Source organism: Pectobacterium polonicum, assembly GCF_005497185.1.
GTDB classification, from domain to species: Bacteria; Pseudomonadota; Gammaproteobacteria; order Enterobacterales; family Enterobacteriaceae; genus Pectobacterium; species Pectobacterium polonicum.
This window is the reverse complement of sequence record NZ_RJTN01000002.1, coordinates 173,014-288,356: the sequence shown is the minus strand read 5'-3', so window position 1 is coordinate 288,356 and position 115,343 is coordinate 173,014. Positions and strand designations below refer to the sequence as shown.

104 protein-coding genes, 1 pseudogene and 1 other annotated feature (2 of these 106 only partly in view) are annotated in these 115,343 nt (G+C 51.9%); of the genes and pseudogenes, 68 read left to right on the top strand and 37 right to left on the bottom strand.

The features are described from left to right. On the bottom strand, nt 1-296 hold the 5' portion of the coding sequence (gene sctW, locus EDI29_RS03670) for a type III secretion system gatekeeper subunit SctW (protein WP_137739934.1). Its footprint begins 895 nt before the window's first position; only the first 296 of its 1,191 coding nucleotides appear in the window; its start codon is at nt 294-296; the stop codon falls past the left edge of the window. Between the two features lie 327 nt (nt 297-623). Here sctW and EDI29_RS03665 point away from each other — a divergent pair, with 327 nt between their 5' ends. From EDI29_RS03665 to EDI29_RS03650, 4 genes are all read left to right on the top strand, one after another. Beyond that, on the top strand, nt 624-1,169 hold the full coding sequence (locus EDI29_RS03665) for an RNA polymerase sigma factor (RefSeq protein ID WP_137739768.1): 546 nt from the start codon (nt 624-626) through the stop codon (nt 1,167-1,169). Between the two features lie 240 nt (nt 1,170-1,409). Then, a complete protein-coding gene (locus EDI29_RS03660) occupies nt 1,410-2,882 on the top strand; it encodes a PAS domain-containing sensor histidine kinase (protein ID WP_137739767.1) in 1,473 nt (490 codons plus the stop codon). A gap of 33 nt (nt 2,883-2,915) precedes the next feature. After that, nucleotides 2,916-3,557 (top strand): response regulator transcription factor, encoded by a 642-nt coding sequence (locus EDI29_RS03655; protein ID WP_137739766.1) that lies wholly within the window; start codon nt 2,916-2,918, stop codon nt 3,555-3,557. 368 nt (nt 3,558-3,925) lie between these two features. Next, nucleotides 3,926-4,954, top strand: coding sequence for a sigma 54-interacting transcriptional regulator (locus tag EDI29_RS03650; protein WP_137739765.1), 1,029 nt, complete (start codon nt 3,926-3,928; stop codon nt 4,952-4,954). A gap of 54 nt (nt 4,955-5,008) precedes the next feature. Here EDI29_RS03650 and EDI29_RS03645 read toward each other — a convergent pair whose 3' ends face one another. Further along, entirely contained in the window at nt 5,009-6,589 is a 1,581-nt protein-coding gene (locus tag EDI29_RS03645; RefSeq protein ID WP_137739764.1) for an EAL domain-containing protein, read from the bottom strand. A 378-nt stretch (nt 6,590-6,967) separates the two neighbouring features. On the opposite strand from EDI29_RS03645, the gene EDI29_RS03640 reads away from it, so the two are divergent. The 12 genes from EDI29_RS03640 to EDI29_RS03585 all read left to right on the top strand — a co-directional run bounded on the left by EDI29_RS03640 (nt 6,968) and on the right by EDI29_RS03585 (nt 14,964). Continuing rightward, a complete protein-coding gene (locus EDI29_RS03640; RefSeq protein ID WP_048259970.1) occupies nt 6,968-7,174 on the top strand; it encodes a type III secretion system major pilin HrpA in 207 nt (68 codons plus the stop codon). 67 nt (nt 7,175-7,241) lie between these two features. After that, a complete protein-coding gene (locus EDI29_RS03635; protein ID WP_137739763.1) occupies nt 7,242-7,607 on the top strand; it encodes an EscI/YscI/HrpB family type III secretion system inner rod protein in 366 nt (121 codons plus the stop codon). A 6-nt stretch (nt 7,608-7,613) separates the two neighbouring features. Further along, nucleotides 7,614-8,381, top strand: a complete 768-nt coding sequence (gene sctJ / locus EDI29_RS03630) for a type III secretion system inner membrane ring lipoprotein SctJ (RefSeq protein WP_137739762.1) — start codon at nt 7,614-7,616, stop codon at nt 8,379-8,381. Then, a complete protein-coding gene (locus EDI29_RS03625) occupies nt 8,378-9,010 on the top strand; it encodes a type III secretion protein (protein WP_137739761.1) in 633 nt (210 codons plus the stop codon). Before sctJ ends, EDI29_RS03625 begins: the two co-directional genes overlap by 4 nt. 37 nt (nt 9,011-9,047) lie before the next feature. Then, a complete protein-coding gene (gene sctL / locus EDI29_RS03620) occupies nt 9,048-9,647 on the top strand; it encodes a type III secretion system stator protein SctL (protein ID WP_137739760.1) in 600 nt (199 codons plus the stop codon). Nucleotides 9,648-9,773: 126 nt separating this feature from the next. Next, nucleotides 9,774-9,998 (top strand): type III secretion protein HrpF, encoded by a 225-nt coding sequence (locus EDI29_RS03615; protein ID WP_137739759.1) that lies wholly within the window; start codon nt 9,774-9,776, stop codon nt 9,996-9,998. Then, nucleotides 9,985-10,419, top strand: a complete 435-nt coding sequence (locus EDI29_RS03610) for a type III secretion system chaperone (protein ID WP_137739758.1) — start codon at nt 9,985-9,987, stop codon at nt 10,417-10,419. Before EDI29_RS03615 ends, EDI29_RS03610 begins: the two co-directional genes overlap by 14 nt. Further along, complete coding sequence (sctC, locus tag EDI29_RS03605; protein WP_137739757.1) at nt 10,412-12,481, top strand: type III secretion system outer membrane ring subunit SctC; 2,070 nt, start codon at nt 10,412-10,414, stop codon at nt 12,479-12,481. Before EDI29_RS03610 ends, sctC begins: the two co-directional genes overlap by 8 nt. Nucleotides 12,482-12,508: 27 nt before the next feature. Continuing rightward, nucleotides 12,509-12,700: an HrpT family type III secretion system protein gene (gene hrpT, locus EDI29_RS03600; RefSeq protein ID WP_137739756.1), complete on the top strand. Its 192-nt coding sequence runs from the start codon at nt 12,509-12,511 to the stop codon at nt 12,698-12,700. Then, nucleotides 12,693-13,040: a type III secretion protein gene (locus tag EDI29_RS03595; RefSeq protein WP_137739755.1), complete on the top strand. Its 348-nt coding sequence runs from the start codon at nt 12,693-12,695 to the stop codon at nt 13,038-13,040. Before hrpT ends, EDI29_RS03595 begins: the two co-directional genes overlap by 8 nt. A gap of 145 nt (nt 13,041-13,185) precedes the next feature. Then, a complete protein-coding gene (locus EDI29_RS03590) occupies nt 13,186-14,283 on the top strand; it encodes a harpin HrpZ family protein (protein WP_137739754.1) in 1,098 nt (365 codons plus the stop codon). A 288-nt stretch (nt 14,284-14,571) separates the two neighbouring features. Then, nucleotides 14,572-14,964, top strand: a complete 393-nt coding sequence (locus EDI29_RS03585) for a hypothetical protein (RefSeq protein WP_137739753.1) — start codon at nt 14,572-14,574, stop codon at nt 14,962-14,964. A 67-nt stretch (nt 14,965-15,031) separates the two neighbouring features. Here EDI29_RS03585 and EDI29_RS03580 read toward each other — a convergent pair whose 3' ends face one another. Both EDI29_RS03580 and EDI29_RS03575 read right to left on the bottom strand, forming a co-directional pair. Beyond that, nucleotides 15,032-15,355 carry a DNA-binding protein gene (locus EDI29_RS03580; RefSeq protein WP_137739752.1) on the bottom strand — a complete coding sequence of 108 codons (324 nt, stop codon included), beginning with the start codon at nt 15,353-15,355 and terminating at the stop codon, nt 15,032-15,034. A gap of 1 nt (nt 15,356) precedes the next feature. Continuing rightward, nucleotides 15,357-16,808 (bottom strand): pectate lyase, encoded by a 1,452-nt coding sequence (locus tag EDI29_RS03575; protein ID WP_137739751.1) that lies wholly within the window; start codon nt 16,806-16,808, stop codon nt 15,357-15,359. 176 nt (nt 16,809-16,984) lie between these two features. Here EDI29_RS03575 and EDI29_RS03570 point away from each other — a divergent pair, with 176 nt between their 5' ends. Then, the gene (locus tag EDI29_RS03570) at nt 16,985-21,880 is read left to right on the top strand and encodes an AvrE-family type 3 secretion system effector (protein ID WP_137739750.1); all 4,896 of its coding nucleotides are present in this window, start codon (nt 16,985-16,987) and stop codon (nt 21,878-21,880) included. 27 nt (nt 21,881-21,907) lie between these two features. Further along, complete coding sequence (locus EDI29_RS03565; protein WP_137739749.1) at nt 21,908-22,330, top strand: type III secretion system chaperone; 423 nt, start codon at nt 21,908-21,910, stop codon at nt 22,328-22,330. Here EDI29_RS03565 and EDI29_RS03560 read toward each other — a convergent pair. Continuing rightward, nucleotides 22,327-22,998 (bottom strand): GntR family transcriptional regulator, encoded by a 672-nt coding sequence (locus EDI29_RS03560; protein WP_137739748.1) that lies wholly within the window; start codon nt 22,996-22,998, stop codon nt 22,327-22,329. The two genes, EDI29_RS03565 and EDI29_RS03560, sit on opposite strands and share 4 nt — an antisense overlap. A gap of 275 nt (nt 22,999-23,273) precedes the next feature. Here EDI29_RS03560 and EDI29_RS03555 point away from each other — a divergent pair, with 275 nt between their 5' ends. From EDI29_RS03555 to EDI29_RS03535, 6 genes are all read left to right on the top strand, one after another. Continuing rightward, complete coding sequence (locus EDI29_RS03555; RefSeq protein WP_137739747.1) at nt 23,274-23,663, top strand: contact-dependent growth inhibition system immunity protein; 390 nt, start codon at nt 23,274-23,276, stop codon at nt 23,661-23,663. 86 nt (nt 23,664-23,749) lie between these two features. Continuing rightward, a complete protein-coding gene (locus EDI29_RS03550) occupies nt 23,750-24,130 on the top strand; it encodes a DUF6896 domain-containing protein (RefSeq protein ID WP_137739746.1) in 381 nt (126 codons plus the stop codon). A gap of 74 nt (nt 24,131-24,204) precedes the next feature. Continuing rightward, entirely contained in the window at nt 24,205-24,774 is a 570-nt protein-coding gene (locus EDI29_RS03545; protein ID WP_241664883.1) for a hypothetical protein, read from the top strand. A gap of 59 nt (nt 24,775-24,833) precedes the next feature. Then, nucleotides 24,834-25,172 carry a hypothetical protein gene (locus EDI29_RS03540; protein WP_241664882.1) on the top strand — a complete coding sequence of 113 codons (339 nt, stop codon included), beginning with the start codon at nt 24,834-24,836 and terminating at the stop codon, nt 25,170-25,172. 434 nt (nt 25,173-25,606) lie between these two features. Beyond that, complete coding sequence (locus EDI29_RS23110) at nt 25,607-25,732, top strand: hypothetical protein (protein WP_258882340.1); 126 nt, start codon at nt 25,607-25,609, stop codon at nt 25,730-25,732. A 48-nt stretch (nt 25,733-25,780) separates the two neighbouring features. After that, nucleotides 25,781-26,902, top strand: coding sequence for an ABC transporter substrate-binding protein (locus tag EDI29_RS03535; RefSeq protein WP_137739744.1), 1,122 nt, complete (start codon nt 25,781-25,783; stop codon nt 26,900-26,902). 149 nt (nt 26,903-27,051) lie between these two features. On the opposite strand, the gene EDI29_RS03530 is transcribed toward EDI29_RS03535, so the two are convergent. The 4 genes from EDI29_RS03530 to EDI29_RS22675 form a co-directional block, all read right to left on the bottom strand. After that, on the bottom strand, nt 27,052-28,758 hold the full coding sequence (locus EDI29_RS03530) for a pectate lyase (RefSeq protein ID WP_137739743.1): 1,707 nt from the start codon (nt 28,756-28,758) through the stop codon (nt 27,052-27,054). 99 nt (nt 28,759-28,857) lie between these two features. Beyond that, nucleotides 28,858-29,610 carry an oligogalacturonate-specific porin KdgM family protein gene (locus EDI29_RS03525; protein WP_137739742.1) on the bottom strand — a complete coding sequence of 251 codons (753 nt, stop codon included), beginning with the start codon at nt 29,608-29,610 and terminating at the stop codon, nt 28,858-28,860. A gap of 131 nt (nt 29,611-29,741) precedes the next feature. Then, complete coding sequence (locus EDI29_RS03520) at nt 29,742-30,560, bottom strand: oligogalacturonate-specific porin KdgM family protein (RefSeq protein WP_137739741.1); 819 nt, start codon at nt 30,558-30,560, stop codon at nt 29,742-29,744. Between the two features lie 1,035 nt (nt 30,561-31,595). Continuing rightward, nucleotides 31,596-31,772, bottom strand: a complete 177-nt coding sequence (locus EDI29_RS22675; protein WP_167494471.1) for a hypothetical protein — start codon at nt 31,770-31,772, stop codon at nt 31,596-31,598. 147 nt (nt 31,773-31,919) lie between these two features. Here EDI29_RS22675 and EDI29_RS03515 point away from each other — a divergent pair, with 147 nt between their 5' ends. From EDI29_RS03515 to urtE, 9 genes are all read left to right on the top strand, one after another. After that, nucleotides 31,920-32,927, top strand: coding sequence for a Gfo/Idh/MocA family protein (locus EDI29_RS03515; RefSeq protein ID WP_137739740.1), 1,008 nt, complete (start codon nt 31,920-31,922; stop codon nt 32,925-32,927). 181 nt (nt 32,928-33,108) lie between these two features. Then, a complete protein-coding gene (gene atzF, locus EDI29_RS03510) occupies nt 33,109-34,911 on the top strand; it encodes an allophanate hydrolase (RefSeq protein ID WP_137739739.1) in 1,803 nt (600 codons plus the stop codon). Further along, nucleotides 34,904-38,518, top strand: a complete 3,615-nt coding sequence (gene uca / locus EDI29_RS03505) for an urea carboxylase (RefSeq protein WP_137739738.1) — start codon at nt 34,904-34,906, stop codon at nt 38,516-38,518. The genes atzF and uca overlap by 8 nt, the downstream gene beginning before the upstream one ends. 73 nt (nt 38,519-38,591) lie before the next feature. Continuing rightward, entirely contained in the window at nt 38,592-39,380 is a 789-nt protein-coding gene (locus EDI29_RS03500; protein WP_137739737.1) for a GntR family transcriptional regulator, read from the top strand. After that, nucleotides 39,377-40,645, top strand: a complete 1,269-nt coding sequence (gene urtA, locus EDI29_RS03495) for an urea ABC transporter substrate-binding protein (RefSeq protein ID WP_129708294.1) — start codon at nt 39,377-39,379, stop codon at nt 40,643-40,645. Before EDI29_RS03500 ends, urtA begins: the two co-directional genes overlap by 4 nt. A 68-nt stretch (nt 40,646-40,713) precedes the next feature. Beyond that, nucleotides 40,714-42,288 carry an urea ABC transporter permease subunit UrtB gene (gene urtB, locus EDI29_RS03490; RefSeq protein WP_395303272.1) on the top strand — a complete coding sequence of 525 codons (1,575 nt, stop codon included), beginning with the start codon at nt 40,714-40,716 and terminating at the stop codon, nt 42,286-42,288. An 11-nt stretch (nt 42,289-42,299) separates the two neighbouring features. Further along, the gene (gene urtC / locus EDI29_RS03485) at nt 42,300-43,376 is read left to right on the top strand and encodes an urea ABC transporter permease subunit UrtC (protein WP_137739932.1); all 1,077 of its coding nucleotides are present in this window, start codon (nt 42,300-42,302) and stop codon (nt 43,374-43,376) included. Next, complete coding sequence (urtD, locus tag EDI29_RS03480) at nt 43,369-44,205, top strand: urea ABC transporter ATP-binding protein UrtD (RefSeq protein WP_137739735.1); 837 nt, start codon at nt 43,369-43,371, stop codon at nt 44,203-44,205. Before urtC ends, urtD begins: the two co-directional genes overlap by 8 nt. Before the next feature lies 1 nt (nt 44,206). Next, the gene (gene urtE, locus EDI29_RS03475; RefSeq protein WP_137739734.1) at nt 44,207-44,905 is read left to right on the top strand and encodes an urea ABC transporter ATP-binding subunit UrtE; all 699 of its coding nucleotides are present in this window, start codon (nt 44,207-44,209) and stop codon (nt 44,903-44,905) included. Between the two features lie 230 nt (nt 44,906-45,135). Here urtE and EDI29_RS03470 read toward each other — a convergent pair whose 3' ends face one another. Together EDI29_RS03470 and EDI29_RS03465 are read right to left on the bottom strand one after the other, a co-directional pair. Next, complete coding sequence (locus EDI29_RS03470) at nt 45,136-45,402, bottom strand: bacteriocin immunity protein (RefSeq protein WP_137739733.1); 267 nt, start codon at nt 45,400-45,402, stop codon at nt 45,136-45,138. Beyond that, nucleotides 45,399-47,225: an S-type pyocin domain-containing protein gene (locus EDI29_RS03465; RefSeq protein ID WP_137739732.1), complete on the bottom strand. Its 1,827-nt coding sequence runs from the start codon at nt 47,223-47,225 to the stop codon at nt 45,399-45,401. The genes EDI29_RS03470 and EDI29_RS03465 overlap by 4 nt, the downstream gene beginning before the upstream one ends. Nucleotides 47,226-47,569: 344 nt before the next feature. Here EDI29_RS03465 and EDI29_RS03460 point away from each other — a divergent pair, with 344 nt between their 5' ends. The 4 genes from EDI29_RS03460 (at nt 47,570) to arsC (ending at nt 50,227) form a co-directional block, all read left to right on the top strand. Then, nucleotides 47,570-48,025 carry a hypothetical protein gene (locus EDI29_RS03460; protein ID WP_137739731.1) on the top strand — a complete coding sequence of 152 codons (456 nt, stop codon included), beginning with the start codon at nt 47,570-47,572 and terminating at the stop codon, nt 48,023-48,025. Between the two features lie 107 nt (nt 48,026-48,132). Next, nucleotides 48,133-48,453, top strand: a complete 321-nt coding sequence (locus EDI29_RS03455) for a metalloregulator ArsR/SmtB family transcription factor (protein ID WP_137739730.1) — start codon at nt 48,133-48,135, stop codon at nt 48,451-48,453. Nucleotides 48,454-48,499: 46 nt separating this feature from the next. After that, complete coding sequence (locus tag EDI29_RS03450; RefSeq protein WP_137739729.1) at nt 48,500-49,792, top strand: arsenic transporter; 1,293 nt, start codon at nt 48,500-48,502, stop codon at nt 49,790-49,792. A gap of 9 nt (nt 49,793-49,801) precedes the next feature. Beyond that, nucleotides 49,802-50,227 (top strand): glutaredoxin-dependent arsenate reductase, encoded by a 426-nt coding sequence (arsC, locus tag EDI29_RS03445; RefSeq protein WP_137739728.1) that lies wholly within the window; start codon nt 49,802-49,804, stop codon nt 50,225-50,227. A gap of 83 nt (nt 50,228-50,310) precedes the next feature. On the opposite strand, the gene EDI29_RS03440 is transcribed toward arsC, so the two are convergent. The 6 genes from EDI29_RS03440 to EDI29_RS03415 all read right to left on the bottom strand — a co-directional run bounded on the left by EDI29_RS03440 (nt 50,311) and on the right by EDI29_RS03415 (nt 56,158). Next, nucleotides 50,311-51,135 (bottom strand): amino acid ABC transporter ATP-binding protein, encoded by an 825-nt coding sequence (locus EDI29_RS03440; protein ID WP_039531830.1) that lies wholly within the window; start codon nt 51,133-51,135, stop codon nt 50,311-50,313. A gap of 24 nt (nt 51,136-51,159) precedes the next feature. Continuing rightward, nucleotides 51,160-52,104, bottom strand: coding sequence for an amino acid ABC transporter permease (locus EDI29_RS03435; protein ID WP_137739727.1), 945 nt, complete (start codon nt 52,102-52,104; stop codon nt 51,160-51,162). A 78-nt stretch (nt 52,105-52,182) separates the two neighbouring features. After that, entirely contained in the window at nt 52,183-52,737 is a 555-nt protein-coding gene (locus EDI29_RS03430; protein ID WP_137739726.1) for a GNAT family N-acetyltransferase, read from the bottom strand. Between the two features lie 85 nt (nt 52,738-52,822). Further along, complete coding sequence (locus EDI29_RS03425) at nt 52,823-53,803, bottom strand: ABC transporter substrate-binding protein (RefSeq protein WP_137739725.1); 981 nt, start codon at nt 53,801-53,803, stop codon at nt 52,823-52,825. Nucleotides 53,804-53,871: 68 nt separating this feature from the next. Further along, nucleotides 53,872-54,807 carry a transporter substrate-binding domain-containing protein gene (locus tag EDI29_RS03420; RefSeq protein WP_137739724.1) on the bottom strand — a complete coding sequence of 312 codons (936 nt, stop codon included), beginning with the start codon at nt 54,805-54,807 and terminating at the stop codon, nt 53,872-53,874. Nucleotides 54,808-54,829: 22 nt separating this feature from the next. Beyond that, nucleotides 54,830-56,158 (bottom strand): LLM class flavin-dependent oxidoreductase, encoded by a 1,329-nt coding sequence (locus EDI29_RS03415; RefSeq protein WP_137739723.1) that lies wholly within the window; start codon nt 56,156-56,158, stop codon nt 54,830-54,832. A gap of 280 nt (nt 56,159-56,438) precedes the next feature. On the opposite strand from EDI29_RS03415, the gene EDI29_RS03410 reads away from it, so the two are divergent. Then, the gene (locus tag EDI29_RS03410; RefSeq protein WP_137739722.1) at nt 56,439-56,984 is read left to right on the top strand and encodes a flavin reductase; all 546 of its coding nucleotides are present in this window, start codon (nt 56,439-56,441) and stop codon (nt 56,982-56,984) included. A 261-nt stretch (nt 56,985-57,245) separates the two neighbouring features. Here the strand turns inward: EDI29_RS03410 and EDI29_RS03405 are convergent, their stop codons facing one another. Next, nucleotides 57,246-58,442, bottom strand: coding sequence for a M20 peptidase aminoacylase family protein (locus EDI29_RS03405; RefSeq protein ID WP_137739721.1), 1,197 nt, complete (start codon nt 58,440-58,442; stop codon nt 57,246-57,248). Between the two features lie 268 nt (nt 58,443-58,710). On the opposite strand from EDI29_RS03405, the gene EDI29_RS03400 reads away from it, so the two are divergent. From EDI29_RS03400 to EDI29_RS03385, 3 genes are all read left to right on the top strand, one after another. After that, a complete protein-coding gene (locus tag EDI29_RS03400; protein ID WP_137739720.1) occupies nt 58,711-59,691 on the top strand; it encodes an LLM class flavin-dependent oxidoreductase in 981 nt (326 codons plus the stop codon). 91 nt (nt 59,692-59,782) lie between these two features. Then, nucleotides 59,783-60,289 carry a ClbS/DfsB family four-helix bundle protein gene (locus EDI29_RS03395; RefSeq protein ID WP_137739931.1) on the top strand — a complete coding sequence of 169 codons (507 nt, stop codon included), beginning with the start codon at nt 59,783-59,785 and terminating at the stop codon, nt 60,287-60,289. 808 nt (nt 60,290-61,097) lie between these two features. Then, nucleotides 61,098-63,050, top strand: a complete 1,953-nt coding sequence (locus EDI29_RS03385) for an autotransporter domain-containing protein (protein WP_137739718.1) — start codon at nt 61,098-61,100, stop codon at nt 63,048-63,050. Nucleotides 63,051-63,146: 96 nt separating this feature from the next. Here the strand turns inward: EDI29_RS03385 and EDI29_RS03380 are convergent, their stop codons facing one another. Further along, nucleotides 63,147-64,160: a LacI family DNA-binding transcriptional regulator gene (locus EDI29_RS03380; RefSeq protein WP_137739717.1), complete on the bottom strand. Its 1,014-nt coding sequence runs from the start codon at nt 64,158-64,160 to the stop codon at nt 63,147-63,149. A 363-nt stretch (nt 64,161-64,523) separates the two neighbouring features. Between EDI29_RS03380 and ascF the strand changes: the two genes are divergently transcribed. The 4 genes from ascF (at nt 64,524) to EDI29_RS03360 (ending at nt 68,935) form a co-directional block, all read left to right on the top strand. Continuing rightward, nucleotides 64,524-65,984, top strand: a complete 1,461-nt coding sequence (gene ascF / locus EDI29_RS03375; protein WP_137739716.1) for a PTS cellobiose/arbutin/salicin transporter subunit IIBC — start codon at nt 64,524-64,526, stop codon at nt 65,982-65,984. Between the two features lie 41 nt (nt 65,985-66,025). After that, on the top strand, nt 66,026-67,456 hold the full coding sequence (locus tag EDI29_RS03370) for a 6-phospho-beta-glucosidase (protein ID WP_137739715.1): 1,431 nt from the start codon (nt 66,026-66,028) through the stop codon (nt 67,454-67,456). A 231-nt stretch (nt 67,457-67,687) separates the two neighbouring features. Next, the gene (gene hisN, locus EDI29_RS03365) at nt 67,688-68,485 is read left to right on the top strand and encodes a histidinol-phosphatase (protein ID WP_137739714.1); all 798 of its coding nucleotides are present in this window, start codon (nt 67,688-67,690) and stop codon (nt 68,483-68,485) included. Between the two features lie 63 nt (nt 68,486-68,548). Next, nucleotides 68,549-68,935 (top strand): VOC family protein, encoded by a 387-nt coding sequence (locus tag EDI29_RS03360; protein ID WP_137739930.1) that lies wholly within the window; start codon nt 68,549-68,551, stop codon nt 68,933-68,935. A 101-nt stretch (nt 68,936-69,036) separates the two neighbouring features. Here the strand turns inward: EDI29_RS03360 and EDI29_RS03355 are convergent, their stop codons facing one another. Next, complete coding sequence (locus EDI29_RS03355; protein WP_137739713.1) at nt 69,037-69,657, bottom strand: hypothetical protein; 621 nt, start codon at nt 69,655-69,657, stop codon at nt 69,037-69,039. 393 nt (nt 69,658-70,050) lie between these two features. On the opposite strand from EDI29_RS03355, the gene zigA reads away from it, so the two are divergent. Next, nucleotides 70,051-71,274: a zinc metallochaperone GTPase ZigA gene (gene zigA / locus EDI29_RS03350; RefSeq protein WP_137739712.1), complete on the top strand. Its 1,224-nt coding sequence runs from the start codon at nt 70,051-70,053 to the stop codon at nt 71,272-71,274. A 182-nt stretch (nt 71,275-71,456) separates the two neighbouring features. On the opposite strand, the gene EDI29_RS03345 is transcribed toward zigA, so the two are convergent. Together EDI29_RS03345 and EDI29_RS03340 are read right to left on the bottom strand one after the other, a co-directional pair. Further along, nucleotides 71,457-72,602: an AAA family ATPase gene (locus EDI29_RS03345; protein ID WP_137739711.1), complete on the bottom strand. Its 1,146-nt coding sequence runs from the start codon at nt 72,600-72,602 to the stop codon at nt 71,457-71,459. A gap of 5 nt (nt 72,603-72,607) precedes the next feature. Further along, entirely contained in the window at nt 72,608-73,492 is an 885-nt protein-coding gene (locus tag EDI29_RS03340) for an RNA ligase family protein (RefSeq protein ID WP_137739710.1), read from the bottom strand. 501 nt (nt 73,493-73,993) lie between these two features. Here EDI29_RS03340 and EDI29_RS03335 point away from each other — a divergent pair. Both EDI29_RS03335 and EDI29_RS03330 read left to right on the top strand, forming a co-directional pair. Then, a complete protein-coding gene (locus tag EDI29_RS03335) occupies nt 73,994-74,587 on the top strand; it encodes a hypothetical protein (protein WP_137739709.1) in 594 nt (197 codons plus the stop codon). Nucleotides 74,588-74,832: 245 nt separating this feature from the next. Then, a complete protein-coding gene (locus tag EDI29_RS03330) occupies nt 74,833-75,897 on the top strand; it encodes an MBL fold metallo-hydrolase (protein WP_137739708.1) in 1,065 nt (354 codons plus the stop codon). 58 nt (nt 75,898-75,955) lie between these two features. Here the strand turns inward: EDI29_RS03330 and EDI29_RS03325 are convergent, their stop codons facing one another. Then, the gene (locus EDI29_RS03325; protein ID WP_277751446.1) at nt 75,956-76,291 is read right to left on the bottom strand and encodes a LysR substrate-binding domain-containing protein; all 336 of its coding nucleotides are present in this window, start codon (nt 76,289-76,291) and stop codon (nt 75,956-75,958) included. A 410-nt stretch (nt 76,292-76,701) separates the two neighbouring features. On the opposite strand from EDI29_RS03325, the gene EDI29_RS03315 reads away from it, so the two are divergent. After that, nucleotides 76,702-77,310, top strand: a complete 609-nt coding sequence (locus tag EDI29_RS03315; RefSeq protein ID WP_137739707.1) for a hypothetical protein — start codon at nt 76,702-76,704, stop codon at nt 77,308-77,310. After that, nucleotides 77,307-77,807: a surface-adhesin E family protein gene (locus EDI29_RS03310; RefSeq protein WP_137739706.1), complete on the top strand. Its 501-nt coding sequence runs from the start codon at nt 77,307-77,309 to the stop codon at nt 77,805-77,807. Before EDI29_RS03315 ends, EDI29_RS03310 begins: the two co-directional genes overlap by 4 nt. Before the next feature lie 143 nt (nt 77,808-77,950). On the opposite strand, the gene tnpA is transcribed toward EDI29_RS03310, so the two are convergent. From tnpA to EDI29_RS03270, 8 genes are all read right to left on the bottom strand, one after another. Continuing rightward, nucleotides 77,951-78,409 (bottom strand): IS200/IS605 family transposase, encoded by a 459-nt coding sequence (gene tnpA, locus EDI29_RS03305; protein ID WP_137739705.1) that lies wholly within the window; start codon nt 78,407-78,409, stop codon nt 77,951-77,953. 203 nt (nt 78,410-78,612) lie between these two features. Beyond that, a complete protein-coding gene (locus EDI29_RS03300; protein ID WP_137739704.1) occupies nt 78,613-79,071 on the bottom strand; it encodes an SgcJ/EcaC family oxidoreductase in 459 nt (152 codons plus the stop codon). A gap of 227 nt (nt 79,072-79,298) precedes the next feature. After that, on the bottom strand, nt 79,299-80,291 hold the full coding sequence (locus tag EDI29_RS03295; protein WP_137739703.1) for a bile acid:sodium symporter family protein: 993 nt from the start codon (nt 80,289-80,291) through the stop codon (nt 79,299-79,301). 117 nt (nt 80,292-80,408) lie between these two features. Beyond that, nucleotides 80,409-81,455, bottom strand: a complete 1,047-nt coding sequence (locus tag EDI29_RS03290; protein ID WP_137739702.1) for an oxidoreductase — start codon at nt 81,453-81,455, stop codon at nt 80,409-80,411. A gap of 115 nt (nt 81,456-81,570) precedes the next feature. After that, nucleotides 81,571-82,503 (bottom strand): arabinose operon transcriptional regulator AraC, encoded by a 933-nt coding sequence (gene araC / locus EDI29_RS03285; RefSeq protein ID WP_137739701.1) that lies wholly within the window; start codon nt 82,501-82,503, stop codon nt 81,571-81,573. A 244-nt stretch (nt 82,504-82,747) separates the two neighbouring features. After that, nucleotides 82,748-83,734 carry an L-arabinose ABC transporter permease AraH gene (gene araH, locus EDI29_RS03280; protein ID WP_137739700.1) on the bottom strand — a complete coding sequence of 329 codons (987 nt, stop codon included), beginning with the start codon at nt 83,732-83,734 and terminating at the stop codon, nt 82,748-82,750. 18 nt (nt 83,735-83,752) lie between these two features. Then, nucleotides 83,753-85,276 (bottom strand): L-arabinose ABC transporter ATP-binding protein AraG, encoded by a 1,524-nt coding sequence (araG, locus tag EDI29_RS03275; protein WP_137739699.1) that lies wholly within the window; start codon nt 85,274-85,276, stop codon nt 83,753-83,755. Nucleotides 85,277-85,372: 96 nt separating this feature from the next. Beyond that, nucleotides 85,373-86,356 (bottom strand): arabinose ABC transporter substrate-binding protein, encoded by a 984-nt coding sequence (locus tag EDI29_RS03270; protein WP_137739698.1) that lies wholly within the window; start codon nt 86,354-86,356, stop codon nt 85,373-85,375. Nucleotides 86,357-86,730: 374 nt separating this feature from the next. On the opposite strand from EDI29_RS03270, the gene EDI29_RS03265 reads away from it, so the two are divergent. The 11 genes from EDI29_RS03265 (at nt 86,731) to dtpA (ending at nt 99,231) form a co-directional block, all read left to right on the top strand. Then, a complete protein-coding gene (locus EDI29_RS03265) occupies nt 86,731-88,416 on the top strand; it encodes a ribulokinase (RefSeq protein WP_137739697.1) in 1,686 nt (561 codons plus the stop codon). Between the two features lie 37 nt (nt 88,417-88,453). After that, a complete protein-coding gene (araA, locus tag EDI29_RS03260; protein ID WP_137739696.1) occupies nt 88,454-89,959 on the top strand; it encodes an L-arabinose isomerase in 1,506 nt (501 codons plus the stop codon). A 238-nt stretch (nt 89,960-90,197) separates the two neighbouring features. Continuing rightward, the gene (gene ydgT, locus EDI29_RS03255; RefSeq protein ID WP_005968635.1) at nt 90,198-90,413 is read left to right on the top strand and encodes a transcription modulator YdgT; all 216 of its coding nucleotides are present in this window, start codon (nt 90,198-90,200) and stop codon (nt 90,411-90,413) included. Between the two features lie 226 nt (nt 90,414-90,639). Then, entirely contained in the window at nt 90,640-91,221 is a 582-nt protein-coding gene (gene rsxA / locus EDI29_RS03250; RefSeq protein ID WP_011093834.1) for an electron transport complex subunit RsxA, read from the top strand. Then, nucleotides 91,221-91,799: an electron transport complex subunit RsxB gene (gene rsxB, locus EDI29_RS03245; protein ID WP_137739695.1), complete on the top strand. Its 579-nt coding sequence runs from the start codon at nt 91,221-91,223 to the stop codon at nt 91,797-91,799. Before rsxA ends, rsxB begins: the two co-directional genes overlap by 1 nt. Continuing rightward, nucleotides 91,792-94,014 carry an electron transport complex subunit RsxC gene (gene rsxC, locus EDI29_RS03240; protein ID WP_137739694.1) on the top strand — a complete coding sequence of 741 codons (2,223 nt, stop codon included), beginning with the start codon at nt 91,792-91,794 and terminating at the stop codon, nt 94,012-94,014. The genes rsxB and rsxC overlap by 8 nt, the downstream gene beginning before the upstream one ends. Continuing rightward, complete coding sequence (gene rsxD / locus EDI29_RS03235) at nt 94,015-95,070, top strand: electron transport complex subunit RsxD (RefSeq protein WP_137739693.1); 1,056 nt, start codon at nt 94,015-94,017, stop codon at nt 95,068-95,070. A gap of 11 nt (nt 95,071-95,081) precedes the next feature. Continuing rightward, nucleotides 95,082-95,711 (top strand): electron transport complex subunit RsxG, encoded by a 630-nt coding sequence (rsxG, locus tag EDI29_RS03230; RefSeq protein WP_137739692.1) that lies wholly within the window; start codon nt 95,082-95,084, stop codon nt 95,709-95,711. Further along, the gene (locus EDI29_RS03225) at nt 95,708-96,415 is read left to right on the top strand and encodes an electron transport complex subunit E (RefSeq protein WP_137739691.1); all 708 of its coding nucleotides are present in this window, start codon (nt 95,708-95,710) and stop codon (nt 96,413-96,415) included. Before rsxG ends, EDI29_RS03225 begins: the two co-directional genes overlap by 4 nt. Further along, entirely contained in the window at nt 96,412-97,047 is a 636-nt protein-coding gene (gene nth, locus EDI29_RS03220) for an endonuclease III (protein ID WP_137739690.1), read from the top strand. Before EDI29_RS03225 ends, nth begins: the two co-directional genes overlap by 4 nt. A 666-nt stretch (nt 97,048-97,713) precedes the next feature. Then, entirely contained in the window at nt 97,714-99,231 is a 1,518-nt protein-coding gene (gene dtpA / locus EDI29_RS03215) for a dipeptide/tripeptide permease DtpA (protein ID WP_137739689.1), read from the top strand. Nucleotides 99,232-99,319: 88 nt separating this feature from the next. Here dtpA and cysB read toward each other — a convergent pair whose 3' ends face one another. Beyond that, nucleotides 99,320-100,294 carry an HTH-type transcriptional regulator CysB gene (gene cysB / locus EDI29_RS03210; RefSeq protein ID WP_010295182.1) on the bottom strand — a complete coding sequence of 325 codons (975 nt, stop codon included), beginning with the start codon at nt 100,292-100,294 and terminating at the stop codon, nt 99,320-99,322. 515 nt (nt 100,295-100,809) lie between these two features. Further along, a complete protein-coding gene (gene topA, locus EDI29_RS03205) occupies nt 100,810-103,410 on the bottom strand; it encodes a type I DNA topoisomerase (protein ID WP_137739688.1) in 2,601 nt (866 codons plus the stop codon). Between the two features lie 326 nt (nt 103,411-103,736). Here topA and EDI29_RS03200 point away from each other — a divergent pair, with 326 nt between their 5' ends. Continuing rightward, nucleotides 103,737-104,006 (top strand): YciN family protein, encoded by a 270-nt coding sequence (locus EDI29_RS03200; protein ID WP_107170395.1) that lies wholly within the window; start codon nt 103,737-103,739, stop codon nt 104,004-104,006. A 55-nt stretch (nt 104,007-104,061) separates the two neighbouring features. Here EDI29_RS03200 and sohB read toward each other — a convergent pair whose 3' ends face one another. Next, the gene (gene sohB, locus EDI29_RS03195) at nt 104,062-105,108 is read right to left on the bottom strand and encodes a protease SohB (protein WP_107170418.1); all 1,047 of its coding nucleotides are present in this window, start codon (nt 105,106-105,108) and stop codon (nt 104,062-104,064) included. Between the two features lie 353 nt (nt 105,109-105,461). Here sohB and EDI29_RS03190 point away from each other — a divergent pair, with 353 nt between their 5' ends. Together EDI29_RS03190 and cobO are read left to right on the top strand one after the other, a co-directional pair. Then, the gene (locus tag EDI29_RS03190) at nt 105,462-106,223 is read left to right on the top strand and encodes a YciK family oxidoreductase (RefSeq protein ID WP_137739687.1); all 762 of its coding nucleotides are present in this window, start codon (nt 105,462-105,464) and stop codon (nt 106,221-106,223) included. A 19-nt stretch (nt 106,224-106,242) separates the two neighbouring features. Next, nucleotides 106,243-106,833: a cob(I)yrinic acid a,c-diamide adenosyltransferase gene (cobO, locus tag EDI29_RS03185; protein ID WP_137739686.1), complete on the top strand. Its 591-nt coding sequence runs from the start codon at nt 106,243-106,245 to the stop codon at nt 106,831-106,833. 52 nt (nt 106,834-106,885) lie between these two features. Here cobO and rluB read toward each other — a convergent pair whose 3' ends face one another. The 3 genes from rluB to rnm form a co-directional block, all read right to left on the bottom strand. Next, complete coding sequence (gene rluB / locus EDI29_RS03180) at nt 106,886-107,770, bottom strand: 23S rRNA pseudouridine(2605) synthase RluB (RefSeq protein WP_107170397.1); 885 nt, start codon at nt 107,768-107,770, stop codon at nt 106,886-106,888. A 161-nt stretch (nt 107,771-107,931) separates the two neighbouring features. Next, on the bottom strand, nt 107,932-108,552 hold the full coding sequence (locus EDI29_RS03175; protein ID WP_137739685.1) for an L-threonylcarbamoyladenylate synthase: 621 nt from the start codon (nt 108,550-108,552) through the stop codon (nt 107,932-107,934). Nucleotides 108,553-108,693: 141 nt separating this feature from the next. Beyond that, entirely contained in the window at nt 108,694-109,578 is an 885-nt protein-coding gene (rnm, locus tag EDI29_RS03170; protein WP_167494470.1) for an RNase RNM, read from the bottom strand. Between the two features lie 208 nt (nt 109,579-109,786). Continuing rightward, nucleotides 109,787-109,891: a sequence feature (Trp leader region), on the top strand. 31 nt (nt 109,892-109,922) lie between these two features. Here rnm and EDI29_RS03165 point away from each other — a divergent pair. From EDI29_RS03165 to trpB, 4 genes and pseudogenes are all read left to right on the top strand, one after another. Then, entirely contained in the window at nt 109,923-111,485 is a 1,563-nt protein-coding gene (locus tag EDI29_RS03165; protein WP_137739683.1) for an anthranilate synthase component 1, read from the top strand. After that, a pseudogene (trpD, locus tag EDI29_RS22930) lies at nt 111,485-113,130 on the top strand (bifunctional anthranilate synthase glutamate amidotransferase component TrpG/anthranilate phosphoribosyltransferase TrpD). The gene EDI29_RS03165 and the pseudogene trpD overlap by 1 nt, the downstream one beginning before the upstream one ends. Nucleotides 113,131-113,137: 7 nt before the next feature. After that, complete coding sequence (gene trpCF, locus EDI29_RS03150; protein WP_137739680.1) at nt 113,138-114,505, top strand: bifunctional indole-3-glycerol-phosphate synthase TrpC/phosphoribosylanthranilate isomerase TrpF; 1,368 nt, start codon at nt 113,138-113,140, stop codon at nt 114,503-114,505. 13 nt (nt 114,506-114,518) lie between these two features. After that, on the top strand, nt 114,519-115,343 hold the 5' portion of the coding sequence (gene trpB, locus EDI29_RS03145) for a tryptophan synthase subunit beta (protein WP_193555636.1). The gene runs 369 nt beyond the window's last position; 825 of the gene's 1,194 nt are visible here — the first part of the coding sequence; its start codon is at nt 114,519-114,521; its stop codon lies beyond the right edge, outside the window.

Sequence of the window (115,343 nt, the reverse complement as noted above, 5' to 3'; positions counted from 1 at the left end):
GGATTTTCCAACATACGGAACAGTTCCGTCAGTTTCTCAATCCGTTCGACATTTGCGGTGACGCGAGCATCCGGCTGCTGGGCAATCTGTCGCCGATTTAACGACTTACTTCTCCGCTCGGCCTGCTCACCAAACGCCATGGCGACTTCCTCCATCGACGTAGACAGTGGAGAACCGGGCGAGGAGTGCAGTGGGCTTGCCTGCTGCACCGCCGTCTGTGGCATGGGATCGTCATCCACGACGACCGGTTGCGGTAGAGCGCTGCTAGAGGGAAGGACGGTCGGTATTTTGATCATGGTGTCATCCTGAATAAGTCGGCTACGTGTCGTGGTGTGAACGTGCAGTGAAATGAATGTATTGCTGTGTGGATGCAGAGAAGGATGGGTTCCCCGGCGTGAAGTCATCGGAGCAGGCTGAATTTGATGGCGGATTGAATGAAATGCCGTTTTACTGATTGCAATAACTTGCAATTTCACGCCGCTGGCGTTGGCAATAAGTGGCGTGGTAAAAAGAAAAATAAAAAATAACTGATTAAAAATCAGTGTGATAAAAAACATTCCGGGCTGGCACAAGGCTTGCTCTTCCGTTTTTGCCAATAGGGCATAACAACGGAGAGTCAGCAAATGGAAATGTCTACCCTGAAACACATCGAACAGACCCCTTCGCTTTACCCGGCACTCGCTGTCGATTGGGAACTGGTGTTTCGTCAACACGGAAAGAAATTGCATAACTTTATCCGCAAGCGCGTCAGCAACCATGATGACGTGGAGGATTTACAGCAAATGACCTATCTGGAAGTGCTCAAACATCAGGATAAATTTGCGGGAGCATCGCGGCCGGAGACGTGGGTGTTCGGTATTGCCCTCAATCTGGTGCGCAACTATTTCAAGCAGGCACGACAGCGCGCTCAGGAAATGGGCGATGAGATGCTGGAACATATCGCGATAGAGCTCGATCCCGGCACCATTACCGAAAGCCAGCGGGCACTGAAACGCGCGATGGACGCCATCGTCACACTGCCTGAGGACACCCGTCAGATGTTGACGCAACTGCTGGATACCGATGCCAGTTATCAGGATCTTGCGTTGCAGATGGGGATTCCGATTGGCACGGTGCGGTCACGGCTGTCTCGCGCCCGAGGTGTGATCCGTCAGGCCGTGGAATCCTGACGCGATTCCACGGGACGGAAGGAGGCGCCTGCACCCGCTGTTTTTCACTGACTGCTGGGGTGACCGCCTGATTCAAGGTGGCGGTTACCGCTCAAAACATAGGTTACACGCAGTGATATCAGGTCGCATTTAGCCGTTGCAGGGTTTCCTGTCCATCTTCTGGCATGTTGAGACGCCGTATCGAGGCACCTGCACGGCGGGTGCCTGCGCGACGGTCTTAATTCAAATAAGGAGATGGCAATGATATTTACCCAACCTTTTCGTTCCGATGATCACGCTAAAGCCCCCGAGCTGGAACTGGTGGATTTTGCATTCAGCCGTATTAAGGACGCCATTTATATCGTCAATGAAGCTCAGTGCTTTTGTTATGTCAATGAGGCCGCAAGTCAGACGCTGGGCTATAGCATTGCGGAATTTATGCAACTGAGCATTGCCGATATCGATCCGCACTGGGCCGCTGAGCACCGCTCGCCCGACTGGTTGCAGGCGTATGACTCTGGCGTGGGAACCACCTTTGAAACCCGGCACCTCACCCGTTACGGCATGACTATTCCGGTTGAGGTCAATCTAACGCATTTCCAACATAAAGGACGTAGCTACAGCATGTGTGTAGTCAGAGATATCAGGGAACGTAAACACATTGAACAACTGGCCTACGCGCGCGATCAGGAGTTTCGGGCGCTGGTAGAAAATTCACCGGATTTGATTATTCGCTTCGATCCCGGTCTGCATTGCCTATATGCCAACCCCGCCAGCCTGAAACATTTGGAATTTACCATAGAGCAGCTTCGAGGTCGGATGATTACGGAGTTGATGCCTGGAGCAGGGTGCGCAATCCGTATGGAACAGCTGGTGCAGCAGGTTGTCGATACCCGCAGTAGTGCGGAAGGTGAAGTGATGGAACAGTTGGGCAAAGGCGATCAGTGTCATCAGAGCATTCATCATATTCGCTGCGTGCCGGAGTTCGATCAGTATGGTGCGCTGGTTTCCATTTTAACGGTGGGACGCGACATTACCGCTATTCGCTATGCGGAGAAGAAACTGGTCGATTCCCATATGCAACTGCGCTTGTTGGCACGTCAGCGTGAGATTTCACGCGAGGAAGAGCGTAAGCATATCGCTCAGGAAATTCACGATGAACTAGGGCAACACCTGACCACGATTCGCATGAGCCTGTCGCTGATACGCATGTGCTTTGCCAAGGATAATCCAGATATGCAGGGGCATTTACAAAGGCTGATGCAACTGGCTGACCAAACGATTCAGGTGGTGCGTAATGTCTCGACCCGACTCCGGCCAAACGTATTGAACATGGGGCTTACGCCCGCGCTGGAATGGTTGTGCGATGAATTTAATCGCCACTACAGCGCCACCTGTCTGCTACGGACGCTGGGGGACACATTGGCGCTTGATGACGAAAGTAGCACGGCGGCATTTCGCGTTGCGCAGGAATCGCTGACCAACGTGGCACGTTACGCCGCCGCGACACAGGTGATCGTTACGTTGGATAACCGGGATGACAGCATCGTGTTGCGGATTAAGGACAACGGCAAAGGGTTTGATGCGAACGCAAAAAATAAAAACGCCTTCGGGCTGATGAGTATGAAGGAGCGGGGCCGTATGCTGGGAGGGGAAGTCATCATTGAAAGTGCCCCCGGCACAGGCACACAGGTACAGTTAGCATTTCCTAAAAATGGCTATATCCGCGGATAGCGAGACAATAACAACAAAAGGAAGAAATGAGCGATGGGCAAAAAAATACGTCTCATGATCGCGGACGATCACGTCATCATGCGTGAAGGGCTTAAGCAGATTTTTGCGCTGGATGACTCGCTGAGTGTGGTGGCTGAAGCGGGAAATGGCGCACAGGTACTGACACAGTTACGCAACGTAGCCATTGATGTGCTGCTGTTGGATATGTCGATGCCGGGGATTAGCGGTGAAGCACTGATTGCGCGCGTGGTGGCACAATATCCACGTTTACCGATTCTGGTTCTCAGCATGTACAGCGAGGCGCAAATTGCGCAGCATGCGCTGAAGAGCGGTGCCAGAGGCTACATTACCAAAGACAAAGATCCAGAAGCGTTGTTGTCGGCGATCCGACGTGTGGCGCAGGGGGCTCGCTATATCGACCACACGATCGCTGAGCAACTGGTGTTTTCCAACTATACGGAAGGTGGCAGAGCCGAACATGATGTTCTGACCGCGAGAGAGCATCAAATCATGATTATGTTTGCGCAGGGCATGGGCATTAATATCATTGCCAATGAGTTGGCCATCAGCAATAAAACGGTCAGTACCCATAAAGCCCGCCTGATGGAAAAAATGCAGTTCGGCACCAATGTGGAGATCGTGAAATATGTCTTTAGCAAAAAGCTCATTCCCTAGTATTGGGAACCTGTGGTGAAACGAGAATAGATAAAAGGGATTCAACAATGGTGGAGTCCCTTTATTGAAGTTTACGTATTCTTAACGCCGCCTTTTCGCTTTTCTGCTTATTGTTATAAAAATTAATGGGCTGTTTTTACTTATTTTAGTGACTTTTTTGTAGGTATTTCCCTACAAACTTCTCTGTAATTCCTACCGGATGTTCAGCGATGCCTGATAGTTTCATTATTCAATGACGGTAATGCTTGTGGTCGTTCCACCGGTGATGAATCGGTGTGCGCCGCATTGAGAAGTACCTTGGGTGCACAGTGGTAACCCTCATGTTATGGAAGGCAGTCAGTTAGCCCGCTTGGGCTCAGGAGTCGTCAATGAATAACCATTACCGTCAGGACAGACAGCACTATTCATCATTAGCAAGGCCAGCATTAGAATATGCTCCCTCATCATCGGAATATACTTCACATGCAACGGATGATATTCACTCATCGTTGCTGCCTATCGTCAATGTTATTGCTCCCCTGAATGTCGACATCGTTCTGGAAGGCGAGACGGGGACAGGGAAAGATACGCTGGCGAATCGGATTCATCGACTTTCCCAATGCAGCGGCCCTCTGGTGGCGGTGAACTGTGCCGCCGTGCCGGAAAATTTGGCTGAGAGCGAGTTGTTTGGCGTGGTATCCGGGGCCTATACCGGCGCTAACCGCTCCCGTGCCGGGTATCTGGAAAGTGCGGATAAGGGCATTCTGTTTCTGGATGAAATCGACAGTATGCCCATGACATTGCAAGCCAAAATGTTACGCGTGCTGGAAAGTCGCGGCGTCAAACGGCTAGGGAGTACGCAGTTTACGCCCGTGGATATGCGCGTCATTGTGGCGACGCAAACGCCGCTGCTGGAATTGGTAGAAAAGGGGCGCTTTCGACGCGATCTCTATTTCCGTCTGGATACGGTAAAGATCCGACTGCCGACGCTGCGTTCCCGTAGCGATCTTATCCTGCCATTGTTCCAGCGTTTTAGTCAGGAAGCGGCGGTACGCCTGAGGATGACATTGCCGCCAATGACGGCGGAAATTTACGAACAGCTGCTGACCCATAGCTGGCCGGGTAATATCCGCGAGTTGAAAGCGGCAGCGGATCGCTGGGCTCTGGGGCTGTCGCCCCTGGCGGAAGTTCAGCCGCTGCTGCATCCCCGTCCTTTGCAACTGAAAGACCGTTTAAAGCGGATTGAAAAGTTTCTGATTCAGGATGCGCTGCGCCGTCATGACCACTGTATTGACGATGTGATTGTGGAGTTGGGTATTCCAAAACGTACGCTCTACCATCGCCTGAAAGTGTTGAATGTGATGGCGCAAGAGGCGTGTGCAGGGGGTGGGGAACCTATGTCAGACATGATGGCCTGATAGTGACGGTTTAAAAACGGGCTCACCGCGAAGGATGACGGTGGGCCAATGAGATTACGTGGTTTCGATCGGCGGGCATTGATAGTGGAGGCTATCTGGCAGATCGTGCAACGCGACCGCTTTACCGAAATACCATCCTTGTATAATGGCGGAAGGACACTGTTCCAGGATATAGGCGGCCTGTTCCCGTGTTTCGACGCCTTCGATAATCACGCAGACATCCAGTTTTTTGATCAGGGTGAAGAGCAGGTCTGCCATGGCGGCATTAACCGAATCTGTCCCGATGGCGCTGACGAAAATCTTGTCGATCTTAATCATATCGAATGGCAGGTGACTGAGATAATCGAGGTTGGAATATCCCGTACCAAAATCATCAAGCGCGATTTTATAGCCCGCATGCTGTAATGCCTGAAGACCGGTCGCCAGCGTTTGATGAGACGTGCTCGAACGTTCAGTCAGTTCTAACATAATACGTGCTCTGTCTATCCCCATTTCGTCGCACATGTGCTGCAAGAAGCGGTGATAGTCAGGCGACACAATATCGATTACCGACAAATTAATACTGAGCAGGAAAGGCGTTTCTCGCGTGAGGTAAGGCCGCATATCGTGCAATGCCTGGCGCGTAATGATTCGGGTGAGCTCCGCGAGATAGCCCATCTCTTCCGCAATATTGATAAAATATTCCGGTGATACGTTGTCTCCGCGTTCGTTTTTCCATCGTGCCAGCGCTTCTACGCCAATAATAGCCCGCTGCGGCAGACTGATGAGCGGTTGATAATGAACTTGAAACCGTTGATGTTTGATCGCACGTTTTAACTGCGATGGCAGGGTCTGGTGCCGATCGTAGTAGAGCTGATAGGACAGGGTAAAACTGGCACCGATGAGCGCCCCGACAAAAAACAACGCGGCGATGATATACCAGGGACGATACAGGATACCCGAGGAATCTAACTGAGCCAGTACGCAGATATCTCGGTTCAACTCACAGGAAAATATCTGACGTTTCCCCATGGTTAACCACGCATTATTCGCCTGCTGTGTCTGTTTGAACGTCGACAGGTCGATGTCGCCAAACATTTGATAGATATGGCCTAAATTACGGGTTGTTAGCGCGGCGCTGTGTTCGGCTGGCGGTTGGATAAAACGGCGAAATGCGGCGGCGGCGGTGACAGTGACTACATCGTTGAGGCTTGCCATATCTGCGGTAATACGTGGATCAACCACGTCTTTCATTGCGGTCCACAGTTGCACGCCGTCGGGCGTTGTCAGGTTCGGCGGTAGCAGATAAATCGGTGGGTTGAGAATCCCCCAGCCCGCAGAACAGATGAGGTAGTTGTTCTTGATACGTCCGATATCGCGCAGATAGACAGAATAAAAAGAGAGCAGGCGTAACTCTTTCAGATCGGCGTTGGAACAGGGCGCGTTATTCAGCGTTAGCACGCGGTTGATGGTTTCCCTGCCTTCATTCGCGACGGCGTTTCCCTGCTTCAGCACGTCCTGGCTATAGCGTAGTAACTGCGCTTGCTCTAGCCTGGCCAGAACCCCTTGCCCAATAAACAGAGCCAGCAATGCGCTGCCAAACGAAACAAAAACAAGTCTGAACCATAATCCGGTGTTGGTAGTTAAGGCGAGCATAGCGATCATCCGGCAGCGTGACGGAAAGAGTACGGCATGGGTTCAAATATCGCATCCTTGCCAACGATATAGCGTTTATCCGCCATTATTTTTATAAGTGGTATGGCGTAACGCTCCTGCAAATCATAAATAACGAGTGACCTTTAAGCAGAAATCATCACCGTCTTTATTATTTTAAAGGAAAACGCGCTACAGCTAACGGTAAGAAAGATTGATAAAAGCAGGCTAGTTCTTCCCCTTGAACACAATTTCCCGAAAGAATTGCTTTTTTGCGGGAACTCACCCAGCCCGATCTCTACTTAATGAATGAACAAGATGACTGTGTGTACAGCATGACAGTTCACTCCCATAAACATTCATTCTATTTGGAGATATATCATGGCTTTAGGACTTTCTCAGGTGGCATCTCAGGCGGCATCTCAGACTCTGGATACGGCAATGGCCGGTTCTCTGACGCGTGCCGCAGGCGCTCAGGCTCAGAAAATTGCGCTGGATACCGAAAACTCCATTCTGGATGGCCAGATGGACTCTGCTTCCAAATCAATGAACTCCGGGCAGAAAGCGGCGAAAGCCATCCAGTTCTGATTGTAAGTCAACGAGCCGGAGCTTTGCTCCGGCTTTATTTTATCCTGTCTGCGATGGAATCCATACCATGAAAATCAACCATGCCAGTGCGCTGTCTCAGTCGGGGGATGCGCCGCTGGCGGATAGCGGCACCTCCTTTTCCGCCAATGATCAGGACGTTTCCTGGTTTAGCGCCGCGCTGTCATCGGCACCGATGACGGCAGAACGCGGCAACAGCCAGTGGTTGGGGGCGCTGGCGGAAAAATCGCAGGGGCTGAACGGCGTCTTCAAATCTGCTGAACGCGACATCAGTCAGTCGATGCGCTCCAATAATCCTAAGGACGTACTGGATGCGACCCGAACGCTGTCGTCGTTCTATCTGGAAAGTCTGCTGAGCGCCAAGCTGGTGGCGAAAAGTGTGCAAAGTCTGGAAAAACTCACCAACTTACAGTAGCGGCCTATGAAAATCGATAAGCGAATCCTTCTTCTGCTGATCGGGCTTGTGGCTGGCTGCGGCGAGCCGATTGAGCTGAATCGCGGGCTGTCGGAAAATGATGCCAACGAAGCAATTTCGATGCTCGGTCGCTATCAGATCGGTGCGGAGAAACGGGTAGACAAAACCGGTGTGACGCTGGTGATTGATGCAAAAAACATGGAGCGCGCTGTCAATATTCTCAATGCAGCCGGGTTACCGAAACAATCGCGCACCAATCTGGGAGCGGTTTTCCAGAAAAGCGGTGTGATCTCGACGCCGCTGGAAGAGCGTGCCCGTTATATCTACGCCTTGTCGCAGGAGGTGGAAGCGACGCTGGCGCAGATTGATGGCGTGCTGGTGGCGCGGGTGCATGTGGTGTTGCCGGAACGTATCGCACCCGGCGAGCCCGTTCAGCCCGCATCGGCCGCCGTATTTATCAAATACCGCGCCGAGCTGGAACCGGATGGGATGGAACCGCGTATTCGTCGTATGGTTGCCAGCAGCATTCCCGGTCTGTCGGGTAAGGATGATAAAGAACTGGCTATCGTCTTTGTTCCGGCAGAGCCGTATCAGGACATTATTCCGGTTGTCACGCTGGGACCTTTCACGCTCACACCGGATGAGATGAAGCGCTGGCAGTGGAGCGCCGCGCTGTTTGGTCTGATGCTGGCCGGCCTATTAGGCTGGCGCGTAGGCATGCCTTACCTGCGACAGTGGCAGCAGAAAAAAGCGGAGGTGCCGTCGTCACAATGACAACACAAGCGCGAAGTGGGAGGCACGAATCGGGTGACATCACACCGCTGGCGTGGCTGACCTGGTGGGTGGAGGACTGTCTGTTACAGGCTGATCCCAGTTGGTGGAGTGATAAGGTGACGTTACCCGATGTACCACCGCGTCGTAATTGGCTGCATGTGAATACCGTGCTGCTTCATCGCTACTTTTCTTTGCCGCTGGTGTTGCCGCCGAAACCGCTTACCTCACTGATGCAAATCGGGGCGCTGGATACGGCGCAGCGAGAAACGGTATTGCGCCTGATGACACGCGTTTGCCAACCCATACGTAACCCGGATTGCTCTGACGTAGAGGGTATATGGTGTGAGCGGCTGGCAAAGGCGCTGCGGCCCGGTCTGTGGCTACCGGCACAGGTGACATTTCCTGCTTCATCGTCGTCGGTCTCCCTCGCCGCCGCCTATCAGGATGCGTTGCTGTTGCTGCGTATTCGCTATGGTGACGCGTGCTGGCCGCGTTTGCGGCTGCTCTTTCCACGTGATTGGGTACGCGATGGGGAAGGTCATCGCGGGGCGCCGCCGATGTCATTACCCGCCGCCAGGCTAAATGTACTGTGCGATGCCCTTATCTGGAAAGCCTCTGTACCTGCATAACCCTCCCCATATCTATTCACGTTGCTAAGGACGAAGCATGCTGACGACGAAGACGTTTGTGACATTACCCGGCGCAAGTCGGAATGAAACCGTGATTATTCCAGCGGCGCGGGTCGTGGCGCATCAGCGCAGCCGGACGCTCTGGGAAGCGGCCACTGTGCAGGCCGATACGATCGTGACACAGGCGCACGAACGTGCGCGAACGCTCTGCGAGCAGGCGGTAGAACAGGCTGAAGCGGAATTCTGGCAGCAGGCAAATGCGCTGTTGCAAGGCGTTCAGCAAGATCGAATGCACCTGGAGAAAATCATGATTACGCAAGCTGGACAGCTGCTGCGCGATGCGTTGGCACAGTTACTGGATAAAACACCAGCACCGTCGCGCCACCATGCCTTACTGCGCCAGTTGTTGAGGCAGCAGCAGAGTGAGAGCCAGGGAACGCTGTACTGCCATCCCGCCCAGCTTGCCGATGTGCAGCACTGGTTGGATGCCCATACGCATCTGGCGTGGCGTCTTGCCAGCGATGAAGCGTTGGATAGCGATGCGATGAAACTGATTACGGCACATGGTGTGATGTCACTGAGCTGGCGGCAGGCAACACAGCAGCTCATTCCTCCTGAGCCTTCCGCCGTCAGGTGAAATCCTCGTTTGCTGTGGGAACTGCACGCTGGGGTTAACCACTCACTATCAGGTCAATGACCCAAATATTGGGGTAACGATCGAAACCTGTTTTGTGAGGAAAATACCTTATGAGGAGAGTGTGCTATGTCCCTTAACCCCATTCAGCGTCGCCTTGACGCGCATCTGGTCGATTCGCAGCGACAGTTGGATGATATTGCGCTAAATGTTGCTGAAGGCGGTGCCAGCCAGGCGGATAGCTACGCCTTTTTTGAAGCCAGTATGGATTATTCCAATGCCAGTTGGGCGGTTGGGCAACTGTTGAGCGTTAAACACGGTTTGGCAAAGGCCATCATCAATGACTTCAACTGAGTTGGCCGCGATGCTGGAACGTTGGTTAAACGGCGGGACAGCAATGCTGAAGCTGGAGATTGACGGCGGCACGGTGGCGGTGGTGCGACAGTCATCGGGAGTCGCGTGCAGCGCTGCCATTCCGTTGCCTGTATTGCCAGATGAGTCGTTGCTGGTGCGCGCATTGCAGTTGGCCGACGCCGCCCACGCGCAATTTCAGGAGGAGACCGCCGTACTTTCGCTCTCACCGCAGGATGAGCAGTTTTGGCTATGGATGCGACCGGATACCGATGACGTCATCCAACTGTGCCGCAGTCTGGAAACCTTACTTAACCAACGGGACGTCTGGCTGAGCCTGCTTACGCCGCACACAAAAGCGCCCGTTTCCGCCCCTCTTAATCTGAGCACGCTGGCTTTTTTGCAAGGAGAACGATATGCGTAAGGGATTGATGCGTAATGGATCGTATCGCGTTTTACTGATGTTCTATCGCTGGTTTTGCTGGGCGGTCGTACTGATCGGGATTATCCCCGTGAACGGGATGATGTCGCTGGCGCACGCCGCTACGCCAGCCGACTGGAATAAGGGAGCGTATGCGTATTCTGCCGAACAAACACCGCTATCGGCGATTCTGACGGATTTTGCCAATAGCCACGGCGTGGATTTGGTGCTGGGCAATATTGCGGATAATGAGGTGACGGCAAAAATCCGCGCGGATAATCCCGCGTTGTTTCTCGACAGGCTAGCGCTGGAGCACCGTTTTCAGTGGTTCGTGTATAACAATGCGCTGTATGTCAGCCCGCAGGATGAACAGGCGTCGGTGCGGCTGGAAATCTCCCCGGATGCTGCACCCGATATCAAACAGGCACTCAGCGGCATCGGACTACTCGACTCGCGCTTCGGTTGGGGGGAGCTACCTGAAGAAGGCGTGGTGCTGGTTACCGGGCCGCAGGCGTATATCGATCTCATTCGTAATTTTAGCCAACAGCGGGAAAAGCAGGACGAACGGCGTAAGGTGATGATTTTTCCGCTGCGCTATGCCTCAGTATCCGATCGGTCGCTGCAATACCGCGATCAGAAGGTGACCATTCCGGGCGTTGCCACGATCCTCAATGAGCTGATGGATGGCCAGCGAGCGGCACCCGCAGGGGCATCCGGTCCTGTGCCGGTTCAGCCGGATACGGGGATGGAAGCGATGCGGGATAGCACCCGTTCGCTGATGACCCAACTGGCAACCCGCAATAGTCCGAAACGCAGCGCTGGGGAGGGCGGGCGTGTGGCGCTAAGCGGTAAAATTTCCGCTGATGTACGCAATAACGCGCTGTTGATTCGGGATGATGAAAAACGTCGGGCAGAGTATCAGCAGCTCGTCGACCATATCGACGTACCGCAAAATCTGGTCAACATTGATGCCATTATTCTGGACGTCGATCGTACCGCGCTGTCGCGGCTGGAAGCGAACTGGCAGGCGCAGCTTGGCAACGTGAGTGCGGGCAGTACGATGATGATGGGGCGAAGCACGCTGTTTGTCAGCGATTTCAAACGTTTTTTCGCCGATATTCAGGCGCTAGAGGGGGAAGGAACCGCTTCCATCGTCGCCAATCCGTCTGTGTTAACGCTGGAAAATCAGCCCGCGATTGTCGACTTCAGCCGGACTGCGTTCATCACGGCGACGGGTGAACGTGTTGCGGACATTCAACCCGTGACGGCGGGCACCAGTTTGCAAGTGACACCACGTGTGATCGGCGAAGGGGCGCAGCGAAGTATTCAACTGGTTATTGATATCGAAGACGGCCAGGTTGAGACGGGGCGTGAAGGGGAAGCCTCTGGCGTGAAGCGAGGAACGGTCAGCACGCAGGCGCTGATTGGTGAAAACAGAGCGCTGGTATTGGGCGGTTTTCACGTTGAAGAAAGTGGCGATCGCGATCGCCGCATTCCGATCCTTGGGGATATCCCGCTGCTGGGGAAACTGTTTACCTCGACGCGCCATGAAGTCTCTCGCCGTGAGCGCCTGTTCATTCTTACGCCGCATCTTGTCGGCGATCAAACCGATCCTACCCGCTATGTGTCCTCCGCCAATCGCCAGCAACTGAACGGTGCCATGAACCGTGTGGCGCAGCGCAACGGCAAAACGGATCGCTATAGCCTGATTGAAGGGGCGTTTCGCGACCTTGCCAGCCGCCAGCTTCCCGCAGGATTTCAGGCCGAGGACAAAGGTGCGCGATTGGGCGAAGTGTGCCGCTCGCAGTCGGGCCTGATCTATGACAGTTCGCGCTACCAATGGTACGGCAACGGGCAGGTACGCCTGAGTGTCGGCGTGGTGCGTAATGGCGGAACGCAGCCACAGCGTTTTGATGAAGCCGCCTGCGCCAGTAGCCGCACGCTGGCGGTCGCCGTGTGGCCGAAAACAACGCTGGCACCGGGGGAATCCAGCGAGGTTTTCCTGGCTTTACAGCCTGCACCCGCGCCTCAATCAACTCGACGCAACGTGCTGATATCAAACTAATAATCCCACCCGCTACAGGAAATACTTATGAACCAGAAAACGCTGTCAGTGTTGCTCATTGCATTCTTATTGAGTGCCTGTAACACGCCGCGGCAGGCGACGCATTGCGCATCCGTCACCTGCCGTCCGCAGCCGGAAACGCGCCAGCTCATTATCTGGTGGCAGCCTGATTTACGCAGCGGCTCGTCGGATTACAGCAAGGTAAGCGTGGATGAATAAGTCTGCGGAGGTAGTCGACAATCAGCATGACTTTCTCATGGCGCTGGACACCGTGCCGACGGCCTGTTGGCGAGTCCAGCCGGGTGTCACGCTGTGGTTTACGGCGGTGTCGGAGCGGCAGGCGGCGATTGTCTTGACGCTGGCTCCCGCACGACATTATCCCGGTATGCTGCGGCAAATATTACAACGCCGCTTTCTGGAGGCTGACGCGTTGTCGGCATGCGGTTTGAGCCTGGATGAGCAACAAAATCTGCGGTTACATCGCACATTATTTCCCTTTGTTGATCCCGCTATAGCGTTAGACGAACTGTGGCGTCTAGCGGGTCTTCCGCCGCGCTGAGAACCGAATAAATCATGCGTTTCCGCGTGAGTGATGGGAACCACGCCAGCCAAAAAATCACTTAATGGGGGAGTGTCACAATCACGCGGGCTGACCGCACATCTATTGGCGCTTTCATACTCCATTTATTTATTGAGGAAACATTATGCTTAATTCTCTTGGTGGCGGGACGTCGTTGCAAATCACAATTAAAGCGGGCGGTAACGGCGGTTTATTTCCATCTCAGCCCTCACAACATGGCGCATCGCCATCACAATCGGGACTGGGTGGTCAGCGTAGCAATATCGCAGAACAGCTATCCGACATCATGACCACTCTGATGTTTATGGGCAGCATGATGGGAGGGGGCGGTCTCGGTAGCTCGCTTGGCGGTGGTCTAGGTGGCCTGGGTAGCAGTCTGGGTGGGTTAGGTGGCGGTCTACTGGGACAAGGCCTTGGCGGCGGGTTGGCCGGTGGCCTCGGCAGCAGCCTTGGCAGTGGATTGGGTAGCGCGCTCGGCGGTGGGTTGGGAGGAGCACTGGGGGCGGGTATGAATGCCATGAATCCGACCGCCATGATGGGCAGCTTGCTATTTAGTGCGCTCGAGGATCTGCTGGGCGGCGGGATGTCACAGCAGCAGGGCGGCCTGTTTGGCAATAAACAGCCGGCATCACCGGAGATCTCGGCGTATACGCAGGGCGTTAATGATGCTTTGTCCGCAATTTTGGGCAACGGGTTAAGTCAGACGAAAGGGCAAACGTCACCGCTGCAATTGGGCAACAACGGTCTGCAAGGCTTGAGCGGTGCGGGTGCGTTCAATCAACTGGGTAGCACGCTGGGGATGAGCGTGGGGCAAAAAGCCGGCTTACAGGAGTTGAACAACATCAGTACGCACAATGACAGTCCGACGCGTTATTTCGTGGATAAAGAAGACAGGGGAATGGCGAAAGAAATTGGTCAGTTTATGGATCAATATCCTGAAGTCTTCGGCAAACCGGAATACCAGAAAGACAACTGGAAGACGGCGAAGCAAGATGACAAATCCTGGGCTAAGGCGTTGAGCAAACCAGATGACGACGGCATGACCAAAGGCAGCATGGATAAATTCATGAAGGCGGTCGGCATGATCAAAAGCGCAGTAGCTGGTGATACCGGCAACACTAACTTGAATGCGCGCGGTAATGGCGGCGCGTCGTTAGGTATTGACGCCGCGATGATCGGCGATCGGATTGTCAATATGGGGCTGCAAAAACTCTCCAGTTAAAACGAAACGCTGAAAACGAAAAATTGAAGAGAGCAGAGCGGAAGTTCTGCTCTCTTGTTATATATCGCCCCGATCTTGCTACCTGTTTGCCCCTTTTCTGCGTTCACTGTCTAGTGCCGAAATATAATCCTCATTTAATCCCGATGTGAGCGTCGTGATAACATGTCGCATGTGTCCCAACTGACGGTATCAATAACGCCACGGCTTTAGTGTTAATGAACGTCATGTTAAGAAAAGTAAGGAAACGCATTACCCACAATACTAATAAAAATACAGGTGTTAATAGCTATGGATAAGACAGTAAAAGTTCTGATAATCAGAAACGGGATGCGAGACAATGCCGAATTTTCTCTTAGCCAGCATCCGGCGTGCTCAATAAGATTTTCTATTGATGGCAACTTTATCTATACCGCTGAAAGTGATGATTTTTTCTCTTGCTTCTGTGCTCTTCGGCGGAAATTCAGAAACGTTACTTTCTTATGCAAAGGAGCAAAGAGAAATGTATATCCCTCCAGAATGGCGAGACAAATGGCTTATGGTATAAAAGGCTATGAATTTGAGATAGGAAGACCCGCTGTTCGCGGTGATTTGGTCTCTATTTTTGACTATGAAGAGGCAGATCTGGTGTCCCCGGAAGAACAAGAGAGACATTTTCAAGAATGGTTATCGTCTTTTTTATAATAACAGCAGTAAAGCCAGCACAGGTTTCCCCGGCTGGCTTTTTCCCCAGTATTGTATGGCGCAAGTATTACAGTTGACGTACTGCGATAAAGCGATCGGCGATCAGGCGGGCGATCCAAAATGAGGTCTGCGCTACGTCGCTAGGCAACCCATTCTGCGTATGGATATCGGCCTGATGCAGGAAATCCTGCTCCAGCGAATCCACAAAGGCATCGAACTCGAACTCACCCCGCCGCCGCGTTCCTGATTGGTTAAGCACTGTGTTCAACTGTGTTCTCACCAGACGAATAGCCTGGGTGAATGCTTCACGTTGGGCTGGTGTGATGTATCCGCCTTGTCTGGCGATATCGACCCAGCGAGTCGGCGTGGGCGACGTCATCGTGTTTGGCATCTTAATTCACCTGTAAGTTGGCGGAGTCAGGTACTTTGTAGTGATTATTGACGTTCGTCAGGTTGATATTGCTACCTTTGACGTTCAACCCTTCACTGTCGCTCTTCACAAACGAGAATTTGCCGTTTTCAGCGTCAATGTTACTCAGATTCAAATTCCAGTTGCCCTGTTGTCCGCCGTTAGTGCGCACGAACGTACCGAAATCCTTCGCTTTGAAATTATCGATGGTCAGGTTGGCATCCGCGTTCAACTGGAAAATTTTATCGGAAGCGCCCTGAGCGCTGCTGTTGGTGATTTCTACATTGGCAGGTTTGCCGCTGTTTGATTTCACCGTCAGCGCATCTTCACCGACGTTGGTCCAGTGAACGTTATCAATTTTGGCATCACCGCGAACGTGTACACCGTCCGCCGCATTATCACCAAACACCACGTTTTTCAGCGTTGCACCTTGAGCCAGCTCAAACAGCGGTTTTTGGCCTTCAGCCTGGCCGCCGTCACCTAATTTGCTGCCAGCGGTAAAGGTTTTGCCGCCGCCGTCAAAAACCTCACCGGGGCCGACTTTGATGGTGTCATTTACCACAGTGGCATCACCGCTGGCGGTTGGGAAAGATACTGAGCCAGCACCTGCTGTTGACGCTGTGGGTGATGCGGCCGAGCCGCCATCAACGCCGGTTGGCGACGCCGTTAGTGGGGCTGGCGCTGCACCGCCGCTACCGCCGACTGATGAAGATGGTGCTGAAGGTACAGCCGGTGAACCACCGCCAGACGATGCGGCAGGTGAACCTCCGCCTCCACCGCCAAATGACGCCTGCGGCGCGCCCGTTGACGGCGATCCGCTACCTTGCGGTTGACCAAATTGACCTTTCTGTGAATCCATCAAATTACCGATCAATTCCAGCAGTGCTTTTAACAGATCGTTGCCGCTCAGTTGGCCACCGCCGTCCGCCGTGGGATTGATCGCATTATCTAATGCGCTGCCCGCTGAATCCTGTAGTAGGGATCGGCTCAGATCTTCTGGGTTTTGTGTGCCACCAGCACCGCCAGTACCGGACGAACCAGCGAGCGGCGAGCCACCGTTGTTACCGCCAACTGCACCCGGTGTACCGGAAGAAAGCGGATTCCCCGCGTCCTGCCCATTTTTGCCAGGGATCAGCGCTTCCAGCAGTTTCATCAGCATATCGGCAGGGCTACCGTTTTGCCCTAATGCTGAGCTATCCCCGTTGCCCGCACCGCTCTGGCCCAGCGGGCCGCCATTAGTTGATGATGGCGTATTGCCCTGTGCAGTGGGCAAGAGAGCGCTAAGTAACGTGCCCAACGCCTCCATCAATTGGTTATTTTGCTGCGTGGAACGTGGTGATATTCCCCCATTACTGCCTGAAAGTGGGGAAGTTAAGCCTGTTGGGGACAGGCCGGCGCCGGGTTGTATGCTGAGCGTAATCGTCATATCAGCCATAACATCTCCTTGAAAGTGAATAGTGATGGGTTATTAACAGGCTTACGTCTGTTGCGTATTAAGTGAGGGGCGGTGTGATGTGGTTCCCGATCGGGTAAGAGAAAGATGATGGGGAACCTGAAGGGGAAAATGACCACTTAACAGGCACGTTCACTCCATCACTCTTGGAACTTGTTATGCAGAAAATCCAGCATGCCACGCCCAGTCTGTCCATTTCGGAGATTGCACCCGCCACGCTAGCTAAAACATCGCTATCGCAGGGCAGTAGCACTAGTGCGAGCCAGAAGGGGGCGCAATCCCTGATTCAGCAAGGTTTGCATGATAAAAACAAACCGCCTGAATTGGAGCAAGGAAGCCGCAGTCAGGTGAAAAACCAGGATTCGCGCTCAACGACTTTGCGCGAGCTATTTTCATCGGAAGGCATGAATCAGAGCTTACTGCGCGCGCAGCCTGATTCGCTGGCGTCAGGTGGGTCTATCCAGCACTTGCCGCATTTTGCTTCCACCACAGATGCTGATAGAAAAATAAACGGCAGCGGTAACCAGACGCTCGCGGCTAAATCCGATATCACGCTGGATAGTCACGGTAAGCTTCAGTTTGGCAAAGGTTTACCGGAAGCGTTGACGACGCTGTTGCAACAGACCATAGGGAAACACAGCCAACCGTTCGTTGCCCATCATGAAAATCAAGATGTGCGGGCAGGCGAACAACAGCATGCGTTAATCGACAAGTCAGGGCGACTGTTCGTGATTCAAAGCGATGACAATCAGCATATTGCACTCCACAGCAGTGGTCGCAGTGCGATGCCATCGGGTAAATCGGTCGTGGATAACGTACAGTTGGAATCCACGTCACAACATATCTCCCTGCATACAAAATCGGGTGAGTCCACGACTGTGCCGCTATCTGGCCGGATGAATCACGAGCTATTGACCGGTATCCATCGACAGCCCGACTCGGCTTCAGGCGCGGGCGAGCAATGGCGTCTGCATGACGGCAAGCTGTTTTCGTTGGATACCGAGTTTGGCGTCTGGCAGAAAAACAGCGACGTCCCCCATAGCCAATTATCGCGGCAAGGGGATGGTCAACTGTATGCGGTCAAAGATGATCATACGTTGAGTAACTTGTCGTCGGGGATGGCGTCATCAGCCTTCAGCGATAAAATCACGGCGTTCTCCGCCAACCAGAACGGGAAATCGGTCGTGCTGACCGAGCAGGATCATCTGACACAATTGCATCTGATGATCGCGCTGGATGCGGTGCCGCAGCCGGTGGATCTCAAACTGGAAAATGGTGAACCGGTGTATGCGAAAACGGTGGGATTAACCGCTGAACATCTGCTGGTTGCCGATAATGATGGCAAGCTTTATCACGCACCGTTGCCTGAGGTGGGAGAACAACACGCCACCTTAACGCCAGTCAGCACCTCTGGACTCAATGCGGCGTTGGGGGTTGACCACCTTATTACCGGATTTGCCCATGATGAACACGGGCAGACGCAGGTACTCGCCACCGATCGTCAGGGACAAAAACATGTCGCGCCTCTGGGGCAAAATGGTCTGTCGCCAACGTCGGGATGGAATCTGAGCGACAGCCTGGTGGTGGATAATAAACTGGGTTTGACGACGGAGGCACCCGCAGCGAAAGACACCTTAGCACTGGGACGACTGGGGCAAATAGGGCTACAGGACGGCAAAGTCCATTTTTACAACGGCAATACTAAAAACTGGGAAGCATCCAGCGTTGAAGCCAGCCAATTAAAGCGCGGGCTGGACAATCAGGCTTACACGCTGAAAGACGGCGAAATCACACCACTGTCCATCAATCAGAAATCGGCGTCATTTACGCACGGTGACAACACCGTTTTTGCCTTGTCGCAGGTGCGTATGACGCCGTCAGCGGGCACGGCGCTTCCTGGGATTGCCAAAGACGACGGTGTATCAGCGATGGCGGTGGTCAACCGCAATAAATTTATTGCCGTCGATAAACAGGGCGATCTGCATTTTCACCAGACCAAGCCAGGAACGGATCAGCCCGCCGCGCCGCCGCTGGCACTGCCTAAAAATGGGGTGTCCGGTGAGATACAGGATATCACGCTGGATCTCCAGCAGACGTTATTCGCGCTGAACAAAGAGGGGCAACTCTTTCAGCTACCGAAAGACGACTGGCAAAATGCTGCGAACCATGATGAAGCACAATGGCAGCGGGTGAAGACGCCAGCAGAGGGCAAAGTGAATTCGCTGGGTACGGATGCGCAGCATCATTTGCAGATTGCGTATGACGATCATGAACTCCACACCCAACACGGGAGCAAGTGGAAAACGACGGTGCCGAAGGGAGAAGATCCACTTCCCCCTGATGCCCGTGCGGCGGAAACCGTGTTTGGTGCACTGAATGTCGCTACCAAAGGGGCAAAAATACCACTGACCGGTGTGTCAGTTAACGCCAGTTTTCAGATACTTGGGAAAACGGGTGAAGAATCGCAGCAGATTAAAAGCAAGCTGTCCGATTTGGTGAGAGCCCACATTATCTCTTTCTCTCTGGAAGTGCCACGTCCTCTCAAAGCCCTCGCCGACCATGTACAGCACCAGATCAGCGGGCGTGAAGGGTTGAAACCCGTTTACGACATGCAGACCGAATTACTGAAAAAGCTGGATACCACAACAGGCCAGCCGCAGGGAAGCGCGAGGGATCTGGCAGAGAAGATAGACAAGCTGGATCTGGGCGATAACGGGAAACCGCTGGTGAGCCTGTTAAAGCAGTTCCACACTGAATTGGAAAGCAGCTCAAGCAAGGCGGCGCAGCTTATCGGCAGGCAGCAGGGCATGGTGAACGATAACGGCGTGATGAACACGGAAGGTAAACCGGCCAGTCTACATGGGAGAGAAAAAGATCTGGCTCCGGTGCTGCTGGCGGCGATGGAGAGTCACCCATCATCGAAAACGAGTACGGCCACTACGCTGATCAAAGCGTTTGTAGACAGCAAAACGCCGATAGCCCAAAAGCCGAATAGCGAGGCGTTTGGGCAGCAACGGGATACTAGCGATGCCCTATCGTTGGCAAAAACGCGGCTGGTGCTGGATACCCTGGTGCTGGGAGACTTACATAAGCTGACCGACCGTATTGATGCACTATCCGGCACTTCACCGGGTGAGGCTGAAGTGGCATCGATGATGAAGGAACTTAACGCGCTACGGCAGGGAGACTATGGCGACAACCCGGTGAAGAAGTTGACCGATATGGGGTTCACCAATCACAAATCGCTGGAGGCAGATTACGATTCGGTTAAAACGTTTATGAAGGCGTTCAGGAAAGAAGAGAATGCCGTCAGCGTGACCTCAAAAACTGTAATGCAGGTGGCCAGCCAGACGGACATGATCGATAAAATGAAGGCGACCGTTCTGTCGTTGGACAGTAACGAGAGTATCGCCTTTAACCGCAGCTATGGCGGTGGCGCGGCAATGTCTTTCGTCATCAGCGGCACGGCCCTGCCTTTCCCTCCGGTGCCGGGTGGGGGCGTCAGTGGTGAGAGAAACTATAACCTAAGCTTTTCCCGGGGTGAAAACGGTATCAATGTTGCCTTCGAACGCACGGGGGGAATTACTGGAAAAGTGACTTATTCCGGTGGGTATGACGTTAGCGCATACCTGCTGGGAATAAAATCAACGGATATGGCTCAGAAAATTAATAGCCAGCATAACTTTAACCCAGACATGCGCGCGTCATTCGGCGTGTCCGCCAGCCTGCAAATGGCGCAGCAAAATGCCCTGAATTTTTCCCTCAGCGAAGAGGAGTTACCCGGATTCATTGACGGCTTGTCGAGTGGCACGATCAATCCGCTCGCGTTGTTAGACAAAGGAGAACAGCACAGTGTCAAAACCGGTAAAACGGTTAGCTTTAGCCTGGATGGTAATGCCGGGTTGGAGTTACGTGGTGGGGTCAATTTGACCGTGTCGGGGGCGGAGCCAGCCAGCGCCGCACTACGTGGTTCTGCTAGCCTGACGGCGAACGCTAATGTGTTGTCCGCCAGCAGCGCATCCAGTGTTGTACAGAGTGAGAAATCCACCTCTTACACCGAATCCGATAACCGTTTACGTTTTATGAGCCAGGCCGCGATGGGGGCAAACGCGACCCTCAGCGGGGGCGTTTCCCGAACGACTGAGGAGGGCTCAGTGCCTGTTTTCACCTCTGCCAGCATTGGGGTGAATGTTTCTGTTGATTCACGGACTAACCAGTCGATCAGTTTGAGCATGAAGAAAGCCGAACCGCTGGAGAAAAAGGACATCGACACACTCACCAAGACGTTGAACGCCGCATTCAACGATCCTGCCAGCCAGTTATTGATCAACGGTGTGAAAAAAATCGCGGAGCCGGACGATCAACTAGCTATTTTGAATGAACACTTCGCCGATAAAACGGCCAAAAACGACCTTCAGCACCAGGGGTTAATGAGTTTGCAAAAATTGAACGTGCGGCAGGATGTTGCCCAGCGTGATGGCGCAACGCTGGATAGCGTTAAGCACACCACGTCCTACACCAATCTCAGTAAGCTCACGGAGAACGGACTGTTTCAGGTGATCGGTAACCATTTGTTCTCTTCGCTCCCTCCCAGCAACGCCGATCGTATTAATCAACTGATTGCGGACAACCCGGCGCTGAAAGATATCGTGAGCCGCTTGCAGGACAACGATCGCGCGTCGGTAACGGTCACATTGGAGCTGAAAGACGATGTGCGGGAGAAGATAGAAAAGGGTATCCAGAACAAGACGCACGGTAAGGATGAGGTCATTGCGCTGTTTAAGAATGGCAATAATTTACGCCTCGCCAGTATCGATGTCTCGCAGACGGTGAAGAAGAGTGAAGGGTTCAATACCCCGGCAGTCATCATCAACGCCTCAAGCAGTGCGGGCGTCAGTATGAATAAGCTGCTGGGCAGCGTGAGCTTCAGCTATGGGCAAGATCAAACCATACCGCAAAGCTACAAACTGAGCGGCGAGATTGCAAAAGCCAATCCCGCTACCGCTAATGCCTTGCAGCAGTTGCAGCAAGAAGGCCTGCAACTGAAAAGTTAATGTGACTTGTGATTAAAGGAGAACAGGATGACACCGACACAGCAACATATTACTCGCTTATTACGCCATTATGGGGCGCTCAGCCGCACGCCATTGGGTTTGCAGAACGGCATTTGCGCATTGTGCGAACCCGACGGGAAGGAAGCGGTAGTTTTGGAAGTTCCCGCCAGCAGTAGCGTTCTGTTATTACACAGTGACGTGATGCAGTTTCAGAAGGATGTGGGGACATCGGTGTATCAACTCATGCTGATGCTCAATTTTGAAATGGCGGCGATGAAGGGGTGCTGGCTGGCGTTGGATGAGAATTCGGCGCTGCGTTTATGCACTCAGCACATTGCCGCATCGCTGGACGAACCGAGTTTTACCGCGCTGCTGCCCGCGTTTATCAGCCAGGTAAAAGAAACCCGGCTGCTGATCCGCGGGCTATTGCCACGGCTCATGGCTGCTTAAGACTGCTGATCCACGGCAATAAAGGCCAGCATCGTTTCGCTGCCGTCCAGAATATCGGATTGGATGGCCTGTCGGGCGGAGCTGGCATCGCGCTGCTGTAGCGCAGTAAAAACGTCCTCGTGATGTTCGATCGCCATCTGTACAGAAAAATGTGCATAGGCCTGGGCGATCAACGGGCCGGTGCGCATCCATAAACTGCCAATAAACTGCGTCAACAACGGCATTCGTGCTGCCTGTGCCAGAAACAGATGAAATTCGCTATTCAACCGTAATGCTTCGCGTAAGTTTTTCTCTTCAATCGCCAGACGATTCTGGCGAATATTCTCTTCAATCTGCTTGAGCATCTTTGGGGTAATGTGCGCCGCAGCTAGCTCGGCCCCCGTGCCTTCCAGTGCCAACCGTAGCGTGCGGATCTCTTTAAATTGATCGTCGGTCAGTTGGGGAACGCGGATATCGCGTGGCGTTTTGAGCACCAGTGCCTGCTCTTTCGCTAATTGTAGGATCGCATCTCTTACCGGGGTTACGCTGGTGCCAACCTGGGCAGCAAGTTCACGTATTCTCAGGCGATCGTCCGGTTTGAGCTGACCGGTAATTAACGCCTCGCGCAGCATGGTGTAAACGCTGGAACCCAGATAGCTGTGATTGATCTGTCCGATTGGATAATTCACTGTTCCCCCAGAAAGAAGTGCTGCGTAATGAGATGAGATAGCGATATGGGTTGATACCGCAACTGTCTGCGGTGATGAGGCGCTAATATACAATATGATGCATCAACGAGGCTATGGGGGCGGCGTCGATGGGAGAGATAATCGACAAGAAAAGGTCGTCAAATACGCAGTATTGTATGATGAGGTGTAGCCGATCTGGTAACGATCGCCGACGCTGGTGCCGTAGGCATTGCCAGTGGTAACCTTGCTTAAATTAACAATAAGGCACACGAAATATGACAACATTTAGAGAGTTATTACTGATTAGTAATAGCAATTATGAGCCAAATAAACGTTCATCTTTAGATGAATGGTTTAGTGGCATTCTGGATGTTTCTCTTGATGAGTTAGATGTTAGTGATGTTGCTCGAGCAATAAGGCAAGATCTTTTTTTAGCCGCTGTGCTACCAAAAGCCGAAATTATTTTAAAGAAGAACCCTCTGGCTGGAGATGATTATGATGGACAATTGATATCGTCTATAGCGTCGTTAAATAGTGAAAAGATAAAAGTTGCATTACCTTGTTTTCGGAGAGTGAGTTCTTTATTAAATCAATTAGATAAAAATAGCCTTGATGCTCAATTGGTTATGGATATAGAAAAAATAGAGAAACTATCCAGACTTTAAATAAGGTAATCTCTGACTTAGAATTGCGTTGAACCATAGTAACCGACGTTTACAAGAAGTTGCGAAAACGAGGGGGGGGTATTAATATGATAACTGAAAATGAAATTTTATATTTCATCACGCTTCAAGATAAATTAATGAAGGCTTTCTTTATTGCGTATCCAGACATAAAAGATTTTGAGTTGTTGTTGGACTTTCCTAAGACAGGAAGTGTTTTGGTTAATGGTGATAAATGGAGTTTTGTTAAGCATGGGAAAGGTATTAAATTTTTAATAGAAAACACCCACTCGGTAAGGACTGTCGATGTTAATAGTGATATCAAAAACCCTAAACTAATTGATATGTGGCGTTTGCCTCAATATTTTCCATTGTGTAATGATTACGAATTAAAAAATTTATTAGATGAAATGGTTACGTCTGGAATTTTACAAAAAAAATCAGAAAATAAATATGAGTTACAATCTTAATAAAAACAATTTTAGTATTTCAGCAGGCTAGATATGATTTGTTTTTTAATTCAACGCACTAACATCAAGAGTAAATGCATATGATCCCAGTTGGATATCTCTCTAAAAGGGTAGAACTAAAGCCAAACTGGCTAAAGGCAGAACAAGTCAAAGAAATTTATTCGGTAAGCTGTTGTATCTCTGATTCCTTTTGTGAGTATATCCAGTTCTGGCGCCATAATGGCTACTGGTTGTTTGATTCACCGGAGTTGATTTATTCTCTGGCAAAAGAAGAAGGGATTGATATGAGCGGTACAACGATGTTTTATTACGAGGCATACGAGTATCAGTATGATGAAAAGATATCTGGATGGAAAATGTTTGAGCCGGAAGCGTCTTTTGATACTGACGTGAAGCTACCGCAGAAAAAGGTGTTGCAGGGTTTTGATATTGTTTCTTTGTGTAATGAGCGATGGCCAGAGTGTTCTTATTTATCCTGTAATCATATGGCGCAGGCGTTGGATGTTAATGAATATTGCTTGTTAACCTCTTTTGATGAGGCGAAAGAACATCTGGAAAGTGGCGTTTTTCACGGCTGTGAGCCGGGACCTTGCAGGATTTTTGCTGTGTATTCGGTGCCGGATCTCGCGCGTATAATCGTTTGATATAGAATATATTGTGAAAAACCAGACGGATTAAGGATGAAAGCGATATGAATAGGGGATTGGTTCAGCAGGCATTTAATGATTTTTTTGCTCGAACGGCCTGCGCCACGGTGGCTGATACTGATCTGTTCCAGCGCTATTTATCTGAGCTTCGCGCGTATATTGCCGAGCTTGAGCAAGCTTATGACCCTGTCGATCAGTGGTCGATAGGGGAATTGAAAAAAACGGCGGAGTTCTTATTGCATAATCAGCAGTGGATTGCAGGAGCAGAGCAAATGCAAGATCCGTTGCAGCAAGCCTTTGAGATTATTGCGCAGCATCGGCGGTTTTTAGATGACCACGGTCTGCTACCCGACTATCTTGACGCTATGCCAGAAAATGTATTTTTTCAGCGATGAATGACCATCGTTAAAAATAAAAAATATTATTTTATATTTTAATTTACAGGCTAATGCGACACAAGAAACGTTGCTTATTCTTGATGCTGAAATAGATGAGATGATAATAATCGAGTGACAATTATTTTCAGCCTTTTATTTCAGTGTCTAAATAGACAAGTGATTTTAATCCTAATATTATTACATGGATATGATTTTAAGGTTATATAATTCAATGTGAATAATTATAAAAGATAAATAATTTCATTCCATTTTTTCTGGTTTCCTACCTCTATTTTATTCGCGCTGAATAAAATAATCGTCTATCTTACGCATTCAATGTTTTTAACTATATTGTTCGCTTTTTATTCGCATGTGTTTTTATTTAATCCTGTAAACTCATTGTCAAATTACACATTTTTTGTATGGGTATTACCCTTTGGATAAGAGAGGTAATGCTGAAGGCTTATACGCTTCCTATTCCGATTTTATTTTTGGCGATCGACTATCGCCGAACCAATCCTGCGCGTCGTCTACCCGCGATCCGCTGGTCACACCGTTGCCGTTTTAACGGCGGGTAGTTGTCGTTTTTTGGCACGGGTTTTATTCATTAAGTGAAGGAAATCACAATGCAATACACTGGGAAGTACCTGAAGAAAACAGTGTTGATGTTGGCTATGATGGCCGGGATCAGCGTCGGGCAAAGTCAGGCGGCGGTCGAACTGGAGACGCGCTCGCTGGATCAAATTTATAAGAGTGCGTTGAGCGAAGGCGGTACGGTTACCGTCTATGCCGGTGGTGATGTGCAGTCACAGCAGGCTGGTTTCAAACGTGCGTTTGAGACGCGTTTTCCCGGGATAAAATTGAACGTGATTGTGGATTACAGCAAATACCATGATGCCCGTATTGATAACCAACTGGCGACCGATGGTTTGGTTCCTGATGTGGTGCAATTGCAAACGGTGCAAAATTTTCCGCGCTGGAAAAAAGAAGGCGTGTTACTGAACTACAAACCACGGGGCTGGGACAAGATTTACCCAGAGTTTCGTGATGCAGATGGTGCCTGGATCGGTGCCTATGTCATTGCGTTCAGCAATTTGGTCAACACACAGCTTCTGGATGAAAAATCCTGGCCGCGCGAAGCCAATGACTACCTTCGTCCTAGCCTAAGAGGCAATTTGATTCTGGCCTATCCTAATGACGATGATGCGGTGCTGTTCTGGTACAAGTTGGTTGTGGATAAATACGGCTGGGATTTTGTTAAAAAATTACAGGAACAAGATCCGGTCTATGTGCGCGGCACCAACGTGCCCGGTGTTGAAATTGCGACGGGAAAATACAGCGCGACATTTACCAGTTCCGGTGCGCTTGTTCCGGCTGCGGATTCCGTGACCCGCTTTGTTTTGCCGAAGTCCGATCCTTTTGTTTCCTGGGCGCAGCGTGCGGCCATTCTCAAACAGGCGAAACACCCTGAGAGCGCCAGGTTGTATCTAAGCTGGCTGCTCGATCCACAAACGCAGACCCAGGTTTCACGGATGTGGTCGGTACGTACTGACGTCGCCCCCCCAGCGGGCTACAAACCAATCTGGGAATACCGCAACACCCGTCCGCAGGCTTTTGCTGATTTCATGTACGATCGTGGTGCGGTCGAGCGCTTTCGCGCACAGCTGAGTCTATACCTCGGTGAGGTAAAAGGGGAACCCACTCCAGGCTGGCTCGGTCCACGCCCGACAGTACCTTTGGTTAACTGATAGCGCTTGATCGAACCGATTGTTGGAATGATTACGCTAATTAATGCTGCTCACTTAACGTGAGCAGCATTGTCAATGAATCGTTGGATAGGGCGACAGGAGATGACTAATGGCAATAAAGCCGCCATTGGCCTATTGAGGGTTAACGCTTACTTTTTGTTGTTTGGCTTCAATGTTTCGCCGACATTCAGCAGGAAGATCTCGTTATCGCGCGTAGACACGCGTGTTGAACCATCTTCCATGCGGTAACCGCCTTCGGTGAAGCCAGCACCATTCAGGAACGGAGCAACGGATTGTGGTTGATTACGTACCGTGGCTTCCAGCGCTAACAGAGCGTAAGGCTCGATAGTGTCGACGTCAGCATATTGTCTGTTGGGCTCAGCCATGAAAAAGCCGTTTTTATAACGCGTACTGATAATGTTATCGCCCACTTTTTCCGCCAGCGACAGGTAGTCCTTCACTTTACTTGCCTGATACAGATCCAGCAGCGCGAACAGGGCGTAAGGATCGTTGTTCTTGGTGGCGAGATCCACGTTAACGTCTTTACCCGGTGCTGAACCTAACTCACCTAACCCCTGTGCGCGAGCGATGCCGCGTGCGACACGCCACAGCTCGGCGTCCGGTAACACGGTATAGGCGCGGGCATAGGAAAGCAGGAATGAATTATCCGCAGGATAAGGTTTGATTACGGTGCCTTTTTTACCGTAGTAACCGTCACGCGGCAAAACATAGTTGGAGAGATCTTTACCGTTAGCCAGCATCGGACGGAAGGTGTTATCGGACTCGTTATAGGCATATTTGGCAAAGGCTTTCAGGCCATCGGTTGTCCACGTCAGAAGTTCTTTGCCTTCCGCGCCTAAATCTTTACCCAGTTGGAGCTGCATGAGCGCATTTTCAGAATAGATCGTACTGGTGCGTCCTTTCAGCATCATATTGCCTTCCAGCGCAGTGGGGCCGAACTCTGGACCAAACTGACGCTGGGCGCGATCGCCGTATTTGGAATGCGTATCGGCATCGTCGGTAGTTTCATCGCGCTTCAGCGCCTGCGTAAACTGATACACGCCGAGCCCGGTCGCTTTATCCCGTGGCAGCACATATTGCTGAGCCAGACGTTTTGCCCAGACCAGCGCGCCGTCTTCTTTATTGTATTTGTACAGCAGTGATGCGGAATAGATCAGATCGTTCCCCGCATTCAGGAAGCTGAGGCCTTTGGTGGCGAAGAAGGGCGGTTGTTGCTCAAACGGACTTTGCCAGAGTGCCCCTATTTTTTGCCCGTATTTACCATGGCGACTGGTTTCCATGATCTTCCAGTCATAAACGTGCGCATTCCAGAAGCCGCGAATAAAGCGTGCGGTCGCTTCTTTATCGACGCTGAACATCAAATCGTAGTAGGGATAGGCATTTTTTAACTCATGCACCATCTCTTTTTCACTGGGGCCTTCCGGTTGCAGCGTTTTTAAATCAACGAAACGGTGGCCGCCCCAAATCAGCAGGCCGCTCTCATCCTGATAATGTTGAAAGTGATACTTCACAATTGCTTCGGCACGCTGCTTATAGCTGGGGTTACCGCTTAGATTACTGAGTCCGACCAGCACGCGCATCAGGTTTTGCTGAGCGGAAAAGTTGGACAACACGGCCTGACGACCATCAGGGAAGATCCATTCCATTTGTTTGCCCGTGCGAGGGTCGACACCATCAGCAAGTAGTGGCGTGGGTGATTGGCCGTGATAATGGTCACCGGCTTTCGTCAACACGTTGTCAACGTACTGATTGACGATGGTGAGGCGGTCTGGTGTCGCGGCGCTGGCCTGTAAAGCGACCAGACCCGCAAGGAGCGATAGCGTAAATCTTTTCATGTTATCTACCTGTAACGAGTGTTAATCCATAGCTGTAATAAAGAGGACCTGTGTGGTTAACAGGTCCCCCGAGAAACAGTGTGTAGCCGTAAGCCGTCTTTAGAAGGTATAGGTGAAGCCGACTTTCCCTTTCCCTTCACGCGATTTCACATCGCGCCCGCTGGCGACATCTTCAACGCCAATGTGTGCTGTCCAGTTGTCGTTGATGGTGTAAGACACATCAAAATCCTGCTGATAGTCATGCTTCTTGTTGTTTTGCAGCACGTAATCCGCGTGATAGTAGTAAGCGGTATACGCCAACGTGAAATTATCGAAACCTTTATAGGCAACACCCGCTTCATAGCGCTGGCGATGGGTGTCATCGTCCGCGCTGGTGCGCTTGCTGCGAGTGATTTTTCTAAGGTCATAGCGATATTGCGCATGAAGATCCATTTTATCAGTCACAGCCCAGGTCAGTTTCAAGCCTGGCGTGTAACGCGCACCTGAAGTTTGACTATCGCCGATATTGCCGACAGTGCCTTCACCGCTGGTGCCGCCGGAATAAAAGCGCGCTTCCAGATTAGGCGTCAGTGTTAGTTCTGGCGTTAACTTGTAGGCATAACCGGTATAAAAAGCATAAGAATTAGAAACGACATCATCGATGGTCAGATCTTTATTCTTATTATAAAAATTCAACTCAACGCCAACGTAGAGGCCATTATCCATAAAATGTCGCATGCCGATTTCATCACCGTGATAGCGATTCATCGTACCCCAGCTATGTTCATAGCTGAGTTTGGTATCAGAGGCTGACGCGGAAATAGCATAAATTTGGGCAAAGAGAATACCGGCCACAAGGTAGCGTTTTTTCATTATAGGCACCATTAATATTGGTCGTTAATTATGAAAACTGTGCGCTGATAGACAAAATTCATCATGAATTCATTTTTATCATCAACACGGCACGAAATACGGCGTATTTCTTTTATAAAATTCTGTATTTCTTAGAAAACGTAGTTGAAACCAACTTTGATTTTCCCCTGACGGCTTGATGATGTGCTGGATTGGCTAATATCATCATACTCAATGTAAGGAGTTAGCTGTTTGTTTAACTTATATTGAACTTTGAACTGATGCTCATAGTCCGTTTTACCGTTGTCATAAACGGCGTATTCTCTTTCTGTGAATTCACCTTTGCTATATTTATACGATTTGGTGGTGTTATCACCGATATAGTAGTTAAAGACATAAGTCAGATTAATATTATCAAACCCGGAATAGGTTACCCCTGCATCCAGACGGTGGCGTCCGGTGTCAGATTTTGATAAATAAGATTCCCCTGCGTGACCATATTTGTCCGACGTGGAAATAGTCGAATAACGCGAGCTGCGAGTGGGTTTTTTATATTCGTAGCGGTAGCGGCCATAAGTGGACCAGTCGCTGTTAATACGGTAACCATATTTTAACCCCGGCTGATACATCATGGAGGCATTCCCGATGGAAAACTCGAAGCTAGGCGTTAAGGTTGCAGCCTTGCTTAGCTTGAAGTCTTTACCAATCACCATGCCGCCTGAGCCGCCTTGCATATCGTCATAGGCGACGTCATAGTTGCTGTTCCCACCCGCAGACGTACTGAATTTGACTTCGTATGACCAGCCGTTGGTTTTCTTATGAATAAGCTTGATGGAGTCTGAGTGGCGGCGGTCTTCCGTCTTCCAGTTGTGCTCATATTGGAAGGTGGTTTTGCCGTCGGTTTCTGCCTGGGTGAGGAAAGGAGCGAATCCAGCACAAACGATGAGTAGGTTACGTGTGTATATTTTCATTCTATCTTTCTCTTTTTGAATATACTCGTCATACTTCAAGTTGCATGTGCGTTGGCTGCGTTACTCGGGACACTGACGTGTACCTCGCCCCGTTGGGGCCGCTGCAAGCAGCGTTCAAATCTGCCTCTGGCTGATTTGTCAGTTACCCGAATCACTTACTTGAGTAAGCGCATCGGGACGCCTTCGCTTGCCGCCTGCCTGAAACTCGAATTATTTAGAGTATTATAAATAATACTATTGGCGAACGTAGTCTCTATCTTTAAAACCAGACAGTTAATGTCATTTTTTGGGCGTAAAAATAGAATCACCAGGAATGATGATAACGCCATTAATAATGCTATACAGGGCATTCTCCCTGGTAAATCAGGTTCTATCAGCTCATCGAATACTCCTTATATAGGGGCTGAATTATGAATATTTCACCTATGGCAACGACTGATGCTGATGAGTGAATATCGATAATTCCGACCTTTTACTATTTGTTCTAATTAATCAGCAGACTTGATAATTAGGTTGTATGGCATTATGGTGAAAAGGAAACATTGTTTCATTTATGTGGATCACATATTTGGTTACCGTTTGAAATTTTTTGTAATCTTTTAATCTGGTTATTGTAAGGGAATGGAATAAGTGTCATGACGGACATTGTTGTAAGATTGGAGGATGTATCTCTTGAACGTTAATGATGATAATGATATGTAATTGAACAATGTTTAACCTTTTTCCTGTATTGCTTCCACCACGAACTCGAAATCATTTTATCGACGTGCCATGGTTAAATGAATAAGTAACCGATAGTCATCAAATATCCCTAAACTTTTAGGGAACCCATCTTATTTTCACGCCACTCATCTCTAGCTATCTCCGTCATGCTGCGGTCAGCACGTTTGCAGGCCTTTCCGCGTTGGAATGACGCGGGATATCCGTTTATTAAGTTTGTGGATTGCGGAGCCGAAACCTCTCGTCGATCTTCAGGCGATCGATAGCTCGGAACACTGTAATCCTATATAAGGCGTCCGCTTAAATCTCGACGGATTAAATTTCAAAACCCGGAGCGACTTCTTTCACTGGTTTTTTGCACTCTTCAGGCTTTGGCTGATTCGCCGGTAGGTTTTTACAGTCTGGAGCAAAAGGATTCAACGTATCGCGATTCAGATAGAGCACAAACAGGATCAGGATGAGGAGGGGAATCAGTATGCGTTTTCTTTTCATGGCTATTTTTCGTGGTTGCGTTGCAAAAAATGTGTGTATGTTACAAAACAGGAAAAATTCTAACGCGTTGCGTGGCTTTTGTCTTTAGCCAGTCCGGTTTCCACTCTATTGTAGTGATTCAACAAAGCGAGATCGGCAGAGGTGAAGATGAAAAAGATTCGGTTTGCAGCGATTGGGTTAGCACATAACCACATTTACGACATGTGTCGACAGTTGGTTGATGCCGGCGCGGAACTGGCTGGTGTATTCGAATCTGACCCGGATAATCGAGAAAAATTCACCTCGCTTTTCCCCTCCATCCCTTTTGCGTCATCGGCAGAACAGTTGATTAGCGACGCATCGATTGATCTCATCGCCTGTGCGGCGATCCCTAGCGATAGAGCCGAACTCGCGCTGCGCGCTCTGGATGCAGGCAAGGATTTTTTCACGGCTAAGCCACCGCTAACTTCGTTGGAACAGCTGGATGCCGTCCAACGTCGGGTGGCGAAAACGGGTCGCAAGTTTGCTGTGTACTTTAATGAACGCATCAATGTCGATAGCGCGCTGTTTGCGGGTGAACTGGTGCAACAGGGCGAAATTGGGCGGGTGATTCAGACGATGGGGGTTGGCCCACATCGTGAACGCGGCGCGCGGCCTGACTGGTTTTATCAAAAGCGTCAGTATGGGGGAATTCTCTGTGATATCGGCATCCACCAGATAGAACAGTTTCTCTATTTTACCGGCAACACCGATGCGCGCGTGGTGACCAGTCAGACGGCGAATTATTACCATCCGCACCATCCCGATTTTGAGGATTTTGGCGATGCCGTGCTGCTGGGCGACAATGGGGCGACGGGCTATTTCCGCTGTGACTGGTTTACACCCGATGGGTTGAGCGTTTGGGGCGACGGCCGTTTGACGATACTGGGAACGGAAGGCTATATCGAAATCAGGAAATATGTCGATCTCACGCGTGATGAAAGCAATATTGTTTATCTGGTGAATAGTAAGGGTGAGCAGCGTTTTACCCCCGCAGGCAGCGTCAACCGCCCCTTTTTCCCAGATTTTTTGCATGACTGCCGTGAGCGCACCGAAACCGCGATGTCGCAGTCGCATATCTTCAAGGCAACAGAGCTGTCGATTCTGGCACAGCAGGCTGCGAAGAAGATCGCCTAAGAGCACACTGTCTTTTCTCATTAACCCATAGCACTGTGCTCTATGATGGCGCATGGTTGTTCCTTTTCTGTGCACGATAACCAGTCCTCCCTATTTTTTTACATAAAAATCAACAGGGTAAAAGCTGGCATGGTTTTCGCTTTAGTGAATTCAATCTTGTATACCAGATGGGATTCACACTATGCCAAGAATGACGGGACTCACGCTTCAGGAATGGAAACAGCATTATCACCAGCAGGCCGATAGCGTTGGTGAGACGTTAAGTTCGCTGCTTGCTAGTCTGTCGGCGGACGATCCAGCGTGGATCGTGCTGGCGACACCTGAGCTGCTTGAGGCGCAGATCGCGGCGCTATTAGCGCGATATCGTGAAAACCCAGACGCGCTGCCGCTGTTTGGCGTTCCCTTTGCCGTCAAAGACAATATTGATGTTGCAGGCTGGCCGACGAGCGCGGCGTGTCCGGCATTCACCTATCTGGCCGACAAGGATGCAACCGCCGTTGCCAAATTAAAAGCGGCAGGAGCGGTCGTTATCGGTAAAACCAACCTCGATCAGTTTGCCACGGGTCTGGTCGGCACGCGCTCGCCGTTTGGTGAAGTGCCTAACACGTTTAATGCGGACTATATCAGCGGGGGTTCCAGTTCGGGCTCGGCTTCGGTATTAGCGCGTGGACTGGTGGCGTTTTCGTTGGGTACCGACACGGCTGGTTCGGGACGGGTTCCTGCCGGGTTTAACAATATCGTCGGCCTGAAACCAACCAAAGGGTGGCTATCGGCAAGCGGCGTTGTGCCGGCCTGTCGCCTGAACGACACCATCTCCGTGTTTGCGTTAACCGTCGAAGATGCGTTTACCGTCGCTGAGCTGGCTGGCGGATACGATGCAGCAGATGCGTATTCACGCCGCCATCCGGGGAGCGCACCTGCCGCGTTGCCAGCCGCACCGCGTTTTGCTATCCCCAGCGATCCGACCTTTTTTGCCGATGCCACCGCACAGGCAGCATGGCAGCACGCGCTGGCTGAATTAGAAGTGACGGGGGCGACGCTGCATCCTATCGATTTCAGTGTATTCACGCAGTTAGCAGAACAGCTTTACCAAGGCCCTTGGGTGGCGGAGCGTACGGTAGCCGTTGGCGACCTGTTGCGTCAGCCAGAAAGCATGGACTCGGTGGTGCTCGGTATTGTGGCGAGCGGCGAGCGTTTCAGCGCAGTGGAGGCCTTTAAGGCCGAGTATCTGCGTGCCGAACTGGCGCGACAGATTCAGCAGACGCTGGCGTCGTTCGATGCGTTAGTCGTGCCGACCTCGCCGACCATCCACACGCGCGAAGCGATGAAGCAGGAACCGGTGCGCTACAACGCCCAGTTGGGAATCTATACCAACTTTACCAATCTGGCCGACCTCTCGGCGCTGGCGCTGCCTGCTCCTTTCCGTACTGACGGCTTGCCCGCAGGTATCACGCTGATTGCACCCGCCTGGCATGACCGTGCATTAGCGAGTTTTGGTCTGCGCTGGCAGGTGCATCTGGCGCTTACGCTGGGCGCAACGGGAAAACCGCAGCCTTCCGTTTCCACTGTCTTGCCGCCTTCCGTATTGCACGTTCGCCTCGCCGTTGTCGGTGCACATCTAACAGGCATGCCCCTGAATTATCAGTTAACTAACCGCGATGCGGTACGAATAGAAGAGACGCGCACGGCGGACAACTATCGTCTTTATGCGTTAGCGAATACGCAACCAGCCAAGCCCGGTTTAGCGAAAAGCACCGACGGTGCAGCGATTATCGTCGAACTGTGGGACATCCCACTGGCGCGCTTTGGTGAGTTTGTCGCAGAAATTCCTGCGCCGTTGGGCATCGGCACGCTGACGTTAAGCGACGGGCGGCAGGTGAAAGGTTTTATCTGCGAACCCGCTGCGCTGAGCGACGCTGTGGATATCACGGAATTCGGCGGCTGGTGCAACTGGCTTGCCCGTCAGGAGGCATCTCATGTTTAAGACCGTACTAATCGCTAACCGCGGTGAAATTGCCTGCCGCGCGATACGCACGTTGAAGCGCTTGGGTATTACTAGCGTGGCGATATATTCCGACGCGGATAAAAACGCGCAGCATGTGAAAGATGCCGATATTGCTGTATCGATTGGTGGGGAAAAGGCCAGCGATAGCTATCTGTGTATCGATAAAGTGCTTGCGGCCGCGCAACAGACGGGGGCTGAGGCGGTCTGGCCGGGCTATGGTTTTCTATCTGAAAGCTTGCCGTTTGCCGCCGCGTGTGAAAAGGCGGGCATCGCGTTTGTCGGGCCAACTGCACAGCAAATTGGTGAATTTGGCCTGAAGCACCGCGCCCGTGAATTGGCTGCCGCCGCTGGTGTACCGATGACGCCGGGAACGCCGCTGCTGGCCTCGCTGGAGGATGCGCTGGCCGCAGCAGAAGAGATCGGCTATCCGATAATGCTCAAAAGTACTGCCGGAGGTGGCGGCATTGGCCTGACGCGCTGCGCGGATGCCGCTGCGCTACAGGCAGCGTGGGAGAGCGTGCGCCGGTTGGGCGAGCAATTTTTCAGCGATGCAGGCGTGTTTATTGAGCGCTGCATCGATCGGGCGCGCCATGTCGAAGTACAGATTTTTGGCGATGGCAAAGGCCGCGTGGTGGCGCTGGGCGAACGTGATTGTTCATTGCAGCGGCGCAACCAGAAAGTGGTGGAAGAAACGCCTGCACCCCATTTGCCGGACGCTACACGCGCGGCGCTGTTGGCTTCGGCGGTAAAACTAGGCGAGTTGGTCAACTACCGCAGCGCGGGAACGGTGGAGTTTATCTACGATGCCGAACGTGATGCGTTCTTTTTCCTCGAAGTGAATACGCGTTTGCAGGTTGAACATCCGGTGACGGAGTGTGTCACCGGGCTGGATTTGGTCGAATGCATGCTGCGCGTTGCGGCGGATGAACCGCTGGATTGGGCGCAGCTCGAACAGCTCCCGCGTGGCGCGGCGATTGAAGTGCGTATTTATGCGGAAGATCCGTTGAAAAACTTCCAGCCCAGCCCCGGCGTGCTGACCGAAGTCGCGTTTCCCTGCGACGTGCGAGTTGATGGCTGGGTGAGCACCGGTACCGAGGTGTCGGCGTATTACGATCCGATGATCGCTAAACTGATCGTCCATGCAGAAACCAGAGAGCTGGCGCTGGAGAAGATGCAGCAGGCATTGAATGCCACGCGCTTGCACGGCATTGCCACCAATCTGGATTATCTGCGCCGAATTATCGCCACCGATGCGTTCCGCAACGGAACGGTATGGACGCGGATGCTCGACAGCTTTACACCGTCCGCGTCGGTTATTGAAGTGATCCAACCCGGCACCTGGAGCAGCGTGCAGGATTATCCCGGTCGCCTTGGTTATTGGGATATCGGCGTGCCGCCGTCCGGTCCGATGGACGATTTTGCGTTCCGGCTGGCGAACCGTATTGTCGGTAACGATGAGGTTGCGGCAGGGCTGGAATTTACGCTACAAGGGCCGACGCTGCGTTTCCACAGTACAGCGGTAATTGCGCTGACGGGGGCTGATTGCCCGGCGACGCTGGATGGGGTCGCGGTGGCATACTGGCAGCCCGTTATGGTCACGGCCGGACAAACGCTGACACTGGGGCGCGCGCAGTCTGGCTGCCGAACCTATCTGGCGGTGCGTAACGGTATTGATGTGCCGCAGTATCTCGGCAGTCGCTCGACTTTCGCACTCGGAGAATTTGGCGGCCACGCAGGAAGAACGCTACGCGTGGCGGATATGCTGGCGATCTCTCAACCCGATTTGCCCGCCTGCACCACCCCCGCTCCGGTGAGCCCACCGCAGCCCGTGGATGCCGCGCTGATCCCGCACTATGGCAACGACTGGCGCATTGGTGTGCTCTACGGCCCGCATGGTGCACCGGATTTCTTTACCCACGCGGCGATCGACGAATTTTTCGCGGCAGAATGGCAAGTGCACTACAACTCGAACCGATTGGGCGTGCGTCTGGTGGGACCCAAACCAAGCTGGACGCGAGCGAACGGTGGCGAGGCGGGTCTCCATCCTTCCAACGTTCACGACTGTGAATATGCGATTGGTGCGGTGAATTTCACCGGCGATTTTCCGGTCATCCTCACGCGAGATGGGCCGAGTCTGGGTGGATTTGTTTGCCCGGTCACGATTGCCAATGCGGAACTGTGGAAAGTCGGTCAGGTGAAACCGGGCGATCGTATCCGTTTTCATCCTATCAGCGCGGATGAAGCGCTGGCGTTGGAACAGGCGCAATCTGACCGTGTTTCTACGCTGGGCATAGCCCACGCGCCTGCATTTGGCGTTCCCTCGCTGGCGACAGCGGCATACGGTTCTGCCACGGTACTGGCAGCAGTGCAGGCCACGGCGACCACGCCAGCCGCCGTTTACCGTCAGGCAGGCGATAACTACATTCTGATCGAATACGGCGAGAACGTGTTGGATCTGGCGCTGCGGCTGCGTATTCATCTGCTGATGGCGGCGATCCGCGCTTCTGAGACGGCAGGAATAGAGGAACTGTCGCCCGGTGTGCGCTCGCTACAGGTGCGTTATGACAGTCGGATTCTCCGCCAGTGTGCACTGCTGGATGTGCTGTTGCATCTGGAAAGCCAGCTTGGCGATGTCAGCCAGATGACCGTGCCGTCGCGCATCGTCCATTTGCCAATGGCGTTTGAAGATGGCGCTACGCTCGGTGCGGTTGAACGCTACCGCGAAACCGTACGCGCCAGCGCGCCCTGGCTGCCGAATAACGTCGATTTCATTCAGCGAATTAATGGTTTACCGAGCCGTGATGACGTGCGCGACATCATTTTCGATGCCAGCTATCTGATCCTGGGACTGGGCGATGTTTATCTTGGCGCACCCTGTGCGGTGCCGGTCGATCCGCGCCACCGCCTGCTTAGCTCCAAATATAACCCCGCGCGCACCTTCACCGCCGAAGGCACGGTGGGTATCGGCGGCATGTACATGTGCATCTATGGCATGGATTCGCCGGGCGGCTATCAACTGGTGGGGCGCACGCTGCCGATCTGGAACAAGTTCCTCAAAAATGATCAGTTCATCGCCGATGAACCGTGGCTGCTGCGCTTCTTCGATCAGGTGCGGTTTTATCCGGTTAGCGAAGCCGAACTGACGACGCTGCGCGAGGATTTCCGCGAAGGGCGTGCGGCGATCCACATCGAGGAAACCGAGTTTGATTTCGCTGAGCACACACGTTTCCTGACGGAACAGGCTGAAGACATCACCGCGTTTCGCCAGCGTCAAGCCTCAGCATTTGAAGCCGAAGTGGCGCTGTGGCAGCAGGAGGAGGACAGCTCGCCGTTGGAGAACACACCATCAGTAGCCGTAGACAACGACGAAGACGCGTTTCAGGTCAGTGCAGATATGAACGGCAATATCTGGAAAATCCTGGTGAATGTGGGGGATGTCATCGAAGCCGGACAGCCGCTGATTATCGTCGAAGCCATGAAGATGGAACTGACGATAACCGCACCGCAGTCTGGCCGAGTGAAGCGCATCGGCTGCCAGCCGGGGCGACCAGTCAGCCCCGGCGATGCTTTGCTGTGGCTGGAGTAAAAGACCGGTAGCAATAAAGGGACGAGCCGGAATAAACGGACGACATGTCATAAACGGTAGAACGGAGAAAACGATGCGAACTGGCACACAGAAAAGCAGCAAAGATCGCCCGGAAGCGCTGGCGGAGCGGGTGTATCAAACGCTAAAAAACGACATTTTCGATTTTCGCCTGATGCCGGGCGATCGCTTTAGTGAAAATGAAATTGCCGAGCGGATGTCGGTCAGCCGTACGCCAGTGCGTCAGGCGTTGTTCTGGCTGGAGCGGGAAGGGTATGTCGAAGTCTATTTTCGCAGTGGTTGGCAGGTTCGTCCGTTTGATTTCGAATATTTCGAGGAGCTGTATGACTTTCGCATCGTGCTGGAACGCGAGGCCATTCGGCGGCTGTGCGGGATGCCGCCGGGGCGCTGCGCCGAGCTATTGGCGGATCTAAAACGCTTCTGGATTGAGGAACCGCGTCTGGACGACGGCAAGATCGTCTCCCGCTACGACGAAGCGTTTCACCGTGGGCTAGTGATGGCGGCAGGCAACAGCGAAATGGCGCGAGTTCACGGCGAACTGACGGAGAAAATCCGCATTATTCGCCGCCTCGATTTCACCCGCGAAGATCGCATCGATGCGACCTATAAAGAACATGCCCAGATTTTGCTGGCGATATTGCAACAGCACACCGAGGAGGCGCAGCGCATTCTGACCGACCATATTGCGGTCAGTAAGGCCGAAGTCAGGAAGATCACCTTACACATGCTACAGCAGGCGCGGCCTCAATCTGTTTCAACGACATCTGTTTCTACTGAACGTGTTTCACCTGATGCATCACACGATTCCATTCTCACTCAACACGACTTAAGGGCTAATAAATGAAAAGACGTTCATTGCTAAAAGTTTTTGCGCTTTCTGCGACAGTGGTTGGTATGGGGTTGACCTGGAGCGTGCAGGCGGCGGAAACCATCAAAGTCGGCATTATGCATTCGCTGTCCGGCACGATGGCGATTTCGGAAACGCCGCTGAAGGATGTGGCGCTGATGACCATTGATGAAATCAACGCCAAAGGTGGCGTGTTGGGGAAAAAACTGGAGCCGGTAGTGGTCGATCCGGCCTCGAACTGGCCGCTGTTTGCTGAAAAGGCGCGTCAGTTGCTGACACAGGACAAAGCGGCGGTGGTGTTCGGGTGCTGGACATCGGTATCGCGTAAATCGGTTCTGCCGGTGTTTGAAGAGTTAAATGGGCTGCTGTTCTATCCGGTGCAGTATGAAGGTGAAGAGATGTCGCCGAACGTGTTCTACACCGGCGCGGCACCGAATCAGCAGGCGATCCCAGCAGTGGAATACCTGATGAGTGAAGACGGCGGGGCGGCGAAGCGTTTCTTCCTACTGGGTACGGACTATGTGTATCCGCGTACCACCAACAAGATCCTGCGCGCGTTCCTGCATTCGAAAGGCGTGCAGGACAAAGATATTGAGGAGGTCTATACGCCGTTTGGCCACAGCGATTATCAAACCATCGTTTCCAACATCAAGAAATTCTCGACGGGCGGTAAGACGGCGGTGGTTTCCACCATCAACGGCGATTCCAACGTACCGTTCTATAAAGAGCTGGCGAATCAGGGCATCAAAGCGACCGACGTGCCGGTTGTCGCGTTCTCGGTGGGGGAAGAAGAACTGCGCGGCATCGACACCAAACCGCTGGTCGGCCATTTAGCCGCGTGGAACTACTTCGAGTCGGTAGATAACCCCACCAATGCCGACTTCGTGGAAGCCTACAAAGCCTATGCCAAAGCGAAAAACCTGCCGAACGCGGGCACGGTGGTGACCAACGATCCGATGGAAGCGACCTATGTCGGCATTCATATGTGGGCGCAGGCGGTAGAGAAAGCGGGTACTACGGACGTGGATAAAGTGCGTGCAGCGATGGCCGGCCAGACCTTTGCCGCACCGGATGGCTTTACGCTGACAATGGACAGCACCAACCACCATCTGCACAAACCGGTGATGATTGGCGAAATCGAAGAAAACGGTCAGTTCAACGTGGTCTGGCAAACCGATAAGCCGGTTCGCGCCCAGCCGTGGAGCCCATACATCGCCGGTAACGATAAGAAGCCCGATCATCCAATCAAAGCAGCGCAGTAAACGTCGTCTCTACACGCCCGTCCAACATCGGACGGGGATACTCCCTCTCTTATATGGCGGACATTGCGATGATGAGTCATCGATTATCTACGTTTGTGCTGTCGCTGTGTCTAATGCTCTCTGGGTTGGCACAAGCCGGACCCGCGGCCGATTTCGCTGTTGCCAGCCGCACGCAGCAGGCTGAACTGCTGCAACAATGGGCCGCAGCGCCGGAGCCTATACGCCTGCCGCTGTTACAGGCGCTGCGCGATGAATCGGTGGTGCTCGATCGGGATCAGCAGCCGTTTAGGGATGCGCAAGGGGTGTTAACGCCGCTGGAAGGGGGTGCACAACCCGTTGGTGCGACCAAAAAACTGTTTATGAATAACCGCCTGCGCGGTCTGGTTGCCACCGCGCTGGCCGCACATCAGGTAGTCAGTGATGATGTGACCACTCGCCTGAATGCGGTACGGCAATTACAAAGTGACAGCAGTGCGGAACAACTGCCGCTATTGGTGCAGCGTCTTGGGGTGGAGAAAGACGCACAGGTGCACGATGCGCTGAATATTGCTATTGCCACTCGGCAACTAAGCGACGCCGATCCGTTGGTGCGTCTTAACGCGGTCAAACGATTGGGGCAGACCGGCGATCCGCAAATGCAGGCGCTGTTACAGCCGTTGACGCAGGCACAGAATGAATCGGATACCGGCGTGCGTGCGGCAGCGCAAGAAAGTTTGGATCTGATTAAGCAAAGTTTGATCGTCGGCGATCTGCTAGGACAGGCATTTACCGGGCTGTCGCTTGGTTCTATTTTGCTGCTGGCGGCGCTGGGGCTGGCGATCACCTACGGGTTACTGGGCGTTATTAACATGGCGCACGGCGAAATGCTAATGCTGGGCGCGTACGCAACCTGGCTGGTGCAGTCGCTGTGTCAGCAGTTTGCGCCGAGCTGGCTGGCGTATTATCCGCTGCTGGCGCTGCCTGTCGCCTTCTTTATCACCGCTGGCGTCGGTATGGTGCTGGAACGCACGGTGATCCGCCATCTTTATGGCCGACCGTTGGAAACACTGCTGGCAACCTGGGGAATTAGCCTGATGCTGATCCAACTGGTACGAATTCTGTTCGGCACGCAGAATCTGGAAGTGGCAAACCCCGCATGGCTGTCCGGCGGGCTTCGTTTGTTGCCAAATCTGGTGCTGCCGTATAACCGCATCGCGGTGATCCTGTTCGTGCTCGGCGTGCTGCTGCTCACCTGGCTGCTACTCAATAAAACCCGTCTTGGCATGAATGTGCGGGCGGTGACGCAAAACCGCGCGATGGCAGATTGCTGCGGCGTGCCGACTGGTCGCGTCGATATGCTGGCTTTTGGTTTGGGTTCCGGTATCGCTGGTCTTGGTGGTGTGGCACTGTCGCAATTGGGTAACGTTGGACCGGAATTAGGACAGGGTTACATCATCGATTCCTTCCTCGTCGTCGTGTTAGGCGGCGTCGGACAGCTTGCAGGGACGGTGGTGGCTGCATTCAGTCTCGGTATCCTTAACAAAGTGCTGGAGCCGCAGATCGGTGCGGTGCTGGGTAAAATCGTCATTCTGGTACTGATCGTGCTGTTTATTCAGAAACGGCCACAGGGGCTGTTTGCATTCAAAGGACGGGTGATTGACTGATGACGCAACCTATTATGCAACCCATGACGATAACCCTGACGCAGCGCGCGCCACGACTCATGCTTGGCCTGGGTTCGATCGCTTTTCTGGCCTTGCTGATCCTGCCGTTTCTTGCGCTATTGCCCGCCGAGCATCCGCTGGCGATCTCCACTTATACGCTGACGCTGATCGGCAAAATCCTATGCTATGCGATTGTCGCCGTTGCGCTGGATCTGGTGTGGGGCTATGCCGGGCTGCTGTCGCTCGGTCACGGCCTGTTCTTCGCGCTGGGCGGTTACGCGATGGGCATGTACCTGATGCGGCAGGCTGCTGGCGAGGGAATGCCCGCGTTTATGTCATTTCTGTCGTGGACGGAACTGCCGTGGTTTTGGGCGGGAACCCAGTATTTCGCCTGGGCGCTGTGCCTGATTGTGCTGGTGCCGGGCGTGCTGGCGTTTGTGTTCGGCTGGTTTGCGTTCCGCTCCAAAATCAAAGGCGTCTATTTCTCAATCATGACGCAGGCACTGACCTACGCCGGGATGCTGCTGTTCTTCCGTAACGAAACCGGCTTTGGCGGCAATAACGGATTTACTGGCTTTACCACGTTACTGGGATTTCCCATTACGGCTACGGGTACACGCATTGGATTGTTTGTTGCCACCGTGCTGCTACTGGCTGCCAGCCTGCTGGTGGGATTTGTATTGGCACGCAGTAAATTTGGCCGCGTGTTGACGGCGGTACGCGACGCGGAAAACCGTTTGATGTTCTGCGGCTACGATCCGAAAGGCTTCAAGCTGTTTGTCTGGACGCTTTCCGCCGTGCTGTGCGGGCTGGCGGGGGCGCTGTATGTGCCGCAGGTTGGCATCATCAATCCTAGCGAAATGTCGCCGACCAACTCCATCGAGGCGGCGATCTGGGTTGCTTTGGGCGGACGCGGAACGCTAATCGGCCCGCTGCTCGGTGCGGGGATCGTCAACGGAGCAAAAAGCTGGTTTACCGTGGCCTTTCCCGAATACTGGCTGTTTTTCTTAGGGCTGATGTTTATTCTCGTCACGCTATTTTTACCGCGTGGGGTGATTGGATTGTTGAGGAGGAAGAAACATGACTGAGTCTGTATTTGTACCCTCAGCGGCTGTACCTACGGTTTCTTCACCGACCCAGTTTGCCCAGCGACACCCGTCGGATCGCCATCGACACCAGACCGATCCGGTGCTGCAACTCGACAAGATTAACGTCAGTTTTGACGGTTTCCGTGCGCTCACCGATCTCTCATTGCAGATTGGTGTGGGAGAACTGCGTTGCATCATCGGCCCTAACGGCGCGGGGAAAACTACGCTGATGGATGTGATTACCGGTAAAACGCGACCGGATAACGGTAAGGTGTTTTACGATCAGTTCACTGACCTGACGATGCTATCGCCAGTGGACATTGCCCGTGCGGGAATAGGGCGAAAATTCCAAAAACCGACGGTATTTGAAGCGCTAACCGTGTTTGAAAACCTCGAAATTGCGCTGAAAACCGACAAATCGGTGTGGGCAAGCCTGTGCGCCAGACTGAACGGCGAACAACGTGACCGGATTGACGACACGCTGGCGCTGTTGCGGCTCGGCCATGAACGGCAGCGGCCAGCCGGGCTGTTGTCGCATGGACAAAAGCAGTTTTTAGAAATTGGCATGCTGTTAGTTCAGGAACCACATCTGCTGTTGCTCGATGAACCCGCGGCTGGGATGACCGATGCAGAAACCGCCTATACCGCCGAGCTGTTCCGCAGTTTGGCAGGTAAACACTCGTTGATGGTAGTGGAACACGATATGGGCTTTGTCGAAAGTATTGCTGACCACGTTACGGTATTACATCAGGGACAGGTACTGGCAGAAGGATCGCTGCGCGAGGTACAGGCTAACGAGCAGGTTATTGACGTTTATCTGGGGCGCTAACATGTTAGAAATTTCAGAATTGAATCAATATTACGGCGGTAGCCACATCCTGCGCGGCTTATCTTTTGAGGTAAACCCCGGCGAAATTACCTGCCTGCTAGGGCGCAACGGCGTGGGGAAAACCACGCTGCTGAAATGTCTGATGGGGTTGATCCCGGCAAAATCCGGCACGATTCGCTGGCAGGGCGAAGCGATCAATACGCGTAAACCTTATCAGCGCGTGCAGGCGGGCATCGCCTATGTGCCGCAGGGGCGGGAAATTTTTCCTCGCCTGACGGTAGAGGAGAATCTGCTGATGGGGCTATCACGCTTTCCGGGCAAACAAGCGCGACAGGTGCCAGATGAGATCTACCAACTTTTTCCCGTATTGGATGAGATGAAACAGCGGCGCGGCGGCGATTTGTCCGGTGGGCAACAGCAGCAATTGGCGATTGGTCGCGCGCTGGCCTGCAAACCACAGCTATTGATTTTGGATGAGCCGACAGAAGGGGTACAGCCATCGGTAATTAAAGAGATTGGCGCGGTGATCCGTCAACTGGCACAGCGCGGCGACATGGCAATTCTGCTGGTCGAGCAGTTTTACGACTTCGCCGCTGAACTGGCAGACAGCTATCTGGTAATGTCACGTGGGGAAATCATCCAGCGCGGACGGGGAGAAACAATGGAGCAAGACGGCGTGCGGGGGCTGGTGGCGATTTGAATGTATTGATTTAGCTTCATACCGTTAGTACAAAAAATTTCGGGCAAGTATTCAAGGTGTTGAACAATGATCTGGCTGTCGGTAAAACGTGATTTATGAGTATCGCTGTCCTTCGGGACATCGCGAATCTCCTGCGTTCAGATTACGAGAGAATTCTACTTATGGACACTCTGCTTTTTTGGGGGGGAATGACCATCTGCAATCTTTCCCCACGGATTGCAGACAAAAAATCACTTTGAGTCTTTGAATTCTGGAAGGCCTTGAGATTTTCGCCACCGTTTTACAAATTTAACGATCCCTTCAGGTGTCCCATCATTGTCATCTTCTGGATAATAAATAATACCATTCCCATCTGGATGCCCCACTAGTTTTTCAAAATGGTTAACCCATTTATGATGTTCTTCCTCGGAAGAAGAATTCGCGTCAACAATGTCTCTAACAAATTGAAGGAAATCTTTTTCAGTATAATCATTTAGCGTGGGCTTTATTATTGTCATGAACTCTCCTTGGAATGGATCGTGATATGTCTTTTAAGTGTGGCAATCGACATATTGTCAATATCGTAAACGCCACCACCATCAACTATTCGTATTTTATGGTGAATTTCAAACACAGTCCTTCTCCCAGACTGTTCTTTCGGCACAGCGTAAGGCGAACGATCTTTTTTAATTAGTGCTTTATTAGCAGGTGAAAACTGCACCATTAATTCAGGACACTCTGCCACGGCTAACCAAAATGCTTCCCTAAAATCATCAAAGCGCTCAAATTTCTGCCCTCTCAGTTTATCCGCAACCTGAGTAGGCACTGGCGCGCCTAATCCTAAGCTGGCAGCTTCCAGCCATTTACCTTCATCACTCAATACCTCACCTTTTCCTGTCACGGTTCCGGGCTTATCCCGCGCTGATTGCAGATAAACATAGATCGGCTTTATCTCTGAACCATCAGGGAATACCAAGATCCAGTCATTAAAATCATGCACATCCGGTACGGGAAAGGGGGGCGTGGTGGTTTCCGTTTCGTCTTCAGGGATAGGATAGATCAGGATGGCTGGTTGATCGATGGGTTTTACCGGACTTCCTGTATGCGCAATAGGCTCTGACCCCTCCGGCTTTTCTGGTGTCCATGTGATGGTCGGGCCATCCCGACCGGGCGCAGGAGTGAAAGTATAGCCCTGAATTTTCGCATCCCACACCATATTGGCAACACGAACGCCTTCATACGGTGTTCCTTCCCCCGTATGGACTCCATAGACCTGTATTTTTCCATGAATATCAGGGCGCCAGAAAAACCGGACGCGAGTTGTTGCTGTTTCACCCGCCCAGCCTTTACGCCGCAATTCCTCTTCTAGCCAACATTTTTCTTGCCCCGGCACCTTATCACTGCCTTCCCCCGCCGAAGGAATATAAAGCGCAGAGGCTAATACGCCAATATACGGTACACTTCTTGCCGCACTTAGCACGCCACCAAGAGACCATTCTCCCCAAACTTGAGTCATGACTCCCGTAGCGGCCAGTAAACCAACATCGGCGCTGGCGACAGGGGCTTTTTGCTCTTCTGCGGCAGGTTCGGTAAGTGATTTGGTAACAGGTGCCTGAGAGAGTGGTTTGTTATCCGTCGCAACCAACAAATCAAACAGCGTTTTATACCAAGGCTCTTGTGGCGGTAGTTTAGGTGGAAAGAGTTTGGGTGACGATATCGCCGTTTCTGATACCGTGGTTTTCTTCTTCGCCGCCTGAGCATGTTGCACGACCTCATGCGTATTATCCGCAGCATGATGACCATAACCACAGCAATCATTTTGTTCGGGTTGGGCAAATAGCACCATCTCCCCGAAATGTTCAACAGGCTCTTTTTCCGTTCCTGCCTGCGTACAACCTTCATCAAGCAAACAGGATTTAGCGTAAACAGGAGGTGCGGTCAGCATTGGCGACAATATCAATATCGGCGCATGGCTCAACGCGGCTTGTTTCGCGCATTCCTGAACAGGAGAACGATATGGGGTATCACCAATGATGACGTTGCCACTGCCGGAGATAATCACCCCACCGCAATTTATGCTATCGCCAATACGCGCAGCATTTTTACCGTTAATAATGACGGTCGATGAACCTTCAGCTATTTTTCGGGAATGCACACCATGTAGTGCATTAGGGCAGGGGCAACTGTGAAGCAGAACTGTATCGCCTTTACGAACGGCTGGCTGACCATTGATAATAACGTCAGGACTGCCTTCGGTTATCGGCGTTTCAGGGAAGCAGTCGTGACCACTTCCTATATCATTAAGACGGGCAGCACCCGCATTGTCATTCTCCTTTGACAGTAAATCATCCTTGATGGCTGAATGTTGGGCGCTTTTTATGAGGGATTCAATATCGAAACCCGTATCAAGAATTGGATACAGAGGTTATTGGCGAGATTTTTATTTATGGTTAGATATTATTTCCTATTAAGCGATAAAAATGGCTTAAAAGGTCTTCCCCAGTTTCACTGAGGCAAAGAAACGATAATGTCGGTTTTTATAGTCAGACAGGCGATTTCCAAAGTGAAAATCAACACCGTGAATACACAAAAAATTTCAGGCCGCTCAAGCAAGCTGTGTAAGATATAGCCTTAAGAAGATAATTCATTGTTTATCTTCAGCTAAAAAGGAAAGGGAACTTAAGGATGAGTACATTGCTGAAAATTTTTGCCATGCTCGGCATCACCGTTATTGCCGCTGCGGTCGGTTCTCTATGGCCCTACATCAAAATGAATTTTGCTGGAAGTGCACATTATACCGAGCAAGACAAAAGGGAATATGCGTTCTATCCCCCCGATTTTCTGAAAAACATGCCTCGTATTACCGCTCGCTATGGCTTCAATTTTTCAAACGTAACCGGCCCGGAAGCTAAAGTCTGGACGATGAACTTCTATGGTACTGAAGATACCAGCAAGGTTCATACTTATCTGACGTCGATGGGTTATGGGAAGCAGGATCGTTGCGATGTTGAGGCGGAATGTTGGCGAACTCATGACGTTGTGACGGTGGCGACGTTTGATACGGATAAAAGCGTGATGATTCAGGTTTACAGCAGTCCGTATACTGCGCCACACCGCCGGAATAATGGTGTAACGACGTAAATCATAGTGTCATTTCTGCTTTGCCTTACTGTATTTTTCATTGGGTGATTTCAAAGCTAACATATATTAATTATCATATGTGTATCTTGAATACGTTGGGACCCAAAATGTTACAGCCTGTTCAGCTTTTCAAAATTCTTTCCGATGAAACTCGACTATCCATCATCCTGCTGCTTAGAGAGGCAGGTGAATTGTGTGTCTGTAATATCTGTACTGCCACCACGGAATCTCAGCCTAAAATTTCCAGGCATATGGCGATATTACGTGCGTCAGGTTTGGTTCTAGACCGCCGTGAAGGAAAATGGATTCATTACAGATTGTCTCCACACATGCCTGCCTGGGCCGCAGAAACGATTAGCACTGCGTGGCAATGTCTGCGTGATGACGTGCGTCTTTGTCTGGCTAAATCCGTTTCTTCCTCATGCTGAAGCATGAAGAAACACATTCTTTTTTCCATATACGATGGGGTTCGGGATGTTATTGGCAGGGATAATATTTTTACTGACCTTAATCTTTGTGATTTGGCAGCCCAGAGGCCTTGGTATCGGATGGAGCGCCAGTATCGGTGCCGTATTCGCGCTGCTCTGCGGGGTTATTCATCTCAGTGATATTCCGGTTGTCTGGAATATTGTCTGGAACGCAACGGCGACGTTTGTTGCGGTGATTATCATCAGCCTGTTGCTTGATGAGTCGGGTTTTTTTAAATGGGCTGCACTGCACGTATCCCGATGGGGAAACGGGCGCGGGCGTCTGCTGTTTACCTGGATTGTCTTGTTGGGCGCTGCTGTTTCTGCGTTGTTTGCCAACGATGGCGCTGCGCTAATCCTCACGCCGATTGTGATTGCTATGCTGCTGGCTCTGGGGTTCAGTAAAGGCACGACGTTGGCGTTTGTTATGGCTGCCGGATTTATTGCCGACACGGCTAGCCTGCCACTCATCGTTTCTAATTTGGTTAACATTGTGTCTGCCGATTTTTTCAGTCTCGGTTTTACTGAATATGCTTCGGTCATGGTTCCTGTCGATATCGCAGCGATTCTCGCGACGCTGGTTATGCTGCATTTGTTCTTTCGCAAGGATATCCCCGCTACCTATGACGTATCCCGGCTGAAAGCACCGGCAAGCGCTATTAAAGATCAGGCAACGTTCAGCGCTGGTTGGGTGGTTCTGATTCTTCTGCTTACCGGATTTTTTGTCCTTGAACCTTTGGGTATTCCCGTCAGTGCCATTGCGGCGGCGGGGGCACTTATTCTGTTTGCTGTGGCAAAAAAAGGCCATGCCATAAACACGAGTAAAGTGTTGCGCGGTGCGCCGTGGCAGATCGTGATTTTCTCACTGGGCATGTATTTGGTGGTCTACGGCCTGCGCAATGCGGGGTTAACGGAATATGTCTCCACGATTCTGAACCAGTTTGCGGAGGAGGGATTGTGGACTGCCACACTCGGCACTGGCTTTCTGGCCGCGCTTCTTTCCTCTGTCATGAACAATATGCCCACCGTGCTGATTGGTGCCTTATCCATTGACGGCAGTACTGCGTCAGGCGTTGTCAAAGACGCGATGATTTATGCCAACGTGATTGGTTGCGACCTGGGGCCTAAAATCACGCCAATTGGCAGCCTAGCGACGCTGCTTTGGCTGCATGTGCTGTCACAAAAGAATATGACGATTAGCTGGGGATATTATTTCCGTACCGGAATTGTCATGACCTTGCCTGTGCTACTCGTCACGCTAGTCGCGCTGGCGTTACGTCTTTCTGTCACTTTGTCATGAGATACTGATATGAACAATATTACCATCTACCACAACCCAGACTGTGGCACTTCGCGTAATACGCTGGAGATGATTCGTAACAGCGGCACAGAACCCACGGTTATTTACTACCTCGATACACCGCCTTCTCGTGATGAACTGGTCACGCTTATTGGCAACATGGGAATAACGGTTCGTGCCTTGCTGCGTAAGAATGTGGAGCCTTATACGCTATTGGGGCTTGCGGAAGAACGCTTTACTGACGAGCAGCTCATTGATTTCATGTTGCAACATCCTATCCTGATAAATCGTCCGATTGTTGTTACCCCACAGGGAACCCGACTGTGTCGTCCATCAGAACGGGTGCTGGATATTCTCCCCGATCCGCAACAAGGTGCATTTACAAAAGAAGACGGAGAAAGAGTCACTGATGAATCGGGTAAACGTGTGAAATAGAGTCAGAAGGTCCATTCTGACTCGATGTGTTTCAGCCTTTGCCATTGAGAATGGTTTGTCGTGTTGAGATCCTGAGTTGTGTCTCACAGCACCTTATTCAAAAAATTGATCGTCCGTGGGTGACGGGGATGGTTCAGTACCTGCCAGGAATCTCCGCTTTCGACGATTTTCCCGTCCACCATGAACACCACGCGGTCGGCCACTTCGCGCGCAAAGCCGATTTCATGTGTGACGACGACTAGCGTCACGCCGGAGCGGGCAAGTGATTTGATCACATCCAACACCTCGCCGACCAGTTCGGGATCGAGTGCGGACGTCGGTTCATCAAACAGCATCACTTTCGGCTTAAGTGCCAGCGCACGGGCAATCGCGACGCGCTGTTGTTGGCCGCCAGACAGGTGACGGGGATATGACTGCGCTTTATGGCGTAGCCCGACGCTTTCCAGCAGGGTAAAGGCAATATCTTCCGCTTCCTGACGAGAATACAGCTTATGCGCCAGCGGGGCTTCAATGATGTTTTCCAACACAGAAAGATGCGGGAACAGATTGAAATTCTGGAATACATAGCCGACGTTGATGCGCTGGCGTAACACGTCCTTTTCTTTCAATTCATAGAGCGTATTCCCTTTGCGCCGATAGCCGATGTAATCGCCGTCGATGCGGATAAACCCTTCGTCTACGCGTTCAAGATGGTTAATGGTGCGCAGCAGCGTCGATTTCCCTGAGCCGGACGGGCCAAGGATTACGGTGACGGAGCCGGGAGCCAGCGTCAGATTGATATCCTCCAGCGCTTTATGTTGACCAAAATGTTTCGCCACGTTGCGGATTTCGATCAGCCCGAGGGCGTTTTCTGCCTGTGGCTGGGCGGTGGTGCGGGCATGAGCAAAATAATCGATAGCTTCAGACATGGTGAATCTCCAGAATCTGGGGGGTTAACGTGCGCGCTTGCGCGTCAGGAAACGGACGAGTCTCTGGCGCGGTGTCAGCGGCATTTCACGCACCGCACCGCGGGACACATAGCGTTCCACGTAGTATTGGACGACGGATAGCACCGTGGTGATCAGCAGGTACCAAATGGTAGCGACCATCAGCAACGGAATAACCTGTTGTGTACGGTTGTAGATGACCTGAACGGTGTAAAACAGCTCCGGCAGTGCCAGTACGTAAACGATCGAAGTGCCTTTCGCCAGACTGATGATTTCGTTGAAGCCGGTGGGCAGAATGGAACGTAGCGCCTGCGGCAGAATGATGCGCACCGTGCGGCGACCACCGGGCAGACCGAGTGCCGCAGAGGCTTCAAACTGACCCGCGTCCACGCCGAGAATGCCGCCGCGAATAATTTCCGCCGTATACGCGGATTGCACCAGCGTCAGGCCAAGAACGGCGACGGAAAATTGATCCAGCAGGTCAATCGTCGGATAGCGCAGGAATACGACGGAGGTGAACGGAATGCCTAATGCCAATTCGTCATAGAGATAAGAGAAGTTGTAAAGGATGATCAACACCAAAATCAGCGGGAGTGACCGAAATAGCCAGATATACAGCCATGACAGCGTGGAAAGCAGGTACGACGGCGAAAGGCGAGCCAGCGCCAGCGCGGTGCCGAAAATAATGCTGAATAATGTGCCAAGCGCGGTCAGCAGCAGCGTTTGCCCTAATCCGGTAAGGATTACCGGATTAAAAAACCACTCGGCAAAGACTGCCCACTCCCAACGTGGATTCAGCGCGATGGATTGAATAATCCCGGCAAAAATAAACAGCGAAAACAGCGCACCGGCAAAGCGGAAGGGATAACGCGCGGGAACAATGTGTAATGGTGGTTCCTGTGCCCGGCTCAGCGGTGGCTGTTGAGAAGACGTTTGTAGAGATTGCGTCATGATCGATACCATTTGAAGGTGATGCTGAAAAATGTCGTTTTGTGGTTAATCCATTGAGTTATTTGCGGTGCGTAAGGATCAACACACTTTCAAATGGCGGTTGATCATCTCGACTTCCGTTTGCCACGCAGCCTGTGGCGTTGCCGTTTCGAACAGCGCTTTCTTAAACGGTAAACGCCCGTCGTAAGGCGGAATACTGTAAGTCACTGGATCGACGGTGGTATCGAACTGAGGGGTATAACCGTGGCTTAGGTATAAACGCACCGCTTCAGGCTGCCGGAAGCCCGTCGTCAGGAAAAAATGCTGATAGCCTAGTCTCCGGGCATGTTGCTCCAGCTCTTGCATCACTTTCCCTGCCAACCCCTGACGGCGCAGCGAATTATCCGTCCATACCCGCTTAATTTCGGCGGTGGTGTTGTCATAGCGTTTAAACGCACCGGTAGCGATGGGGATGCCCTGACGCAGCAGCGCAATAAAAATGCCGTGTGGCTGCTGGTAAATACCCGGCGGATCGCTTTCCCGCTCGCCAAAAAAATCGCCATAACGCTGCGCATATTCCGCGAACAGGCCGTCGATAATCGGAGCCACGATAGGATCTTCGGGCTGGGTAACAATGAAAATGTCGTCGGACATGGGGTGCTCCTGATTCATTTGCGTATAGGGGCTATCGGTAACCATGGCGTGTCGATCATGGCGTCCCGATAGCCATTGAGCGGGATTAATCGCCCAATCCTGGAGGATTGATTTCTGAACGGTCGATACGTTCGATGCTTTCTCCCCAGCGGTTCAGCACCTTGTCGTATTCACCACTTTTAATCACGCCGTTCAGCGCGGTATTAATCGGCTGCACCAGCCCGCTGCCTTTTCGCGTGGTGACCGCGATATGTGCGACGTTGGGGTAACCGCCGTTGACCGTGCCGACATGCTTAACTTTGCCCGTCAGCTCTGCTTTGTATGCTCCGATCACGTTGGGGCCGAAATAGGCATCGGAACGGCCGGATTGCAGGCTGAGGTTGGCGGCGGCATCATCCGTGACATAGACCGGCTGAAAGGCGGGCAGGCCGTTGGCGCGATTCTGTTTATCCCACGCCAGCAGTACGGCTTCCTGATTAGTGCCTGAACCGACGATAATCTTCAGTCCGGCGATATCTTTCGCTTCCTTGATGGATTGAATCTTACTGGTGGATTTCACATAGAAACCGAGTGAATCGATGCGGTAAGTGGCGAAATCAAACTTTTCTTTACGCTCTTTGGTGACGGTGACATTGGTGATCGCGGCATCGTATTTACCCGACGCCACACCGAGAGGCCAGTCTTCCCACGAGGTTGAAACGATATTCAGTTCCAGCCCAAGACTGTCTGCCACCAGCCGGGCAATATCCGGTTCGCTACCAATCAAGGTTTTGTTATCTTCCGCGAACAGCGCCAGCGGAGGAGCGGCACCGAGTGCTGCTACTGCCACGGTAAATTTACCCGGCGTGGCAAATTTAAAATCAGCTGGAATCTGCGTGATGGCCTCTGCATTTTTCGGTGCATGGAGTGGCTGCTGATTGGCTTTCAGATCGATGGCGGCCTGTACACTGGTTGCGGACAGCGTGCCGAGCAGTAGCGATCCTGTCAGTAGCGTTGTTAAAAGCGATGGGCGCACGCGAGGTGTTGCGACCGAATGTGCGGTGGTGTGTGCGATCTCTTTTTGCATCTCTTTTTCCCTTGCAGGTGATTATTTATAATGGTGACGTTGTCACTTTTTAGGTTGGTTACCGTTACTTAATCACCGATACCCGGCGGATTCACCACGGATTGTGTGACCTTTTCATCGTCTTCACCCCAGCGATCCAATACCTGTGCATAGCTACCGTTGTGGATCGTGCCATTGATGGCGGTGCTGATTGCCTGCGCCAGACCATTGCCTTTCTGCGTGGTGACCGCGACGTAAGCGACCGTCGGACCTTTGCCTACCATGCGCGTCTTGCCCGTCAGTGCCGCTTTATAAGCCCCGATGGAATGGGGACCGAAAAACGCATCGACGCGCCCAGACTGAATGCTCAGATTGGCGGCGGCATCGTCGGTGACGTAAACCGGCTGCACGGGGGGAAGGCCGTTGGCACGGTTTTGTCGATCCCAACCCAGCAAAATGTTTTCCTGATTAGTACCGGAACCGACAATCACTTTCAGGCCTGCTACGTCTTCTGGCTTGTTGATTGCGGTGATTTTGCTGGTCGATTTCACGTAGAAACCCAATGTATCAATGCGGTAGGTAGCGAAATCGAACTTCTCTTTGCGCGGTTTTGTCACGGCAATATTAAAAATAGCGGCATCGTATTTCCCCGCCGTGATACCCAGCGGCCAGTCCTCCCAAGAAGCAGGAACCAGCTTGAGTTCGAGCCCGAGACTGTCGGCCACCAGTCGTGCGATGTCGGCGTCGCTGCCGACAATCGTTTTGTTATCGTCAGCCAGCAACGACAGCGGCGGTGAGCTGAGCGACGAGACGGTAACGGTCAACTTACCCGGCGTCACGAATTTGAAATGAGCCGGAATCTGCGCAATAGCTTCGGTATTTTTCCCCGTGCGAATGGGCGTCTGGTTGGCCTTGAGATCGATACGGCTGACGAATCCCGCGTCTTGCGCCTGTGCACTTATTGCCAGCGTGGCGCTGAGTAGCGTCGCCAGATTTGTCGCGGTAATAAAAGGGGAACGTTTCACGGTGAACCTCCTGTAGCGCGAATTAGCGCGTGAATTGATTCACCGGATAGTCCAGAGCCAGATTTTCCCGCAGCGTGTAGCCGGCATACTCCTGACGGAACAGGCCACGCTGTTGCAGCAGAGGAACGACGCGATCGACAAAGTGATTGAGCGTATCCGGCGTGCCACCCTGAATAATGAAGCCGTCTGCCGCACCATTTTCAAACCAGAGCTGTAAGCCATCCGCCACCTGCTCAGGCGTACCGCTGAAGACCGGACGCGGTGATGCGGCTTCCAGCGCAACCTGACGCAGCGTTAAGCCTTTTTCCTGCGCGTTGCGTTTGATTTCGTCGGTCGTGCTGCGGAAGCTGTTTTTCCCCAGATCGCCGATATTAGGGAAAGGCTCATCCAGTGGATGTTGTGAGAAGTCGTAGTGTTCAAAATAGCGACCCAGATAGTTGAGGGCATCCTCGATCGTGACGAGCTGTGCCGTTTCCTGATACTGGCGCTCTACGTCTTCTGCATCGTTGCCGACAATGACGCTGACGCCCTGGAAGACGTGCAGTTGATCGGCGCGGCGACCGTTTTCTTCCAGTTTTTGCTTCACTTCGCGGTAATAGCGCTGTGAATCTTCCAGTGTGTGTTGATGGGTGAAGATAGCGTCAGCGTGTTTCGCCGCCAGTTTTTGGCCGTCTTCAGACGCGCCAGCCTGGAACACAATCGGGCGACCCTGCGCGGATCGGCCAATATTCAGCGGCCCTTGTACCGAGAAGAATTCCCCCTGATGATTCAGCGTGTGTAACTTTTCAGGATCGAAGAACTGTCCACTGGCTTTGTCACGAATAAAGGCATCGTCTTCCCAGGAGTCCCACAGCCCTTTCGCCACCTGAAGAAATTCATCGGCAATGCGGTAGCGCAGCGCATGTTCCGGGTGTTGTGCGCGGGAAAAATTTTTCGCTGACCCTTCCAACGGTGATGTCACCACGTTCCAGCCTGCGCGGCCATTGCTCAGATGATCGAGGCTGGAAAACTGTCGGGCGGTGGTAAAGGGCTCTGAATACGATGTCGACAGTGTGCCGACCAGGCCAATATGGCTGGTGACGGTAGCCAGTGCAGAGAGCAGCGTTAACGGCTCGAAACGGTTGAGAAAGTGAGGGATGGATTTTTCATTGATATATAACCCATCAGCCACGAAGACAAAGTCGAATTTACCCTGTTCGGCTTTTTTCACTGCGTCCAGGACAAAACCAAAATTAATACTGGCGTCTGGCACGACGTTTTTATGTCGCCATGCGGACATATTTCCCGCCGCACCTTGTAATATTAAACCCAGTCTTAATTGCCGTTTTGATGATATTTGTTTTTCACTCATTATTCGAAACCTTTTATTAATTGAACACACTTCCATGAAGGTGAAAACAATCCATCAATAAACCGGCTATCAATCAATAAGCCATCAATAGGTATTCACGTATTCAATGAAAGGTTAATAGGACGTTAATAGCGTGTTTTCACTATTGATGAGGCGAGGTATGATGTAAAACAACAAAAATGTATAATGAAATTCAAAAATTTCAGATGATGGCGCGACTTGTTTTGTTAGTATGATGTTAATGGCTATGTGTCTCGCCGTATCTAAAGGATAAAATTTGATGTCTGATTTGACAGTTGAACGACGCGCAACCGTGAATGACGCCGTTCCCTCCGCGGCGGTGACCGCCGTTGACCAGCAGGCGTTTCGTGATGCAATGGCAAAATTGAGCGCAGCGGTTAATATCGTTACGACGGATGGCTCGGCAGGTAAGGCCGGATTTACGGCATCCGCCGTGTCCAGCGTTAGCGACACGCCTGGCACGCTGCTGGTGTGTCTGAATCGTGGTTCATCAGTGTATCCCACGTTTCAGGCGAATGAACATTTGTGCGTCAATACGCTAACGGCAGATCACGAAGCGCTGTCGTCGCTGTTTGGGAGCCGATCGTCTACTGAAGAACGGTTTGCGGCGGCGGAGTGGGACGTGTTACACACGGGTTCACCGGTGTTGCGGGATGCCTTAGTTGCATTTGACTGCCGGGTTGAGGAAGTGGTGAGTGCGGCGACGCACGATATCTTTATTTGCCGGGTGTTAGCGATTAAGCAGGGCGAAAGTACCGATGGTCTGGTGTATTTTTCCCGTGGTTATCATGCTGTTCGGGGTTAATGAAATACACTAACCAGACGCCAAGCCTTGCAGATAAAGTGCGTCGAGCGGGGGCAATGGATAGATCGTAAAGACGCTGCGAGTACATCCCTGTAAGCTCGAGCCGCGCCATCCCTGGCGCGGACGCTTTACTCTTCTATTCCATTACCCCCGTTTTAATCCTGTAAACTTGTCATCAGTCTGCCAACGAGAATTATTCAGGAAATAGCCACCTCCGCCAGATTAACCAGACGAAGGTGGCTAGTTTTATAAATTAGCGTATTACGATGAAGACAGTACCGCCTGTGGTGGGGAAACTTTCGTGGTGCGCAGGCGATGCAGTGCGGCTTCTGCTAACTGTGCAAAGTAGCGTGATGCAGGCGCAATGGCGCTTTCATCTGGGTTGAACTGAGGGTGGTGCAGGCCAAATTCGCTGTTTGAGCCAATGCTGACGAACGTGCCCGGCACTTCCTGAAGGTACAGGGCAAAATCCTCACCGCTCATTTGCAGTTCGGCGTTTTCTACCTGATAACCTGCGTCTCTGGCAATTTGCTTGCTGAAGTCTGCCCATTCGCTAGTGTTCACGACAGCAGGCGGGCCGGGATACCACTTCAGTTCCGCTTTGGCGCCCAGCGCAAGGGCAATACCACCAATCAGTTGCTCAATCCGCTCCGGTATTTCCGCACGGATCGCGGCATTGTAGGTGCGTACGGTTCCTTCCAGCTCTACTGTTTGCGGTAGTACGTTCCAGGTGTTGCCGCCCTGAATGCGCGTGACGCTGATCACCAGCGATTCCAGCGAACTAAAGCTGCGGCTGGGGAGGGTTTGCAGCGCGTTGACGATATTGCAGGCGGTGACAATGCTGTCGATACCCTGTTCCGGCTTGGCTGCATGCGCGCCTTTGCCTGTAATGTGAATAGCGAAGCGATCCACATTGGCATAAAACGGGCCGCTGCGCGTGGCAAACGTCCCCGCAGGAAGCTCCGGCGCATTGTGCAGGCCGAAAACGGCGTCAACATCGGCGAGTGCGCCGGCACGGATAAACTGTTTGGCACCGGTAGACACTTCTTCTGCCGGTTGGAAAAATAACCTGACTTTACCCGGTAAGACATGCTCACGTTTTTTCAGCAGGCAAGCAGCGCCGAGCATTACGGCGGTATGGAAATCGTGGCCACAGGCATGCATGACGCCAGCATGCTGGGAGCGAAAATCGACATCAACCCCTTCTTCAATGGGTAGTGCATCAATATCGGCACGCAGCGCAATGGTTGGGCCGCTGCCGTGACCAATTTCGGCAACAACGCCTGTGGTTAACGCCAGAGGTAACAGACGGATGTCTTTCTCTTGTAGCCAGCGGGTAATGTGCGCGGTGGTTTGGTGTTCCTGATTGGATAATTCCGGGTACTGATGTAAGTGCCGTCGCCAGTTAATTAACTGTTGCTCAAATGACGTATCACAACAGGGGATAGATTCAGCCATATCAATACACCTCCTTAACAAAATGTAAACATGGTAAAGGTAGCCGATAGCTACTCAATGGATAAATACCGTCTGGTTATATTTCATGTCTTTTTATGATGGCGCTTTTTTGCATTCATTTATTATGAATATTTTTGCTAACAAAATTCATTATTGATATTTATTTTTCACACTTTTATGCAACATTCTTCTTATTCTATTTTTTTTGTTATGGCTATTTATTGCTATGAATAGCGTTAACGGATAGTCGCTAAAATAAGGAAACATCGTGGGATATAAGCTCAGTTTATTAGATCAAAGCCCTATCGCCGAAGGAATGAGTGCGGCGCAGGCGTTGGCGCAAACCGTGTCGTTGGCGAAAGTGGCGGAAGCACTTGGCTATTACCGCTTTTGGGTTTCCGAGCATCATAATTCCGATGAATTGGCCGGATCGTCTCCCGAGGTTTTGATCACCTGGCTGTTAGCGCACACGACAACGCTGCGCATCGGTTCCGGCGGCGTGATGTTACAGCATTACAGTCCGTATAAGGTTGCAGAGAATTTCCATGTCATCAGTGCGCTGGCGGGTGGACGTGTTGATTTAGGCATCGGTAAAGCCCCTGGCGGGCTGCCACGGGCGACGCGCGCACTTCAGCAGGAAATTGGTGAGATTGAACGCGTTACCTTCACGGAGAAATTACATCAGTTAAACCATTTTCTCGACAGCCATGATGATAGCGCCGAACGCCTAAATGCGACGCCGCTGCCGGAGCATGAGCCGCAGCGCTTTCTGTTGGGTGCCAGCCGGGAGAGTGCGCAGCTAGCCGCATCGCTAGGCTGGAATTTTGTATTCGCCGGGTTCATTAATGCTAGCGAAACACTGTTAACGGAATCACTCTTGAGCTACCGGGAATTGAAACCCGCCAGCGCTCAGACGCTGCTGTCGCTGTCGGTGATTGCCGCTGAACGTTATGACGAGGCGGAAGCGCTGGCCAGCACACAACATAATTATAAGGTTTATATTGAAAACAAACCGCCGCTGACGGTAGGAAGTCAGGAACTGGCAGACAATTTCGTTCGGCAGGCGGGTGTGACAGATTTCCGTATCGAGCAGGAGCCACGCCATGTGCTTTACGGTACGCCGGAGCAGATTCATCAGCGTCTGGATAGCTACCATCAACGTTTTGGCGTGGATGAGTTCATTATCCACACGCCCGTGACGTCCCCGAGCGAGCGTGAGGCATCGATCCGGCTGTTGGCGCAACGTTGATCGGTGGTTAAAAAGATGCGTAATGACAACATCGCACGGTATCGCAGGCGGTAATCTAGGTTTATCTGGGGCAGAAAACCGAGGTTATGCGATGGCGGTACCGGAGAATAAGGAAGCTTTGATTAAGGCGATCAACAGTCAGTTTGCGCTATTAATGAAGAAAATCGATGCAGTGCCTGCTGAATTGGCATTCGTGCCGGAAATGACAGGACATGCGCAGGGAACGCAGATGAGCCCGGCAAATCTAGTGGCATATTTGCTGGGTTGGGGAAATTTAGTGCTGAAATGGCATGAGGATGAAGAGCGGGGTAATCCCATTGATTTCCCTGTGGCCGGTTATAAATGGAATCAGCTTGGCCTGCTGGCACAAAAATTCTATCGGGACTATGCCCACATCACTGACTGGACGGAACTGGTTGCGCAGCTTGTCGCGAATAAGCTGGCGCTCATCGTGCTGGTTGAACGCTATACCGATGCACAACTCTATGGGGCATGTTGGTACGGCAAGTGGACGCGTGGGCGGATGATTCAGTTTAATACCGCTTCGCCTTATAAAAATGCGGCTGGCCGGTTGCGCATGTGGGAGAAAAATAAATAACATTTTGATATTGAATCAAAAAATACCTTGCTGAATTTGGCGCTTATTTCCCTTTTATTGGGACCGTGTCAGCGATGTTTTTTCAGACAAAACCTTACATATTCCCCCCGTTTGACTGTTCTATACTCATTAGTAAGCAAGATAAGTTTTACTGGCAGATGAGATGAATAGGGGGAAAAAATGATTGGTCTCAACTTGGTTTCTCCAGTGTCATATTACTCAACGCCTGACAAACTTGATTATGTCCAAGGCATTTCCCGTTCGTCGCAGCTGTCTGGTTATCCTAATCAGGACGCATCTACCCGTACTCGGACCGCTTACGAAAATAGCGGCTCCGTATTTACGCCCCCCATCGCTGATGGGATTAATCGCCCAACGGAAAATAATCAGCTTAACGTTTACGTTTAGGGCTGTCTCAATCTGGCAAAATGGATAATCGCGCACCGAAAACGATCGTTTTCGGTGCGTATTTTGCTTCTTTACCCTTATTGCCTCTCATTGATGCCTCTTCATAAAAATATTTTCACCAAGCCCGTCTCGTTCCTATTCTCTTTTTCTTCTCGATCACCCTTCGTCTGTCACCTGTGTCAAACTAGGTTCATTCATGACTAACGCTATGATTAATCAGCATTACATAATTCTGATTATTCCCTTTCGTTTTGCTGCGTTTTGACACATTTCATCATATTTTCTTTTGCTTCTATCGCATTGGAATGAATATTGCTGCTATTTTTCTTTTTTTAACAAAGACATGACCTGAATAAGGTTCATCTGGTGTTGTTGATAATGAGAAAAGGGAGTGGTGTTCATGTTCAAGCAAGTCGCAGTTGCGGTGGGGATGGCGTGTTTATGTGTACCAGCATGGGCTTATGATTACGGTGATTATGCGCGCGAGACCGTAGATACGCTCATTAATGATTATCCGGGACGTTATCGTGATACAGCCAATTTTGCTGGTGCGGCAGACTGGATGACGCAACGTATGGCACCCGGTTATACCACGCTCAGGCAGGATTTCTCCTGGACGGCAGGCGGTACGACACGTTCGTCACAAAACGTGTTGGCCTATAATACCGGGCTAAGCAGCGAATACATTATTACTGGCGCGCACTTTGATACCTTCTTCGGTCGGCCGACGCTGCAAGGGCTGGATGATAATGCGTCCGGCGCATCGATCCTGACAGAAGTAGCGCGTAATTTTAGCGGTATTCAGACGGAAAAAACGCTGGTCTTTGCAGCCTTTGGTGCGGAAGAAGAAGGGCTGCGCGGTTCGCGCGCGATGGTTAATGAGTTGATCGCTCAGGGAACCGAGGGCGGCCTTAAGGCCATGATTAACATGGACAGTATGATTACCGGTGACAAACTCTACGCACACGCCGGCGATAACAGCGTGGCGAATCCTGAGCTGGCCAGCCTGCGCGAACAGACGCTGCGTATTGCGAACGAACTGGGCATCGAACTGTTCACCAATCCGGGGCTGAATGCGAGTTATCCGGCAGGAACCGGCTGTTGCAGCGACGGCGATAGCTTCAATGAAGCGTTTGATATTCCCGTGCTCTATATGGAAGCGACCAACTGGGATATTGGCGATCAGGATGGCTATGAGCAAACCACGAACCCCGCAGTGCCGGGAGGGGCGACGTGGCATAACCCCACAGTTGATAACGAAGCCTTTCTGACCAGCGTGTTGGGTCAGGAACGTATCGATCAGCGCCTGCGTGACGTTTCACGGCTGGTGACACGGCTGCTGCTGGAGATCTCCAATACCGATTTACTGCATTCGGCGTATTCTGCTGCCGCGATGCAGCGGGCGATGGAAGAGAGCCTGAAACGTCAGCACCAGTCGCTGAGCGAGTTGCACAATCAGCGCTGGCTGCTGTTGCAAAATACCACGCGTAGCGCAGGGACGCTGGATACGGCCGTCGGGGTTGAGGGCGATGTGATTCCATCAAATGGCTTTGACCGTGCACCGCAGCAGCGTTCCCGTCAGGCGATGGCCTATGCACTGGTCGATTATCAATTAAGTGACATTGTCACGATTGGTGGCAGCCTGAGCCTGCTGCGTAGCAAGGATAAGCTTGAGCGCAATGGACATATTGAAAGCGATACCTGGCAAGCTGGCGTCTACGGTTTGCTGAATCAGGGGGGACCCGCCTGGTTGGGTAGCGACGTGACGGCGGGCCGGGCGGCCATTTCGTCACGCCGCTCGGTGTATCTGCAATCTGCGGGTGGTCCGGTACTGTTGGACAACACGCTGGATGGCAATACCGAAGCGCAATTTGTCGGTGCCCGCGTAACAGGCGGTTATGATTTTTCGCTCGGCGGACTGCGTACCGGTCCGGTTGCCGGGCTGGATTACGCACGTTACCGCATCAATGCGTTTGATGACAAAGGTAACCTGCGGACGGGCGTACGGTATGAAAAACAGGATGTTGATTCGCTGGAAGCCAGTCTGGGCTGGCGCGTGCGTGGCAAGGTGGAATTCAGCAACAAAACGTCGTTACAGCCTTATGCCACGGTGGCGTGGGTGCGTGAATTGGCCGATGGGCTTGGTTCCAGCTTTACGGTGAAAGATCGTGTCGATGGAGCAAACCGACGCGTGGCGGTGGGGGAACAGGATAAGAACTTTGGGCGGGCAACGGTCGGCGTACAGTGGCTTGCGGCAGAAAATCTGAATCTGTATTCCGAAGTCGGCGGCCGTTTCGGTCATCTGGATGGCGATCAAACGCGCTACAGCGTGGGCGTCCAGTGGCAATTCTAAGCCTGTTGCTGTGCAGAACGAGCTCAGCGACTGAAAGGGAAATTCGGCGTTAAAACGGGGTCTGAAACGACCCCGTAGCGGATTCGGACGGGTTGGTTACAAGTACGGCCCGTTTTGAACCGAATCTCTGACCCGCAGCTCAGACAAGAACAGGTTATCTTTCGAGAAATATCCGCCGTCCAGCATCGCGATCAGGCGGTTAATCACTTCGTTGATCATATCGCTCACCGGATCTTTTACGCTGGAGAGTGATGGCTTCAAAAACGGAGCGGTGGGAATATCGTCGAACCCGACCACAGAAACATCGTTCGGTACGGCAACACCGGCTTCATCCAGCGCTTTTATCGCACCAATCGCCATATCGTCATTGCTGGCAAGAACGGCACTGAATGACACCCGGTTATCGCGCAGGGTGGTAATAGCCAGCGAACCACAGCGCGGCGTCCATTTTCCTCTCACAATCAGTTCATCCCGCACCGCGATGTTCGCTGCTGTCAGCGCGTCTTTATAGCCGGAAAGGCGTTCGATAGCGGTCGGTGAATCCAGCGAACCGGTGATAAACGCGATGTCTTTATGGCCGCGTGCGATCAAATGCTGTGTGGCGTTATAGCTGGAACCTTTGTGATCGCAGCAAATGCAGTGGCTTTGGTGTCTACGCAGTTTACGGTTGACCACCATGATCGGTTGCTTGTGTTGATCGATAATGTCATCCATCTCATCCACGTTGAGAAAACGAGGGTAAATGATGATCGCATCGCAGCGCAAACCGAGCAGGAATTGAATCGCGGCGCGTTCTTCATCGGCGCTGTGTTTGCCGTCAACCAGAATAAGCTGACGCCCGTTGTCTTCCAGTTTCTTAGCGGCCTGCGACAGCAGTTCGTTAAAATAGCTACCGTGATAGAGCGTGTTCGTCACCACCAAACCGATGCAGGCTGATTTGCTGGTCGCCAGATTACGTGCCAGTAAATTTGGCTGATATCCCGTCTCCTCAATAGCCTGATAGACCAGCGTTTTGGTTTCTTCACTGGTATAGCCTTTGCCTGAAAGCACGCGCGACACCGTCGCTTTTGATACGCCTGCTTTCTTCGCCACTTCCTGCATTGTTGACATGGGACATCCTGAGACGTTGAACACGTCCACCATTTTACACATTTTAAGCTGGTAGCAGCAGGGTGATAAATGTAGAGCCAATACGATCGAGTGGAGAATTGTACTTTTCATGGCGATCGTGGTCACATAAGTAAAATATTAACAATTCATCTATTGAAATTACATTCACATATAAAGAATATCATGTGGAACCGGTTACCCATCAGCGTTTCACTACGTTGTATGGAGCAGGGATACCGGCATGAATACTTTCATAACTGTATGAAATTAAATAATAAATGTTCGTTCGCTAAACAATGAACTCGCGGTGAGCGGTTTGTTGAAATCGGTGTAACGTGCGCGATTACGAGAGATTGTCTATCCATGTCAAAGAATTATGCGGCTGTATCCCGTTCGATTGTCGATGCCATCGGTGGTGCTGATAACATCGCTGCGGTAACCCACTGTATGACGCGTCTGCGCTTTGTGCTGAAAGATAATGATGCGGCGAATGTGGCCGAATTGAAGGCGATAAGCGGCGTGCTGGGTGTGGTGAAAAATGATAACCAGTGTCAGGTCATCATCGGCAACACCGTCTCTCAGGCCTACGCCGAAGTAGTGAAGCTGCTGCCAGAAAGTGCAGGGGCTGAAAAAGCCGTTCCGGTGAATAATAAAATTACGCTGCGACGCATCGGGGCAGGGATTCTGGATGCGTTGATTGGCACGATGTCGCCGCTTATTCCGGCGATTATCGGTGGTTCGATGGTGAAGTTGCTCGCCATGATCCTCGATATGACCGGACTGTTTGAGAAAGGGGCATCAACGATCACGATTCTGAACGTGATTGGCGATGGCGCATTCTTCTTCCTGCCGATTATGGTGGCGGCGTCTGCGGCGGTAAAATTCAAAACCAATATGTCGCTGGCAATTGCTATCGCCGGGGTGTTGGTGCATCCGACGTTTATCGATCTGATGGCAAAAGCAGCACAGGGCCAACAGGTGGTATTTATGGGGCTGTCGGTCACGGCGGTGAAGTATACCTATACGGTGATTCCGGCGCTGTGTATGACCTGGATTCTGTCTTACATTGAAAAATGGGTAGACCGTATTACGCCAGCCGTGACTAAAAACTTCCTCAAGCCAATGTTAATCGTGCTGATTGCCTCCCCGATTGCCATGATGCTGATCGGCCCGATTGGCATCTGGATTGGTAGCGGTATTTCTGCGGTGGTGTATACCGTGCATGATTATCTGGGCTGGCTGTCTGTTGCCATCATGGGAGCCATCTGGCCGCTGCTGGTGATGACGGGTATGCACCGCGTGTTTACCCCGACTATCATTCAAACCATCGCCGAAACCGGTAAAGAAGGCATGGTCATGCCATCTGAAATTGGTGCGAACCTGTCGCTTGGCGGCTCTTCACTGGCGGTCGCCTGGCGCACCAAGAACCCGGAACTGCGCCAGACGGCGCTGGCTGCGGCGGCATCGGCCATTGTTGCTGGGATCTCTGAGCCCGCGCTATACGGTGTCGCGTTACGCCTGAAACGTCCGCTGATCGCCTGTTTAATCACCGGTTTTATCTGTGGTGCCGTCGCTGGCATCGGTGGGTTGGCAAGCCATTCAATGGCGTCGCCGGGGCTATTCACTAGCGTACAATTTTTCGATCCGACCAATCCGATGAGCATTGCCTGGGTGTTTGGCGTCATGATTCTGTCCGTCGTGATTTCCTTCTTCGTTACCTTGCTGCTGGGCTTTGAAGACATTCCGGTAGAAGAAAAACCAGAAGAGAAACGCGTACAGAGCGATGAGGCTTCCGCGCCGCACCATGCAACGAACACGAATTAAATGAAGCACTAATTAGCTGAAGTACGAAGGAGAAACAGCGTATGTCTGCATCAACATTTCCCACTGGATTTTTATGGGGGGGCGCGATTGCGGCCAATCAGGCAGAAGGCGCGTACCTCGAAGGCGGTAAAGGGCTGACGACGGTAGACATGATTCCCCACGGCGTGAATCGTCTGCCGGTGAAACTGGGGCAAGAACCGCGCTTTGCGCTGCGTGAGGATGAGTTTTATCCCAGCCATCAGGCGATCGATTTCTACCATCGCTACAAGGAAGATATCGCGCTGATGGCGGAAATGGGGTTTACGGTGTTCCGTACCTCCATAGCCTGGAGTCGCCTCTATCCGAACGGGGATGAACTGACGCCCAACGCAGACGGCATCGCCTTTTATCGCGATATGTTTGCCGAGTGCAAGAAGTACAACATGGAACCACTGGTGACGCTGTGCCATTTCGATGTGCCGATGCATCTGGTCACGGAATACGGTTCATGGCGTAACCGGAAAATGGTGGAGTTCTTCGCTCGCTATGCCCGAACCTGTTTTGAAGCCTTTGATGGATTAGTGAAATACTGGCTGACGTTCAACGAAATCAATATATTACTGCATAGTCCGTTTTCTGGTGCGGGACTGGTGTTTGCCGACGGGGAAAATCAGGAGCAGGTAAAATACCAGGCCGCGCACCATGAACTGGTGGCGAGCGCGCTGGCGACGAAGATTGCGCATGAGGTTAACCCGAACAATCAGGTCGGCTGCATGTTGGCTGGCGGCAATTTCTATCCGTGGTCGTGCAAACCGGAAGATGTCTGGGCGGCGCTAAATAAAGATCGAGAGAATCTGTTCTTTATTGATGTGCAGGCACGCGGCACCTATCCGGCGTATACCGGCCGCTTGTTTAAAGAGAAGGGCATCACGATTGCGTCAGAGCCGGGCGATGATGAAATTCTCAAGAACACGGTGGATTTTGTGTCCTTTAGCTATTATGCCTCCCGCTGTGCTTCAGCGGATATGAACGAGCAGAATAGCAGCGCGGCGAACATCGTGAAATCGCTGAAGAACCCACATATCACGGCGAGTGAATGGGGCTGGGGAATTGACCCGCTGGGCCTGCGCATCACCATGAACATGATGTATGACCGCTACCAGAAGCCGCTGTTTTTGGTAGAAAACGGGCTGGGTGCGAAGGATGAGATTAACGCGCAGGGCGAGATTGATGATGACTATCGTATCAGCTATCTGCGCGAGCACATCAGCGCGATGGCGGATGCGATTGGTGACGGTATTCCCGTCATTGGCTACACCTCATGGGGCTGTATCGATCTGGTTGCCGCGTCCACCGGTGAGATGAGCAAACGCTATGGCTTCATCTATGTCGATCGCAACGACCGAGGCGAAGGGACATTAGCCAGAAAGAAAAAGAAATCGTTCTATTGGTATAAGAAGGTGATTGCCAGCAACGGTGCTGACCTAAGCTGAATGACGTAATCTGGTTTACTTCCCCTTGTTATAGCCCCCTGACAGCAGCATTTGGGGGCTATTTTTTTATCAGTAGATGAAAGTGAGATTGTCTACACTGGCTTAATCATTCATAATCGAGCAAATTAATTGCGTTAATAAATGCATTATCGAGCTTAAATGAGCATTGCTATCTATCGGCCTCAATTCTCAACATAACCTCACGCAAACGCGATAGGAAGGTAAAACACCATGAATCAACCGCTTCCCGATATTGCCTTTTTTCATGAACTCGCCACGCTAGCCAGTCAGGAAACCTTACCGCGTTTTCGTTCCCTTACCGCAGACCAAATTGATACCAAGCCAAAAGAGGGCTTTCGCTTTGATCCGGTTACGGAAGCCGATCGGGAGGCCGAGCGTGTGATACGTGAACACATCACGCGCCATTATCCCGATCACGCGATTATAGGGGAGGAATTTGGCTTGAGTGGCGCAGGGTCAATCCGCTGGGTTTTAGATCCGGTTGATGGAACCCGACCTTTCTTGTGCGGGCTACCCGTGTGGGGAACGCTCATTGGTCTGCTGCATCATGAGCGTGCCGTGATGGGAATGATGAGCCAGCCATTTACCGGAGAGCGTTTCTGGGCTGATGGCTCACAGGCCTGGCGTAGCGACCAGCAGAGCGAAACACGCTTAAGCACGCGTAAAGACGTATCGCTCGCACAGGCAATTCTTCACACCACCGCACCGGAAGCGCTGAGTATGCATCCGACCGTTCGCTTCGCCGAACTCACCGAAAGCACATTAATGACGCGCTATGGCGGTGAGTGCTATGCGCTGGCAATGCTGGCGGCAGGTCAGATTGATATCTGCGTGGAGTTTGCATTGCAGCCCTACGATATTGTCGCGCTGATTCCGATTATTGAGCAAGCGGGCGGCATCATTACCAATCTCAACGGGCAACGTGCAGAAGCGGGTGGCACGGTGGTCGCATCCGGTAACCCAGAGCTGCACTCGCAGATTTTAACCATTCTGAATGGCACACGGTAATCGCCGTTGATGGGTATCCTTGACGATGGTGATGTGAAAGACAACGGTTAAGAAGGAATCATGATGAAAGTGGCACACGTTGCATTATGGACAGCCGATCTGGCCGCACAGGCGGCATTTTGGCAAGAGTTCTTCGCTGCTCAGGTGGGAGAAAAATATGTGAGTCAGAATCGCCCCGGATTTGAATCGCATTTCGTTCAACTTAGCGAGGGTGCCTCCATTGAGCTGATGACGCTGCCGGTACTGGCGGAAGCCTTAAGCAATAAAGAAGGCTGCGGCTGGGCGCACGTCGCCATTTCGGTCGGAAGTAAGGCGGATGTCGAGGCGTTAGCCAATAAAGCGGCAGAACGCGACATTTTGGTTGCCCCACCTCGCATGACGGGGGACGGATTTTATGAAGCGATTGTCAGTGACCCTGATGGTAATCTGATTGAGATAACGTCAGACTGATGCAGGAATCATTTTGTATGCGGCACACACTGCCTTCATTCGATCGACAACATTGCGCGATGTTAATTTATGCTGGCGCGCGCTTCGGCTACGTTAATGACTCAATCTTCCCAATGGAATAAGGCATCGAACTGTGTGAAGCCGCGATCTGTTAGCACTGTCGGCACGCGAGTACCAGTGGGTAACAGAGATGCCAATTGTTCCTTATAAGCGCGTACAAGCCCACACTTCTCCAGTTCTGACTGAATCTGCTGGCTCAATGCAATAACGGCGGGTGTCTCCAGCCTATCGATCATTTCCAGTTCAGGAAGCGCCTGATAACCGCCGCCGTGAACATCCCATTGCTTCTCGCTTTCCATAAAAACGAAATAAGGCGACAGGCGACTTAGTAAAACTGTCAATCCGGTGTGCTCTTCACCATAGTGAACCGGGCGTTTGGCATTAAAATCCGGTGTATTCTTATAAAACCAGGCGTCGATAAAAGAGGCATAGCCAGAGCCGTAGTGATTCCATTCTATCCTCGATTGGGTGTGGGTCACGCGCATGACCTGTGCGCAAACCCCTTTAAAATGTTTGTCGATCAACGCTTCATCATTGCTTACCCAGGGATATTCATCCGAAATACACTGTGCCACGGGCTGTAAAAGAAGACGCGTGATATCGTGTGACGAAAGCAGTGGCGAGACGGCGGGATAACTTTTACTTGCTGAACCACGTGCCATTTTTCGCTCCTTAAGTAATGGCTTAGTTTTTACAACAAACCGCATACATTTCCGAATACGGAAAACGCTTGCTGCATCTATCTTAACATTCTAATTGTAGAACTGGCTTGCCTGGTTGGAGAAAGTTCGAACGGCTGGAGAAAGAAAACGCTGGCGCGATGCGGGTTGTGTGCTGTCTACAAGGTGTCTGGCAGGGTAACCCCGCCGACTTTAATATTATTAGACAAAGTAAAATCCTCAATGATTTTTCATGGCTGAATTGTTATGTTATAACATAACACAAAATGCATGGAAAGATTATCGCTATGGGTGTTCAAAAACGAAATATTTGTGGTGATAAATCATTTCGAAGCGGAAACGTAAACGACCTTGAATCATCAGAGAGTGTGAAATATGGCTGACGTTGTAGCTAGACAGAAATCAGATGCAAGATTACCAGTGACCGTTCTATCCGGCTTTCTCGGCGCGGGGAAGACCACGCTGCTTAACCATATTCTGAATAATCGTGATGGCCGACGCGTCGCAGTGATCGTTAATGACATGTCAGAAGTGAATATTGACGCAGCCCTGGTGAGAGAGGGCGGTGCTGAGCTGTCACGGACGGACGAAAAGCTGGTAGAGATGAGCAACGGTTGTATCTGTTGCACGCTGCGTGAAGATCTCCTGCTCGAAGTCAATCGGCTGGCGAAAGAGGGGCGTTTTGATCAGTTGGTTATTGAATCAACCGGTATCGCGGAGCCGCTTCCTGTCGCGGAGACATTCACGTTTGCAGGTGATGATGGCGAAAGCCTTTCTGAAGTGGCTCGTCTGGATACCATGGTGACCGTTGTCGATGGGTATAATTTCTTAAACGATTATGCTTCGGTGGACAGCATCCATTCACGCGGAGAGTCGTTAGGAGAGGGGGATGAGCGCAGTGTTGTGGATCTATTAATCGACCAGATCGAATTTTGCGATGTGATCATCTTGAACAAAATCGATCTGATTGATGTGGCTCAACAACAGAAGTTGGTTGCGATCATTCGTTCACTGAATCCAAGCGCGAGAATACTTCACGCCGAATTTGGGGCAGTGCCGTTGAACGAGGTGCTCAATACGGGATTATTTGATTTCGACAAAGCAGCACAAGCTCCTGGATGGTTGAAAGAGTTACGCGGTGAACATACGCCTGAAACTGAGGAGTATGGCATCGCCAGTTTTGTGTTCCGCGCGCGTCGGCCTTTTCACCCGGCTCGCTTTGCACACGTAATGGAGCGTTCGCTCGCGGGGGTTGTCAGATCCAAAGGCTATTTCTGGTTGGCAAGCCGCCCGGAATATGCCGGATCGTGGTCTCAGGCAGGCGGCGTGGCACGTCAGGGGCTGGCTGGTTCATGGTGGGTCAGTGCGCCGAAAGAAAGGTGGCCGACAGATAGTGAATCGCTTGATTATATTCGTTCTATTTGGGTGGATGGCGTAGGCGATGCGCGGCAGGAACTGGTGTTTATCGGTATCGACATGGATGAGCACGCGTTGAGAACCCATCTGAATGCCGCACTGTTGACGGACAAAGAAATGGCCGAAGGCCTGGCGATGTGGCTAGCTTACCCAGATCCGATAGAGCCTTGGTTTGCGTCATAAACGTGCGGAGAAGGTAAAAAAGGCCTGATTTTTCAGGCCGCGAGAGGATTTATCGTCCCCGTAAGTTTCGGGGACGATAAACCGATCTATGAAAAACCGTATGTTGATGCAGGAAGAAACGGCCTCACAGAGTACGAGATCCCGTTTATCGCGCTTCCACGTTGAAGTGCGTTACGGCGACGTTAGCTTTCATAGCTCACCGCATGCGCTTCTGTCGGCGAAGGAAGTTCCCATTTCGTCAGCATACCTTGCAGCGTTTTATTGCTCAATGTAGTGTCCCGTTTCCCGTTGCGGCGCAGTAATTCCTGACGCGGACGCTCCAGATAGACGATCTCCACTTCTGCACCGTAGGCGTAGCACAGATCCAACGTGCGGGTGCGCATTTGCTGGCTGAGATGCGTGGCATTCCACACGAACGGTTCGTGCGTTCGCAGCAGTGAACGCGCTTTATCGGTCGCCCAGTGCACCGCTTTCCCTTCGTTTTCACCGTGTTTCAGCCCCAACTCTGTTCGCGCATCGTCGAAAGAAACCACGGGTAGATTGGGCCGATGTGTTCGCACCCAAGTATCTTTTCCCGAAGCCGGCAAACCGCACATCACGGTGACCTTTGAACCCGGTTCCTGAAACAGTGGGTAGTCTGGATGAACATCGACCCCGCGAAAATAACTCAGGCGCGTGTGGGCATCGACAAACGCTCTCGGCTGACCGTAACAGCCTTCCTCCCGCGCCAGCTCGCGAAACAGCTCAATACTGTCGAGCACGCGCGCTTGATCCTGACAGATGCGCCCGCGCATATCGGCTTCCGCCAGCGTTGCCAGCAGCGGAATGCTCAACTGCCATGACAGTTCGCGAATCGTAAAGATCGGCGACATCCGACGGCGTTCATCTTCAAGGCAGTAAAACGGCACCTGATGCACCGAAATTAACCGGCAAATCGCTTCCCGAATCGCAAACGGAACGCTGGCATCCCACAACAGCACCCGTGCGTCGATAGCGCCTTTGCGCGAATGTCCCGGTTGACCAATCTGACCCGTTACCGGGTCAATTACCGTCGTGCGGTACTTTGCAACGTCATGCAGCAACGCAGCAAAAAACAAGATTTCCTGTTGCTCACGCGTGGCGGTCTGGTAATCGGGAAGCTGCAATAGCGACTCGACAACCATGATGGTGTGCGTCCAGACATCGCCTTCGCCGTGATAGCGCGGCTCCTGCGGCGTCTCTTTGGCGCGTTGAAGCACCGGGAACGCATCCAGACAATCTGCAAAATCTGGCTGTGCGCCAGAGACGGGGACCAATCCCCTAATGGTATTCCACTCCATGATAGTCATACTCCTTACTTATTGGGCATGGCGGCGGCGAGCGCGTCCAAAGAACGCAGCGTATTCAGCCCCAGCATTTCCCAAGATACTTGTGGACAAGGCGCATACAGATCCACGCCTTCAGCCAGTTGGTTCGGCAAAATCGGGCGTCGGGAATGATGCGATCCGCTGTCCAAAATGGTCTGGATAAAGTCATGGCGTACCAGCTTGTAACGTGCCAGTACCTGTTCATCATCTTCAACCTTCAGATACAGGCCTTCCGAACGATCCGATTTATCGGTTTGCTGCCAGCACAACCCGAGCGGTAAACCTTCACGCTGCACGGTGGATTCAAACGCCGCCTTCCAGCTCTGGCTTTTCGCCAGCGAACGGAACACCAGCTTCCACAGCAACGCCGGATTCGTTGGCATCTCCCCTGCGTAAAGTACCGGAACGGACAACACGGGTGAACCGGCCAGCATCGCGTGTCGGCGCGCCGTTGATAAAAAAATGCCGTCACGACGATCGTAAAGATCAAATTCGTGAAAATAGTGCGGCAACCGGTCATAAAACACGGAATGCTTGCTGTACGCCCATTCGCCGTACATCACGAAGCGGTCTTCCAGCAGCTCAAGAAAACGCATTTCGTGCGCGGTGGCCCAGAGCTTGAACTGATTGAACTGGCGCTCCCGCGAACCACCGGCTAGATAGTGGCCGCGCGATTGGAGCAAAAGTTCTGCCGTTTCATTGAAGGACACGCCGCTGTTCGCGCCGTCGATCTTTTCTTCGATCACGACGTAACGGCCTGCCAGCGCTTTCAGTGCAATTTGATCCGACGCATCATCGCCGGGCTGTAAACGCGAACCTTCCAGATGAGGGGTACGCGGATATTTTAATAACGGTATTGAATGTAAATACATGTTTTTCGCCTGCTGCGTTATTGGCGCAGCCAGGCCCATCTATGAAAGAAGAGGGCCGACGAACGTATTCTGGCGCGAGTCTATAGACTGTCCACTGGCATTCCAGAGGTCAGAGTCGCGGGGAGAGGAAGCGGGAGAGTCTTTCTCTGCTCCGCGCGATGGCAGAAAGAGAAGGGGAACCCGTACCGCAGCCAACGCTGGCGCAGACTGCGCCGAATCGAGGCTGCTTAATGCAGTCGTCGGCGGTTAGAGGGGGGCTGACGTAAAGGGCACTTTGGGGCTCCACATGACACATTGGGGGTGAGTAAACGGCGCGATTCTAGCGAAGGAATTATCCGACAACAAGTTTTTGTATAAAAAATACTATTCTTTCCTGCCGTTGTAGAATGCGCTGTCGCGTTTAAACGTGGTAAAAAAGCCATAAAACTATCGACGTTAGCGTGATAAGAATGGCGAGTGGTGAGATAGATTAATGCACACAATAAAGGGTTGGGGAATACAATGAAAATCAGTGTGATAAATAAAGGGATTGCAGGGTTGTTACTGGTACTGCCGCTGTTCGGGGTTGCCGAGACAAAGGACCCAGATTTGTTCGTCGGCTATACTACTCAAGATCTTACCGAGGCGTTACCTGCGCGGTTGTTGAGTATGGTTCAGCGAGACAAAGTCGTCGATGCGCCAAACCACATGGTTCAGACCGAATATGTTGACCCTACGACAGGCAATAAGGCGCTGGTTTCACTGTTTATGTTGCCACCAGATAAAGATGGCACTGTCCCGATTGCCTCTAAGCCCAGCGATTTGGATGCGGTGATTGCCAGTACGGAAAAAGAGATGCTGCGTCAGCGTATCAAACCCGATCAGCGTGCGGGAAACATTGACGATGCGACGCCTTTTCGCTGCTTACAAACGATTCTGAATAACAAGGTTCTGCATTCGTTGTGCTCGACGCTGGTTAAAGGACGTGTGCTGGAAGTTCAGGCGATCAATACGGTCGAAAACATTCAGGATGAGGCCGCGCTGAATAAGGTCATCGGGCAACAAAATGAGTTTGTTGTCGGGATGGGAAAAACGCTGCTGGCGCTTAAAAAGTAAGCCTCACTGACACAGTAGGACAGGCATCAGCGGTGACAGGCCACGACGGTTCCTCATCAACATTCCTGAGCGAAGGCGAGCACCTTCGCTTTTTTTGCACCAACAATCCCCTGGTTCTCCCTTGCCAGATTCTCTGCGTTCGTGCATAACTGCCGGAGCCAGAGGGGCGATGCCTGAAATCATCATTACGAAACGACATTCATTACAAAACAATCTTCATCACGAAACGACACCGGATAAACCCTATGCTTTTGTTACTCGTTTTGGTTGTAATTGCAGTAGCCATCTATGGGTGGTTGAAGCAGCCGCAATATGTTTCACCCGAGGTAAAACCTCAACCGGAAAACCCGCTCTTTCGCGATGGCGCGTTTCATAACCCAACTGCCCGACCGACGGTAAGTAGCCAAAACCGCATTGCACTGCTGTATCGCTTTCTTTTTGGCAAAGATGTGGGCGCGTTACCGGATACCCGCTTGCCATCGGAAAAAACCGATCTGCATCAGCTAAGCAAAGCGGATAACGTCATCATCTGGATGGGACACTCTAGCTACTTTATTCAACTGGAAGGGAAAACCTTTCTGCTGGACCCGGTATTTAGCGACAATGCCTCGCCCGTGCCGCGCACCAATATCGCCTTCAAAGGCAGTAATGTGTATTCACCAGAAGACGTTCCCGAAATCGACTATCTGCTGATCACTCACGACCATTGGGATCATCTGGATTACCCCACGTTGAACGCGCTACGTGGAAAAATCCGCCGTATCGTCACGTTAACCGGCGTAGGTTCCTATTTTGTAAAATGGGGTTTTCCCCAGGAAAGTATTACCGAAGGTGACTGGTTCAGTTGCCTGAAAGAGAGCGGGGTCGACATCCATGTGCTTCCGACACAGCATTTTTCTGGTCGGCTCCTCAAGCATAACCAAACGCTGTGGGGCTCATTTGCGCTGATTACGCCACAGTATCGCCTGTATCTTGGAGGAGACAGCGGTTACGGTCCACATTACAAAGAGATCGCCAAACGTTTGGGTGGGTTCGATATTGCGATACTGGAATGCGGGCAATACGATCGGGACTGGCCTCATGTTCACATGAAGCCGGAAGAGAGCGCACAGGCAGCCAGCGATTTGCAGGCCAAAGCGGTATTGCCGAGCCATAACAGTAAATTTAAGCTGGCGCACCACCGCTGGAACGATCCGCTAGAACGTATTTCACAGGCGAGTGAAAACCAAAGTTGGCGATTAATGACCCCTCGTATTGGTGAGCGAGTTCAGGTTGATAACCCGCAGCAGATTTTTAGTCAGTGGTGGTAACGGGGCAAGAACGAGAGCTAAATGCATACTGCCGTTATCAATTACTGGGTTGCCGCCATCAACCAAATGTTTTCTCACTCAGACAGTCAATAAACGCCCGGAGTTTGGGGGACATATCGCGGCTGGCGGGCCAGAGAACCCACATTAGGCTGCTATTTTGAGTAAAATCATCAAGGATGGTCTGTAATCGGCCATCGCGCAGGTATTTCGCCACGCTGAAATCTGGCAGGCAGGCAATGCCTTGGGCCTGTCGAACCAGATGGATACGCATTTCTATGCTGTTGCAGACTAGTGAGAGTGGAAAGTCGTAGGCGTTTTCGTCAGCCGTTGGCGGGAGCGGCCATTGTTCGAAATGATCTGAACTAGGAAAGCGGTATACGACACGGTATCGAATAGGTGAACATGCTGACCGTACAATAATGCAATCTTATTTTCGTTAAGAAGACATTCGCGAAAACATTGCTCGAGTAAATAACCGTCATCATCAACCTCAACGTAAATATAAAGAAGGATCATGGGTTCATCATGCTTGCAGATGAGTACGCTCTGTCGCTTCTTTGCACCACGAGAAAATGGATTGATATCAATTCTGGGAATGGGGCTTTCAGGATAAAATTCAGTATCGAGAAACTGTGCGGTGTAGACCATAGTCAATTTGGGGCGTTTTTCCGAAAACCGTGACCGTGATGTCATTATATGCTCAATTTTCACGATCCCTGTCAACTTGCTTGTATTTTCTGGTATTTAAAATAATGAGGAAATTGATTTAACGTTATGATTTTATTTAAATGGTAAGGATACTTTATGAAACGTGCCGTTTTTCCGCTCGCCTTTCTGACATTAAGCGCCATGGGGTCAGTACAGGCAGAATCTCTCCAGGAAAGTTTATTGCATTGTGATAATCGTTTCTTCAGCGAACTTTATGCCCAGCAGAAGACATTCAGCGGATCTGCCCTGCTGAAGATTGATAATAAACACCATGCCTGGTTTGTCCCCCCCAAAAATGGAGGAGACGTTATCTGGTTTTCTCAGCCAGTAAAATCTGACAACTTAGTGCTTTCTGGCTATTTCGTGCGTCAGAATGATTTAGATGAAATGGGAAAATATTACTTCTGGGGCTTGATTATTGATGGTTCAGCCGCAGAGGTTGCTGCTGCTTTATCCAAAGCAAATTGGCAAAAAGCGGGAGATGAGTATTTCGCTAACCCTATGATAAAACGCCCCGGGGATCAGATGTGGAAACTTAACCCTGGTGCTGCAAGCGGTATTGCGCCAGCGAAAGGAAGTGTGGAAAAACTTGCCTTGTTAAGCGACAGCGGGGATAAAGCGCAATTATTATGCTCGGTACAAGGTAGTGTGACTGAAGATATTTTACTGCCTCTGCGCCCTGACCTGATAGGGAACGAAAAATGATTAAGTCTTTTGGGCTATGTGCTGTATTAGTGTTGCTGGCTGGTTGCACCAGCCACAGCCAATTGAAGAAAGAAAATGTAAGTAATCCTCCAGCAGGAGTGATAAAAATCATGAGTGATGAGCAAGTTCTGACCTTTGCGGACTTGCGTAATGTTTCATCCTATCAAGGTAATAGCCGTCTTCGTCGGCTATATACGATCAATAATTATACTGAAAGTAAAAAAATCGGTAAAAACCCCGATATTTATATCACGAGCTCCCGCGCTATTAACGTCATTAATTGCGACTCTTTTGAAAGGGCGGTATTCGAGCGTGTCTATTTTTCACAGCCCTATGCACTTGGTGATGTAATAGCAATAGTGGATGAAATAGGGCAATGGGCGCCATTTCATAAAGAATCAATGATGGGACTTATCGCAGGTATGGTTTGCCAAATTGCGCCAGAACGATTGAAACCGGAGCTACCAAAGGAAACGCGTACGCCAGTGTTAGGATAAAAAAATACGGCTATACATTGCTTATTTATTTGTTAAAAAAATATCCTCCGGCATAGCCGGAGGTTTTTCATATGCGCCTATAAGGCTCTCTTACCAGCCGCGCCCTAACAGGCGCATCGCGATCTGACATTTGCATCTATGGATTACTTACGGCCCGTAAACGGGCTACCAGAATATGGGATCGAGAGTTGCTCACCCATTTTATCCTCTTCCAGTTGGTGCTTTATGTATTCTTGTATCTTGACCGTGTTTTTCCCTACCGTATCAACGTAATACCCTCGGCACCAAAACTCCCTGTTACGGTATTTGAACTTCAAATCGCCAAACTGCTCATAAAGCATCAGGCTGCTCTTTCCCTTCAGATACCCCATAAATCCCGAGACACTCATCTTCGGCGGGATTTCCAGAAGCATATGGATGTGATCCACACAGCATTCTGCTTCCAGAATATTCACGTTTTTCCATTCGCACAGCTTTCTTAAAATACTGCCAATCGCTTTGCGTTTTTCCCCGTAGAACACCTGTCTTCGGTACTTCGGCGCAAAAACTATGTGATATTTACAGTTCCATCGGGTGTGCGCTAAGCTCTTTTCGTCCCTCATTGGGACCCCCTTTTGATTTCTTGTTGAACGTTTGCAGTTGCCAGACCGCAAACTGTTTTAACAAATCAAAAGGGGTTTTTATAACTGGCCCAAAGCTGAAAGCTTTACTGAACCCCCAGCCTAGCTGGGGGTTTTCTGGGCACAAAAAACGGCTAACATTTGTTAGCCGTTTGATGCGAATTGTCACAGATGAATGATATAGATCACCCGTTAGGTGTTGCCGATGAGTGGTGTGAACTGATCAACCACTGCTTCCCGTCCCAAATATAGGTATAGGTAAAGCGTGCTTTGGCTACGCTCCCATCACCAAATGTGAAAGTGTAGGTTCCGATGTCAACCGCGTCATTACAGCCGATACGAATCGTGCGGGTGTCAATTTTTCCAACCGGTTTTTTCGCCAAGAAATGCTCGAAGTAATCAATACGCTCCGCGTCATTCGTGCGCGGTTTACCCGATAGTGTCGGTAACAGCACGGCATCTGACGCATAGTTTTTATCAACTTTCTTCGCATCGCCGGTTTGCAACGAAGCATTCCAGCGGTCAAATAACGATGCAATCTGTTTTTGATCGGTTTTCACACAGTCCACATGCTGAGCTGCCTGTACGGATGCGGAAGCCAACGTCCCTAGCATTGCTAAAGTTAACACCGTTTTTTTTAACATATTCCCTCGATCTCAAAGACTCATTATCATCAACTGTGCCCTGCTCTCGACAACGCATGTCGATGAGCCAGCATTGTTATAACGTACCAGATCGAGAAAGTGATACATTTTAGAAACTATCACTGTAATAGATTATTTAATCTATTTCTAAATGGTTACAGATGACAACGCCCCCGAACCGTGCAAGTTCGGGGGCGTTATTTGTGCAGCAACGGAACGATAATATCTTACTGATGAGGCGTATCTTGTTCCTTGGTTAGCCGTTTGGCATAACGCTGTGCCAGTGCGGCGCAAACCATCAATTGGATTTGATGGAAGATCATTAACGGCAGCACCATCGCACCGACAGCGGCCGCAGGAAACAGCACATTCGCCATCGGAATCCCATTCGCCAGGCTCTTTTTCGAACCACAGAAGACGATAGTGATTTCATCGGCGGTATTAAAGCCCAACTTGCGCGCAGCCAGCGTATTCACCACCAGCACAATGGCTAGCAGTACCATCGAACACCCCACCACTGCCAGCAGCGACCAGCCGTTGATCTGTCCCCAAATGCCCTCAACCACCGCCTCACTAAAGGCGACATAGACCACCAAAAGAATCGATGACCGGTCAGTAATATTAATCAGCTTACGGTGGCGTTCAACCCACTTGGCAATCAATGGACGAGACAAATGCCCAATGACGAAAGGCACCATCAATTGCATGATGATGGAACCGATGGCGTGTAGCGTATCCGTTTCGCCCCCCTGCGTTTGCATCAGCAAACCGACCAGAATCGGCGAGAGGAACACGCCCAAAATGCTGGAGGCAGACGCACTACAGATTGCCGCCGCCACATTACCTCCAGCCATAGAGGTATACGCTATCGCCGACTGCACCGTCGCCGGTAGCGCGCACAGATAGAGGAAACCAAGGTATAAGGTCGGCGTCAGCACAATCGGCGACAGCAGACTCATGCCCATTCCCAGCAGCGGAAATAAAATAAACGTGCTGGCAAACACCACCAGATGCAAACGCCAGTGCCCCATACCGGTAGTAATCGCTTCACGCGAGAGCTTCGCACCGTGCATAAAGAACAGCAGAGCAATTGCCGCCGTTGTCAGGTACTCAAAGAAAACCTTTACGGTGCCTTCAGCAGGAAGGATCGACGCCGTCACCACGACCAAAATCAGAACCAATAAAAACTTATCAATACGTAACCGTTGTAACCACCCCATGCCCGACACCTTTCCCCTAGCCTGTTATCAGCCCAATTAACACCCTAACAATACGGGCGATCCTAAGATCGCCCGTTTAAACAAACTGTTAACTATCTGGAATTAAGCGCAGTAAATCTAGCTATTTTTCAGCGTAACGGCTTTTTTCTGCTCATAGGAGAGCAGCCCCAGTTCGATCAGCTCCATCACCTGAATCGCCTGATGCACGCTAACAGGGTTTTCACCTTTACCCAACAGCGCATCGCGTACTGCCGCGTAGTACGCCGGATAATTACCCGGGATCGTGGCGATAGTTTGCTCTGCCGTGATGCCATCGCGGGACAGCGTCAGCACGCCATCACGCTTATCCTGCCCCCAATCTGCTAAAGGCGGACGTTCACCCGCTTTCAGACGGTCTTCCTGTGGATCGAGTCCATATTTTACAAAGCTGCCGCGCGTGCCATGCACGGTATAACGTGCGGAAGCCGCTGCCACCAGCATACTGGCGTGCAACACCACCCGCCGTTGCGGATAAATCAGCGTCGCGTGGAAATAATCTGTTGCCTTACTGCCCGGCCTCAGTTGCGCCATATCCACCTGAATCGCCACTGGCAAACCAAACAGTTCCAGCGCCTGATCCAGTAAGTGCGGTCCAAGATCGTACCAGATCCCACTTCCTTCGCTGCCATCTTCACGCCAGCGCTGGCGAACTTCAGGCCGGAACCGATCGAAATGCGATTCCATATACACCACATTTCCTAGCGTTCCCGCTGACAGTAGCTGTTTCAGCGTCAGAAAATCGCTGTCCCAACGACGGTTGTGAAATACAGAAAGGACTTTTCCGACACGCTCGGCAATCGCACCTAGATCGTATGCTTGTGACAACGTCACCGTAAACGGTTTATCGACGACGACATGCTTGCCCGCTTCCAGCGCCAGTTTTGCCAGCGGGAAATGCGTATCATTAGGGGTAGGGATAACAATGAGGTCAATATCGGGATCGTTAAACAACGCCTGCGGGTCTTTCTCAACGCGCAAATTAGCCCAATCCGCATGCACTTTTTCAGCATTGCTGCTGGACACGGCCACCAGCTCCATCCCTGCCGTCCCTGCAATTAACGGCGCGTGGAACGTCTTACTGGCATAACCATAGCCCAGCAGTCCAACACGAACAGTCTCACTCATGACGATTCCCCCTAGCTTATTTGACTTTGTGATTTCTCACTCAGTATATACCCGTCCCTCGCCAGATTGCAGAGAGGGATCGCTGCCAGGGGAATCTAACTCGTTTTCATACCCGTTAACCGCTCACAGCATGAGGTATCTGCTCTCCCCACGCGACGGGCAGCGTTTTGGCTGCCGGATAATTAATTTCGCTGCTGCGGCGGCGAAAATCGCTGGGGCTGACACCGACCCGCTTGCGGAACACGCGTGAGAAATAGAGCTGATCGTCATACCCCACTACGCGACCAATATTGGCGATGGATTCCTGCGTCGTCTGCAATAACAGCTTGGCGCGAATCACGCGCTGATCTTCACGCCAACGCAAAATATTAATACCAACCTGTTCGCGGAACAGGTGTGCCAGCCGCGATGGCGATAGACAAACGTGCCGCGCCACTTCGTCAATACGCAGCTCTCCGGCCAGATTGCTGGTAATAAACTGGCAGGCTTCAATCACGCGCGGGTCCATAATCTTCTGTGGGCTCTGTGGATCTTCTTCCATCGCTCTGAGCAACAGTCGTTCCAGCAGATTCATACCCAGCTCTTCCGAGAAGCGCCGTCCGGAACGCTGCGTCTGCTCGATATTGGCAAACAGCCTGTCGAATTCCAGTAACAGTTGGTTATTCGGCAAACTCATGCGGCCAATTCCGCTACTTTTGGTATGCCACTCCAGCCAGTCTGCCCAGTAGGCGCGAGGACGGAAATAGACCCAGCGGTGATACCAGCAGTCGCTGCTCGGTGAACGACCATAAAAATGCGTCGATTTCGGCGGAAACAGCAGCAAATCACCGGGATTACAGAAAAAGGTTTCATCGCCATCAAAAACCTGGCCCTGTCCTTTCATCGTGAGATTAATAATGTAGCCTTTCATGCCATCAGGACGATCGATAAAGAAGTCGAGCGGCCCTTCAGCAAGAATCGGCGTCAGGCCGGCAACGAGATAAGCATTGAACGAATATCCCGGCAACAGTGGATTAGGCTGAGATTCATGCGCCATACGGTGATACATCAGGCCTCCGGTACACGCTAATAATGATAAAACGCGGCAGGATGATTTAACGCCATCCCATTAGGGCTATTTTATTTGCCATTTTGAATCTGGGCAGTGCTCGCACAAACGCCATGGCGTTTGAACACCCTTCGGGGTGGCGTCCGTTCAACATGCGCGGCATGTTGTCTGTGCGCTGTCCGTATCCAAACTGACTGTACCAATAACACCTACTGGGACAGGCTCTTACCTGCCGCATGGGCATTTATACCGTTTTCTTCGCCAACTGTTTGTAACGGTCGAAGATAACCGCCGCCAGCAGAATCAGGCCACGAACCACATACTGAGAGAACGGCGAGATATTTAGCAGGTTCATCGCATTCTCGACCGTACCTAAAATCAGCACGCCAGCCACCACGTAGGAAATTTTACCGATCCCACCTTTTAGCGATACGCCACCCAACACACAGGCAGAAATAACAATCAACTCATACCCGATGGACGTCATCGGCTGACCGCTGGTCATACGCGAAGCCAGAATGATCCCCGCCGCAGCCGAGACCAGACCGGACAAGGCGAAAATGATGATCTTAGTGCGCACCACAGGCACCCCAGCCAGACGTGCCGCTTCTTCATTGCCGCCAATCGCCAGCGTATTGCGGCCAAATGTTGTCTTGTTCAGCAGCAAGCCAAACAGAATCATACAGCCGATGGTGATCCAGATTGGCGCAGGCAGACCCAGCCAGTTGGCATAGCCCAGTTCGAAGAAGCGCTCATCTTCAATCCCTACCGCTTTACCATCGGAAATGATGTACGCCAGGCCGCGCGCAATCTGCATCGTCGCCAGCGTCGTGATCAGCGCGTTGATCTTCAAACGGGCAATCACGAAACCGTTAAGTAAACCAAACGCCACGCCGAGCAGCAGCCCGGCACCAACCCCGATCCACAAACTTTCACTGATATTGATCACCACCGCTGTCGCGACCCCAGCGCAGGCGATAATCGAGGCCACCGACAGGTCAAAATCACCAGAGGCCAAACAGAACAGCATCCCGCAGGCCACCATGCCGGACATAGAAATCGCCAGCCCCAGCCCTTTCATGTTGATAAACGAGGCGAAATTCGGCACGAAAATCACGCAGCCAAGAAACAGCACGGCAAACACCACCAACATGCCGTAGTTATCCCAAATGCGGGACAGCCCCATACCGTTTTTCTTCTTTTCTGAGGTTGCAGACGTAACCGTTGACATTATTTTGCTCCTTCGCGGTCAGGCAACCGCAGATTCGATATCGGGGGTTCGTAACATGGCCAGGCTGAGCACCTTCTGTTCTGTAGCATCACCATGCCGCAGTTCACCGGAGACGGCACCTTCACGCATGACGATAATCCGGTCGGCCAGCCCAAGCACTTCAGGTAAATCGCTGGAGGCAAACAGCACCGCAATCCCCTGATTCGCCAGCTCATAGATGACGTGATAAATTTCGTGCTTCGCGCCAACGTCGATGCCGCGCGTGGGTTCATCGAGCAAAATGACTTTCATCTCTTCGGACAGCCAACGGCCAAGAATGGCTTTCTGCTGGTTTCCACCGGAAAGATTCATAATCAGCTGTTCAGCGGACGGCGTTTTGATGTTCAACGCGTCAATGCGCTGCGAGGCGTTATCCGCTTCCCACTGGTTATTAATAATAAAACCGGCTTTCAGGCTCTTACGTCTTGCACTGATATTGATGTTGTCGCGCACCGAGTGCACCGGAATGATACCGTCCGCTTTGCGATCTTCTGGGCAAAGCATCACACCTTGGCGAATCGCATCGATGGGAGAATTCACCACCAGCGGTTTGCCATCCAACAACACTTGGCCACCGGTGATGTTGGTCGCACCAAACAGCCCTTTCATCAACTCGCTGCGGCCAGCGCCAACCAGACCAAATAACCCGACAATTTCCCCCTGCTTTACACTCAATGAAATCGTGGATTTCACGCCCGGCGCTTTCACGTCTTTCAACGTCAAACGTTCTTCACCGTGCGGACGCGGCGCGTAGCCATAGATATCCCCCAGGTTACGCCCTACCATCGCCTGTACCAGCGACTCATGGTTCACCTGCTGCATATCGTCAAACGTGCGCACATAGCGGCCATCTTTAAATACGGTAATGGCATCGCTCAGTGCAAAAATTTCTTCCATCCGGTGTGAAACGTACAAAATGATCCGGCCTTCGCTGCGCAGTTCCGTAATCACCCGGAAGAGTTGCTCAATTTCACGGGCAGACAGCGAGCTGGTCGGTTCATCAAAAGCGATAATCTTGGCATTACGAGCGAGCGCCTTGGCGATTTCCACCATTTGCCACTGCCCGATCGACAAATATTTCAGCGGAGTATCAGGATCGATATCCAAACCCAAATGCTGCAACTGAAGTTTGGCTTCATAGCGCAGCAGTGAATAGTTCACCATGCCGTATTTATGCGGCAGTTGACCCAGATAGATGTTTTCGGCAACCGTCATTTCCGGCACCAAATGCAGTTCCTGATAAATGATGGCAACGCCCGCATTCAAGGCATCCATCGTATTATTGAACTGCACAGGCTTACCCTGAATGTGGATTTCGCCCGCTGATGGTGCATAGTTGCCGCTCAGGATTTTTAACAGCGTCGACTTGCCCGCCCCGTTTTCCCCCATCAATGCATGGATCTGGCCGGCATGGCAGGAAAAGCTGATATCCGAAAGCGCCTTAACACCGGGAAATTCTTTACCAATCCCATGAAACGACAAATAGGGTGACTGTGCTGTCATGTCTGTTTCCTCATAACGATGCAGGTAGAGCGCGGATAACCTCGACCAGCATCATGCTGACCGGCGTTATCCGCGTCTTTACGAAATCAGGCGTGATTACATCAGGCCTTTTTTCTCCAGTTCGACCTTAAAGTTGTCACGAGTGATCAGCACCACGTCGGTCACTTCGGTGAATTTCTCCGGTTCCACGCCTTTGGTTACCCAGTCATTCAGCATCTGGATACTCTTGTAGCCGTGAATATCCGGGCTTGGCAGCAGTGAACCAAAGAAGCCCGTAGCCTGACCTTTGGACAGTTCACTCACCGCATCCACGCCGTTGATGCCGATACCAATGACGTTGTCCGCTTTAAAGCCCTGTCCTTCCGTTGCACGAACGCCCCCCAGCACGGTGTTGTCGTTCATACCGATAATCAGCCAGTTTTTCACGCCGGGGTGCTGAACTAGCATAGAGTTGGCAGCATCAAACGCGCCGGGGATATCGTTAGATTTGGTGGGGACCTGATAGATCTGTTTTTCTGGGAAGCCAGCAGCCTTCAGCGCATCCATGGAACCGGAAGTACGGCGGCGCGCCGTATCCAACTCGTTAGCGGTAATCGCCATCACCGCTGTCTCATCCACTTTCCAGCCGCGTTTGTTCATCTCTTTATACAGTTCCTGACCCTGACGCTCACCAATTTTGGTCGCTGCCATCATCACCAACGGTACCGTATCCATCGGTTGGCCTTTGGCATTCACGAACTGGTCATCAACCGCGATCACTTTCAGGTTGTAGCTACGCGCCTTGGCAATAATGGCCGGCCCCAATTTCGGGTCTGGGGTACAAATAACAAAACCTTTCGCTCCGCTGGCCGCCAGGCTATCAATCGCGTTCAGGGTTTTTTCCCCATCAGGCACCGCAATTTTTATCACATCAAAACCAAGATCTTTTCCTGCCTTATCAGCGAATTTCCATTCGGTCTGGAACCAGGGTTCTTCCGGCTGCTTAACCAGAAATCCCAGCTTTAAGTTCTCTGCCATAGCTGATTGTGACATAACAGCGGCTAACCCGATTGCTGCCAGCGCCTTAGTGAATTTATGCATGATGTTCTCCGGTGTCATTATCTTTTCATTCGCCAGCAACGCTGAAACGAATTCGAGTTCCTGGTAGGGGTATTTCCGGTCTGGATAAGGGAAAAACACAGGCTTAGCGCGATTCCTTTACTCAGTAGCATTCAGACGCTTTATGTTTTAGTCGTTATTTTTAGTCCGAATATAGAGCTTTATCACATCCCGGAACAATGACAGGTTTGTGCATACATTTAGCAATTTTAACCAATCATTAACCTTTGACGGGCTTCACAAAATGGCTGCTGGCGACAGAAAAATACATACTTCCAGCTAACCGCTCCTAACCGCCCCTACCTATCCCTGCCTATCGTAAACATCAACGATCTGGGATTAATGAGGAGCAAAGCATGAGCGCGGGCGCTATTACGATTGGTCTCGACTTCGGCAGTGATTCGGTACGCGCCTTAGCCGTTGACTGCCAAAGCGGGAAAGAGTTGGAAACAGAAGTGGTCTACTACCCCCGCTGGCGTGAGGGTAAATATTGTCAGCCTGCCAACAACCAGTTCCGACACCATCCGCTGGACTACATCGAATCGCTGGAGCAGGCGGTTAAGGTCGTGGTTTCCCGCCTGACGGACGAACAGCGGCAGAGCATCATCGGTATTGGCGTGGATTCAACCGGGTCAACCCCCGCACCGATTGATGAGCAAGGTCAGATCCTCGCACTACGCCCCGAGTTTGCCGACAACCCCAATGCCATGTTCGTGCTGTGGAAAGACCACACGGCAATAGAAGAAGCGGAAGCCATTAACGCGCTGTGTCGTAGCGGCCAGTTCCCGGATTACACCCGCTATATCGGTGGTGTTTATTCGTCTGAATGGTTCTGGGCCAAAATTCTCCATGTTTCACGCGAAGATGCGGCAGTACGGCAGGCAGCTGTTTCCTGGGTAGAACTGTGCGACTGGGTGCCCGCGCTACTTTCCGGTACGCAAGCGCCTGCCGATATACGTCGTGGTCGATGCAGTGCCGGACATAAATCACTCTGGCACCCGAGCTGGGGCGGATTGCCGCCGAAAGACTTCTTGCACGCACTCGATCCTTATCTGACCGAGACATTGCAGTACCCGTTGTTTACCGATACCTGGACGGCCGAACAACCGGTCGGCACCATCACCGCAGAATGGGCGCAGCGGCTCGGCATCCCCGCGACGGTAACGCTGGCAGGTGGCGCGTTTGACTGTCATGTCGGCACGGTCGGCGCGGGTGCTCAGCCTTACTCGCTGGTCAAAGTGATTGGCACCTCCACCTGCGACATTCTGATCGCGGATGAAGACCGCATTGCCGATCGCACTATCGCTGGCATCTGTGGACAAGTCGATGGCAGCGTCGTCCCCAACTATATCGGCCTTGAAGCTGGACAATCCGCCTTCGGCGACATGTACGCCTGGTTTGGCAGGCTGCTGGGCTGGTCGTTACAGGAAGCCATAAAAGACCACCCTGAACTTAAATCATCCCTACAGGCGGTGGAAGCCAAGCTGTTGGAGCGGCTCACCCGTAACTGGGCGGAAAATCCCACGTTGGATCATCTGCCTGTCGTGCTGGATTGGTTTAACGGTCGCCGAACACCGTTCGCTAATCAGCGCTTAAAAGGCGTGATTACCGATCTCAATCTGGGTACCGATGCCCCGACACTATTTGGCGGTTTTATTGCTGCGACCGCCTTTGGCGCACGCGCGATTATGGAGTGTTTTGAAGATCAGGGCGTCCCTGTCGAAAACGTGCTGGCACTGGGCGGCATCGCGCGGAAATCCCCCGTCATCATGCAAGTCTGTACCGATGTAATGAATCGTCCCTTACAGATCGTTGCGTCCGATCAGTGCTGTGCACTCGGCGCAGCGATCTTTGCCGCCGTCGCCGCTGGCGTTCACAGCGATATTCCAACCGCACAACAGCATATGGCCAGCGGCATAGAACGCACCTTAATGCCTGATAGCCAGCGCGTCGCACGTTATCAGCAGCTTTATGAGCGCTATCAGCAGTGGTGCCGCCTCGCGGAACCGGCCTATAGCCCAGCGTCTACGGCAAAAAACTAATTTTCATCCCTCTTGGGATCACGTTACAGGAGTCATCATGGATCATTTTAAGCAGCTTGAAGTCTGGTTCGTCATCGGTAGCCAGCATCTCTATGGGCCGGAAACGTTGCGTCAGGTAAAAGAGAATGCGGAAAACGTCGTCGCGGGATTGAATCAGCAGGCCAACCTACCGGTTAAGCTGGTGCTGAAGCCGCTGGTCAAAACACCAGATGAAATTCTGGCACTGTGTCGTGATGCCAACTATCAGGATAACTGCATCGGCCTGCTAACCTGGCTGCACACCTTCTCTCCGGCAAAAATGTGGATTGGTGGCCTGAGCGTACTCAGTAAACCGCTGCTGCAATTCCATACCCAGTTCAATGCAGAAGTGCCATGGGACACCATGGACATGGATTTCATGAACCTGAACCAGACCGCACACGGCGGACGCGAATTTGGCTTCATCGGCGCCCGGATGCGGCAGGCGCATCAGGTGGTGGTCGGCCACTGGCAGGATAAGACTGCCCATGCCCGTATCGGGAAATGGATGCGGGTTGCTGCCGCGCTTCAGGAAAGCAAACAGCTGAAAGTCGCGCGATTTGGTGACAACATGCGCGAAGTGGCCGTCACCGAAGGCGATAAGGTCGGCGCGCAGATCCAGTTTGGCTACTCTGTTAGCGCCTGGGGACTGGGTGATTTAACTGCTGTCGTCGATGCCGTTTCCAAAGGCGATATCGATACGTTGGTCGAAGAATACGAAGCCAGCTATCAGTTAACGGACGCCGTGAAACTCAACGGCGCTAACCGCCAAAACCTGCTGGATGCAGCCCAGATCGAACTCGGGATGAAACGCTTTCTGGAGCAAGGTGGCTATCACGCGTTCACTACCGACTTTGAAAATCTGTACGGTTTAAAGCAGCTACCGGGGCTGGCGGTACAGCGTCTAATGCAGCAAGGCTATGGTTTCGGCGGTGAAGGCGACTGGAAAACCGCCGCGCTGCTGCGCATTATGAAAGTGATGGCTGGCGGTTTGCCGGGCGGCACCTCCTTCATGGAGGACTACACCTATAACTTCCAGAACGGTAACGATTTGGTCGTCGGCTCCCACATGCTGGAAGTGTGCCCCTCCATCGCAAAAGAGCAGAAACCGATTTTGGATGCGCAACATCTTGGGATTGGCGGAAAAGCCGATCCTGCCCGTCTGATTTTCTCCACGCCAGCCGGCCCTTCTCTCAACGCCAGCGTGATCGACATGGGCGATCGTTTCAGAATGTTGGTTAATCTGGTCGATACCATCGAGCAGCCACGTCCGTTGCCAAAATTACCGGTTGCCCGCGCTATCTGGAAAGCACAACCGTCGCTGGAAGTGGCGGCCGAAGCCTGGATTTTGGCTGGCGGTGCGCACCATACGGTCTTTAGTCAGGCGTTGGATCTCGACCACATGCGGCTCTACGCCGAGATGCAGAACATTGAACTACTGGTAATCGACAACGAAACTCAGCTACACGAATTCAAAGATGCGCTGCGCTGGAACGAGGTGTACTACAAACTTTGTAGCCGCTAATTCCACGCGTCGGGCAGATTGTCTAGGGTGCTTTCATCCGTAGACAATCTGCCCCTTTATAGGCATTCATCATTCCTACTCTCTAAAGTCATCTTATTTTTCTGTCAATCCGTTATTTTTTATTTCCAGTCGTTTGTTATTGAAAAATAAGCGTACTTTTTACCTCACCCTCTAGACAGACTTTCTCGCTTGAATATACTTAGTCATCTCAACCACATAACTATTAGACCAACTCACCATGACCGTTCATGATTACTTGCTCAAATTCAGGAAAGTCAGTTCAACAGAAAGTCTGGAAAAACTCTTTGACCACCTCAATTACTCTCTGACAGATAGTCAGGAAATCATCAACATGTATCGTGCAGCCGATCATCGGCGAGCTGAATTAGCCTCCGGCGGGCGCTTATTCGATGTCGGCTGCGTGCCAAAATCCGTCTGGCGCTATGTTCTGTAGTGATAAATTGTTATCTGCGAAAAAAAGAATAATTATGCAATAATTCCTTTCCGGGCTATGGCGCAGAACGCACCACGTGTTGCTGTTTGATAGTCCGGCATTTCTCTTATTTAGAGAACCTGATCTTCCGCTTCTTGAAGAGGACAGCGATAACCCTACTTTGGGTATGTTGTCGAAACCCCAACAATACCTGATAATAGTCCGGTTTTGTTTTGTAGGCACCGTAATGACCGAATACGCATTGCTCTTTGTTAGCATCCTTCTGGTAAATAACTTCGTCTTAGTGAAGTTTCTTGGGCTATGCCCCTTCATGGGCGTGTCCAAAAAGCTGGAGACGGCGATTGGCATGGGAATGGCGACCACGTTTGTGATGACGTTGGGCTCCATGTTTTCCTGGCTGATCAACGAATTTATTCTCGTCCCACTCGATATTCTCTACTTACGCACGATGGCCTTTATTCTGGTACTCGCTGTCGTGGTTCAGTTTTCCGAGATGTTCGTGCGCAAAGTCAGCCCTGAGCTGTATCGCCTGCTGGGTATTTTCCTGCCGCTGATTACCACCAACTGTGCCGTGCTTGGCGTCGTCTTGCTTAACATCAATCTGTCACACGGCTTCCTGCAATCGACGATTTATGGCTTCGGCGGTGCTGCGGGCTTCTCACTGGTGATGGTGCTCTTCGCTGCCATCCGTGAGCGCCTCGCCGTGTCGGACATTCCCGCACCGTTCCGCGGCTCGTCTATCGCGCTGATCACCGCAGGCCTAATGTCGCTGGCATTTATGGGCTTTACCGGATTGGTGAAATTCTGATGATCGCTATCTGGATCGCCATTGCGGCATTAAGCGCACTCGCGCTGGCATTCGGTTTGGTGCTTGGCTACGCCTCGCGTCGTTTTGAAGTCGAAAACGATCCGATCGTGGAAGAAGTGGAAGCTATGCTGCCACAAAGTCAGTGCGGCCAGTGCGGCTACCCCGGCTGCCGCCCTTACGCCGAAGCGGTCGCGCTGAATGGTGAAAGCATTAATAAATGTGGCCCCGGTGGCGAAGCGATGATGTTGAAGCTGGCTGAAAAGCTCAACGTTGACCCGCAGCCGCTGGAAGGCGATGCTGACGTTCAATCCCCTGCTCGCCATGTCGCCTGGATCGATGAAAGCAACTGCATCGGCTGTACCAAGTGTATTCAGGCGTGTCCGGTTGATGCCATCATCGGCAGCACTAAAGCGGTACACACCGTCGTCAGCGATTTATGCACTGGTTGTGATCTCTGCGTCTCCCCTTGCCCAACGGACTGTATCGAATTACGGCCCATCGCTCCGACTCCCGCTAACTGGAAATGGGATCTCGATACGATTCCAGTACGCGTTATTCAAGTAGAACGACATGCTTAAGCTGTTTTCCGCCTTTAAAAAAGACAGGATCTGGGATTTCGACGGAGGTATTCATCCGCCAGAAATGAAGACGCAGTCCAGCCAGACGCCGTTGCGCCAGATCTCGCTGCCAGAACAGTTCATTATTCCACTCAAGCAACATCTTGGACCCGAAGGCGAAATCTGTGTCAGCGTCGGCGATAAGGTGCTGCGCGGCCAGCCGCTGACGCGGGGAAAAGGCCGGACATTGCCCGTTCACGCTCCCACATCAGGAACGGTGAACGCGATCCGTCAACACACGACGGCGCATCCCTCTGGGCTGTCAGAACTCAGTATCATTATCATACCGGACGGTGAAGATCGCTGGTGCGAGCGTCAGACCTATGCGGATTACCGTGCGCAAAGCATCGATACCCTGCTTGCCCATCTCCATCAGGCTGGCATTGCGGGTTTGGGCGGTGCAGGATTCCCTACCGCAGCAAAATTACAGGGCGGGATGCGCGGGATTGAAACCCTGATTATCAACGGTGCAGAATGCGAGCCCTACATCACCGCCGACGATCGACTCATGCAGGAATGCGCAGAAGAGATTATTCAGGGCGTCGAGATTTTGTCATTCCTGTTGCAGCCAAAACGCATTCTGATTGGCGTTGAAGATAACAAGCCGGAGGCTATTCGCGCCCTGCGGCTAGCCTTGGGTAAACGCAGCGACATGCAGTTGCGCGTCATTCCCACCAAGTACCCGTCAGGTGGTGCCAAGCAGCTCACCAAGATTTTGACCGGCAAAGAAGTCCCGTTCGGTAAACACTCTGCCGCCATTGGCGTACTCATGCAAAACGTCGGCACGGCGTTCGCCATCAAACGCGCCGTGATCGACGGCGAACCGCTCACAGAGCGCGTGGTGACGTTGACTGGTGAAGCCTTGCGCCAGCCCGGTAACGTGTGGGCGCGATTGGGGACACCGGTTCGCCACCTGCTCAAACAGGGTGGCTTCCATGTTAATAAGCAGCCGATGGTGGTGATGGGCGGCCCGTTGATGGGCTTTACGCTGCCATCGCTGGACGTGCCTATCGTCAAAATCAGCAACTGCCTGCTCGCGCCGTCACATTCGGAAATGGAGCCCGTTGCCGAAGAACAATCCTGTATTCGCTGTAGCCAATGTGCCGATGCCTGTCCGGCTGGCCTTTTACCGCAGCAGTTATACTGGTTCAGTCGCGGGCAGGAACACGAAAAGGCCCGCAATCACCATCTGTTCGATTGTATCGAATGTGGTGCCTGTGCTTACGTCTGCCCCAGCAATATTCCGCTGGTACAGTATTACCGTCAGGAAAAGGCCGAAATTCGAGCCATCGACGAAGAGGCACAGCGTGCCGCACAGGCCAAAGTACGTTTTGATGCCAAACAGGCTCGTCTGGAGCGGGAAAAAGCCGCGCGCGAACTGCGCCACAAACAGGCTGCCGCCGGCGTCTCTACCAGTGATAAAGATGCGGTTCAGGCCGCACTGGAACGTGTACGCCGCAAACAAACCGCCGAAGCCGAAATCGGTTCCCCTATCGCGGTAATCCCTGATTCACAGCCAGATAACAGCGCCGCCATCGCCGCGCGTGCCGCACGTAAAGCATTAGTCCGTGAAAAACAGGCGCAACAGGAAACACTGACGGCTGAAGTAGCACCTGACGAGCTTGACCCACGTAAAGCCGCCGTAGCCGCTGCCCTTGCGCGGGTTAAAGCCCGCAAAGCCGCGCAGCAATCCGAATTAACGACGACAGAACCTGTGTCATCAGCCGTTCCCGAATCAACAGCGGAACCGATCGCCGTCGTTGAAACACAAGAGCCGGAAGATCCACGTAAGGCCGCCGTGGCTGCCGCCATCGCTCGCGTTAAAGCCCGTAAAGCCGCTCAACAGCCTGCGACAGACGCAGAAGCCACCGCTGCTATCGTTGCCAATATCGCAGTAGAGCCCATCGCGGTCATTGAAACACAAGAGCCCGAAGATCCACGTAAAGCCGCCGTGGCTGCCGCTATCGCTCGCGTTAAGGCTCGTAAAGCCGCGCAGCACTCTGCAACAAACACGGAAGCGCCGGTTTTATCGGCTACCCCTGATGTGGTGGCAGACCCCGTCCCCGTTGTTGAAATACAAGAGCAGGAAGATCCACGTAAGGCAGCCGTTGCCGCCGCTATCGCTCGCGTTAAAGCCCGTAAAGCCGCGCAGGCATCGTCACATCAAGAGGAATAAATGGCTTTTAGAATTGCGAGTTCACCGTTTACACATAACCAACAGCGCACACAGCGCATCATGCTGTTGGTTATTCTGGCCTGTCTGCCAGGCATGTTGGCGCAGGTCTATTTCTTTGGTTACGGCAATCTGATTCAGGTCGGGCTGGCATCGGCCACCGCGCTTATTGCGGAAGGTGTGACACTGTCACTCAGAAAATTTGCAGTACGCACCACGCTGGCTGACAATTCTGCACTATTGACTGCCGTGCTGCTTGGTATCAGCCTGCCGCCGCTTGCTCCGTGGTGGATGGTGGTGATGGCAACCGTCTTCGCTATTATTATTGCCAAACAGCTGTATGGCGGATTGGGACAAAACCCCTTTAACCCCGCGATGATTGGCTATGTGGTGCTGTTGATCTCTTTCCCGGTCCAGATGACGAGCTGGTTGCCACCTGCGCCGCTACAAACCATCCCGCTCAATTTCCATGATGCGCTAATCATCATTTTCACCGGACACACGCCTGACGGATACACCATGCAACAGTTGATGCACAACGTTGATGGCGTGAGCCAGGCCACCCCGTTGGATACGTTTAAAACCAGCCTGCGCTCTGGTCAAACACCGCAGGACATTCTGCAACAGCCGATGTTTGCCCAATCGCTATCGGGTATTGGCTGGCAGTGGGTTAATATCGGTTTTCTCATCGGCGGGCTGTTCTTATTACTGCGTGGCACCATTCGCTGGCATATTCCGGTCAGTTTTCTGCTATCGTTAATGTTTTGCGCTTCACTGAGTTGGATCATTGCGCCGGAGAAATTTGCTCCACCGATGTTACATCTGTTATCCGGTGCCACCATGCTTGGCGCGTTTTTCATCGCCACCGATCCGGTTACCGCATCAACGACGAACCGCGGCCGTCTGATTTTCGGGGCGCTGATTGGGTTGTTGGTGTGGCTGATTCGCACCTACGGCGGCTACCCGGACGGCGTAGCCTTTGCCGTTCTGCTGGCAAATATCACCGTGCCGCTGATCGACTATTACACCAAGCCACGAGCCTACGGCCACCATCGTTGAGGAGACGCCCCATGATGACGACAATGCGCCGCCACGCGACAACACTGGCTCTGTTTGCGGCCTTCACCACGGCAATCACAGCTATTGTGAACATGTTGACGGAACCGACGATCTCCCATCAGGCAATGTTGCAGCAAAAGATGTTGTTGGATCAGGTCGTTCCCGCCGAGTTATACAATAGCGACATTCAGAAAGAGTGTTACGTTGTCACTAATTCGGCATTAGGATCGCCAGCACCACACCGGGTTTTTATTGCTCGTCAGAATGGTGAACCGGTCGCTGCCGCACTGGAAAGTACCGCGCCGGATGGTTATTCTGGTGCCATTCGACTGCTGGTTGGTGCCGATTTTCACGGTAAGGTACTCGGCGTCCGCGTGACCGAGCACCATGAAACACCGGGGCTAGGTGATAAAATCGAAGTGCGAATTTCTGACTGGATCACGCGGTTTAATGGGCTAATGGTACAAGGTGAGCATGACGCTCGCTGGGCGGTGAAGAAAGAAGGTGGGATGTTTGATCAGTTTACCGGTGCCACTATCACACCGCGTGCCGTCATTAACAGCGTAAAACGCAGCACGCTTTACCTGCAAACGCTGCCGTCACAAATTAACACGCTGTCCGCCTGTGGAGAGAATCAATGAGTCAAACCAAAGCGCTTTTCATCGACGGGTTATGGAAGAACAACTCGGCACTGGTTCAATTACTCGGCCTGTGTCCCCTTCTGGCCGTGTCATCTACGGCAACTAACGCGCTGGGACTCGGTCTGGCAACGACACTGGTTCTCACCTGTACCAACATGGCTGTCTCCGCACTGCGCCGTTGGGTGCCAGCGGAAATCCGTATTCCCATTTACGTCATGATCATTGCCTCAGTGGTCAGTACCGTACAAATGCTGATCAATGCCTATGCTTACGGTTTATATCAATCACTGGGGATTTTTATTCCGCTGATCGTGACGAACTGTATCGTTATCGGGCGCGCAGAAGCCTTTGCCTCTAAAAATGCGGTACTCCCTTCCGCCATCGACGGGCTGGCAATGGGCTTGGGGGCAACCAGCGCATTAGTAGTGCTTGGTTCTTTGCGTGAAATCCTGGGCAACGGCACGCTGTTCGACGGTGCTGACCTACTATTAGGCAGTTGGGCTAAAGCCCTCCGCATTGAGGTAGTCCACCTGGATTCCCCTTTTCTGCTGGCGATGTTGCCACCAGGTGCCTTTATCGGTTTAGGGCTGCTATTGGCCGCGAAATATTTAATTGATGAGAAAATGAAACAACGCCGAGCGCGGGCCGTTGCCGCCGAAAGGAAAGTGGCACCAGCAACCGATGCCGTAGAGGGATCGCTGTGAACAAAGCCAAGCGGATTGAGATCTTAACGCGTTTACGCGACAACAATCCCCATCCAACGACTGAGTTAAATTTCAGCACGCCATTTGAACTGCTCATCGCCGTACTGCTTTCTGCACAGGCAACCGACGTCAGCGTAAACAAGGCAACCGCAAAGCTCTATCCTGTCGCCAACACGCCCGAAGCGCTGCTAGAACTCGGCGTAGACGGCGTTAAGAGCTATATCAAGACAATCGGCCTGTTTAACAGCAAAGCGGAAAACGTTATCAAGACCTGTCGCCTATTGCTGGAAAAGCACCAGGGGCAGGTTCCTGAAGATCGCGCTGCGTTGGAAGCCCTACCTGGTGTAGGTCGAAAAACGGCAAACGTGGTTTTGAATACCGCGTTTGGCTGGCCGACCATTGCTGTTGATACCCACATCTTTCGCGTCAGTAACCGTACGGGATTCGCCCCGGGTAAAAATGTTGAACAGGTAGAGGAAAAACTGCTGAAAGTCGTTCCGGCAGAATTTAAAGTCGACTGTCATCACTGGTTAATCCTGCACGGTCGTTACACCTGCATCGCCCGCAAACCACGCTGCGGTTCCTGCCTGATTGAAGATTTATGTGAGTTTGGCGAAAAGGTCGACGCCTAATCGGTTGTGGCCTGGTGGAACGCCCATCATCAGGCCTTTCTCTCTATTATTCCACGCGCTATCTTGCTTTTAACTCTCTCACAATCCGAATAAGCCACGCGCGCGCTGTCCTCCATCGCTCAGGTAACCGCGTTCTCTCTGGCAGACATCCAACCTAAAAGCCTGTATAAAAACACAAGTAACCACTATTTAAGGCTAATAAGTTATTTTTAATAGAAAATTTAGTGATTGAAAGTCACGTATGGTTATTATATCGAATTTTATCTTATCGCCTGCCATTGATGGATTTTTACACTCACTGCATATTTAGTAATATGCAAAAGATTAAACCGCATATTCATTCATAGTTAATGATATTGTCTTGATTTTAATTAAAAGGCAGATTATATCCCTTTAATAAAAAACAAACGCAGAAAATCGAGATAATCATTTGAAGCAAAAGCAAGTTATGAAATTAAACTCTGCATAACATTTAATTTATGGTTTTATCCCGCTACAAAACCCACTTGTAACAAAATATGTCAAATGACTTGTCTGTCCGTAAAATACCGTCAATATAGCGCCGTTTTCCTCCCCATAATTAATCAAAAGAGGTCGCAGTTTCACTGTCTCACTCTTGTTATTTTCTCGTTAAAAAAAGCGAGATAGGTAAAATCAGAGGTCTTTGTGTCAACAGCAAACAACAACAGCGAATCCACCGAAAGCGTCAGCATGAACGCCTTCAAACAACCAAAAGCGTTTTATCTCATCTTTAGTATCGAATTGTGGGAGCGTTTTGGTTACTACGGTCTGCAAGGCATTATGGCGGTTTATCTGGTCAAAATGCTGGGCATGTCCGAAACCGACTCTATCACCCTATTTTCCTCGTTCAGCGCGCTGGTATACGGCTTCGTCGCCATTGGCGGCTGGTTGGGCGACAAAGTCCTCGGTACCAAACGTGTCATCGTGCTGGGGGCCATCGTGTTGGCATTCGGCTACGCCATGATTTCCTACTCGGGACATAGCGTGACATGGGTCTATATCGGTATGGCAACCATTGCTGTCGGTAACGGGCTGTTTAAGGCTAACCCATCAGCCCTGCTGTCTACCTGCTACGCGAAAGATGATCCGCGTCTGGATGGTGCCTTCACCATGTACTACATGTCGGTGAACATCGGCTCTTTCTTTTCTATGTTGGCTACCCCCGTACTTGCCGCGCACTATGGCTGGAGCGTTGCCTTCTCCTTGAGCGTGGTCGGTATGATTCTTACGCTGGTCAACTTCATGTTCTGCCGTAAGTGGGTCAGCGCACAGGGTTCTCAGCCAGATTTTCAGCCAATTAATTTGCAGAAGCTCGCCATCACCCTCGTGGGTATCGTTGCGCTGGTCGCCCTCTCCACCTGGCTGCTACACAATCAGGGCGTTGCTCGTTGGATTTTGACCATTATTTCGATCGCTGTTGTCGCTATCTTCATCAAAGAGATGCTGGCGGTGAAAGGTGCAGAGCGTCGGAAGATGATCGTAGCGCTTCTGCTGATGCTGGAAGCCGTGGTCTTCTTTGTGTTGTACAACCAAATGCCAACATCGCTGAACTTCTTTGCCATCCGCAACGTTGAGCACTCAATTTTAGGCTTTGCCTTTGAGCCAGAGCAGTATCAGGCGCTCAACCCATTCTGGATCATGGTTGCTAGCCCGATTCTGGCTGCGGTTTACAATAAAATGGGTGACCAGCTGCCGATGGCGCACAAGTTTGCGATTGGTATGGTGCTGTGCTCCGGCGCGTTTCTCGTGCTGCCGTGGGGCGCCAGCATGGCAAACGAACAGGGTATTGTGTCCGTTAACTGGCTGATCCTCTGCTATGGTCTGCAAAGTATCGGGGAGTTAATGATCTCCGGTCTGGGTCTGGCGATGGTCGCTCAGTTAGTCCCACAGCGTCTGATGGGCTTCATTATGGGTGCCTGGTTCCTAACGTCAGCCGGTGCCGCCATTATCGCAGGCTACGTCGCCAACATGATGGCCGTGCCTGAGAACGTCGTAGACCCACACGCCTCTCTTGAGATTTATAGCAATGTCTTCATGCAGATTGGCATCGTCACGGGTATTATCGCCGTTCTGATGCTGCTGACCGCGCCGAAACTGACGCGTATGACTCAGGATGTCGCCGACGCTCCTGCGGATGCAGTCACTACAACAGCCTCCGCCTGATAACTAGCCGGAACACGTCGTGCAAAAATGATAAAAAGCCAGACAGTGTCTGGCTTTTTTGCGTTGATTCATCCGTCCTGAATGACGTTTACTTCACTGGCAGCGTAACGTCTTTAAACATTGCTTCAATTTCATCATTCGAACGCAGCGCCACGGCAGAATCGACAACATCTCGCGTCAAATGTGGGGCAAAACGCTGAATGAAATCATACATGTAGCTACGCAGGAACGTGCTGCGACGGAAGCCGATTTTTGTCGTGCTGTAGCTGAAGATGCTGTTTGCGTTGATAGTTACCAGATCGGTTTCCGTTTGCGGATCGACCGCCATGTTGGCAATCACCCCTACCCCTAGCCCTAAACGCACGTAGGTCTTAATCACATCGGCATCTGTTGCGGTAAAGACGATGCGCGGCGTGAGACCTGCTCGGTTAAATGCCGTATCCAGCTCTGAACGCCCCGTAAAGCCAAAGGTATAGGTGACGATGGGATAAGCGGCCAGTTCTTCAATAGAAATGTCTGTTTTAGACGCCAGCGGGTGATCGGGTTTCACCACCACTGCGCGATTCCAATGGTAGCAAGGCAGCATGATCAGATCGTCGTACAAATGCAGGGCTTCAGTCGCAATCGCAAAATCCGCCGACCCTTTCGCTACAGCCTCAGCAATCTGTGTCGGCGACCCCTGATGCATGTGCAGCGACACGCGAGGGTAGCGATCGATGAAACCTTTGATTACGCTCGGCAACGCGTAGCGAGCCTGCGTATGGGTCGTCGCGACGTACAGCGACCCTTTATCGGGATAGGTATGCTCTCCGGCAACCGCTTTGATGGCATCGACTTTCGACAACACTTCACGTGCAATGCGGATGACTTCCTGTCCAGCGGGTGTCACCTGTGTCAGGTGTTTTCCACTACGGGCAAAAATCTGAATGCCCAGCTCATCCTCCAGCATACGGACCTGTTTACTGATCCCCGGCTGGGAGGTGTACAACCCTTCTGCGGTAGAAGACACATTCAGGTTGTGATTAACAACTTCAACAATATAACGAAGCTGTTGTAGTTTCATAATTTATCCCATTCCCAATTGAAGTGTGCGCGTAGCATCTCACGACGTTCTAACGACGTTCCGTTTTATTGACCTTGATTATACTCGTCATACTTCAAGCTGCTTGTGCGCTGGCAATACTTGGCTCATTTCTGAGCCTCGCCCTGAAGAGCCGCCGCAAGCGGCGTTCAAAACGCTCACGTTTTGTCACGCAACTCGAACTATTTAGGGTATACGCCTTAAACGTCCGGCGCATATTTCCATCAATTAATGTCATTTAATCATAAAAATTATTTTTATATAACCATATTTACATGATTAGCGCGATAAAGAACGCAGCGCGTGCGATTATCACCGAGGTAAACCGCATGATTCTCTATCACGGATCAACAATCCTTACGCTACCGCAAGACTATCCTCATACGCCTGTTTTAGCAGGATATTTTTTAAGATAAAAAAAGCCAGCCTCGCGGCTGGCTCGATTTGGCTATTTTTGACGCACAAACACAGCGGTGCGTCAGGGAGACAGAAAGGGATTACTTCTTCCCTTCAACCCATTTTCCGTCAATATAAAACGCCGACCAGCCCGTTGCCTTGCCGTCTTTTTCTGACGAGACATATTGCTGTTTGGTCTTACGGCTGAAACGCACCTGCGTTTTATTGCCATCTTTATCGACCACCGGAGCATCGGCCAAATAGCGCAGTTTTTCTGGCAAACGATCTTTAAATCGCACCAGTTCCTCTACCAGCGGTGCCCGCGTTTCACGAGATTTCGGGAACGTATTGGCTGCAAGGAACACCCCCGCTGCACCGTCACGCAAGACGAAATACGCATCGGACTTCTCACAAGGCAGCTCAGGCAGCGGCACTGGATCTTCTTTCGGTGGCGCAACATCGCCATTACGCAGGATCTTACGCGTGTTACTGCACGTTTCGCCGGTGCACGCCATGTATTTACCGAAGCGTCCCATTTTGAGATGCATTTCGGAACCACATTTCTCACACTCAACGATAGGACCATCGTAGCCCTTGATGCGGAATTCACCGGCTTCGATCTCATATCCGTCACAGGCTGGGTTATTCCCGCAAACGTGCAGCTTACGCTGATTATCAATCAGGTAGCTGTCCATCGCCGTGCCGCATTTTTCACAGCGGCGACGAGCACGCAACGCGTTAGTTTCGGCTTCATCACCCTCTAACACGTTCAGCACTTCGGCTTCCGGTATCAGATTAATTGTGGTTTTACAACGCTCTTTCGGCGGCAGTGCATAGCCGGAACAGCCCAGAAACACCCCGGTGCTGGCAGTACGGATACCCATCTGACGAGAGCAGGTCGGGCAATCAATGCTGGTCAACACCATCGCATTGGGGCGCATACCGCCTTCTTCAGGGTCCTGTTCGGCCTTTTCCAACTGCTGGCTAAATTCGTTGAAGAACTCATCCAATACTGCTTTCCATTCCGCCTGATTATTCGCGACCTGATCGAGACGGCTTTCCATTCGTGCGGTGAAATCGTAATTCATCAATTCGCGGAAGTTTTCTTCCAGGCGATCGGTAACGATTTCCCCCATTTTCTCAGCATAGAAACGGCGATTTTCCACCCGTACATAGCCGCGATCCTGAATGGTTGAAATAATCGAAGCGTAGGTTGAAGGACGACCAATACCGCGTTTTTCCAGCTCTTTAACCAGAGAGGCATCGCTGTAACGTGCTGGCGGTTTGGTGAAGTGTTGCCCTGGCAGCAGTTTCTGTAGCGACAGCGCTTCGCCCACCGCCACACTCGGCAATGTGCGGTCTTCATCATTTTTACGCAGCGCTGGCATGACTTTCGTCCAGCCATCAAAACGCAGCGTACGGCCTTTCGCACGCAGTTGATAATCAGCGGCTTCCACAATTAACGTGGTGGAATCGTATTGCGCTGGCGTCATTTGACAGGCGACGAACTGACGCCAAATCAGCTGATACAGCTTCTGCGCATCGGCTTCCATATCTTTCAGACTGTCAGCCAGCACGCCAACATCGGAAGGTCGAATGGCTTCGTGCGCTTCCTGTGAATTTTCTTTGCTGCTGTAGACGGCTGCTGCCTCCGGCAGATAGCGCTTACCGAATTCTTCGCCGATATAGCCACGCACCATCGTCAACGCATCCTGACTGAGGTTCGTGGAGTCGGTACGCATATAGGTAATGTAGCCCGCTTCATACAGACGCTGCGCCATCATCATGGTTTTTTTCACACCAAAGCCGAGGCGTGTACTGGCAGCCTGTTGCAGCGTTGATGTGATGAACGGCGCACCGGGTTTGCTGCTGGTCGGTTTATCTTCACGGTCAGCAACCACATAGCGTGCGTTTTCAAGCAGGCTGACCGCCGCATGTGTTTGATCTTTGTTAACGGGCTTAAACGGTTTGCCGTTGTGATGCGTTACCTGCATTTGCAGTTGAATATCGCTGCCCGCCAGCAAGTCGGCGTGCAATTCCCAATATTCTTCCGGCACGAACGCTTTAATTTCGCGCTCGCGATCGACAATCAGGCGCACCGCAACCGACTGCACACGTCCGGCAGACAGACCGCGGGCAATTTTTTTCCACAACAGCGGGGAAACCATGTAACCCACTACGCGATCCATAAACCGACGCGCCTGCTGCGCATTAACCCGGTCGATATTCAACGTGTCTGGTTTTTCAAACGCCTGCGTAATGGCATTTTTCGTGATTTCGTTAAACACCACGCGGCTAAAACGCTGATCGTCACCACCAATGATTTCCCGCAGGTGCCAAGCAATGGCTTCCCCTTCGCGGTCAAGGTCGGTTGCGAGATAGATATGGTCAGCATTTTCCGCCAATGTTTTTAGTTCGGAGACAACCTTCTCCTTACCCGGCAGTATTTCGTAGTTAGCCTTCCAACCATGATAAGGATCGACGCCCATACGATTAACCAGCGCAGATTTTTCATCCTTTTTGACTTTCTTTTTCGTTTTATCTTTAGTCGCTGAGTCCGCGCTCTTTTTACTGACTGAGCCACTCGTCGGCAAATCGCGCACATGACCGACGCTGGATTTCACCACGTAGTCATTGCCTAAATACTTATTAATCGTTTTGGCTTTTGCCGGGGACTCGACGATAACGAGAGCTTTACCCATATGTACTATTACCTGCTGAATTCTTCTGAAAATCAGATATTTTTCGGGGCATCCAGAGCGGATTCTACTGACTGCGCAAAATCCCACACTCTACCTGATAAATGCTGCCACGCAACCTAATTAGCATGGGTACGCTGTTTTATCCGCTTCCTGCCACACTGAATATCGGCAGGTAAGCCCCTAAAATGTAGCCTATTTGCCTCATAATCTGCTCTTTACGCTGAAACCGTATCGCAGTACCCTTTCTCTCGATGCAGTTTTGGAACAAACGTTGTTGATATCGTGTAATTCCCCCTTTTTTCAAGGGGCGCACAGGAGTAGCAATCATGTCACCTGAATATCAGGTTAACGAAGAAAAACGTCCGATTAGCCGCCAGAACTTATTAGTTGAAGCCAATGACATCATTAAACATCACGATGATTACTTGCATGGCATGGTCGCTGATAGCGTAGAACAAAAAAACGGCGTATTGGTTTTTCGTGGTGAGTTTTTTCTCGATGCGAATGGAATTCCGACGTTAAAAAGCACCGCTGTATTTAACATGTTCAAACACCTTGCGCATGTTTTATCCGAAAAATATTATCTGGTCGATTAAATGCAAATGCCCGCGAACGGCGGGCATTTGATCGTGTTGCACTTTACTATCGCGATTACAGCAGAGGTTTTGAACCACGCTGCCACCAGCGTAGCATCAGGCGTTCTGCGGTATCGCCTGCGCTGCCCGTCAGGCGATCCAACAGGCGTTTACGGCGCGTATAGCGCACGCTTAATACTTCATGATTCGCCATTTCGGCGATGAGCAGATCGTCACTGGTGCCGATCGCATCTATCAATCCCAACTCTTTTGCCTGCGTGCCAAACCAGTGCTCGCCCGTCGCGACCGAATCAATATCCAACGATGGACGCATTTGCTGCACAAAATCTTTAAACAACGTGTGCGTTACATTCAGATCTTCGCGAAATTTCTCACGGCCTTGCTCAGTATTCTCACCAAACAGCGTCAGCGTGCGCTTGAATTCACCGGCGGTGTGCAGCTCAACATCGATATCTTTATTTTTCAGCAAACGGTGGAAATTGGGGATTTGTGCCACGACGCCAATAGATCCCACAATAGCAAAAGGTGCCGCGACAATACGGTCAGCTACGCAGGCCATCATATATCCGCCACTGGCCGCGACTTTATCCACGGAAACCGTCAAACGTACGCCACCCTGGCGTAAACGTTGCAATTGCGAGGCCGCCAACCCATAGCCGTGTACTACGCCACCAGGACTTTCCAAACGCAGCAACACTTCGTCTTTCGGTTTCGCCACGGCGAGCACGGCAGAGATCTCTTCACGCAGCGAACTGACTTCGCCGGCATCCATACTGCCGTTGAAATCAAGAACGTACAGGCACGGTTTGACACTTTTCTCTTCGCCACGTTTGGCGCGCTGTTTATCTTGCTTAGCAGTTTCTTTTTCTTTCTTTTTTTCTTGTTTAGATAACAGCTTGCGTTCAGTGTCGCTCATACAGGCTGTCTGCATTTCACGCTGCATTTCCTGATATTGCTCGCCCAGATTCGTGACCTGCAACTCACCTTTATGCGGGCGCTTACGCTGTGTCATCCCGAATGCCAGAACGACTAACGCACCAATCGCCACCACAATGGTGAGCACCTTCGCCAGGAATAAACCGTACAGAGAAAGTAATTCCACAAACACCGTCCTCATTGACTGAGCATTAATTAATATTGGCTGACCAGCCAACTATAGCGCTGACGTCACGCGCCATTCCCTTCCTATAACCTAACTGATGACACACAATATGGCGATGTTATTCCTGCGGTTTCTCTATCTATTGCCGGTTTTTACAACAGTACAGGGACAAATAGAGGCAGTCTCATTGAAAACCTGCAACATTTGAGGCATAACACCCCCATTCACCCTGCCCGGATACGCCTTCATCTGACGTTCCGAGCTGTGCGACCTATCTCGTCACGCCGATAGTCGATGGCAGGTCTATTATCTGAAGCGTGGACAGTTCTGCGCCACGGCAAGAGGAATTCATTGTGCATTACCAGCCTAAAACTGATTTATTGCAAAATCGCATCATTCTGGTCACTGGTGCGGGCGACGGCATAGGCCGGGAAGCCGCGCTGACCTACGCCCGCTATGGCGCTCACGTCATCTTATTGGGGCGGACAGAAACTAAACTACAGGCGGTTAAGCAGCAAATAGAACAGGAGCACGGTACGACGGCACACATCGTTGTCTGCGATATGTTGGCTTTATCCTCTGCACAGTGCTTTCAGTTGGCGGATGAACTGGCACACGTTATACCGCATCTGGATGGTGTCCTCCATAACGCCGGATTGCTTGGGGAAATCGTCCCTGTCGTACAACAAACGCCTGAGGTCTGGCATCAGGTTATGCAGGTCAACGTCAACGCAACCTTTATGCTGACGCAAGCGCTGCTGCCGCTATTGCTGAAATCCCCCTGTTCCTCTCTGGTTTTCACCAGTTCCAGCGTCGGCCGCGAAGGTCGTGCCAATTGGGGAGCCTATTCCGTATCCAAGTTCGCGACAGAAGGTCTGATGCAGGTGCTAGCCGATGAGTATCGTTCGCACAATCTGCGGGTGAACTGTATTAATCCCGGCGGAACGCGCACGGGGATGCGGGCGTCGGCGTTCCCCAACGAAGATCCGATGAAGCTGAAGACGCCGGCAGATATTATGCCGCTGTATCTCTACCTGATGGGTGATGACAGCCGCCGCAAGACGGGGATGAGTTTTGACGCACAGCCGGGCAGAAAAGCCGGTCCAGCCGAATAACAAGAGAAGAACACGCACGATGAGCGATGAACGCCACCAACAACGCCAGCAGCGCCTGAAAGAAAAGGTTGATGCCCGCATTGCCGCCGCGAATGAAATGCGCGGCATCTTGATTGTTTTCACCGGTAATGGAAAAGGGAAAACGACAGCAGCGTTTGGCACCGTCACGCGAGCGATAGGCCATGGATTGCGGGCGGGCGTGATTCAGTTTATTAAAGGTGAATGGCCAAACGGCGAAAAAAATCTGCTGCAACAGCATGGCGTGGAATTTCAGGTCATGGCGACCGGTTTTACCTGGGAGACGCAGAATCGCCAGACGGATACCGAAGCCGCACAACACGTCTGGCAGCATGGTAAACGTATGCTGGCCGATCCACAGCTCGACCTCGTCGTATTGGACGAACTGACGTATATGGTTAGCTACGATTATTTGGATTTAAGTGACGTTGTCACGGCATTAAAACAGCGTCCTGCTGGACAGACCGTCATTATTACCGGGCGAGGTTGCCATCGTGATTTGCTGGAAATGGCCGATACCGTGACGGAAATGCGCCCGGTAAAGCATGCGTTTGATAACGGGATTCAGGCGCAGCAAGGGATTGACTGGTAGTGAAACGAAAACGGGCAGCGAAGGCTGCCCGTGAAGCGTATGGAGAAAAAGATTAGCCGTTGCGTTTCGGCTTTGGCGATGTGCGACGTGCCGGAGCACTGTTAATCTGGCTATGACGTTTTACCGCACGGCGGATTTGGTTCGCTTTCACCCGACGGCGCTCACGCTCAACCGGCAGTTTCGATACGGTTTCTACTGGGAGCTGCACTAACTCACGCAGATAGTTCAGTTGTTCAAGCGGCATTTCAGCCCAGCCACCACGAGGGATGCCTTTTGGCAAGGTAATATCGCCATAGCGCACGCGAATCAGGCGGCTCACCTGCACGCCAACGGCTTCCCACAGACGGCGAACTTCACGGTTACGCCCTTCTGTCAGCGTCACGTTATACCACTGGTTCAAGCCTTCACCACCCTGATAGCGGATAGTGCGGAACGAAGCAGGGCCGTCTTCCAACTGCACGCCTTTGCTCAGTTGCTTGATCTTTTCGTCATCAACCTCACCGAAGACCCGCACGGCATATTCACGCTCAACCTCACGGCTGGGGTGCATCAGGCGATTGGCCAGTTCACCGTCGGTCGTAAACAGCAGCAGACCGGAGGTATTCACATCCAGACGCCCTACAGCAACCCAACGGGAACCCTGAATTCTCGGCAAACGGTCAAACACCGTTGGGCGCCCATCAGGATCGTTGCGGGTGCACAGCTCGCCTTCTGGTTTGTAATACACCAGTACGCGACACACGGTTTCTTCGGTTTCCTTAACGGTAACCACATGACCATCAATACGGATTTTGGTGGCTTTCGTCACTTCAACGCGATCGCCCAGTGTGGCAACCTTGCCGTCAACGCTGACGCGCCCAGCCTGAATGATACCTTCAATTTCGCGGCGTGAGCCATGTCCGGCGCGCGCCAGAACTTTTTGTAACTTTTCGCTCATTGAGCAACCTCTAGTGTCGCCTTCCCAGGCGTCGGGGGGAGTCATAACTGCTTATAAAATTCAGCAAGTTAAGTAAAAATCATGCCTAATATTCAATGCTGGCGCGATTATACCGATCTTCGCGCCATTTGTATTCTCATTGTTACCACACGTCGCTGCGCTTATAAGAACGGCGTAACATCACCAGTGCCTTCACGAGCAATACGCGGCACAGATTCGGTCAGATCGATAACTGTCGTCGGCTGTTGACCCAGGGAACCGCCGTGGATAATCAAATCCACCAATTTCCCCAATTCGTCCTGAATTTCTTCTGGATCGGATTCGGCGAAATCATTTCCCGGCAGCATCAGCGTCGTCGACATCAACGGTTCATTCAGCGCGGCCAGCAAATCCAGTGCAATCGGATTAGACGGCACGCGCAGGCCGATGGTTTTGCGTTTTTCATTCATTAAGCGACGGGGCACCTCTTTTGTCGCTTTCAGAATAAACGTGTAATTACCCGGCGTATTATTTTTAATCAACCGAAAAGCCGAGTTATCAACATGGGCATACGTCGATAGTTCGGACAAATCGCGGCACATCAGCGTGAAGTTATGATCGCTACCCAGATCGCGAATCCGGCAGATACGTTCCAACGCGTTCTTTTCGCCCAGCATACAACCCAACGCATAGCCGGAATCCGTTGGATAAACAATCACCCCGCCTTTATGCAAAAACTCCACCGATTGGTTGATTAATCGTGGTTGCGGATTCTGCGGATGAATATAGAAAAACTGACTCATGGCCTACCTCGTGCGTCTGACATTGCGCGGCGTTGCTCATCCCACACCGCGTCATAGTGCAATAGGGTTATTATAGAACGTGTCGGTGGTAAAAGATTGTTATTTCATGAGATAGCGATGCCATTACGCGGTAATGTTCAGCTAATTTGCCAATAATGGATGATGCCAAACCGGCTCGACGTCGGCAGGCAGCCATAACTTACGCCCCAGCTCAATCCAGGCGCAAGGCAGGTGGAAATCCGATCCTTGCGATGCCATCAGATTGAAATCTCGCGCATAACGAGCAAGCTGTGTCCGTTCATCCGGCGCCTGTTGGCACTGCGCGACTTCCATTGCGATCCCGCCGCTTTCTGCAAACATGGCTAGCAAACGTTTTAACCATTTGGCCGTCAGATCGTAGCGCCCCGGATGCGCCAACACCGACACACCGCCGGACTGATGAATCGCCTCGATCGCTTGTGGGATGGTGCACCACTGCGGTGGCACGTAGCCAGTTTTGCCTTTCGCCAGATATTTTTTGAACACCTGATTCATATTCGCCGCGACACCCAGCTCGATCAGATAACGCGCAAAATGCGCCCGTGTAATCTGCCCTCCCGTCGCCAGACGCTGTGCACCAGCCAGCGCATCGGGAATGCGGGATTTTTCCAACCGAGCGGCGATCTGTTCCGCCCGACTCTGCCGGTTATCCGCCTGCTGTTGCAGCAATCCACGTAACGCAGGATGGGTGATATCCATCCCCAATCCGACAATATGAATCTCATGATTTTCCCACAGCGTGGAGATCTCTACGCCGGGAATTAGCCTCAGAGGCAACTCATGTTGTGCAATTGCATTCCGTGCTTCTTCAAGCCCAGCGGTCGTGTCGTGATCGGTAATAGCCAACACACTTACCCGCATGTCTACTGCCCGACAAACCAACGCCGTCGGTGTTAACAGGCCATCAGACGCCACAGTATGGCTATGCAAATCATAAAGTGGGAATGACGATATCGATTGTGAATCTTCTGGCACAGGCCTATCCATTAACGAGAATCATGCGAAGGCCGCATGATGCCATTAATAAGAAGAAAAGGGTAATGGCTGCGGTTTCCCTGAGTAATAAAATAATCCTATTGAAGGTGTTGACATTTTATCACCGTTCCAGTTAACTAGTACGCAAGCTCGGAACACAAACACGGTGTCCGCAATAAACAGTGAGACGATGATAATGGCAACGCAGAAAATGATGAAGCATGGTTGGTGGCGCTCTTCCCTATCGCGGGTGGACTAATCACGCATCGCTGTTATCACACATGCAGATATTCCCAAACCCGCTTAACTAAGCGGGTTTTTTATTTGATGGGCACAACATTAAACGGGTAGCAAGAATGCAAACAACACAACCGAAACTGGAACTGCTGCGTACCGAGGCCGTTTACCGTAACGACCCCAGCGCCATCTTCCATCAGCTCTGCGGTGCCAGACCTGCCACGTTGCTGTTAGAATCAGCTGAAATCGACAGCAAGGAAAACCTGAAAAGCCTGTTAATCATTGATAGCGCACTGCGTATCACCGCCCTCGGCCAGCAGGTTTCCGTTCAGGCATTAACCGCAAACGGTGCCAGCCTGCTGCCATTATTGGATGCCGCACTGCCTGCGGAAATTACCAATCAGCCACGTCCGAACGGTCGTGAGCTCACCTTCCCACTGGCCGACGCCATGCAGGATGAAGATGCACGCCTGCGTTCGCTGTCCGTATTTGATGCCTTACGCCAGATTCTGACGCTGGTTGCCTGTCCGACGGACGAGCGTGAAGCCATGTTCCTTGGCGGTCTGTTCGCCTACGATCTGGTCGCCGGATTTGAAGCGTTGCCGGCGCTGAGCCAGCAGCAGCGTTGCCCAGATTTTTGCTTCTATCTGGCAGAAACCTTGCTGGTGCTTGACCACCAAAAACGCGTGACCGCCCTGCAAGCCAGCCTGTTTACGCCAAACCACAGCGAAAAGCAGCGTCTGCAACAGCGTTTGGAACAGTTGCAACTTCAGCTTACCCAGCCCGCTCCTGCGCTGCCGCGTCAGCCTATCGAAGACATGACGCTGAGTTGCAACCAGAGTGATGAAGCCTTTGGTGAAGTTGTCAGCCAGATGCAGGAAGCTATCCGCATCGGTGAAATTTTTCAGGTCGTGCCGTCGCGCCGTTTCTCTTTACCCTGCCCTTCACCGCTGGCCGCTTACCAAACGCTGAAAGATAACAATCCCAGCCCTTACATGTTTTATATGCAAGATCAGGATTTCACGCTGTTCGGTGCCTCACCGGAAAGCTCGCTGAAGTACGATGCCGACAGCCGCCAAATCGAAATCTATCCGATTGCGGGTACTCGCCCACGCGGCCGCCGTGCCGATGGTTCGTTGGATCGCGATCTCGATAGCCGCATTGAGCTGGAAATGCGTACCGACCATAAAGAACTGGCTGAACACCTGATGTTGGTGGATTTAGCCCGTAACGATCTGGCGCGCATCTGCCAACCGGGTAGCCGTTATGTTGCCGACTTGACCAAAGTTGATCGTTACTCCTTTGTGATGCATCTGGTGTCGCGCGTGGTGGGTACGCTGCGTGAAGATTTGGATGTCCTGCACGCTTACCGCGCCTGCATGAATATGGGCACGCTGAGCGGCGCACCGAAAGTCCGGGCAATGCAGTTGATTGCAGAAAGTGAGAAAACCCGACGCGGCAGCTACGGCGGCGCGGTGGGCTACTTCACTGCTCATGGCGATCTGGATACCTGCATCGTTATTCGCTCCGCCTATGTCGAAGACGGTATTGCTACCGTTCAGGCCGGTGCGGGCGTGGTTCTTGATTCTAATCCGCAGGCCGAAGCCGACGAAACACGCAATAAAGCCCGCGCGGTACTGCGAGCTATTGCCAGTGCGCACCATGCAAAGGAGATCTTCTGATGGCCGACATCCTGCTGCTCGATAATATCGACTCATTCACCTACAACCTGGTGGATCAGCTACGCGCCAGCGGCCATCAGGTCGTGATTTACCGTAACCATCTGCCTGCCGACGTCATCATTGCGCGGTTACAACAGATGGAAAAACCGATTTTGATGCTCTCTCCCGGCCCCGGCACACCGGCGGAAGCGGGCTGCATGCCGGAACTGCTGCGACGTCTGCGCGGTCAACTGCCGATTATCGGTATTTGCCTCGGCCATCAAGCCATCGTGGAAGCCTACGGCGGCCATGTCGGCCAGGCGGGTGAAATCCTGCATGGCAAAGCGTCTGCAATTGACCACGATGCCAGCGGCATGTTTAACGGTTTACCGCACCCGCTGCCCGTTGCCCGCTACCACTCGCTGGTCGGCAGCAACATTCCTTCTACGCTGACCGTCAACGCGCACTTCAATGCGATGGTGATGGCCGTGCGTAACGATGCGGATCGCGTTTGCGGTTTCCAATTCCATCCTGAGTCGATCCTGACCACACACGGCGCTCGACTGCTGGAACAAACGCTTGACTGGGCGCTAGCTTAACGAGGGATACGATTATGCAACTGTCTTCTGCGACTTTGGAACCGTCTACTGCTCAGGATGTATTTATCATGCAAAACATACTGGAAAAATTATACCGCGCGGAAAACATCAGCCGTCAGGAAAGTCAGGCGCTGTTTGGCGCCATTATCCGCGGTGAACTGGATGCCAGCCAGCTGGCGGCAGCGCTGATTAGCATGAAAGTGCGCGGCGAGCATCCCGACGAAATTGCGGGTGCCGCTACGGCATTACTGGCAGATGCTCAGCCATTTCCTCGCCCCGACTATTTATTTGCCGATATCGTCGGCACCGGCGGTGACGGTACAAACAGCATCAACATCTCAACCGCCAGCGCATTCGTTGCTGCCAGTTGTGGCCTGAAAATCGCCAAGCACGGCAACCGCAGCGTCTCCAGCCGTTCTGGTTCATCCGATTTGCTCTCCGCGTTCGGCATTAAGCTGGATATGAGCGCACAGGATTCACGCCAGGCGCTGGACGATTTGGGCGTGTGTTTCCTGTTTGCTCCGCAATATCACCTGGGTTTCCGCCATGCCATGCCAGTGCGTCAGCAACTTAAAACCCGTACCGTTTTCAACGTGCTGGGGCCGCTGGTTAACCCGGCTCGTCCGCCGCTGGCGCTGATTGGCGTGTATAGCCCCGAACTGGTTCGCCCTATCGCTGAAACGCTGAAGGTGCTGGGCTACCAACGTGCTGCTGTCGTACACGGCGGGGGGATGGACGAAGTCGCCATTCATGCGCCAACACAGGTTGCAGAGTTACATAATGGCGAGATCGAAACCTACGAACTGACACATCGCGACTTCGGTCTGGAGGCGTACCCGCTGTCGGCATTACAAGGCGGAACGCCGGAAGAAAATCGTGACATTCTCGCGTCGCTGCTACAAGGTAAAGGCGAACGCGCACACGCCGCTGCGGTTGCCGCCAACGTTGCGTTGCTTCTGAGATTGTTCGGACAAGAAGATCTGCGCCAGAATGCGCAACAGGCACTTGACGTCATTCATAGTGGACAGGCTTATCAGCGCGTTGTCGCCCTGTCCGCCAGAGGATAATAGAACCATGCAGGAAACCGTATTACATAAAATTGTGCGTGATAAAGCACTCTGGGTTGCAGAACGTGAGAAAGCACAGCCACTGGCCTCTTTTCAACATGAGATCGTTCCCAGCCAGCGCGACTTTTATCAGGCGCTGAAACAAGATAAGCCCGCCTTTATTCTGGAATGCAAAAAGGCGTCGCCGTCGAAGGGATTGATTCGCGACGATTTCGACCCGGTAGCGATTGCTCAGGTCTATAAAGGTTACGCGTCCGCTATTTCCGTTTTAACCGACGAGAAGTATTTTCAGGGCGATTTTGCCTTCCTGCCACAGGTTAGCGCAGCCGTACATCAGCCGGTTTTGTGCAAAGATTTTATTATTTCGCCCTACCAGATCTATCTGGCGCGCTACTATCAGGCCGATGCCATTCTACTGATGCTGTCCGTACTGGACGACGAGCAGTATCAGCAACTGGCCGAGGTAGCGCACAGTCTGAAGTTAGGCGTGTTGACGGAAGTCAGTAATGAAGAAGAGCTACAACGTGCCATTCAACTCGAAGCGCGCGTCGTCGGGATCAACAACCGCGACCTGCGCGATCTCTCTATTGACCTCAACCGTACTCGGACGCTCGCACCGCGTCTGCCTGCTGGCGTCACCGTGATCAGTGAATCCGGTATCAACCGCCATGCGCAGATTCGTGAACTCAGCGCCTTTGCTCAGGGATTCCTGATCGGCAGCTCACTGATGTCCGAGCCGGATCTGAACGGTGCAGTACGCCGCGTTATTCTAGGAGAAAACAAGGTCTGCGGCCTGACGCGTGCAGCAGATGCACAGGCCGCCTATCAGGCTGGTGCGCTCTACGGCGGGTTAATCTTCGTCGCCAGTTCTCCGCGCTATGTTGACGTCAAACAAGCTACTGATGTCATTGAGGGAGCACCACTGCGCTATGTCGGTGTTTTCCGCAACGCGCCCGTCGAACACATCGTTGCTATCACGACGCAGTTGGGGTTAGCAGCCGTTCAACTGCACGGCGATGAAGATCAACAGACAATCAACCAGCTACGCCAGCAATTACCTGCGTCGTGCCAAATTTGGAAAGCACTGAGCATCACAGATGTGCTGCCAGAACGTAATTTTATCCACGTCGATCGCTATGTGTTTGATAACGCTCAGGGCGGCAGCGGTAAAACGTTCAACTGGTCACTGCTGGCCAATCAGTCACTGGATAACGTGTTATTAGCCGGTGGCCTGAATAGCGATAACTGCGCCCTGGCGGCACAGCAAGGTTGCGCAGGACTGGATTTCAATTCCGGGGTGGAAAGCGAACCGGGAAAAAAAGACTCACATAAAATTGCTGCGGTTTTTGCGACATTACGTCAGCCGCAACACTAAAACAGACGGGAAAATTATGACATTACTCAACCCTTACTTCGGTGAATTCGGCGGACAATTTGTTCCGCAGATCCTCATCCCGGCGTTACGCCAGTTAGAAGAAGCTTTCGTCAGCGCACAAAAAGATCCTGAATTTCAGGCCGAGTTTACCGACCTGCTGAAAAACTATGCAGGTCGTCCAACAGCATTAACCCTGTGCCAGAACCTGACGGCAGGGACGAAAACGAAGTTGTACCTAAAGCGTGAAGATCTGCTGCACGGCGGCGCGCACAAAACGAATCAGGTACTTGGACAAGCATTGCTTGCTAAACGCATGGGCAAAAGCGAAATCATCGCTGAAACCGGCGCGGGCCAACACGGCGTCGCGACGGCGCTGGCTTGCGCCCTGCTTGGCCTAAAATGCCGCGTTTATATGGGTGCAAAAGACGTCGAGCGCCAGTCGCCGAACGTCTTTCGCATGCGTCTGATGGGTGCCGAAGTGATTCCGGTTCATAGCGGTTCTTCCACGCTGAAAGATGCCTGTAACGAAGCCCTGCGTGACTGGTCCGGCAGCTATGACACCGCACACTATCTGTTGGGAACAGCAGCAGGTCCGCATCCTTATCCAACGATCGTACGCGAATTCCAACGCATGATTGGCGAAGAAACGAAAGCGCAGATCCTGGAAAAAGAAGGTCGTCTGCCGGATGCCGTTCTAGCCTGCGTCGGCGGCGGCTCGAACGCCATTGGGATGTTCGCTGATTTTATCGCTGATACTGATGTCCGTCTGATCGGCGTTGAACCCGGCGGTTTAGGCATTGAATCTGGGCAACACGGTGCACCGTTAAAGCATGGCCGC

Excerpts from the sequence above, each read along its gene's own strand:
- EDI29_RS03655 (WP_137739766.1), top strand. The coding sequence starts at position 2,916 with ATGGGCAAAAAAATACGTCTCATGATCGCGGACGATCACGTCATCATG.
- EDI29_RS03310 (WP_137739706.1), top strand. The coding sequence starts at position 77,307 with ATGATTAAGTCTTTTGGGCTATGTGCTGTATTAGTGTTGCTGGCTGGT.
- EDI29_RS03175 (WP_137739685.1), bottom strand. The coding sequence starts at position 108,552 with ATGAGTCAGTTTTTCTATATTCATCCGCAGAATCCGCAACCACGATTA.
- EDI29_RS03585 (WP_137739753.1), top strand. The coding sequence starts at position 14,572 with ATGGATAAGACAGTAAAAGTTCTGATAATCAGAAACGGGATGCGAGAC.
- rsxB (WP_137739695.1), top strand. The coding sequence starts at position 91,221 with ATGATCGCTATCTGGATCGCCATTGCGGCATTAAGCGCACTCGCGCTG.
- araG (WP_137739699.1), bottom strand. The coding sequence starts at position 85,276 with ATGACAGCACAGTCACCCTATTTGTCGTTTCATGGGATTGGTAAAGAA.
- EDI29_RS03360 (WP_137739930.1), top strand. The coding sequence starts at position 68,549 with ATGAAAGTGGCACACGTTGCATTATGGACAGCCGATCTGGCCGCACAG.
- araC (WP_137739701.1), bottom strand. The coding sequence starts at position 82,503 with ATGTATCACCGTATGGCGCATGAATCTCAGCCTAATCCACTGTTGCCG.
- EDI29_RS03575 (WP_137739751.1), bottom strand. The coding sequence starts at position 16,808 with ATGGCTGATATGACGATTACGCTCAGCATACAACCCGGCGCCGGCCTG.
- EDI29_RS03615 (WP_137739759.1), top strand. The coding sequence starts at position 9,774 with ATGTCCCTTAACCCCATTCAGCGTCGCCTTGACGCGCATCTGGTCGAT.
- EDI29_RS03530 (WP_137739743.1), bottom strand. The coding sequence starts at position 28,758 with ATGAAAAGATTTACGCTATCGCTCCTTGCGGGTCTGGTCGCTTTACAG.
- EDI29_RS03580 (WP_137739752.1), bottom strand. The coding sequence starts at position 15,355 with ATGCCAAACACGATGACGTCGCCCACGCCGACTCGCTGGGTCGATATC.
- sctL (WP_137739760.1), top strand. The coding sequence starts at position 9,048 with ATGCTGACGACGAAGACGTTTGTGACATTACCCGGCGCAAGTCGGAAT.
- EDI29_RS03315 (WP_137739707.1), top strand. The coding sequence starts at position 76,702 with ATGAAACGTGCCGTTTTTCCGCTCGCCTTTCTGACATTAAGCGCCATG.
- EDI29_RS03610 (WP_137739758.1), top strand. The coding sequence starts at position 9,985 with ATGACTTCAACTGAGTTGGCCGCGATGCTGGAACGTTGGTTAAACGGC.
- urtD (WP_137739735.1), top strand. The coding sequence starts at position 43,369 with ATGACTGAGTCTGTATTTGTACCCTCAGCGGCTGTACCTACGGTTTCT.
- EDI29_RS03370 (WP_137739715.1), top strand. The coding sequence starts at position 66,026 with ATGTCTGCATCAACATTTCCCACTGGATTTTTATGGGGGGGCGCGATT.
- rsxA (WP_011093834.1), top strand. The coding sequence starts at position 90,640 with ATGACCGAATACGCATTGCTCTTTGTTAGCATCCTTCTGGTAAATAAC.
- EDI29_RS03645 (WP_137739764.1), bottom strand. The coding sequence starts at position 6,589 with ATGCTCGCCTTAACTACCAACACCGGATTATGGTTCAGACTTGTTTTT.
- EDI29_RS03460 (WP_137739731.1), top strand. The coding sequence starts at position 47,570 with ATGAGTACATTGCTGAAAATTTTTGCCATGCTCGGCATCACCGTTATT.
- EDI29_RS03425 (WP_137739725.1), bottom strand. The coding sequence starts at position 53,803 with ATGCAAAAAGAGATCGCACACACCACCGCACATTCGGTCGCAACACCT.
- EDI29_RS03535 (WP_137739744.1), top strand. The coding sequence starts at position 25,781 with ATGCAATACACTGGGAAGTACCTGAAGAAAACAGTGTTGATGTTGGCT.
- EDI29_RS03595 (WP_137739755.1), top strand. The coding sequence starts at position 12,693 with ATGAATAAGTCTGCGGAGGTAGTCGACAATCAGCATGACTTTCTCATG.
- EDI29_RS03345 (WP_137739711.1), bottom strand. The coding sequence starts at position 72,602 with ATGACTATCATGGAGTGGAATACCATTAGGGGATTGGTCCCCGTCTCT.
- araH (WP_137739700.1), bottom strand. The coding sequence starts at position 83,734 with ATGTCAACGGTTACGTCTGCAACCTCAGAAAAGAAGAAAAACGGTATG.
- EDI29_RS03385 (WP_137739718.1), top strand. The coding sequence starts at position 61,098 with ATGTTCAAGCAAGTCGCAGTTGCGGTGGGGATGGCGTGTTTATGTGTA.
- cysB (WP_010295182.1), bottom strand. The coding sequence starts at position 100,294 with ATGAAACTACAACAGCTTCGTTATATTGTTGAAGTTGTTAATCACAAC.
- EDI29_RS03570 (WP_137739750.1), top strand. The coding sequence starts at position 16,985 with ATGCAGAAAATCCAGCATGCCACGCCCAGTCTGTCCATTTCGGAGATT.
- EDI29_RS03165 (WP_137739683.1), top strand. The coding sequence starts at position 109,923 with ATGCAAACAACACAACCGAAACTGGAACTGCTGCGTACCGAGGCCGTT.
- rsxC (WP_137739694.1), top strand. The coding sequence starts at position 91,792 with ATGCTTAAGCTGTTTTCCGCCTTTAAAAAAGACAGGATCTGGGATTTC.
- topA (WP_137739688.1), bottom strand. The coding sequence starts at position 103,410 with ATGGGTAAAGCTCTCGTTATCGTCGAGTCCCCGGCAAAAGCCAAAACG.
- EDI29_RS03410 (WP_137739722.1), top strand. The coding sequence starts at position 56,439 with ATGTCTGATTTGACAGTTGAACGACGCGCAACCGTGAATGACGCCGTT.
- EDI29_RS03440 (WP_039531830.1), bottom strand. The coding sequence starts at position 51,135 with ATGTCTGAAGCTATCGATTATTTTGCTCATGCCCGCACCACCGCCCAG.
- EDI29_RS03340 (WP_137739710.1), bottom strand. The coding sequence starts at position 73,492 with ATGTATTTACATTCAATACCGTTATTAAAATATCCGCGTACCCCTCAT.
- ascF (WP_137739716.1), top strand. The coding sequence starts at position 64,524 with ATGTCAAAGAATTATGCGGCTGTATCCCGTTCGATTGTCGATGCCATC.
- EDI29_RS03550 (WP_137739746.1), top strand. The coding sequence starts at position 23,750 with ATGATAACTGAAAATGAAATTTTATATTTCATCACGCTTCAAGATAAA.
- hrpT (WP_137739756.1), top strand. The coding sequence starts at position 12,509 with ATGAACCAGAAAACGCTGTCAGTGTTGCTCATTGCATTCTTATTGAGT.
- EDI29_RS23110 (WP_258882340.1), top strand. The coding sequence starts at position 25,607 with ATGCTGAAGGCTTATACGCTTCCTATTCCGATTTTATTTTTGGCGATC.
- EDI29_RS03545 (WP_241664883.1), top strand. The coding sequence starts at position 24,205 with ATGCATATGATCCCAGTTGGATATCTCTCTAAAAGGGTAGAACTAAAG.
- EDI29_RS03565 (WP_137739749.1), top strand. The coding sequence starts at position 21,908 with ATGACACCGACACAGCAACATATTACTCGCTTATTACGCCATTATGGG.
- sctC (WP_137739757.1), top strand. The coding sequence starts at position 10,412 with ATGCGTAAGGGATTGATGCGTAATGGATCGTATCGCGTTTTACTGATG.
- atzF (WP_137739739.1), top strand. The coding sequence starts at position 33,109 with ATGCCAAGAATGACGGGACTCACGCTTCAGGAATGGAAACAGCATTAT.
- EDI29_RS03405 (WP_137739721.1), bottom strand. The coding sequence starts at position 58,442 with ATGGCTGAATCTATCCCCTGTTGTGATACGTCATTTGAGCAACAGTTA.
- EDI29_RS03635 (WP_137739763.1), top strand. The coding sequence starts at position 7,242 with ATGAAAATCAACCATGCCAGTGCGCTGTCTCAGTCGGGGGATGCGCCG.
- EDI29_RS03665 (WP_137739768.1), top strand. The coding sequence starts at position 624 with ATGGAAATGTCTACCCTGAAACACATCGAACAGACCCCTTCGCTTTAC.
- trpCF (WP_137739680.1), top strand. The coding sequence starts at position 113,138 with ATGCAGGAAACCGTATTACATAAAATTGTGCGTGATAAAGCACTCTGG.
- arsC (WP_137739728.1), top strand. The coding sequence starts at position 49,802 with ATGAACAATATTACCATCTACCACAACCCAGACTGTGGCACTTCGCGT.
- EDI29_RS03380 (WP_137739717.1), bottom strand. The coding sequence starts at position 64,160 with ATGTCAACAATGCAGGAAGTGGCGAAGAAAGCAGGCGTATCAAAAGCG.
- EDI29_RS03660 (WP_137739767.1), top strand. The coding sequence starts at position 1,410 with ATGATATTTACCCAACCTTTTCGTTCCGATGATCACGCTAAAGCCCCC.
- urtB (WP_395303272.1), top strand. The coding sequence starts at position 40,714 with ATGATGAGTCATCGATTATCTACGTTTGTGCTGTCGCTGTGTCTAATG.
- EDI29_RS03450 (WP_137739729.1), top strand. The coding sequence starts at position 48,500 with ATGTTATTGGCAGGGATAATATTTTTACTGACCTTAATCTTTGTGATT.
- cobO (WP_137739686.1), top strand. The coding sequence starts at position 106,243 with ATGAGCGATGAACGCCACCAACAACGCCAGCAGCGCCTGAAAGAAAAG.
- zigA (WP_137739712.1), top strand. The coding sequence starts at position 70,051 with ATGGCTGACGTTGTAGCTAGACAGAAATCAGATGCAAGATTACCAGTG.
- EDI29_RS03415 (WP_137739723.1), bottom strand. The coding sequence starts at position 56,158 with ATGAGTGAAAAACAAATATCATCAAAACGGCAATTAAGACTGGGTTTA.
- EDI29_RS03500 (WP_137739737.1), top strand. The coding sequence starts at position 38,592 with ATGCGAACTGGCACACAGAAAAGCAGCAAAGATCGCCCGGAAGCGCTG.
- EDI29_RS03455 (WP_137739730.1), top strand. The coding sequence starts at position 48,133 with ATGTTACAGCCTGTTCAGCTTTTCAAAATTCTTTCCGATGAAACTCGA.
- EDI29_RS03640 (WP_048259970.1), top strand. The coding sequence starts at position 6,968 with ATGGCTTTAGGACTTTCTCAGGTGGCATCTCAGGCGGCATCTCAGACT.
- EDI29_RS03590 (WP_137739754.1), top strand. The coding sequence starts at position 13,186 with ATGCTTAATTCTCTTGGTGGCGGGACGTCGTTGCAAATCACAATTAAA.
- EDI29_RS03430 (WP_137739726.1), bottom strand. The coding sequence starts at position 52,737 with ATGTCCGACGACATTTTCATTGTTACCCAGCCCGAAGATCCTATCGTG.
- EDI29_RS22675 (WP_167494471.1), bottom strand. The coding sequence starts at position 31,772 with ATGAAAAGAAAACGCATACTGATTCCCCTCCTCATCCTGATCCTGTTT.
- EDI29_RS03650 (WP_137739765.1), top strand. The coding sequence starts at position 3,926 with ATGAATAACCATTACCGTCAGGACAGACAGCACTATTCATCATTAGCA.
- EDI29_RS03270 (WP_137739698.1), bottom strand. The coding sequence starts at position 86,356 with ATGCATAAATTCACTAAGGCGCTGGCAGCAATCGGGTTAGCCGCTGTT.
- EDI29_RS03265 (WP_137739697.1), top strand. The coding sequence starts at position 86,731 with ATGAGCGCGGGCGCTATTACGATTGGTCTCGACTTCGGCAGTGATTCG.
- urtA (WP_129708294.1), top strand. The coding sequence starts at position 39,377 with ATGAAAAGACGTTCATTGCTAAAAGTTTTTGCGCTTTCTGCGACAGTG.
- araA (WP_137739696.1), top strand. The coding sequence starts at position 88,454 with ATGGATCATTTTAAGCAGCTTGAAGTCTGGTTCGTCATCGGTAGCCAG.
- hisN (WP_137739714.1), top strand. The coding sequence starts at position 67,688 with ATGAATCAACCGCTTCCCGATATTGCCTTTTTTCATGAACTCGCCACG.
- EDI29_RS03330 (WP_137739708.1), top strand. The coding sequence starts at position 74,833 with ATGCTTTTGTTACTCGTTTTGGTTGTAATTGCAGTAGCCATCTATGGG.
- EDI29_RS03515 (WP_137739740.1), top strand. The coding sequence starts at position 31,920 with ATGAAAAAGATTCGGTTTGCAGCGATTGGGTTAGCACATAACCACATT.
- ydgT (WP_005968635.1), top strand. The coding sequence starts at position 90,198 with ATGACCGTTCATGATTACTTGCTCAAATTCAGGAAAGTCAGTTCAACA.
- EDI29_RS03335 (WP_137739709.1), top strand. The coding sequence starts at position 73,994 with ATGAAAATCAGTGTGATAAATAAAGGGATTGCAGGGTTGTTACTGGTA.
- EDI29_RS03555 (WP_137739747.1), top strand. The coding sequence starts at position 23,274 with ATGACAACATTTAGAGAGTTATTACTGATTAGTAATAGCAATTATGAG.
- EDI29_RS03435 (WP_137739727.1), bottom strand. The coding sequence starts at position 52,104 with ATGACGCAATCTCTACAAACGTCTTCTCAACAGCCACCGCTGAGCCGG.
- EDI29_RS03355 (WP_137739713.1), bottom strand. The coding sequence starts at position 69,657 with ATGGCACGTGGTTCAGCAAGTAAAAGTTATCCCGCCGTCTCGCCACTG.
- rnm (WP_167494470.1), bottom strand. The coding sequence starts at position 109,578 with ATGGATAGGCCTGTGCCAGAAGATTCACAATCGATATCGTCATTCCCA.
- tnpA (WP_137739705.1), bottom strand. The coding sequence starts at position 78,409 with ATGAGGGACGAAAAGAGCTTAGCGCACACCCGATGGAACTGTAAATAT.
- rluB (WP_107170397.1), bottom strand. The coding sequence starts at position 107,770 with ATGAGCGAAAAGTTACAAAAAGTTCTGGCGCGCGCCGGACATGGCTCA.
- EDI29_RS03290 (WP_137739702.1), bottom strand. The coding sequence starts at position 81,455 with ATGAGTGAGACTGTTCGTGTTGGACTGCTGGGCTATGGTTATGCCAGT.
- rsxG (WP_137739692.1), top strand. The coding sequence starts at position 95,082 with ATGATGACGACAATGCGCCGCCACGCGACAACACTGGCTCTGTTTGCG.
- EDI29_RS03525 (WP_137739742.1), bottom strand. The coding sequence starts at position 29,610 with ATGAAAAAACGCTACCTTGTGGCCGGTATTCTCTTTGCCCAAATTTAT.
- sctJ (WP_137739762.1), top strand. The coding sequence starts at position 7,614 with ATGAAAATCGATAAGCGAATCCTTCTTCTGCTGATCGGGCTTGTGGCT.
- EDI29_RS03470 (WP_137739733.1), bottom strand. The coding sequence starts at position 45,402 with ATGACAATAATAAAGCCCACGCTAAATGATTATACTGAAAAAGATTTC.
- EDI29_RS03395 (WP_137739931.1), top strand. The coding sequence starts at position 59,783 with ATGGCGGTACCGGAGAATAAGGAAGCTTTGATTAAGGCGATCAACAGT.
- EDI29_RS03295 (WP_137739703.1), bottom strand. The coding sequence starts at position 80,291 with ATGGGGTGGTTACAACGGTTACGTATTGATAAGTTTTTATTGGTTCTG.
- EDI29_RS03200 (WP_107170395.1), top strand. The coding sequence starts at position 103,737 with ATGTCACCTGAATATCAGGTTAACGAAGAAAAACGTCCGATTAGCCGC.
- EDI29_RS03625 (WP_137739761.1), top strand. The coding sequence starts at position 8,378 with ATGACAACACAAGCGCGAAGTGGGAGGCACGAATCGGGTGACATCACA.
- EDI29_RS03520 (WP_137739741.1), bottom strand. The coding sequence starts at position 30,560 with ATGAAAATATACACACGTAACCTACTCATCGTTTGTGCTGGATTCGCT.
- rsxD (WP_137739693.1), top strand. The coding sequence starts at position 94,015 with ATGGCTTTTAGAATTGCGAGTTCACCGTTTACACATAACCAACAGCGC.
- uca (WP_137739738.1), top strand. The coding sequence starts at position 34,904 with ATGTTTAAGACCGTACTAATCGCTAACCGCGGTGAAATTGCCTGCCGC.
- urtE (WP_137739734.1), top strand. The coding sequence starts at position 44,207 with ATGTTAGAAATTTCAGAATTGAATCAATATTACGGCGGTAGCCACATC.
- EDI29_RS03225 (WP_137739691.1), top strand. The coding sequence starts at position 95,708 with ATGAGTCAAACCAAAGCGCTTTTCATCGACGGGTTATGGAAGAACAAC.
- EDI29_RS03300 (WP_137739704.1), bottom strand. The coding sequence starts at position 79,071 with ATGTTAAAAAAAACGGTGTTAACTTTAGCAATGCTAGGGACGTTGGCT.